Source organism: Paenibacillus sp. JQZ6Y-1 (genome assembly GCF_040719145.1).
Lineage (GTDB): Bacteria > Bacillota > Bacilli > Paenibacillales > Paenibacillaceae > Saccharibacillus > Saccharibacillus kandeliae.
In genome coordinates this window covers 230,686-346,028 of record NZ_JBFDUZ010000004.1, presented here as the reverse complement: position 1 = coordinate 346,028, position 115,343 = coordinate 230,686, and the positions used below count along the sequence as shown (strand labels likewise).

The window sequence follows — 115,343 nt, the reverse complement described above, 5'->3', positions numbered from 1 at the left end:
AATCTTTATTAAAATTAGCATAATTGCATAGGGGATTCAACGATAATGTTCGGGAATTGGCGGAAGTAACAGTAATGTAACCAAGCAAAAAGCCGGACACATGGTCCGGCTTCGGCTTTTGATCTTATGAGAGGCTAGATTGACGAAAATGGCGGTCATCCCTATGCGCCCTACAAGCGTATATGGAGTAACTGGTATTCCGCGCTTCTAGCCAGTTATTTAACATTACACGCCAGTCGTTTGTACATTCAGCATCGATGCACTTGCGGTTTTGGCTTTTTCAGCCAGCATCGCAGCAGCTTCGCTTGCCGATGGTACAGTGTTGACTTCGGCTTCTTCCAGACGCCAGATGTCTGCACCCAGACCGGACAGCTTTTCAGCCAGATGTACATACCCGCGGTCGATATGATGAGTACCGCCCACTTCGGTTGTACCTTCGGCAATCAGACCAGCACAGATCAATGCAGCACCAGCACGAAGGTCGGTTGCACATACTTTAGCGCCAACCAGTTGTGGACCGCCTGTTACGATGGATGTTCTGCCTTCGATACGGATTCCCGCATTCATCAGGTTGAACTCATCCACGTGCATAAAGCGATTCTCAAACACAGTTTCAGTAATGATGCTGGTTCCTTCGGACCCAAGCATCAACGCCATCATTTGCGCCTGCATATCCGTCGGGAATCCAGGGTAAGGCAATGTTTTGACATCTACAGCACGGAGCGGATGATTAGCGACAACACGTACACCATTCTCATCCGGTGTAATTTCTACACCCATTTCTTCCATTTTGGCAATGACTGGACCCAGATGGTCTGCAATCGCGCCTTCGACATATACGTCGCCGCCCGTGATAGCCGCAGCTACCATATACGTTCCAGCTTCGATACGGTCAGGAATAACGGTATGCTCGGTTCCCTGCAGTTTTTCCACGCCTTCAATGCGAATTACTCCTGTACCTGCACCGCGAACTTTGGCACCCATTCCGTTCAGGAAGTTTGCCAGATCCACGATTTCTGGTTCTTTGGCAGCATTCTCAATCGTTGTGATACCCTCTGCCAGAGTAGCAGCCATCATGATGTTCTCGGTAGCACCCACACTTGCAACATCCAGATAAATCTTGGTGCCGCGCAGTCTGCCATCGCATTTGGCTTCAATGTAGCCATGACCCAGATTGATCTCTGCGCCCATTGCTTCAAAGCCTTTCAAATGCTGATCAATCGGACGTGTACCAATGGCACAGCCGCCCGGCAGCGAAATACGGGTTTTGCCCAGACGGGTCAACAGCGGACCCATTACCAGAAAAGAAGCACGCATTTTGCTAACCCACTCATACGGGGCTTCGCAAGAAGACAATTCCTGTGCATCGACATGGATTGTCTCATTCTGGTATGTAACCACAGCTCCAAGCGATTCCAATACTTTGTTGATAGTCATTACATCGTCAAGGGAAGGTGCTTCGTGAATGATGCTTACACCTTTTTCTCCCAGTAAAGAGGCAGCAATAATCGGGAGAACTGAATTCTTTGCCCCGCTAACTTTGACATTCCCTGTCAATCGCTTGCCACCGCGGACGATAAATTTGCTCATTAGGATTCCCTCCGCGCGTCATTTTGCTTGTCCGGCATTATAAGTTGGATATGAATAGTAGTGTGAACATGGCGGTGGCCCTGTGAGTCATGCTGTCTGATCAAATGAAATGCCAGCCTGTATGCTACCCTATTATCTTCCGGTTTACGATGCCTATTGCATGTAATTTTGATTTTAATATTTAATGTAATGGTTGATATTCCAGCGGTTGTCCAGTTCCAAACATGAAGTCAAATGTGCGGTTACTTGAATCATAATAAGACGGCAGCTTAATAAATGAAATAAGCCTAAAACACTTATAACCGTAATCCCCACATTCAAAACATAAATCGCAATGCCTGTGTCCACTGGAGATAGTCGAGCAAAAACGCGGATACGAAATGCCCAAGCACAATCGCCAGCAGTAAATGAAGCATTTTACCGGCAGCACTCTTGGGATGACGAACCAGCAGATCAAACTTGAAATTTTGCAACGCCCACCATGAAAGACCAATGCAAAGCAGCGAGATGATAATGGATAGCAAACCGTTTGTGCCGACAGCGGCTCCCGCATCTACTGTGCTCATTCCAGCTCACAGCCTCCTTACATAAATTACTTGGCAATCAGTCTTTTATACGGACTATTCTATAATACTTGCCCTTCACCAAAGAATCTAGTCCCAAATTTACAAATTTCACTGTATAAATGGCATATTCGTACATTTCCTGAAAAAAATCAGTATTTTCGGGTGTTTCCTGCCTTTAAATCAGCTTTTTTCAGCGAATCTCTTCATTCTACACATGGGTCTAAACACCCAGCGACACAAAAACAGCCGGACCGTTATCATGACGGGCCGGCTTGTTTATGTTATCGGTTTTCACCTGAAGAAGATACTTTGATACGGTTCATCGCGCGTTGCATAGCAAGCTCGGCACGACGGAAATCAATATGATCCTGACTGGAGCGATTGCTCAGTCGGCGCTCGGCACGCTCTTTGGCAGCGCGTGCGCGTTCCACATCGATATCATTGGACCGTTCAGCACTCTCTGCGAGTACGACCACTTTGTCGGGACGCACTTCTAGAAAGCCGCCTTGAATCGCAAATGTACTTCTTTTGCCGCCAGCCTGAAACGTCAACGGTGCCACTTTGAGTGGAGTAACCGTTGGAATATGGCCGGCGAGAATGCCCAATTCGCCTTCGACACCTGTAGCGATCAGACGATCGACCTGTTCGGAAAAGACCAGACGCTCAGGTGTGACGATTTCCAATAAAAACGTGCTCACTTTCATCCCTCCTCACGTTTTGCAGGCATGCTCTTACAGTGTTTTCGCTTTCTCCACTGCTTCCTCGATTGTGCCTACAAAGAGGAATGCTGCTTCTGGAAGCTCATCGTGTTTACCATCCAGAATCTCTTTGAAGCTACGTACTGTTTCTTTTACTTGTACATAGCGACCTTTGATACCAGTAAACTGCTCGGCGACGTGGAATGGCTGGGACAGGAAACGCTGGATTTTGCGCGCACGCGAAACGGTCAGCTTGTCTTCCTCGCTCAGTTCATCCATACCGAGGATGGCGATAATATCTTGCAGCTCTTGATAACGAGCCAGAATGCGTTGTACGCCTTGCGCTACATTGTAGTGCTCTTCGCCAACTACTTCTGGTGTCAGGATACGGGAGCTGGAAGCCAGAGGATCAACCGCTGGGAAGATACCCATCTCGGAAATTTTACGCTCCAGGTTGGTCGTTGCATCCAAGTGGGCAAATGTTGTTGCCGGAGCCGGGTCAGTATAGTCATCCGCAGGCACGTAGATCGCCTGAATGGACGTAACGGAACCTTTTTTGGTGGAAGTAATACGCTCTTGCAGCTGACCCATCTCAGTAGCGAGGGTTGGCTGGTAACCTACCGCGGACGGCATGCGACCCAGCAGGGCGGATACTTCGGAACCCGCTTGTGTAAAGCGGAAGATATTATCGATAAACAGCAGTACGTCTTTGCCTTCTTGATCACGGAAATATTCCGCCATTGTCAGACCAGTCAGTGCAACGCGCAGACGTGCGCCCGGAGGCTCGTTCATCTGTCCGAATACCATTGCTGTTTTATTAATAACGCCAGACTCTCTCATCTCGTGGTACAGGTCATTCCCTTCACGAGTACGCTCACCAACACCGGAGAATACGGAGATACCGCCGTGCTCTTGTGCGATGTTGTTGATCAGTTCTTGAATCGTTACCGTTTTACCTACACCGGCACCACCGAACAGACCGATCTTACCGCCTTTTGCGTATGGTGCGAGCAAGTCGATAACTTTGATCCCTGTTTCCAGCATTTCTGCTTGTGTGGACAGTTCATCAAATTTTGGTGCTTCACGGTGAATTGGGTTGTTAATCTCGGAAACCACATCACCCGCTTCGTCGATTGGCTGACCGAGTACGTTAAATACGCGACCCAGTGTTACTTCACCAACTGGAACGGAGATGGGTGCACCCAGATCTTGTACTTCCAGACCGCGCACAAGGCCGTCTGTGGAAGACATTGCAATACAACGCACCAGGTTATCACCCTGATGGTTGGATACTTCAAGCGTCAGATCGATCTTTCTACCGTTTTCCAGTGTTGTATCGACCTTAAGTGCGTTCAGGATTTCCGGCAGTTGACCACGATCAAACTCAACGTCGACAACCGGACCCTGAATACTTACAACGCGTCCTGTATTCATTATCCTTTTCCCTCCTACTGACTTGCTGTATCAAACCATATTGGAAGCGGTGTTGCAGCGGGACATGCCCAGCAACCATCCGCTTTGAAAATGTATTGCCATGATGACGATAGATTATGAAATGGGATGTTCATGCAGTCAAACTGCATCTCATACGATCCACTTCTTAGTTTTGTGCGTTTGCACCTGCTACGATCTCGGTAATTTCCTGGGTAATAGCCGCCTGACGTGCACGGTTATATACCAGTTTGAGATCGCCGATCATTTGGGAAGCATTCTTCGTTGCGCTACCCATTGCCGTCATACGTGCGCCCTGCTCACTTGCTTTACCTTCCAGCAACGCATTGAAGATCAGGGTTTGTGCATATTTCGGCAGCAATACAGCCAGTACTTCCTCGGCTGAAGGCTCATATTCGTAGCTCGCCGTTACCGTATCGGATTGTACTTCCATTGTATCCATCGGAAGCAAGCGTACAGATGTCGGTGTTTGCGTTAACGCGTTGATAAACTGGTTATAACATAAGTACAGCTCATCGTAACGACCTTCTTCATACCCTTGAATCGCTGCCTGAGCAAGTGATTTGATATCCGCATACGACGGGAAATCCGTCAGTTCGGCTACCGAATCAGTCACAGGCATCGTGCGACGACGGAAGTAGTCACGGCCTTTACGTCCAATGACAAACAGTTCGTATTCGTCCGCGGACGAATGACGCTTGTTGATGTCAGCGCTGACCTGACGCAGAATGTTGGCATTGTAACCGCCAGCCAGACCACGATCGGATGTCACGATTAGGTAAGCAACACGTTTAACCGGACGTTTGTCCAGCATAGGATGCTTAACGCCTTTTGTGCCAGACGCAATGCTTGCCACCACTTCACGCAGTTTATCGGAGTACGGGCGTGCTGCCTGTGCTTTCTCCTGTGCTTTGCGAAGCTTGGAAGCTGCGACCATTTCCATCGCTTTGGTAATCTGTCTTGTGTTCTGAACACTTTTGATCTGCCTTTTAATCTCACGCATACCTTTAGCCATATGGTTTCACCACCTTAACCTTTGAATCGCGTTCAAAGTCATACGATCACTGCCAGTTCCAAACACTGGCTGACAGCAAAGTCGCACTCCTGTTACGGAGATATTGACTGCTGCAAACATGCCGCAGGTCAGTCATCATATACACCAGTGCGCGGGATATGATCATCTGACCTGAAGATGCGTGCTGTTGCGGACAGTCTGCCGGACTTATACATCCAAAGCAGCCCTTATCGCGCATGATTTATGAGAGGCTGACCGGCATCAACCGGACAGCGGTTCGTTCAGAGCAAATATTAGCTGGTTGCAAACCCTTTTTTGAAGGCTTGAATCGCTTCAACCAGAGCAGCTTCGTTATCGGAAGTCAGGTCTTTGGTATCGCGGATCGATTGCAGAACAGCATCATGACTTGTTGTCATGAAGGACAGGAATTCCGATTCAAAACGGCGTACATCGGCTACTGGAATATCATCCAGATGACCTTTGACTGCCGTGTACAGGCTGACTACCTGCTGTTCAACGAGCAGCGGTTGGTTCACGCCTTGTTTCAGAATTTCCATCATACGTGCACCACGGTTCAGACGGGACAATGTCGATTTATCAAGGTCGGAACCGAACTGAGCAAATGCTTGCAGCTCGCGGTATTGCGCCAGATCCAGACGCAGTGTACCTGCAACCTTTTTCATCGCTTTGATCTGTGCGGAACCACCGACACGAGATACGGAGATACCTACGTTGATCGCTGGACGTTGACCTGCATAGAACAGATCGGACTCCAAGAAGATCTGACCGTCGGTAATGGAGATAACGTTGGTCGGGATGTATGCCGATACGTCGGACGCTTGCGTTTCGATAAATGGCAGTGCCGTCAGGGAACCGCCGCCTCGTGCGTCACTCAGTTTCGCTGCACGTTCCAGCAAACGGGAGTGCAGGTAGAATACATCACCAGGGAAGGCTTCGCGGCCCGGTGGACGACGGAGCAGCAAGGACAGTTCGCGGTAAGCGGCTGCCTGTTTGGACAGGTCATCATAGATGATCAGCGCATGCTCGCCTTTGTACATAAAGTACTCGCCCATTGCGCAGCCCGCGTAAGGAGCTATGTACAACAGTGGGGACGGATCGGATGCGGATGCAGTCACGATGATCGTGTATTCCAGTGCACCGTGACGGCGCAGCGTTTCCACTACCTGTGCTACTGTAGATTGCTTTTGACCGATAGCAACGTAAATACATTTTACGCCTTGGCCTTTTTGGTTGATGATCGCATCGATGGCAATCGCCGTTTTACCTGTTTGACGGTCACCGATGATCAGCTCGCGCTGACCGCGACCGATCGGTACCATGGCGTCAATCGCTTTGATACCAGTTTGCATCGGCTCATGAACCGATTTACGGTCGATAACACCCGGTGCAGAACCTTCAACTGGACGGAATTCGGTTGCTGCGATTGGACCTTTGCCGTCTACGGGTTGACCCAGTGGGTTAACAACGCGACCCAGCAGGGCTTCGCCAACAGGAACTTCCATGATGCGGCCTGTACGTTTTACTTGGTCGCCTTCGCGGATGTCTGTATATTCACCAAGGATAACGACACCGACATTGTTTGCTTCAAGGTTCAGTGCCATCCCCATAACGCCATTGGAAAACTCAAGCAGTTCGCCGGACATTGCGTTTTGCAAGCCGTATACGCGAGCAATACCATCACTTACTTGGATAACGGTACCGACTTCAACGACTTCAATATCGCTTTTGTACTGCTCGATTTGACTTTTAATCAATGTACTGATTTCTTCAGGTCTGATACTCAAGTCAGTCCCTCCTGTCTCTTATGCTTGTCTCCGAAAAGACTTTTCCAGACGTTCCAGTTTGCCCGAAACGCTGCCGTCATACAGCTTATCGCCGATGACTACTTTGAGTCCGCCAATCAGCGACTCATCAATTACATTTTGTATACGAAGACGCTTGCCTGATAATTGACCGAAGGTAGCGGACACTTCTGCCTGCTCTTGCTCGGTTAATGGAAACGGTGTGTACACGGTAGCATCTGCAACATTCAGCGTATCGCTGACAATATTGTTGTAGCTGCTCAATAGTTCGGGAAATACCTCATATCTACCGCGCTCAATCAAAAGCACCATTGTACGCAGCAGAGCATCGGAAACTTTGCCCGAAAATACGTTATCCAGCACCTTTTCCTTATCAGCCAGCGATATATTCGGCGTAGCGATAAAATTGCGGAATTCATGATCCGCTGCCAGCGCGTCGACAACGGCTTTCAGTTCCTGACCAGTTTCTTCCACACGTCCACTGTCGGACGCTGCTTCAAAAAGGGCTTTGGCGTAACGGGACGATACTACAGTATCGCGGCTCATTGTCTGATCCCTACGTCTTTCAGGTAATCATCCACCAGTTGTTCCTGCGCTTTTGGATCAACTTCTTTTTGCAGCACTTTGGAAGCGATTTGTACGGAAACAGCACCGATTTCGCTGCGCAGTGCAGCCACGGCTTTGTTTTTCTCGTTCTCGATATCGCGAGCAGCCTCGTTTTTGAGACGCAGCGATTCTTCTTTTGCTTGGTTGATCAGCTGTTCAGCTTGGCTGTTGCTCGTTTGACGAGCTTGCTCAAGAATATCCTGAGCATCTTTACGTGCCTGCTGCAAAGCCACTTTTTGTTCTTCTACATATTGAGTTGCCTGATTGCGCGTCTGAGCTGCTTCGTCCATCTGCTGCTTGATCAGTTCGCGGCGTTTTTCCATCACCGAAAACAGCGGACCAAATGCATAACGGTTCAAGAGCCAGTACAGGATCAGAAACGCAACGATCACGATCACAAGGTTAGTCCATTCAAAATGCAAATCAGTTCACTCCTTCCCCGAAACTTCCAAATCGAAATAACATGATATTAATGAAGAGCAATGAAGATATCATCCGAATCCTATGACTTCACGCACACTTACGCTAAAAAGAAGGCGCGGATGGCTGTGGCCTTCCCCGCCAGTTATTTGTTCTTTGATTATGCAGCAGCGTAGAAAATGAACGCCAGTACTACACCGATGATTGGCAGTGCCTCTACCAGACCTACACCGATAAACATTACTGTTTGCAGTGTGGATTTCGCTTCTGGTTGACGAGCGATACCTTCGACTGTTTTACTTACGATCAGACCGTTACCAATACCTGCGCCCAATGCGCCCAGACCTACGGCGATAGCTGCCGCCAGAAATGCTAATGCTCCCATTGAAAAAATCCTCCTTAGAGTGTGTAAATTATTATTTATGTTGAGCCCGGTATGAAGGGATATCCAACTTCCGAACTGTGAAACCAGTGACATAGAACCATCAGACCACGCTATTCAAAATGCGCTCTCAAAAGTCGATAATGAGTTAATGATCCTCATCCGTCTCCAGCGATTGCGATATGTATACCATAGCCAGAATGGTGAAAACGAAAGCTTGGATTGTACCAACAAAGATACTGAATCCTTGCCATACGATCAAGCCCAGTACAGAGGCAACTGCTCCTACTCCGAACCACAGTGTCGACATTTTGAGCAATACGGAAATCAAAACCTCACCGGCAAAAATATTACCGAATAGACGCATTCCGTGTGTCAACAGTTTCGAGAACTGCTCGATCAAGTTGATTGGGAAGAAGAAGAAGAACGGTTTGAAGTAATGACCGAAATAGTGCTTCGGATTCTTCACAATACCCAAGAAGTGAACCAGAACGAATACGATCAGTGCTAATCCCATTGCGGATGCAGCGTCAGCGGTTGGTGATTTCCACCAGCCTACCTCAACATACTCTTTGCCTGAACTCAATCCATCGAGAACCGATGTGAGCGGCAGACCGAAGAAATTAGCTGCTGCAGGGTCTGTATACTTGAACGGAACGACAAGCGGTAGACCGAGCATGTTACTGACAAAAATAAACATAATCAATGTCAGACCGAGCGATAAGAACGGTGCTCCCTTTTTATAGTCCATCGTACTGGAGATCAAACCCTGTACGAATTCAACTACCCATTCCATAAAGTTTTGCAGCTTGCCTGGATTCTCTACAGATAGATTGCGAGTAGCCAGCTTTGCTAGTGCAAATACAATGATACCACTTACAATTACGGTTAGAATCAGTGCAAGGTCAAAATTTAAACCTGCAATCTGAACTATCGGTGCTTCATGCATTTTTCTCACCCCTTTCGTTATCGGAGTTCAGCTTGTTTTCGCGGCGAGAAAGGATAAAGCCGATAATGACAAGTGCAAACGGTGCAAATACAAGGCTTCCAGCAAGTGCATGAATCTCAAACACCTTTGGAAACTCGACTGCAAGAATAACGGCACCAATCGAAAAAGCCGCCCGCTGTGCAAATCCCAATCCTTTGAATCTCTTTCCTGTACCGCTTGCTGCCTCATCGGTCATCTTTTGCACCTTTTTGGCTAAATACTTCGTATTCACGAAGCTAACCGCCGAGCCCACAATCAGCCCAAAGGCGATGGGACGGTATTCCGGAAGCAATGCGACAGCAAGGAAACAAAGCGCGAGAAAAACAAAGGTGGTCCGGGTCAGCCAATAAATGTACGCTGGTATTTCATTCATTCGGTTCCCCCACTATTTTCTTAATGATGACAATGATACCTACAATGCCTGCAAACAAACCTGCAAGCACACCGATGGCAATACCGATTCCTGAGCCATTCCACATTCGGTCCAGCCAAGAACCAAACCAGAATCCGGCAAGTGTGCACACAGTCAGATCGATACCGATCGCACTCACCAATCCAACCGCCTTCCAAGGCGATGAACCGTCCGGTTTGCGCTGTTGTTGTCCTGTCATAACACACTCCACCCTCGGAATCCCAGTTCATTGTACTGAATCGTTCAAGTCTTTGTCAAACCATTTCGCTTTAGCACTTTAACGCAAAGTCTTCACGAAACATCACTTGATACTGTGCGTTTGATCACACGTACCCTACAGTATCACTGTATACTGCAATCCGCTTTTTCACAAGACGGCTGTGGGTCCTTTTTTGAACGTTGTGTGAAATTCTTCGGGACGCTCTTCCAAAACACCATAATGGTGCAAAATTGCATTGACAATTCGTTTGGAAGCCTGCCCATCACCGTAAGGATTCGCTGCTTCACTCATCGACGCATACAGCTCTTGATCTGTCAGCAGTGCGTGAGCACGTTCATAAATTTTGGCTTCATCTGTACCAACCAGCTCCAGCGTACCAGCATCGATACCTTCTGGACGCTCGGTTGTATCGCGCAGAACAAGCACCGGTACGCCGAACGATGGCGCTTCTTCTTGCAAGCCGCCCGAATCAGTCAGAATCAGATGAGTATGCGGGTAGAAATTATGCAGATCGACAACATCAAGCGGATCAATTAGCTTGATGCGCGGGTGGTTGCCCAGAATTTCGTACGCTGGTTCTTTGACCGCCGGGCTTGGGTGAACCGGATACACAATCGCTACATCTTCGAACTCGTCAGCAATACGTTTCACGGCACGGAAAATGTTGCGGTGTGGCTCGCCCTGCGATTCACGGCGGTGGGCCGTCATCAGGATCAAGCGCTTGCCTTCCGCCCATTGCAGTACCGGATGGCTGTAATCAGGCTGTACAGTATATTGAAACACATCTGTTACTGTATTGCCTGTGATATACACGCTTGACGGAGACTTATTTTCCTTATGCAAGTTGCCTGCGGACCATGCCGTTGGTGAGAAATGTAGGTCAGCCAGTACACCAGTCAATTGACGGTTCATTTCTTCTGGGTACGGCGACATTTTGTTCCATGTACGCAATCCCGCTTCCACGTGACCGACGCTAATTTGTTGCATAAAAGCAGAATAGCTTGCTAAGAATGTAGTCAGCGTATCGCCATGCACCAGCACGATGTCTGGATTCGCATCGCGCAATACAGGCTCTAATCCCTGCAATACACGAATCGAAATCTCGTTCAGTGTCTGGCGATCCTTCATTACGTCCAGATCGTAATCCGGCGTAATATTGAACACTTCCAGCACTTGATCCAGCATCTGGCGGTGCTGTGCGGTTACACAGACGACCGATTCGATATGCTCTGGATGCTTTTGAAGCTCAAGAATGAGCGGAGCCATCTTGATTGCTTCGGGACGTACACCAAAAATCGTCATTACTTTAATCTTTTTCATAACTGTGGTTTATACCTCGCTTTACTTAGTTCCGTAGAGACGGTCGCCTGCATCGCCAAGACCCGGTACGATATAACCGTGATCATCCAGACGCTCATCCAATGCAGCTACATAAATGTCGACATCAGGATGCGCATCCTGTACCGCTTTGACACCTTCCGGTGCGGCGATCAGGTTCATCATTTTGATCTGGGTGCAGCCGCGCTTCTTGAGCACGTCGATAGCAGCAATAGCGGAACCGCCTGTTGCTAGCATCGGATCGATAACAATCAGCTCACGCTCCTGTACATCCGTTGGAAGCTTCACATAATACTCCACCGGTTGCAGCGTGTCTGGATCACGGAACAGACCTACATGACCTACTTTTGCTGCGGGCAGCAGTTTCAATACGCCGTCCACCATACCTAGACCGGCGCGCAGAATCGGCACGAGACCAAGCATACGTCCAGAGATGACTTTACCTTCCGTCTTCACGACTGGCGTTTCGACCGGGATGGTCTCCAGTGGAATATCGCGTGTAATCTCGAATGCCATCAAAGTAGCTACTTCGTCCACAAGTTCGCGGAATTCCTTCGTATTGGTGTTTACATCACGAATAAATGTAAGTTTGTGTTGGATCAAAGGGTGATCGCATATCACCAGTTTTGCCATGATTTGTCCCTCCGGTATATGTTCAATAATAACAATGGTAAGTCCTGTCGTGGCGTATGTATTCAAAACACATGGCGCAAGGTTGAGGACCGGGGAACACACTTCCCCCCGTAAATCTTGTCTATTATATCATTACATGAGGTCAATTTCACCAGCAACTCCGACGAATTCATGCAATTCTCGAATATCGTAGTATAACGCTTACAATTTCCAGATGATAGCGTATTTATCCTGAAATCACCCAGTACTTACTATTATAATAGGAAATGGCTTGAATGGGGCAAATTATTTTTATTTTTTCTCAAAAAATTTATTGCACCCTCCAGCCATAAAAAAGCCGGCAGATCATCGCGGATCTGTCGGCTTTTCTAACATATGAAGCGGCTTATTATTCCGCCCATGCCATATTTCTTATTATAAAAGAAACGTATGTGCAATGACGAATATCATTTATCGAAACAGTCGGAATGATAGACTGAATTGCACAAATTCATGATTCGTTTACTTAGTATTGAATCTGTTGATACAGCGGGAACTGAGCAGTCAGTTCAGCTACATCTTTGCTTGCTTGTGCCAGTACTGCTTCGTCTTTAGGAGCTTTCAGTGTAGCGGCGATGATCTGACCGATCTTCTTCATCGCTGCTTCGTCCATACCGCGCGATGTTGCTGCTGGTGTACCCAAACGGATACCACTAGTGATGAACGGGCTTGTTGGATCGAATGGAATAGCATTTTTGTTCGTTGTGATCCCAACGGAATCCAGTACATGCTCAGCTTCTTTACCAGTGATGTTTACGCTACGTGTGTCTACCAGCATCAGATGGTTGTCGGTACCGCCCGAAACGATCGTCAGACCTTCTTCTACTAGTGTTTCCGCCAATACTTTAGCGTTTTTCACTACATTTTGCGCATAAGTTTTGAACGAAGGTTGTAGCGCTTCACCCAGTGCAACCGCTTTGGATGCAATCACGTGCATCAGTGGTCCGCCCTGTGTACCTGGGAATACAGCTTTGTCGATTGCAGCTGCCCACGGCTTGCGGCAGATGATCAGACCGCCACGTGGTCCGCGCAATGTTTTGTGTGTTGTTGTGGTTACGAAATGAGCATGTGGCACAGGGCTTGGGTGTTCGCCCGCTGCTACCAGACCAGCGATATGCGCCATATCGACCATGAACAATGCGCCTACATCGTTAGCGATAGAAGCCAATGCTTCAAAATCAATCGTACGCGGATACGCACTTGCACCAGCTACGATCAGACGAGGACGATGCTTGAACGCCGCTTTACGCACGTCATCATAATCGATCAGGAAGTTATCTTCGCGTACACCGTAAGCAACGAAGTTGTACAGCAAACCGGATGCGTTCACTGGGCTACCGTGTGTCAAGTGACCACCATGCGCCAGATTCATACCGAGTACTGTGTCACCCGGCTTCAGTGCTGCCAGATATACCGCCATATTCGCCTGTGCACCGGAGTGAGGCTGTACGTTTACATGCTCCGCACCGAACAGTTCTTTCGCACGGTCGCGTGCGATGTCTTCTACGATGTCGACATGCTCACAGCCACCATAGTAACGTTTGCCCGGGTAGCCTTCAGCGTATTTGTTTGTGAGTACAGAACCCATTGCTTCCATAACCGCTTCGCTGACGATATTCTCAGATGCAATCAGCTCGATATTGTCGCGTTGGCGTTTCAGTTCCAGTCCCATTGCTTCCAGTACAGCCGGATCATTGTTTCTCAGTTGCTCCATCATTGTTCATTTTCCCCCTGATCATGTTCATTATTCGTCAAGTGACATTGTGCATGCGCTCAGGCATGTCCTATCAATCGCACGCTCCGCCGTCAGCTGAAGGTTGTGGTGTATAAACCGCGCGTTCGCCGCCAATCAATTTGGGGCGGGTACGTGCAGCATTCACTCTGGCTTCACCAAGCTGACGCAGGCTGGTGCGGTAAGGCACAGCAACATGTTTCAAATGCATTCCGATTAACGTCTCTCCAATATCAATGCCCGCATGGGCTTCGATGCTTTCCGCCAGACATGGATCTGAAGCGGTCTGGTACACATATGCCGCCATGGAGCCGCCCGCTTTGGGAATCGGTACAGCAGCGACCTCTGTCCAGTTGTATCGATCCAGACTGGAGCGTTCCACGACAAGCGCACGATTCAGATGCTCACAGCATTGAAAAGCGAGTTGAAAGCCAAACTCGCGTTGTACGTCGCGAATGCCTTCCACTAGCGCTTCAGCAATATCCAATGTACCAGATGTGCCGATATGCTTTCCGGCAATCTCGCTTGTGCTTGCGCCAATGACCAGAATTCGATCCGGTCCCAGACTAGCAGCTTCCGCCACCTCACGGGTAATCAGTGCCGCATCGCGCCGAATGGCAGCGATCTTCTCGTCATCTTTCATGATCTTTGCCTCCTTGTGCAGCTATAGGATCACCAGCTTGCAGCCGTGCAGGCTGTTCACCTGCCATGTAGTATCATTATAGCGCGGAGAAGATGCGACGGCGACATTACTTTGTAAAACACATCGCCGCTTCATGAAAAAATGCCCAAAAGACCAAAAAAAGAGCAGGACACACAGGAATCTCACTGTGTATCTGCTCTTTGCCCAGGCGACCGGCCGTATGTTCCGATGCTCCATTGTGGTTAGGTTCCACTTTTGTCGCCAGTTACATCGGATCTGTCTTTGTGCTTCCATCATAAGGCATGTTTTTTGGAAAATCAACTGGATTCATTTAAAAAATAAAATTATTGCGGACGATACGCTTCCAGCTTATCAAGCAGCTTTTCCAGTGCAGCGCGAATGTCGGCTGCCGCGTATTCGTAATCGTCGCGCGTACCACCATAAGGGTCCACAATATCAAAGCCGGGAATGCGCTGCTGAATTTCGATTAACCGCTCATAATCGGCGGAATCCATCGTACCACCCAATGCACGATTGATCTCGATACCGGCATGCAGACTGTCCAGTTCCTCCAGATCAGCGATGACAGAAGCGTCATTTTCCACGTATTCCTTGAGTGTATATATTTTGCCGGCAGCCTGTGGAAAACGGCGCAGCACCTGCTGCTTATGGCTGCCCGTTAACGTCAGAATCAGATCTGCCCAATGTATAGTCGTTGATGTTAATGAGGATGAAGTCAGCTGATCATAAATCTGATGATCATGCAGCACCGCTTCCGCATGACGTGATACAGACATGCCATCCACGGCAGCGACGCCGGCGGAACGGACGTCAACAGGTATGCCGCGCTCCTTTGCCAGTTTCCGCATAAAGCCTTCTGCCATTGGGCTGCGGCAGGTATTACCGGTACATACGAACAAAATATGGTGCATGCTCATACCTCCCGTTCCTTCAAATTCGGTTTCCATCCCATAGGGCGGTCTTCCGTGTCATTCATTATAGCAGACTCTGCTTACCGGTACACTACTTCGCAGGGTGTACTTACTCCACCGTGAAAATCTGACCACCTGCCGCTTTGGACAAGCGGTTCATCACTGCCAAGCCAACGCCATCCTCTGAACAGCCCTGTGCCAAAATATACGTAATATGATGGTCGTCAAACGTACGCAGGCTACCATACAATCGGCTTGCCGCCTGCTCTGGCTGGTCTACACTGCCAAGTGACAAACGCAATGCCGTACCATAATCGGTCATATCCTCGTCAAACGTTAGCACACCAACCTGCTCCCCACGTTGCTGCGCATCCAGTAACTGTTGCTGTATCCATGCACATACACGCGCCTGATTGCTACCGGTAACGATGCTCATACTGCCACGCGGTGCATAATGCGTATACTTCATCCCCGGCGATATAGGTTTCGTCTCAGCCGAGACGCCTGCCAAGCCGGGATCAAGCTGTACATCGGTAGCGATGGTGAGCAATTGCTCACGCGTAATTCCGCCCGGTCGTAAAATCAGCACAGCGCCATTGTCCTGCACCTGAATGACGGTAGATTCTACACCGACACCCGCTTCACCGCCATCAACGATACCGTCAATTCGACCTGCCAGATCATCCGCTACATGAGCAGCCGTTGTTGGGCTAGGACGCCCTGAACGATTGGCGCTCGGTGCTGCTAGCGGTTTACCAGAAGCCGTAATGAGTGACAGCGCCACGGTATGATTCGGCATCCGTACACCGACCGTACCCAATCCAGCGGTGACACGTGGCGATAATACACCATCTATGACTGGCATAACCAATGTAAGCGGTCCGGGCCAGAAGGCATCCATCAATTGACGCTCCATTGGCAGCACCCGCTGTACCAGCGCATCCAGCTGATGATTCTGCGAAATGTGTACAATTAACGGATTATCCGACGGTCTGCCTTTGGCGGCAAATACTGCTTCCACTGCCGACGTGTTGCCTGCATCAGCGCCAAGACCATAAACCGTTTCTGTTGGAAAAGCGACTACACCGCCCTGTGCTAGAACGGCTCCAGCTTCTGCCAGCTGCTGATCACGATTCTGCTGCGTCAGCTGCCAGATTGTAAATGATGGTATCTGCCCAGCATCACTCGAGTGTGACTGTGACTGTGACTGTGACTGTGACTGTGACTGTGACTGTGACTGTGACAATGATTGTCCTTCGTCGTTCATGATTGGCAACCCTCCTATCCTCATCTCTCTGCTGTTTTATGATGGCATCTATAGGCGATAGTTATATATTCAAAATAAAAGGAGCACCGTCTATGTCAGCTCGGTTCTCCTTGAAGTACAGATCGTTTGCGATTGAGACATGCCGAAACGAACACCATGTTGCTTGCTCCAACACATCGTACGATACCAATCATCATGCACCAACCGACTCATGGATTCTACGCGATGAGCAAATGACCTGATTAGGTCGCTTTGCTGCTCACATATCGATCCGAAACAGTCAGCGGATACTCATCCGTATCGACCTGATTGTGGATGCGGATACTCATAACCAGACCCATACATGCCATATTCATCAGTAGTGAAGTACCGCCAAAGCTAATAAACGGTAGCGTAATCCCAGTCAATGGCATCAGCCCGATAAACATGCCGATATTTTCAAAAATCTGATACAGCAGCATCGCTACAATCCCGATAATCAGATATGGTCCGGCGCGTTCGCGGCATTCCAGCGATACTAACACCAGTCGGTGAATCAGTGTAAAATACAGCAGCAATAACACCGCTGCACCGATAAAGCCGAATTCTTCCGCCACCACGACGAAGATCGAATCAGAATACGTCAATGGCACGCGATCCGCTTGTACGGAGCTGCCCTTCATATAGCCTTCCCCGCTCAGACCACCAGAAGCGATAGCCAGCTTGGCATTGCGTGTATGATACACCGCTTTTGCCGTCGCTTCGTCTGGCATGAGCCACGGATCAATCCGTTCCATCCAGTGCTCGCGGTTAATATCGACCAGATATTTCTCAATATTGTCGTGATACGCCACATAGCTGCGAATCCCAACTACAACGAGCAGAATTGCCAAAGCGGTCACCAGCGCTGCCTGGGTATATTTCATATTGCCGATCCAGAGAAGTGCCATAGTGATGATCAAATAGCTGAGTGCGTTACCCAAGTCATTTTGAACCATAACGAGCGCAAACGGCACAAAGGTCACACCAAGCAGTGGAATAATATCGCGCCAGAAGCCAAGCTTCAGCTTATTCTTATTCGCCAGCATGACGGATAAGAACATGATCAGTACCAGTTTGAACAATTCGGCTGGTTGTAAGCTCAAACCGCCGAGCTTTAGCCAGCCCTGCGCATTGTTCAGCGTTTGCCCGATGATCATAACGAGCAGCAGCAGCGCCAGACCACCAATATAAATGTAGAGAGAATATTTCAGCCAGAAACGGTAATCCACCAGTGCCATCACGAAAAAAACAACAAATCCCAGCGCATAATACATCGCCATCTTGCTGGTGGAATCACCAAATTTGGCACTGGAATGGGTGGCACTATAGATCACGATCAAACTTGTGCCCATCAGCACAAGCAAAATGGCAAAAAGTGGCCAGTCGATCCGCTTCAGCTTTGTGATCATGATTATCTCCTTTTCGTTCCGGTCCCACGCTGTATCTTACAGCATCCCGATCACATGCCGTTCAATGCCCGCAAGATCCTTGATAATATGAATCTCCTCATATCCAGCAGTGCGCACCATATTCGCTACATCCTGTGCTTGCCCCTGCCCAAGCTCAAATGCCACCATCGCTGGTAATCCGTTCAGCAACGATAGCTGTTCCATCATGATTCGGTATGGTCCCAGCCCATCCGGTCCGCCCGCCAATGCCGTCAGCGGTTCATGCAAACGCACTTCCGGCTGCAATCCGGCAATATCCTCATCGGGAATATACGGCGGATTGGATACGACAATATCAACCCGTTGTCCGGCAAAAGGCTCCAATAAATTGCCCTGCTGCCAATGAATCGGTGTCTGCTGACGCTCGCTGTTCTGACGCGCCACCTGCAAGGCATCCGGCGAAATATCGCTCGCCCAGATGTCCCAATCTGGTAGCATCCGCGCCAGCGTCAAGGCAATAGCGCCGCTACCTGTTCCAATATCCACACAGACAGGACGACGGATGACCGAAGAAGCCCTGCGCTCTGTATCTTTGGATGTATCTTTGGACAACTCATCTTGTTGGCTGTCGGACGTGGTGTTTGCCGATGAGGGTAATACCAGATCGGCTGCCAACTTGGCTACCGATTCGACCAGCAGCTCTGTTTCTGGACGCGGTATCAATACGGAAGGAGTCACGGTAAACACTTCGCCGTAAAATTCCTGCTCTCCGATAATGTACTGCGCTGGTTCGCCAGCTGCCTTACGCTGGATCACCTGCTCCCACATCTCGCATTTGTCCTGTGGAAAAGGTTCTGGTAGCGCCATATAATATGCCGCACCCGACAATCCCAATACCCATTCCAGCAGCAGACGCGCATTGGATTCCGGCTCCATTACATCCTGCTGCTTTAAAAAAGAAGAAGCCTCAACATAGGCTTCCCTTATACTTTGCTGTACCTTCGTCTTAAATACAGGCGAATGTTCTAACACATTACGCCTCTTTTGCCATCAGGTCCGCTTGCTCAGCTACAGTCAATGCGGATACGATATCTTCGATCTCGCCGTTCATGACCTGATCCAGCTTGTGCAGTGTCAAACCGATCCGGTGGTCGGTTACACGACTTTGCGGGAAATTGTACGTACGGATACGCTCACTGCGGTCACCAGTTCCGACTTTGCTTTTCCGCTCGCCCGCGTATTTTGCTTCTTCTTCCTGACGCAGCATATCCGAGATACGCGCACGCAGTACTTGAAGCGCTTTTTCTTTGTTGGAGTTTTGGGATTTGCCGTCCTGACATGTCGCCACAATGCCAGTTGGCATATGGGTAACGCGTACCGCTGACTTGGTCGTATTGACCGACTGACCGCCTGCTCCGCTAGAACAGAACGTATCAACACGAATATCGCGGTCGTGAATCTCAATATCCAGCTCTTCTGCTTCTGGCATTACTGCTACCGTCGAAGTAGACGTATGGATGCGTCCGCCCGATTCAGTTGTCGGAATCCGCTGTACACGGTGAGCGCCGCTTTCGAATTTCAGCTTGCTGTATGCACCGCGTCCATTGATCAGGAATGTTACTTCCTTAAATCCGCCCAGATCGCTAACGTTGGTATCCAATACTTCGACCTTCCAGCCTTGTGTATCGGCAAAACGGGTATACATGCGGTACAGATCAGCCGCGAACAGAGCTGCTTCATCGCCGCCTGCTGCGCCGCGAATTTCCACGATGACGTTTTTGTCGTCATTCGGGTCTTTGGGCATGAGCAAGATATGAATCTGGTCTTCCAGTTCTTCTTTGCGTGCCGCTAGTTCTTCGATCTCCATTTTGACCATCTCGCGCATCTCGTCGTCGAGCTTCTCGCCCTGAAGCTGCTTGGCAGCATCTAGTTCCTCGGTCACTTTACGGTATTCGATATATGCTTCATATGTCGGTTGCAAATCCGACTGTTCTTTGGAATAATCGCGCAAACGTTTGGAATCGCTCGCTACATCTGGATCACAGAGCAGCTCGCTTAATTTGTCATAACGGTCTGCCAATGCCTGTAAACGGTCTAACACAGGAAACCACCTCTTTATTATTCATTCGTCTAATAGTTGTTCGCTGCATTGGCGTTCCGGTTAAAGCCGAAACCTGTCTTTTACTAGAAAAGACGACCGTGCAGCAGGATTTGTTACCAATATGGACAATTATGTGCAAAAAGCCGGATGATGAGACGTTGATCTACGGACTCCACCAACTCTGTAAAGATAAAAATAAAACCCCAGTTTCGGACAGCATCATGCCGAATAGCTTGTACGTTGACATATGCAGACAAAACATAAGGTTACGACTCTTAATTATAGCATAGACTATACCGCTTTCCTATCCTTAAATCTGCCGTTTTCGGTTAATTTTTGGAAGATGGTTTAGGTTTGCTTTTGTTATGTAATTGTATCTATACTGGGAATGCCGGAAATTGCGGCTGCCATTGTATTCCACATTCATAATCAGGAGGTCTTCGCATGGAAAAGATTGCACTGGGTCAACAGGGTCTGCACGTATCGAGACTCGGATTAGGTTGTATGGGCATGTCGGAATTTTATGCTGGACGGGATGATCAGGAATCACTACGTACGTTGGATACGGCGTTCGATAACGGTATTACGTTTTACGATACAGCAGATATGTATGGAAGCGGAAAGAATGAGGAGTTTATCGGACCGTTTATTCGCAAGCACCGCAATGAGGTGATTCTTGCGACCAAATTCGGTAATGTGCGCGGAGAAGACGGTTCGTATCAAGGGATCAAAGGCACGCCAGACTATGTACGTGAGGCATGCGAGAAAAGTCTGAAACGTCTTGGTGTGGATGTAATCGATCTGTATTATCAACATCGCGTCGATCCTGACGTGCCGATTGAAGAAACGATTGGCGCGATGGCGGAATTGGTACGTGAAGGCAAGGTACGTTACCTCGGCATGTCCGAAGCCGCACCGGACACGATCCGACGCGCTCACGCCGTCTTCCCGATCTCTGCGCTGCAAACCGAATATTCGCTTTGGAGCCGCGAGGTAGAGGATGAAATCTTGCCGCTCTGTCGAGAGCTTGGTATTGGCTTTGTACCTTATAGCCCGCTCGGACGCGGATTCTTAACTGGACAGATTCAATCGTTCAACGATCTTGCCGAGGATGACTTCCGTCGCTCGTCGCCACGCTTCCAAGGAGACAATTTCCAGAAAAATCTGGACCTTGTAGAGCAGATCAAAGAGATCGCTGCCGAGAAACATTGCGCGCCTTCACAGCTGGCATTGGCATGGCTGTTAGCGCAAGGTAACGATATTGCACCGATTCCGGGTACGAAAAAGACGAAGTATTTGCTAGAAAATGTTGGCGCATTGGATGTGACGCTGACGCAGGAGGAATTGCAGCGTATTGATGCCGTCGCTCCCAAAGGCGCTGCTGTCGGTGATCGGTACGATCAGAACAGCATGAAGACGCTCAACCGCTAAGGGTGAATGATGAATATTAGCATATTGTTATAAAAGAAAAGCCGGATGCTTGCGAACAACGCTGCATTCGGCTTTTTCGTATGATTTTCGTATGTATGGATGTCATGGCAGAATTAGGAGTCTACGGCTGTTAAAGAAAAACAGAACATATCTTACGGTACACTTCTGCCAACTTTATAAATACAACCAAGCAACCGATATAGATCATTGCAGCACCTACCGGAAAATGGAATATTTCCCATGCCTAGTTGATTTGTATAGCAGACAGATCATTCACAGAAAGCAACATATACATACAGTGAACATAGGAATGCACGAACCGATGGTAGCGGCAGTAGAACGTATACATAGAATCAATGGAGGGTATAAACAAATGTACAAAAGAGCAGCATTTCGACGTGCGAAGATGTATGCAGTGCAGTGGTTACTTGGTCTTTTCTTGGCAATAATAGCATATTCTTTTTTTCAGGATGCTACGCAATATAGCACAGGTTGGATCATGGTATGCGGTGTACTGTTGATAGGGATATGGCTTGCGAAGGATTATGGAGGGACTGCGCGTGCACGCCATTATCGTCCGGGCAAAGGGTTTGCTTATTATCGGATGGCAGACTGGCAACTGGCGATACGGGAGTGGATCATATTGCTGATATGGGCAGCGATTGTGATGTTGATTATTTTCAGTCCATTGGCAAGTCTGACATCCAGCGGAATCTCGATTGCCATTTTCCTCGGTATTCTGTTGTATCAGCGGTTTATGGCATCGGCTTGGGAACGGCGGAAGCGGCTGGATCAGCAGTTGATCGAGGTACTGAAGCAACGGAAGATTTTGAATGATGAGGAAGAGGTCGTCGCGATTTACAGCAACTTGAAGGTGCCATCTATCATTACGGGAACGGCAGCGACTGGTATTAGCGATTTGCATGTATTCTCTAATCAGCAGGCAGTATTCGTGGCGGTTACCCCGAATGAATGTATCATCGGAACTCAGCAGCCGTCATGTGCATTTACCTATACCTCCATTCCATTATCGCGCATTCAACAACTCGCTGTATTGAGCAGTGGATTATCCTATAAGAAATATAAAATAAACGATTTTGGCATGATGCTAATCATCGGCAACGAGCAAGGGCAGCAATGTAATGTGGTCTTTCCACTATCTGTTCCAACAGCTATCCAGCGTTTTGTACACGCATGGCTGCATCAGATCGATATGGCAAAGCGCGAGATGGATCGTGTAGCGCAGCAACCAGTAACACGGACGCATCCCGCCTATGTTCCATTTGAGCAGGCGCAGAACGTATCGACGTTGGAAAGGTACGCTCCGTTTGCACGCTGAGTAACGCCATAGGGCGCTAGATCGTGGTCATGCCTTACTGCTTGCTTCGTGCATAATTCCACTTCATTGCAATAGTAGTGGAATACGCATCCCATCGGTTCACCTATATTTGTACGTCAAGGAGCGCTACCGCAATGAATCTATTACATCGAACGCGCAGAGGCGAATGGAAGATCTATATCATGCATTGGATCGTATGTCTGTGTGCACTTTTATTTTGTTATATGGTCTATGATGAGGCAGGAATCAGTTACTCCTTTGCGCTTATGGTTACAGTTACTGCCATCTGCTGGGTATGGCTCCCTCGCACATTGATCCTAAATCCCAAAACATCCCATTATCGACCACACCGCGGATTTCTATTTTATCGCTTGTCTTCATCGTTTCGAATGGGATGTTTTATCATCTTTTTTCTATTATTTTTGCTAGCAACTATTCTGTTGTACATTACAGAGACTGCAGGACGATCAATGGCTATTATCTGTACAGTAATTTTGTTGGTGTTGCCGCTCTTTTACTGGTTGGTCATCAAGTATCATCAGCGACTAACCAAAGAGAATATGAAGACAGCACAATTCTTGGTGGAAAAAGGGATTCTATCGGTTGAGGATCATCTCATCGCAGCGTACAGCAATCTATCCGGGCACCGGTATGAAGATGAACTGTATTCCGATGATGATATTGAGGATTTGCGCCCCGGCGGTATGAAAGGTTCCTTCTCTTTTCCCCTTCATTTTCTGGTGCTTACTCCCTTTGAACTCATCATAGGTACACAGCGTAAAGGAGAAGGCTTTGCGTTTACAACGATTCCGTTGCAGGACATTCGGCAACTCTATGTATCTACTAACTCTATGAAACAACTCGATACCTACAAAGCGAATAATCAGTTGATTGTGATCGGAGACGGTAATGATCGACAATATCATTTTGAGTTTGGAGACGGCATGGGCACAACGATTCGCCCCTTTGTCCGGCAATTATTAATTCAACTTGATGATGCCCACCTTCGGCAAAATCCCGGTTTTATCCCACCGGTTCGCACACATCCCGCTTATATACCGTTTCAACAAATGCCGCTGCTCTCGACTACGAATGATTGGTATATGCCATTTAGAAGATAATCTTAGACTTACATGAAATGCATAAACGAACTAATCTAGCTAGCAACGCTGAGAACTAAACAAAAAAGCCGGATGGCTCAAGCTGTGAAAGGAAACATTCCTTATCCCAATCACGCTTGATGCCATTCGGCTTTTTATACTATACGCTTCTACTGCGTATGGATCATGATCTACATATGTTACACGTTGAAACGGAAGTGCATTACATCGCCGTCTTTGACGATATACTCTTTGCCTTCCAAACGAAGTTGACCGCGCTCTTTGGCGCCGTTCATCGAACCAGCTCCAACGAGATCGTCGTATCCAACTACTTCGGCACGGATAAATCCGCGTTCAAAGTCACTGTGGATCACGCCAGCTGCGCCCGGTGCTTTGGTTCCTTTGCGGATCGTCCATGCGCGTACTTCCTGTACACCAGCAGTGAAATACGTGTACAGTCCAAGCAAACGGTAAGCGGCTTTGATCAGACGGTTCAGACCGGATTCTTCCAGACCGAGTTCTTCGAGGAACATCGCTTTGTCTTCCTCATCCAGCTCGGAGATGTCTGCTTCCACTTTGGCACTGATTGGTACCACTTCCGCGTTTTCAGCAGCAGCAAATTCTTTTACTTTTATCACATAAGGATTGTTGTCGGCATCAGTTACGCCGTCTTCGCTTACGTTTGCTGCATACAACACTGGCTTCATGGTCAGCAGGTGCAGATCGCGAATGATCACTTGCTCATCTTCGGTCAGCTCCACGCTGCGTGCAGGCATATCGTTGTACAGGGCTTCCTTGATGCGCTCCAGAATCTCAATCTCCTGCGCATACTGCTTGTTGCCGCCCTTCATGTTCTTTTTGGAACGGTCGATCCGTTTGTCTACGCTCTCCAGATCGGCGAGCACCAACTCCAGATTGATCGTCTGGATGTCGCTGATCGGATCGATTTTGCCATCAACGTGCGTGATGTTTTCATCTTCAAAACAACGAACCACATGCACAATCGCGTCAACTTCGCGAATGTGGGCAAGGAACTTGTTACCCAGCCCTTCGCCTTTGCTCGCGCCGCGTACCAGACCAGCAATATCTACGAACTCAAATGCAGTTGGAACAGTTTTCTTCGGTACTACCAGTTCGGTCAGTTTGTCCAGACGCTCATCTGGAACTTCAACGATACCGACGTTTGGATCAATTGTACAAAACGGATAGTTCGCGGATTCTGCGCCCGCCTGTGTAATTGCATTAAAAAGAGTGGATTTACCTACGTTAGGCAATCCGACAATACCAGCTTTCAAAGCCATTTATATGACAACTCCCATATCTTGAATTGGTGACAGGTCTCATCTGAATTTCCACACTATTATATATGACAACCTCAGGCGTGGCAAACGATTAAACGATAAATTTATCGGCTTGTCCTTTTAACTGTCCTGCCAGATTGTTCAAATTGCCAGAAATGTCCGTCAATTCAGAAACTGACTGCTGCTGTTCCAAGGCACTGGCTGCCACTTCTTCGGTCATGGCTGATGTTTGCTCGGTGGTGGCAGCGATATGCGTCAGATGCTCCTCCACCTCGCGACGGATATGCTGCATACGGTCGGTTTTGTCCGACAGATCGCCAGCAAGACGTTGTACATCCTCAGACACCTGACTCACCTGTTCAAAAGATTCCATACATTCAGCAATTCGACTTTCCTGCTGCTCTGCTGATGTCAGACTACGAGCAAATTCGGCGTGAATAAGTACAATCTGCTGCACAAATTGTCCCAAAATGCGGTCGATCTCGCGGATCGATTCGCCAGATTGCTGGGCAAGTTGCCCCATTTCGCTTGCAACGACTGCGAAGCCGCGTCCCGCTTCACCTGCACGAGAAGCTTCAATCGAAGCATTAAGCGCCAGAATTTGCGTTTGCTTGACGATATCCTGTACTTGTCCGCTAATGCCAGAGGCTTGCCGTGATTGCTCTGCCAGTGTATCCGACAGCTGCTGCAATTGCTGTACACTGCTCACATTGGCTTTGCCCTGTTCCAGCAGTAATTCATGCTCACGCAATACGGTATTGCGTACCGTGGTCAGCTGCTGCGCAGTCGCACCGAACTGATGCACATAGCTGCCAATCTCGTCCATGATCTGACCGAGACGGGCGGATTGATCGACCGATTGCTCGGTTTGCTCTGCCTGCTGGGTCGCGCCAGAGGCAATTTCTTGAATCGCACGCGACAATTCTTCCGTCTGACGCAGGGTCGCACCGGACACTTCACTAATATGACCAGACGATTGCTGCAAGGTATCCGAGCTATGCTGAATACTAGAAATCATATTGGTAATATGCGCGATCATCGCATTGTTCAGATCGCTAATCTCGCCTAGCTGATCGCCAGTCATTCGCTTCGATGGAACAGTCAGATTGCCTTCTGTTACCTGTTCCATACTGTGCTTGATCTGTCCTACTTGATTCAGCATACGGCGGATGAAGATCATCGCCGCAATCGCTGCCAGCAATACTACAATTGTGAAGATCGGAATGACCAACTGATAGGCGGTAACTAACGTATTTTTGTACACATCGTTGACCGTTTTCGCTGGAATATCAATCCCGAGATAGCCGATGATTTGTCCACCGCTGTTCTTAATCGGCGTAAAGGTCGAGAACATCTCACCCCACGTCTGATCTACAATGAGCGGAGTAGTGACTACTTGCCCTGTTTGCATTTGGCTGTCTGTCGATTGGGAAAAGGTCATATCATCGCCATAGGCACTATAATCCTGATCATCCCACGGTGCTCCATCGACTGTATAGATCCATTTGTTATCCACACGGTTGAACATGTACACGTACATGGCGCCCGTCTGCTCGCGCAGCTTGATCAGTTCATTACGCAGCTCTTTGTAACCGGCAGTTTTCTCTGGATCAGCAGAAGTGTTGATGGATTGAATCGCCGCTTGATCCAGTCCAGCTGCAGTTTTCGTTGTTAAAATCGCATTGTTTTGCTGCAAGGTTGATAACGAGGATTGCTGAATCAGATGCTGGGTCGTCCACATCGTCAATCCGCCGATTATTAATAAAGGCAGCAAAATGATTAAATATAATTTCAGGCGCAATCCTGCCCTGATGTGTCGCTTCGTATTGCTCATGTTTGTTCCTCCTGGTGTCCGCTTTTCGCTGCAACAGTCGATATTTTACATTGTCGCAACATTCAGTTTAACCCCTTTATTATCGGTTTGGAGATAAAGGTTTTGTATAGTATCTTAGTAACTTTCATAAAACAATCTTTATTTCTGAAAATAAAAATTCCATTTACAGGCTATATCCATTCTTAGCCGAAGTCGCTTGTATATACAAAGAAAAACCCCGGAGAGTATCCGGGGTTGCAGAATGGAATATCCTGTATGATAGAGTGCGATTTACGATTACCTTTACCTATAACAGACTCAGTATTGATCCGTTCTTTATATCATTGTGCTGACGTCTACTTGGTTCAAGCAAACGTAGCGCCTTTGGGATATAACCGTTTGGTTTGCTGAAGGTCTTCGATACTGCCTACGCCAATACCGAACATAGCGGCAGACAATTCAAACTCAACCTGCTCTAGCACCTGCTCTAGTGCTTCGATGGAATCCACCGCTGCGCCCAGCAGAGAGCGTCCGAAGCCTGCGAGATCGGCACCAAGCGCAATAGCCTTGGCAGCATCTACCCCAGTATGCAGACCGCCACTACCAATCAGCGGAATCTCTGGCAATGCGCGGCGCACATCAACAATGCAATCTGCCGTCGAATTGCCCCAATCGGCAAAAGCCTCCGCTGCCGCACGGCGCACGGGATCATGACTGCGGAATTTCTCCACCTGACTCCATGATGTGCCACCTGCACCCGCTACATCAATAAATGCCATACCGGCGTCCGCCAATCGGCGTGCGGTCTCCCCATCAATCCCCCAGCCGACTTCCTTCACGCCGACAGGCACATCCAGTTTACTTGCCACCTGCTCCATACGGGACAGCAATCCGGCAAAATTCACATTTCCTTCTGGCTGAAATACTTCCTGCAATGTATTCAGATGCAGCACCAGTGCGCTCGCCTCCGCCAGTTCGACCGCACGTCGACATTGATCTACACCAAAGCCGTAATTCAGCTGCACCGCACCTAGATTCGCAATGACCGGAATATCCGGTGCTTCCTGACGAATATGAAATGTCGCTGCCAGCTCGTCATGCTCGATGGCTGCACGTACCGAACCAAGCCCCATTGCCCAGCCTCGATGTTGCGCTGCTTGCGCCAGACGGCGGTTAATCTGTCCCGTCGCTTCGCTGCCGCCAGTCATAGAGCTGATCAACAGCGGTGTACGCAATTCCATACCGAATAGCGACGTTCCCAGTTGCACATCGGCAAAATCCAACTCCGGCACTGCCTGATGGCGAAAACGGTAACGTTCTAGCCCAGAGGTCACACCTTCACCGGCAACATTTTCCTCCAAACAGAGGCGGACATGTGCGCTTTTACGATCCGAAATATGTCCCTCTTCGGGATGATTGTGCTTCATGTCTGCTTCCTTCCTTGATCAGAATCGGTATGCAATGGATGTCCGGCGTATACAACCAAATGTGTGTATATCCGTCCATTGGACTGTTTTCCTGCCCGATCATTTCTTATATGCTTCACTATACCAGCAATTGCGCAGATTCCAAAGAGGATCATCCTTCACATTTACGAATGCTCGGCGATATGATGTGCAACCAGTTGACCGGACAACGTAACAATCGGCGTGCCGCCACCCGGATGTGTTGTACCGCCTACATACCATAGCCCCTGTACATCCTGACTGCGATTGCCCGGACGGAAAAAGGTCTGGCGTGCGCCATTCGACGAAATGCCGTAAATCGCGCCCTTGTGTGCATACGTATCACGCTGAATATCTGCTGGCGTATAATGCTGCCATACATCCGCTTGACGAATACCTTGCAGACCGTACTGTTCCAGCATACCAGCAATCTTCTGCCCATAGGCTTGCTGCTGCTCCTGCCAATTCCAACTGGTGGATGTGTACGGTGCATTGGCAAGAATGAACAGATTGCTACTACCCGCCGGTGCCATATCCGGCTCCGAATAGCACGAATGACAAAGGTACAGCGTTGGATCTGCCGGTGCCTTACGCTCAGCGAAAATATGCTGAAACTCCGGCTCATATTGCTCTGGGAAAAAGACCGTATGATGCAGCAGCTGCTCATATCGCTGCGGTACTCCCGCCAGCGTGACAAAACCGGATAGCGACGGCTCGTAGCTCTCTATTCGTCGATCACTGAGCGATGGACGCTGCTCCGGTTCCAGCAGCATTCGGCTCGTACTAAGCACATCACCATTAATAATGACGAGTGGCGCTTCATAATGACCATTATCCGTATCCACACCAGTTACTTTGCCGGACGTGGTAAGAATACGATTCACTTCCGTTCCCGTCTGAATGGTGATCCCAAGCTCAGTTGCCAGTTTTTCCATACCACGAATAATCTGGTGCGTCCCTCCACGGACACCATATACGCCATCATTCGCTTCCACATGCGCCAGCATCGCGAAGATCGCAGGCGCTGCATATGGGGATGCCCCTACATATGTGGCATAACGACCAAACATTTTTAACGTATGGGGATGGCGAAAATATCGTTGCAGCAGCTGTTGCAGTGTCGTCAGCGGACGCACACGCAGTAGACTTTTCCCCATACTCGGCGTGAGTTTATCCTTCCACGATAACAGCAATGTGTTCAGAAAACGTTTATCTGCTTCGCGATATAGCGCCTGCGCTTCTTGCAAAAACCGCTTATACTGCATCGCATCCTCTGGGCTGAATGCAGCAATTTGCTGTGCAGTCACATCGGCATCGCGACTCAGATCGACGGTATATCCATCCGCAAATACATTGCGGGTACGCGGCTCCAATTCGTACAGCTGCACATAATCGTCCATAGAACGCCCCGCCTGTTCAAATACGCTGCGGAACACATGTGGCATCGTAATCGTGCTTGGTCCACGGTCAAAATGATACCCGCCCATTTCTACGGCTTGCAGCTTGCCACCGATGGTGGTTTGCTTTTCCAATATGGTCACTTCGTACCCACGTGCAGCCAGCCCAATCGCGCATGATAATCCGCCAAATCCTGCTCCGATCACAATGACTTTGCGTGTAGTGGAAGATGTATTGATATTCATCCGTACGTCCTGCCTTTCCAGCTGTATCCTTTGCCATTCAAACTGCTAATCCACGAATCGAGCAAAATCAATATCATAAACAGCGCGCCCAGCGGCATCAAAACGCCCATCCAAAACGGCTTACCGCTGAATTGATCAATAATGCCTTTGGTAATCATACCGATCAGCATTGCCGCCACAGCCCAGCTCACTAGAACAGGCTGTGCCGTAAGGGTACCTACACCTAACGCAGCCAGCGGCACCAAAAACAACAATGTATACACACAGACAATGCCTAACACCAGCCAAGCATTACGCCCCGTGCCAACAAAAATATTTTTCTTGTAGCCTTCCCATACTTGCGCAGCATTGCGATACATGCGCGCAGACGTATGACGATGCACATCCGCTAGTGTCACCGGATCGCCGACGGATTTGACCGCTTTGGCAAGCTCCATATCCTCTACAATATGATTAGCGATGCGAGCATGACCACCTGTGCGCGCATAGCTATCTCGATGAATCATCAGCCATGCGCCTGTAACTGCGAGAAAAAACGTCCTAGGGCTGCGACGCACCATCATGATCGGCAGATGATACCCGATAATAAACGCCATCATCGGGACAACAATTCGCTCCAACCATGTGCCTGTATCCATGCGCGGAAAACCGCTGATTAGACCAGTTCCTTGCGAGCGCGCAGTAACCATCGCCGCTTCCAGCGCTTCCTTTTCCAATCGTACATCTGCATCGATAAATAGCCACCAGTCTCCCTGTGCATGCTTGGACAGCTGATGACAGGCGTACGACTTGCCCATCCACTCCTCTGGCAACGGTTTGCCTTGAAACAAGCGAATGCGATCATCGGTCTGCATCAGCGTGGTAATCTCCTGCTCGGTACGGTCTTCGGAATGATCGTTAATTACTAGAATCTCCAAACGCATCGTATCGGTACGACAATCTAGAACCGATTGCAGACACTCGCGAATATTGACCTCTTCATTGCGCGCCGGAATCAATACGGACAGCAGGGGCAATTCGTGACGGTCCATAGCAGACCTTGCATCGATAGACGTATCTGTCGACGTACGTATCTGCTCGTTGTCCCGTAAAGCGGACGACTTCGCATGCACCTGCTCCCACGATTGCCGTTTGACTGTATCGCCAAGTCGCGGCATTTGCCGTAAATTCCAGATTGTAAATACCAATTGGAAGCCCAACAGGATGGTAATGACTTGCAGCAGCAATTCCATAAACTCACCTTTTTCTCCACTGGCGGTATTGGTCGTATCGGTCATCGGTCGAGCGACGGGGCGGAATCAGATGACGCTCATCCAACATATGTCCATCCTGTCTCATCATCAAATCGCGGTGTATATCTAGCTGCGAAGTCAGTCGTTCTTCTAACAATGCCGAGCATTCGGCAGCACGTAGCGCATGCCAGTCTTCTTGCAGTGGCTCCCCAATATGAATGGATGCCTGCAAACGTGCATGCTGGAATAATCCGTAATACAACGTCACCGGAATCACCGGAATATGTACAGGTGCTTGCCGTAACAATAAATGAATGCCCGGGCGAAAGCCCAGCGGACGCGTATCCAGATGCTTCATCTCTCCCTGCGGAAAAATCCACACCCGACCGCCGTTTTGCAGCAATTGACCGCCATAGCGCATCGATTGCCGAATCTCACCCGGGCTGCTTTTATCAATCGAGAATGCACCCAATTTCCCGAAAAAAGCATACCGCTTCAACTGCCGCTCCTCCATCATCACATAATGATCGGCTTGCGACGCATGCCGAAAGGCATGATACAGCAGCAGCCCATCCCACCATGAGCTGTGATTCATCACATACACCGCCGGTTGCCCGGCAGGGATTACGTCTAATTCATTACCGCTCATGGCAAAGGATTGAAACTGACGACGTAGCAAATAACGATCATTGTACACTCTGAATATGCGATCAAATGCAGCCGATTTATGCGCGGCGATCATAACGGTAACTCCCTTCCGCCAGCAGTATACCGATCAGCGCAAATACAACTGATCCCGTAATCCCATGCTGCCATGCCAACAGACCGAACATAAACAAAATCGCCTGATACAGCCATACCGCTTGCCGTCGAATCCGCCGCGATAATGTCAGCAGCGGAATACTCAGCGACAACACACCTCCCACGACAAACCAAGCGACAAAGTTGCTCCACGGCACACCGTAAAAGCCACCACTGCCGCCCCAATGCCAGAAGCCGCGTGCATGAGCAACCGGATCAAGCACTAAATCGAGAATAATAATCCATACCCCAACCAGACAGGCTCTTATCAATTTGCCCATCCAGCCGCGCAAGCCCGGCACACTGGATAGCAGAATACCACCAGTGACAACGGCGATCCAAGCAAACCCAAGAGTCCACGGTACACCCCAAATTAGCGATCCCAGCGTATCGCTATAGGCGTACTGTCCAAACGGCCAACCGGTATGTACGCCCATCCATTCCAGCGCCATGCCGCCCAACCACATCAGAGCGGCAGCAGACAGCAGATGGCGCATGGAGATGTTCTTTTCACCACTGACTGACCAGTCGGACAGTGACGTTTGCACCGTGCTCTTACGAACTAGCGACAGCGCGTATAAGGCATAAAAGACAAGAAACAGTCCATTGGAAAAATCCAGTACCCGTGGTACACCTATCGTCAGCAGCAGCACTGCCCCGATGACATACCAGACCCAAAATATCCACGCCATCCTACGAAACCGCCGGGCGGTTTAGCATATCCATATTTACATCATGACGCTGAGCAATACCGATCAGCATCATCACTTTTTGCTCATCGCTCACAACCGCGCGTTGCGTAAACACGTCATACCGATTGTCTCGAATCACATCCATGATACCGGCATAGAAGGTCGCTGCCAGCTCCACAGTAAACGCACTGCGCTCTGGATACTCGTTCAGATCACCAAGCCCTGTCGCAAACCATTGCTCTGCGAGCAAACGCAATTCTTCCATCATATTCTCAAAATTGGCATTAATCACGCCATCTTCCCATTCCTGCTCGGTGTACCCGTGACGAGCCATCAATTCCAGCGGAATATAGCGGCGTCCCCGACGACGATCCTCGCCAATATCGCGCATAATATTCACGATCTGCATCGCTTTGCCTAGCGCAATACCGGAATGGCGAATAGTCTCGCTATGCTCCCCTTTTAATACCGGCAGCAGCATCTCGCCCACGGTACCCGCAACCAAATAACAATAATGCTCCAACTCACGCATCGTCGAATAGCGAGTAAAGGTCAGATCATACGTCTGCCCATCCATTTGCCGCTGAAATGGCGCTTTAGATAAGCCCGGAAACTCGTGGAACAACCAACGCAGTGAAGGCCAGATAAAGTGTCCATCTGCCAGCTCTAGCGCCGCAAAATGCGCCTGCAATTCGCGAATGCTGTACTGCGATTGCTCCGGCTCATCTACACTATCATCAATTAAACGACAAAAAGCATAAATTACATGCACCGCTTCTTTTTGCGGACTCGGTAGCCAGCTGAATGCGTAATAAAACGATGAGGAACCCTGACGAATCATCTCTTCGCAGCTTTTCAGATCCATTTCGGTTGCGTATTTCAAATTCCCAACTCCTTTAACATTTGCTGTGCAGCCATTCGTGCACCCTGCATGACAATCGGTACACCACCACCCGGATGGACGGAAGCACCTACCGCGTATAGACGTCGAATGGTCGGAAATGGACGAGGCTGCGGTCGATACACACCGGATTGACGGATAATCGGAGCAATCCCAAAGCTGCCACCGCCGTACAATCCACTTTGCAAAGCGTCTGCCGGTGTACGTACCTTCATCCAATCAATGGAAGCACGAAGATCGGTCCAGCCGCGTTGTTCTACATTGTTTAGTACCTGCTCCACCAGTGCCTCCGTATCTTGTTCCCATGCGATGCCTTCTGCATCGGTTACTGGAATCAGGAAATACAATACACTGCGTCCGGGCGGAGCCGCTTCATCGTCAAGCGCCGTCGGATTGAATACATATACTGACGGATGCGTTGGCAACTGCCGTTGTGTGAAGGTCTGTCGCAGACTTTGATTCAGATCATCCGGCAAAAAGAATTGATGTGTCAGCTTATCATCCCAGCGCCGATTCGTGCCTGCATAGATCAGCACACAACCAGATGACGGTTGGAATGGACGACGGCGTGGCTTGAGCGGCGGATGCGCATGCTCCAGCAGCTGATCAATCGCTGGAAAATCGCCATTGAACAGCACACTATCAAACGGCAATCGCTCTCCATCTGCCTGTACACCGATACATACACCATTGCGTACTTCGAGGCGCTCCACCGGACAATTCAGCCGGATATTCACACCGCGATTATGCAATTCCTCGCCGAGAATCCGTGGCAGCGCACCATATCCGCCTTTGAGCATCCAGATACCAAAGGCATGTTCTGCATACGGCAGCATCGTGTATAATCCCGGTGACTTCTCTGGGATACCACCGATATACAGACTTTGCAACGAATACGCTTCCCGCAGACGCGGATTACGGAAATACAATCCCGCAGCACTGCTCAGATTGCGATACGCGCGTAGACTACGCATCAAGCCCAGATTGCTACGCGAGAAGAACGAGCCTGCATTCGGAAAATCACGTTCCAAAAATGAAGCCTGTCCTCGCGGAAAGAGTGGCGTCATCTCACGCATAAAGCGCTCAAATCCAGCCCCTTCACCCGGAAACAGCCGTTCCACTTCCGCGGTCTGCTGCTCCGTCCCGCGATGCTTGGTCATCACGCGTCCATCGGTATAGTGAATCCGGTACAACGGATCACATTCCAGCAATGGCAGTCGGTCACGACTAATGCCTGCTTCCTCCATAATGCCATGCAGCATCTCTGGCAGCAATACAATTGTCGGTCCCTGATCAATCTGCATCCCATCCTGCTCTTCAAAAGCAATCCGACCACCCAGCCGGTTGCTTTGCTCGAAGATCGTCACGTCCACCCCACGCTGACTAAGCAGCAATGCGGTCGTTAATCCGCCGATTCCGCCGCCGACGATGGCGACCTTTTTCCGACGGCTCATGATGGCTCCGCTCCGGCAAGCACCTTGGCAGCATCCTGTGAATGGCTGTGGGTGACGCCATCTTGCTTGAAGATCAGTGCGGTACTAATGCGTGCAGATTCGAAGATTGTCGGCAAGCCGCTGCCCGGATGTGTACCGCCACCGACCAACCATACATTGTCCACTTCTTCAAATTGATTGTGCGGACGGAATGCCATCATTTGACCCAGATTGTGTGTCAAATTAAATACAGCGCCTTGATATACATCCAGCTGCTGTTCCCAATCCAGCGGTGTGAACAGCTTCAACTGCTCGATGCGACTACGTAGCCCTTGCAGCTGCGGAATCTGCTCCGCGCGGTTCAGCATCTGCTCCTGTACCTGCTCGCGTTTGGCTTCCCAATCCGTTTCGCCGCTTAGATTCGGGGTCGGCATCAGTAGATATAGCGCCGACTTACCCGCTGGTGCTAGCGTTGGATCAAGTCGCGACGGATTGTGCACGTATAAGGATGGATCGTCTGACAATGTTTTGAACTTGGTCACTTCATCCACGTATTGATGGTAATCATTCGAGAAATGGACGGAATGATGATCCAGATCCACCTCGCCATCAATTCCCAGATAGAGCATCGCAGCAGAACACGAATACGTTTTAGCCGCAACCTTCTCTGGTGCATATTTGCGCAGCACACCCGGCTCAAATAAGCGATTCATCGCAGTAGCGAAATCGGCATTGATCACGACATGATCTGCCATAACCTGCTGTCCATCATCCAGCAATACGCCAGTTGTCTTCCCATTCTCGGTCAGCACGCGTTGTACGCCTCTACTTGTATGTACGCGTCCACCATGTTCAGAGATCACCTTTGCCATCGCTTCGAATACGGCATGCACGCCGCCTTCTGGATGGAATAAACCATAACGATGCTCCAAATACGACAAAATAGTAAATGTACCCGGACAATCCCATGCCGACATCCCTAGATATTTGGACTGGAATGTAAATGCCTGCTTCAACCGCTCATCGGTAAAATACTTGGACAAGCGTCCATATACCGTATCGTTCAGATGCAGCTTCGGCAGCGCACGAATTACATCAGTACGCATATAATCCAGCAAGCCTGCAAACGGACGACGCAGCAGCGGCATCACTTTATCCAGCTTCACATCTTCCTCTTCCAAATAGCGATAATATCCGTCTTCATTACCGGGAAACAGCTTTGCAATCTGTGCTGCGGTATCCTCACGGTTACGCGAAGGCTTGAACACGGTATCACCAAAATGAAGACTATACAGCGGTGTAAGCTCCTGCATATTCACATAGTTGTGCAGTGAACGTCCCGATAGACTGAACAACTCTTCAATCAAATGCGGCATCATCAAAAAGGTCGCGCCACGGTCAAACCGATACGCGCCTAGCTCCAGCCTGCCGGATCGTCCGCCGACCACCGGCTGCTTCTCAAATACATCCACCTCGTACCCGTGACTGGCAAGCAGCATGGCTGCTGCAAGTCCGCCCGGTCCTGCTCCAACGATAACTGCTTTGCGGGTAGACTGAGTCGCTTTCATGACATTCCCCTTTTTCCGAATTAAGATCGTTTGGTATGGTGTGCAAAAGGCTAAAATTGCAACCATTTACCCATACGCTATATATAAACAGTTAACACCCCGTTTGAACACCTTGTCCAGCACGCTGTCACACATATTCCACAATTCTCATCGATCCGCATAACATGCGAAACACATAAATACTTGTTCATACAAGTATTTGCTCCGTTTATCATAGTTTTGCTTGCTTTTTGATCCATATCATACCTATTCTATATCCTCATAATTTGCTAACTATCTATTGATTGCGTCAAATCTGCGGCTTTGTTGTTATATGGTTAGATAGGATGGATATGCACCGGATTCCTTTGCATTGCCACCCCCTTATATTGAAAGGAGTCTGTATCCACATGAGCGCATTCCCGGAAAATACATCCCCCGTGCACAGTTCACGCTCTAGCCGCCACAAAAATCAACCGAAACGGCGCAGCGGCTGGCGACTCTCAACCGTCCGCATCTTGCTTGGTCTGTTGGTGCTGTGGCTGATTGCTGTCATGATCTACCAAACAAACAAGCCATTGCCCGCAGGCGTGTCTTATGAAAGCCCTGTGTACAGCGTGGATCATGTGAATTTCTATTACGATCTCACCTATCCCGCCGCTGGATCAGGCGACCGATTTACCCAAAAAAGGCATATTTATGAGCGTGTGCTCAAGATGATCGACGAAGCGAACCAATACGTCGTCATCGATATGTTTCTGTTCAACAACTATGTACATAACGGTCAGAAGTACCCCTCGCTCAGCGAAGGGCTGGCGAACAAGCTGATCCAGCGTAAAAAGGAGAAGCCGGACATGCAAATGGTGTTCATTACGGATGAAGTGAATACTGATTACAATTCCACTCCGAATCCATTGCTGGAACAATTAAAGCAAGCGGGCATCAGCGTCGTGATGACCGATGTCGACCCGTTGCGCGATTCAACGCCAGTGTATTCGGCAGTATGGCGTACCTTTTTCCAATGGTTCGGTCAAGAAGGTAAAGGCACGATTCCCAATGCGATGGCAACATCCGGTCCCGATATGACCTTCCGTTCGTATCTGAAGCTAATCAATGTCAAAGCGAATCATCGCAAAGCGATCATTACCGACCGCAGCGCGATGGTATCGACGGGCAATATTCATGATGCCAGCGCGTACAATTCCAACGTGGCATTTGAAGTACAAGGTCCAATCATCGGCGAATTGCTCAAATCGGAACAGGCGGTCATCAATCTGTCCGGTAGTGATATCAAATTACCGACCTATAACGGCAGCACCACAGCAGCCGACAATCAAGGAACAGGTGATACCTCGTCGAACACCTTATCCACCAATTCGGCAGTTGCCAGCAATCCATCGACAGGCAATGCGGATGGCACAGCGGTCGCGGCAGCAAGCAATACTGGCTCTACAGCCAGCGCCGCAACCACTTCAACCGCTTCTGCATCCGGCTCAAGCAATGGCAGCAGTACCGGTCAGAATGGCAGTACGCTTGATCCACCCACCGATGACTCCGGTGATACGAGCGGTACATCCGCCGATGGGACAGGCAGCGGTCCGATTCAGCTGCGATATGTAACCGAAGGCAAAGTGTACGACCGTCTGCTAGAAGCAATTCGTTCTACCGAAAAGGGCGATACCCTCTGGATGGGCATGTTCTACCTCGCCGACAAGCAGGTCACTAGCGAGCTGCTGAATGCGTCGCAGCGCGGCGTCCATATTCAACTCATTCTCGATCCGAACCAGAATGCGTTTGGACAGGATAAAATCGGGATTCCTAACCGTCCCGTAGCTGCCGAGCTAAACGAGAAATCCGGTGGTAATATCGGCATTCGCTGGTACAATACGACGGACGAGCAATACCATACCAAGCTGATGTATATTGATTCCGCCAAAAGCGACGATCTGATCATCGGCGGTTCATCCAACTTCACTCCACGTAATCTCAAGGATTACAATTTGGAAAATGATCTCTGGATTTCCGCTCCAGGCGACGATCCGTTGATGCGCGAAGTAAACAGCTATTTCAATATGCTGTGGAACAATGATGGCGAACAATACACCGTACCGCTTAGCGATTATCAGGAAGACACCACTTGGCTCAAAGACATCGCGTATCGCCTACAGCTCATTCTGGGCTTTACAACCTTTTAATATTCTAACGAATACGTTGCACTTCAAATCTATTAATACCCAAGCAGGCTCTCCTACACAGACAATGTAGCAGAGCCTGCTTTTCTATTGCCCATAGTTCTTTTCCATACCCGTTTGACATCCCGAATTTGGGGTGATACTATTTTAACTAACGACCGTTAGGTAGGTGATATTGTGAATGTGAAAAGTCAATTGCTCAATATCGGATTGTCCCATTTTGCCCGTGATGGATACGAAGGAGCTTCCCTTGCCAAAATTGCTACGGAAGCTGGAATCAAAAAGCCGTCGATCTACGCGCATTTTGACAGCAAAGCCGATCTGTTTTACAAGGTGCTAAAACGAGCAGCGCGCGTACAGCAGCATTCTATTATGCGCTATATATTGGAGCATCGGCAGGACACGCTGGAGCAACAGCTGCATGGACTGCTTCATCATATTTTGGAGTTGTATCATACCGACGATACGATCAAATTCGTCGTACGCATGTCTTTTTTCCCGCCACAGGCATTGGAGCAGCAGGTGTTCCCATTAATCTATACCATGCTGGATGAGCTGGAACGTCATCTAATCAAGCTGTTTCATTATCAATTGCAGCAGGAGCAGGATACGTTGAAGCTGATCGTCACGGTGGAACAAGCGGCGCGCGCTTATATGACGTGTGCGGATGGCATCGTGATCGACATGCTGTATGGGCAGGATCAGCGCTCTATTCAGCGACTGGAGACGATCTGGCCCATCTACTGGCGCGGCATTATCGACCAGTCCTGATCGTTGGAATCGCCACGTTCGGAAACGATCAAGATTTGGAAGACATCTACATTTACATCTGGTACAGATTAGAGATACAAGATTAGAGATACGAGATTAGAGATACAAAAGGAGTGAGCGCAATTATGAATCGCAACTGGTTATATGTATTGATCGGTGGTTTGATCGAGGTGGTCTGGGTATCCGGGCTGAAGCACGCTACGACACCGGGAGAATGGACACTGACAGCTGTCGGCATCGCCGCTAGCTTTTATCTTATTATTCAAGCATCCCGCCGTTTGCCAGTCGGCACGGTATACGCTGTATTTACTGGAATCGGAACCGGCGGCACGGTAGCGGCAGAGATGCTGATCTTCGGCGAACCGGTACAATGGACGAAGATCGGTCTGATCCTGCTGCTGATGGCGGGCGTGATCGGCTTGAAGCTGGTGACTGATAGTGATAGCAAAGAAACGGCAAAGGCAGGTGAAGCATCATGTACTGGCTGAGTCTGGTTGTTGCTGGCTGCTTTGAAATTCTTGGTGTGATTTGTATGAATCGACTCGTTCGGCAGCGTTCCTTACTGAATATATTGCTGATGATTCTGGCGTTTGGTGGCAGCTTTTCGTTTCTGACGCTTGCGATGAATGGCATCTCGATGGGTACCTCGTACGCGGTCTGGACAGGAATCGGAACGGTTGGCGGAGCAATTGTCGGCATGCTTATGTATAATGAAGCAAGAAGCGGATTGCGCATTCTGTTTATCGCCATGATCGTCACGTCAGCAGTGGGGTTAAAATTGATCTCCTGATGTTTGTCTTGTTCGGCAATTGCCCAATGAAACGAACGTGGTGACACAGACTGCGGTACCGATACGGCAATCCACTCGTCACTACACGTTTTTGAAGGAGTATGTACGCATGATTACAACGGTCACGCTTAATGCGGCGCTGGATATTGTCTATCAGGTATCCACGCTGCGTCCCGACACAGTACACCGCATCCCACACGGATTAATTCTGCCCGGCGGCAAAGGCGTTAACGCCGCGCGCATTATCCATCGGTTCGGCGAGCCGGTCACAGCAGCCGGATTCGCAGCCGGTCATAACGGATACCGACTGATCTCGCTATTGCAGGAGGAAGAGATTCCGGCGCGCTTTACCGAAGCCCAAGGCGAAACCCGGTTTGCCATTACGGTATTGGATCGGGAACAGAAGACACAGACCGAATTTATTGAGCAAGGGGTCAGCGTCAATGTGCAACAGCTGGATCGGGTTGAAGAAGCGATTGCCAATCTGGCATCCCATTCGCAGTGGGTGCTCTTTTCCGGCAGTATGCCCAATGGCTGCCCTCCTCCGCTATACGGACGGCTGATCGAGATTGCAAGGCGACATGGCGCGGCGACCGCGCTGGATACGAGTGGCGAAGCGCTGATGCACGGCATCAAGGCAGCTCCGTATCTGATCAAGCCCAATGAGCAGGAAGCATGTCAGTGGGCAGGCATCTCGCCTGATTCAGCAGATCGTCCCAAGCGCTTGCGTCAAGCGCTGACCGCGATGATGGATTATGGTGTGGAAATGCCGGTTATCTCGCTCGGTGCCGAAGGCGCGATTGCCGCCGAACGCTCGACAGGCAATTTCTATGAGGTTTCCGTACCGCAACTGTCCATCGTCAGCGCGCTCGGTAGCGGCGATGCGATGATGGCAGGCATGCTGGTATCCGCCAGTCGTGGCGGTTCTACCCGTGCTATGCTGCGATTGGGTGCCGCTTGCGGAAGTGCCTGTGCACTATACCCCGGAGCCGGTATACTGGATATGGAAGATGTGTACCGCATCGGCAATCATATCGACATACAACAATCCCCTGAAGCCTAAGGCTCAGGGGATTGTTGTGCGTGCGGGAAAGCGTACATCCATGAAGATCTCACCGGTCTGCATATCACTAACCACAAAATTGATCTCATGCGGCACCAGCTCCTTGCGTGCAAACTGTCTAGCCCAGTCCAACGATGGAAATTCCCTCTCCACTTCACACGATCGGACGACGATCTTTGGCAACATGCCTTTGTGCTCGTTCAAGGTGGTCAACCTCCCTTTACTACTCCATTGGACAATTCAGCTTCGCTTGACTCCGCTTTCCCGCTATTTATTGTATAAAAATAACATTTTATACAGTGATATTTCTATTACTTAATCTATATTACATCGTAGTGTATAAAGTCTGCGCTGTGGGAGATATCAAGCGCCCGTACGTCCATTCCTTGCCAAATTATTGAGCATAACGCAATTCGGCAGCATAATGGCGCAGGTCTTCCTGATCCTGCTCCAAATAAGCAAGCACCATATCTGCCCATTGTCCATACAGCGAATGGGTTGCCTGTTGTTGCAATTGCTGGCATAACGCCGGTACCCACGGCTGCAAATAATGCTCCATAAAGTCCAGCTGTGCTTGAATGACATTGATCTGCTCCAGCGTATTGCCTTCACTCTCCGCCAATCGTTCCGCCAGCAGCGACATAAATTCCAGCTCAATGCCGATATGATCATCCGTTTCCTGAGCAGTCTTTTTAAACGTAATACCTGCACGGGAATATACCGAGTTCAGCATCGCTTCATATTCACACGGTTCCTGACCAGCACGCACATATTGTGCTGCCCGAATTCCCAACGGTAATCCATGCTGCTCGATTAACTGCTCATATACACAGCACTGCTGATTCGCATCCTGAATGATATTGGCAAGGGGTGTATCGTCAAGCGTGAGCAGCAATGTGTGAGGACGAGCAGAGAGCTGTAACACCCGTCCCGCTTCCCGCCGCCATTCGATCAGCTTGGAAAGGGTAGGCTTGCGTTGCAGCATTTCACTCAATAAACGATACGTCATGACCCGGCTGTATAACCAATCTGTATGTGTCTTCACTTCTGCATTCACCGTCATGTCAATACACTCCTTGTGATTTTTTTCACTTAAAATATGATGTCATTTCAACTATGATTGCACTATTCCCTTTACGCCATGCCGTTGGTTAGGCAGGCAGGCTGTAACCTGTTGCAATTCTTAGGGATTTGGTTTTGGACTTGACTATATTGTAACCGATATCACAAAGTTTATGTTTGTTTTACACATACGTTCATACAATAGTCATCATTTTCCAAAGATTAACTGACAAAATCGTGTCTGATGTCATGATGTCACAAACAAAAGCCCTTACGACTCGCCTTTAGGAGTCGAACGGCTTGTTTAAAATATGCAGATGGCGTGCTTGCTCATATGCTTCTGGATCATTCATATTGTACAGACACCATTCTGTCAGATCGTTGCTCTCCTGTAGCTGTGGCGGCAGCCGTTTCAATACACCTTCCAGCGGCACCTCCATCAAATTATGCTGATCTACCCAATCCATCACCTTGAATTGTCTTTGCTGCAACGCCTCCGCCAGTGATGCACGCACACTATGATGATACACTCCATACAGCGGGTGCATACGATCATCATAGGATGGGATGACCACCTGCATAAGCGGAATATCCCCTTTCTGGAAATCGTAATCATACGCCTGATCCAGCAAATGCTCCAATAAACTCGTACTGGCAAATGGCAGATCACATGCACTCAGCACATACCATTCCGCATCCATCGCATTCATGCCTGCGTATAGACCCGACAACGGACCATGACCCGGAAACTCATCTGGCGCCATCGGCAAATGCAGAAATTCATACCCTCGATCCGATGCGGAAGCCAGACAGAGCTGACCCACACATGGCTCCACTGCCGCCTTTACCCGTTCGATGACCGTTTTGCCACCTATATTCAGTAGCGCCTTATCTCTCCCCATCCGTCTGGATTGTCCGCCAGCTAGTATAATGCCTGCGGTTATCGCTTTTCTGTCACTTCGCTGTGTGTTCATCGTATTCATCCTCTCTGCTGCGTATCTTCATCTGCGTTCTCTGTATTCTATGATCGATGGAAATGCCTAGCGGCTGCAAGCCGTTTTCATTCCAAGCCTGTGTAAAATAAGCTGCAATAGTTCTACATTTTCATAGCATGTAGTTACCAGCTGGATCGAAGCAGATACAATCTGCATGTTCATAAACACCGCGATCCGCATTCCATCTATAGCCATACTAGCGATCTAGCCTACATTTTGTGCCCGTTCAACTATGTTCACTCGCGCTACCATACATTGGGATTCACAAACTCGCCGATAGCCGCATTTTCATACAAAATCGTTTGTATCCCCTTACAACTAATGATACAGTAAATGCAATGTCCCATGGAAAGGATTGTCGCATTGTGGATTCATACCCTGCCAAATCTGCTTTTACCACACTTCGGTGGTATACCTTTTTTATTTACGGAACGATGGTGATCTTCACCAGCTTCTTTCAATTATATTTGCAGGATATTGGCATGACGCAAAGTGAAATCGGTGCATTGATGGCGATTGGACCTTTTGTATCGTTATTTGCCAACCCATTCTGGGGCTATCTGGGCGACCGGATGCAAAATGTGCGGCTTGTCTTGCTGCTCATGATGACTGGTACGCTGCTGCTCGTTCAGATCGTTTTTCATTTGAATGATTATGTTGTGATGTATATCGTGATGGCATGCTTCTTCTTTTTCCAAACGCCCATGTTTGCGCAATCCAGTACGCTCATTCTGAATTATATTGATGGCACGCCGTACAAATTCGGTGGATTTCGTCTGTACGGCTCGCTCGGTTGGGCGCTAACTGCCGTCTGTGCTGGACCGATCATTGATTATCTTGGTGTGCCACGCATCGGTAATGTGTTTACAATGCTGTTATTGGTAGCCATTGCGCTTATGTTGATGCTACCAGCGCAGGTTAAGCAGCCCGGCGGCGGTGCGTCATTGAATTTGACAGCATTGAAACAGATTGGCAGTAATTTGTATTTTATCGGCTTTATCGTGCTAGGTGTGCTCGTTTCGATTCCGAATATGATGAACAGTACGTTTATCTCTCTGTATGTAATCGAGCTGGGCGGCAGCAAAAGCATGGTCGGCTGGGCAGTGTTCGCATCCTCGATCTTTGAAGCGGCGCTGTTTCTGTTGTTCGACCGTTTTCTGAAGCGCAAAGTATCCTTTATGATCGGTTGGCTGGCGCTGGTCAGTCTGTTATTCACGCTACGCTGGCTGCTGATGGCAGAAGCGATTAGTCCGATGCAGGTTATTTTTATCCAGCTACTGCATGCCGTAACCTTTGGCGGATACTTCTATGTCGGTACACAATTGACGATGATGTTCGTACCCAATGCGTTCCGCAGCTCCGGGCAGGCATTGTATACGATGACATGGAGCGGTGTATCTGGCGTCGTTGCTGGTTTTCTCGGCGGCTGGTTGTTTCAGAATTTCGGCTCCGAGCAAATGTATCTGGCGGGTGTAGCACTATCGCTCATGGGTGCGATTGGCTTTGCCTTGATGTGGCTGAATATTCGGCGTACCGATTACCATTTGCCGGATGAAGAGATATGAGCATAGGAATGGACATGGCAGAAGAACGGTAAGCCAAGGAATCGATCATGAAGTGCATCTCTGTATATCCATCTAGTTATTTCATTACAAATACCAAAAAAGTCGCGATTTCCTTTATAGGAGTCGCGACTTTTTTGATAGTCTTAGCTGTACTGCTGCTATGCGAGATCTGTATTACTATTACGATAAACCCGTATTGTCATTACGCTTTTGGCAGTTTAAACGAACTCTTCATAGATACGACAAGGTTGAACACAGGATCGCCCGGCATGGTGTATTTCGGATCAGCACTGAAATAACCGTGACGGAAAAATTGATAGCGATCGTACCCTTGGGAATCTTTCAGACCCGGTTCCACAAAGCCATGAACGACTTCCAGCGAGTTCGGGTTGATGGAGTCGAGGAATGTCTTTTCTGGAATCTCATCGTTTCCACCAGCAGTCTCTTCCACCAGTTCTTCTTCCTCGGCTTTGATCAGCGGCTCGTACAGACGGAATTCCGCTGGTACGGCTTGTGTCGCTTCGACCCAGTGAATCGTGCCTTTCACTTTGCGACCAGTAAAGCCCGTGCCACTCTTCGTTTCAGGATCGTACGTACAATGAATCTCTGTCACATTGCCGTCGGCATCCTTAACGAAATCATTGCATTTAATGAAGTATGCGTGCTTCAGACGCACTTCATTGCCGGGATACAGACGATGATACTTGGCAGGCGGCTCTTCCATAAAGTCATCTTGCTCGATATAGATTTCGCGCGAGAACGGAATCTGACGGATACCCATCTCTTCGTTCTCTGGGTTATTTTCTGCATCCAGCATTTCCACTTGTCCTTCGGGATAGTTGGTAATGACGACTTTCAGCGGACGCAGTACACCCATCGTACGCGGTACTTTTAATTTCAAATCTTCACGGACAAAGTGATCCAGCATTTGCAGATCGACAATGCCTTGGCTTTTGGAAATCCCTGTCTCGAATACGAATGAGCGCAGCGCTTCCGGTGTGAAGCCACGACGGCGCAGACCGGAGATCGTTGGCATACGCGGATCATCCCAGCCGTCTACGATATTCTCGTCGACGAGAAGCTTCAGCTTACGCTTACTGGTCAGCGTTTGGGCTACATTTAAGCGACCGTATTCATATTGATGCGGCTCGGCATCCACATCACACTCGCGGATGACCCAGTCGTAAAATGGACGTTGGTCTTCAAACTCCACGGTACACAAGGAATGCGTAATATTCTCGTACGCGTCTTCCAACGGATGAGCAAAGGTGTACATCGGGTAGATGCACCATTTGTCGCCTGTGTTGTGATGCTCCAGATGAGCAATACGGTAAATAACCGGATCGCGCATATTGATGTTCGGCGAGGACATGTCGATCTTGGCGCGCAGCACTTTTTCCCCATTGCCGAATTTGCCGTCACGCATCTGGCGGAACAGCTCCATATTCTCTTCTACACTGCGATTACGGTACGGGCTGTCTTTGCCCGGCTCGGTCAGCGTACCACGATTTTCGCGGATTTGGTCAGCCGTTTGGTCGTCCACATAGGCAAGACCTTTGGTGATCAGCAGCTCAGCTTTTTCGTACATAAAGTCGAAGTAATCGGAAGCAAAATATTTGCCTTCCCATTCATAGCCCAGCCATTTTACATCTTCCTCGATGGAACGGACATACTCTTCGTCTTCCTTGGCAGGATTCGTATCGTCAAAGCGAAGATGCGTTTTGCCACCAAATTCGTCAGCCAGCGCAAAATTCACCCAGATGGCTTTGGCGTGACCGATATGCAGATAACCGTTTGGCTCCGGCGGGAAACGAGTCACAATCTTGTTCACTTTGCCGGACTTCAGGTCGTCGGTAATGATTGTTTTAATAAAGTTAGAAGGAGTCAAATTTGGGTTCTCCACACCTATCAACCTTTCATCGTTCAGTTTCTGTTCAATACATCCTATTATAACGGTTATACAGACTTAGGCAAGGATAAGCGGCTTTTTGCAGTCTCGCGAAACGGTTATGAAAACGTTATATTCCCAGCAAAAAGCCTTTTGACGAAGATCGGTGAATACGGTAGCATAGATGAATATCATCACTGAATGAATGACGTATTCACCATTATGGAATCCAAGGAGCGTGCATGATGAACCCAACCAAACTTTCCCGTGAAACCCGCGATACACTGATTGCCAACATACAACAATTTTTCGAAATGGAGCGTGGCGAAACGATTGGTGAGCTGGCAGCAGATGGCGTGCTGGACTTTGTGTTAAAAGAAATCGGTCCGCATGTGTACAATCAGGCGCTTGCCGATTGCCGTACACTGGTCAACGAACGGATGGCAGGTATGGAGGAAGACATCTATTCGTTAGAGCAGCGTACTTCTCTGCGCAAACGTTAATTCCAATCCAGTCTTTGCACTTTAGACGACGAAAGCGAGGAAGCAGGGCATGTTTACATACATTCTGGATGAAGAAATTGAATTACGACCGTTGGAGCCAGCGCACGCGCGTCACATTTATCAGTTAATCGACCAGTCGCGCAATCATCTACGGCAATGGTTGCCTTGGGTAGATGCCAATACGTCGGTCGAGGACAGCGAGAACTTTGTGCGCGCCAGTCTAACCCAAGCGATGGAAAATGGCGGCTTCAACGCTGGAATCTGGTATAAAAATCAGCTGGCAGGTGTGATTGGATTTCATGAAATCAACTGGAATCACCGTTCGGTCGGGATCGGCTACTGGCTAGGTGAGTCGTTTCAGGGAAATGGTCTGATCACATCAGCACTGCGAGCGATGCTGGATTATGCGATGCTAGAGCTGAATCTGCATCGGGTGGAGATTCGCTGCGCCACAGGCAACAAGCGTAGCCGTGCGGTACCGGAGCGACTTGGATTTATTTTGGAAGGCATTATTCGCGAAGCGGAGCTGCTGCCATCGGGGTATGTGGATCATGCAGTGTACGGGATGTTGCAACAGGAATGGAAGCTGAAGCGGTAAACAATCCTAGTGTTTATTAAAAACCCACATTCAAGCGATACACGCCTGAGTGTGGGTTTTTATATGTTTGATCCATAGGTACGCAGTGCTCAATCATACGTTCTTACTTCTCAGAAAAATCCAAACTTTTAGCAACCTGTAATAACAGTTTTTGATTCGTATCAAAGAATGTTTGAGGTACATCAGCGTAGAAATGATACGTTGCACCATCCTTGGACATGTACACCATATCATACATCATATGATTATTTTGCTTACCCGTTACAAGAAGGGCTTGTTTTCCATTGTCCAATATGACCTTTTTGCGCTTCATTCCTTTTTCTTGCTTATGATACGGATCTGATATTCCTTCTAAGTAGTTTGCACCGTATACTCGAATATCAACATCAGGATTATTGATATATAAGCTTTTACCATCGCCATTAAATGCCTCTTCGCCAGCTTTCCAACTCGCAGGATACTCAATAGAAAATCCAAATCTTTCATTTATATATTTCGCTAGCTTCTTATTCTGTTGACTTACCTGCTGCACTTGTTGTTTTTCAGTAGATGTTGATATTTGGTGAGTAGTAGAATGCACAGGATTGCTAGCATGGTTAGCTTGCAGCATTGTTGTCGAAGATGGCTGGCTGGTCGGTGCCTGTGCAGCTGGCGCTACGCTAGAGCAGGCGGAGCAGAGCATGATGGTAGCGATAGCCGTCCATGTGAGCAGTGTCTTTTTCATATCAATTCTCCTTTTCAAATCGGTCGATAAAATATCCCTCCGAATCCCAATACTCCTCGTACTCTTTGTAAATATCGCGAATCGTATCCTTAGGCGGACCCGAATTCTCCAGCAACCAGTTTGTTATGTAAGCAAAATCTTCATTGCGATCCTCCCAGATAAAATCCAAAAGGTCGGATTCCACACTGCCATTATCAGGAACATATACAGCAGAAGACGCACCGATCACTGATGCAATCCCTCTACATACTGCTCTCAGGCTCTCCTGAGTCGAGTCATATAGCAAAAAAGCTCTCCAACGAATGTAATGATGAAAATAGCATACTTTTTCCGAGAACGTGAGACTTATTCCGCATGGACCATCAATCTCCGTTGTTCCACCTATACAATTCGGATAAAACTTCCATTCTTTGACTACATCTTCCGGGTTGTAAGGCAATAGATGCTCTACAAATTGTTGAATAGACGGAAATTCTTCTATTCGAGTATTCAGGCTATGACACAATTCCTGAATCTGCTCCACTGACAAGTCATGTGGAAAATATGCAGTAAAATTCACTCCCACGACAATTCGCTCCTTTCCCATGCGCTTATATTTTAGCTTTGGCTATTACCTCTATTCTAGTTAAATAGTTTCTCTTTTTCACATATTGCCTTCTGTTGCTCAACTTCAAGTTCACTTGCATTTGTTTTTTAAAACTGTTTGTACTGTCAAAATCAGCGAATGTGGCGCAGTTGTGACATCTGCACTCGTACCTTGTTTCTTTTCATCGTTTCTTTACACCAATTTAAGTTTGATTTAAGCCAAGACGTTTATGATAGGTATGCACCACCATTATGAAAGCAAACGCAAAGAGAGGTATCCATATGAAACGCACGAACATCAATCACCGCGCCCGTAAAGGAAAAGCGATGATCAGCACACTGTTCCTCGGCATTGCCATTAGCAGTATGTTACTCGGAGAACAAGCGAATGCACAGGCAGCCGTCAAAACGTCCAATGCTTCCTCTGTTGTCCGTGAACAGCAGGACCCGTTCCTGAGTGCAGTCGGCGCCACTTCAGATGAGGATGTCTATGATGATCTGTATGAAGGTGAAACACTCGCGGATACAGCACGCCGCCACGATAAAGACCCACAGGCTGTGATTGACCTGCAGGTGTCCCAGATGAACGACATGCTCATGCAAAGGCTGATTAACGGAAGCCTGACGCCTGATACATACCGGGCGCAAAAGGAAGAGCTGACCGAGATAATTACGAAAAGCGTATACGGCCAGCACTCCTACAACCTGTAATCTATAACCAGTACGTCATCAAAATGTCATCCACATATTGTCCGTGAATATAAAACTGTTCCTGAAGCCGTCCATTTTCGACGAATCCGTATTTGTCGTAAAAATGGACGGCTTCTTCGTTCGTAGATAACACGCGCAGCGTCAGCTTGCGAATCCCTTGCTGCTTGGCATATCGACATAGCGCATCCAGCAGCTGAACGCCGATACCAAGCCGTCGGTAATCGGGATGGACAGCAATATGAATATCGTACACATGGCGACTAACGGCAAACGACTGTGGGCAGGCAAAGCCGACATATCCGCAAATGATATGATCCTGCACTGCCAGCAACTGACTCCCCGGCGGACACGCCTGCAAATATTCGCGGCGGGTGGTGCAATAGAAGACAGACGGTGTATTCAAATGATTCCAAACCAGCTGATCTAGCTGCATGAGCTGTTTGGCATCCTTCATAGTGGACAAGCGCAGGGTTATATCGGATACGGAACGAATAGGCATGACGAGAGCTCCTTTCGATCTGGCGTACATATATGGGAATGAACGTTAGAGTCAAGACGACTTGAGTAAATTATAAACAGGAATCGCAAAAATAAATACCAACAAAAAGAGCACTCTTCGAGGAAAGAGTGCTCTTCCATATGTCATTCCGACACAATATCCTTCAGACCCATTCGCTTTACACGTATTCATATGCTGTGTTCAACAATGGTACTACTTACTATTATGATCACCGTCAAACCAATGCAAGTCTAGTTTACTGTCTCGGCTTCAGCATCACACCACGCTGCGCCACACTATGAACCAGATAGAATGCCAGCGACAACACCGCCGCAATCACCGCTACCCATGTCACCGGAATCAATCCGCCCTGATCATAGAAGATCCCCATTACATAAGGTCCAATGACCCTTCCTACCGCTCCAATCCCACCAGCTACGCCCAGATAAAACGGCGCATAAGCACCTGTTCGCTCCGATACAAACGATGGAATCGCCGGAGAGATCAGCATCTCGCCAAATGTAGTCAGAATCATTGCCGCGATAAAGGCAGGATAATTGTGAAAGCCCAAAATAACGATATATCCTAGCAGGTAAAATACTGCACTGGCAGTCATTTGCGCCTGCGCTGTACCCGCAAACCAGCGACGAATCAGCAGGATAAACGGCTGTCCAACGAAGATCAGTACCCCGTTCAGCGTCCACAGCAGACTGTAATAACTGATCAGCATACCTGAGCTAACGATAAATGGCGATACGCCTGTATTCCAGATTGAATTGCCGAGCCACAGGAACAAGGTCGCCACGCCCATAAACAAATAAATACGCACCTGTCCCAGCAGCCAGCCCGTGCTTTCTCCACCTTCCGTTTTCGGACGACCGGGATTGTTCTCATCGATATGCTGACTGTCGCCAGTACCGATTTTGCTAAGATAAATGAAGAAGAATCCAGCAAACAGCACGCAGCTTATGCCGTTAATCACAAACGACAAATAAAACGAAATATCCGCCAATATACCACACAACGCCGTTCCTAGTGCTACTCCAATATTGTTCGCAACATACACAATATTGAACAATTCCCCGCGCCGATCGGCAAAGCGGAAGCCGATAAAAGCCTGAATCGCGGGCATCGACATCGAATTAAACAAGCCAATCATCACCATCGCACCCATAAACCAATACCAGTGCGTACTCACAAAAGGCAATGTGAACAAAAACAGTCCATTTAACAGCAGCGATCCGACGATCAGCTTGCGTACTCCAAGCCGATGATATAGCGAACCACCCAGCAGCTGGCCTATGATTCCACCCAGCGATTGCAGCAGCACGACCAGACCCGCATCCTGCATCGGACGACCAAGCTCCTGATACACAAACAAAGTGACGAGCGGCCACATTAACGACCCGCCTGCCGCATTCAGCAGACTGGCGAGCAAAAACACCTGAATTTCTCGTGGATACGATTTAAGCCAACGCATGATGTATTCCTTTCTATCCTCATCCCAATGTCAGTTGATATCCGATTAAACACACAAATTCTAGTATGCGTGATCCAGATCGTAATGAGCAAGCATCTTCGTTGCCGCTTTACACCGATAAGGAGTGGAATATTAACAGGAACTTTAGGGAATATAGATGGTATAGAAACCACGATTTTTGTTGATATACCGGGGCAAATGAACGCTGAAAAAAAATTCGTTTTTTTTAAATGCGTCAGTGTTTCAATCATACACTTACCGTTTAACAATAAGTAACGGCATTTGGCGAGAGTGATGTCCCCTTCATTCTCACCGTCTGTCATATCATGGACCACTCCCGGAATCCGCCATACTACGGTTTCGTTCCCCCGAACCGAATTATGGCGGATTTCATTTTGTCTACCATTTCATGAGATACCTACATATCAAAAAGACCTGCTCTAAGGATGCAGGTCTTTTCTAATTGTCTTCCCTTATTCAAATGGGTTCGTTATAGGTTCGTTGTATCATACAGCCTATATACAGCATCACAATACCGTATATGATAACTATCTCATCAATGCCATGTCAGGGGCATCTGTAGAGAGAACTAATTTAGCAATCTATGAAATCTATGATTATCTCGTACCGTGCATGATTCATTTGGCTATGCAATCGGCGATGACTGGCTTAGCCAGACAATCAGCGTTTGCCCTGCTGAAGCGCCAGAATGCTGTTTAGCAAATGCAGCTTGCGGATCGGCTTGGTGATGACTGTTTCAAAAGTGTCGCGGAACTCGCCTTCTACTTTTTCACCGAGCGGTGCTAGTAGGAACAGCGGCTGCTTTTGAATCTTTGTGCGCTCTTTCATCCAGCGCTCACGATCAATCAACAGCAGATCAACCAGCACGAGATCATAATCATGGTGATACAGCTCATCAAAGAAACGATCGTCCATTTCGCTCACGGTCGTAACCTGAGCATTCCATTCGTCCAGCATATCATGCAGCAGTACACGACAGATCGAATTGTCTTCCAGCAGTAGAATACGTAGATCATGTAGTACATTGCTCTGAAATGGAATAGATGGCAGATCGGTATACCGTTCAAAATGCAGCACAATATTTACAGTTGTACCCACATCCTGCATACTCTGCGCCTCAATTGTTCCTCCCATTAGCTCAACCAGTTGTTTACAGATCGCCAGACCTAGACCTGTTCCTTGGTGCATATACTCACTCTGTTCGTGCATCTGCTCATATGCCTGAAACACCTGTTCTATGCGCTCTGGTGCAATACCAATACCGCTGTCTTCAACGGAGATTTGAACGGTTAGTCGTTCAGGGTCCTCATTAGGCAGCAAAAATAGAGAGAGGGTAATATTACCTTTATGCGTAAATTTAATTGAGTTTTGTAATAGATTCATCACGATTTGCCGAACTTTAAGTGCGTCGCCAATCACAAACAGTGGAATATCGGAATGCACATTCAGATGTACCTGAATGCCCTTTTCAAAGGCGCGTGGTGCCAGTGCATAGGTTAAATCCTCCATTGTATTGACCAGATCAAACGGATCGCGTACCAGCTTCATTTTGCCAGCTTCAATTTTGCCAATATCGAGCAGGTTATTTACCAGCGCCATCAGTGACTCACTACTCGTATGCAGTATATTCATATAGCTTTGCTGCTCATCATCCAAATGGGTGTTTTGCAGCAGCTCACTCATCGACAGAATACCATTCATCGGTGTGCGGATTTCATGGCTAAGCATCGCAATAAAGCGCGCTTTATTGTCAGCAGCCTGTTCGGCAGTCAGGCGCGCCCGCTCGCTGTCGGATAATTTCTGTTGCAGCTCGGACACGACTAACTCCATATCTTTATGCTTTTCGATCCATTCATTTAATTTTTCCATCCTGCACCTCTTGAATCGTTCTGCTTTACATTAATCTAATTATTACCCGTACCTTCATTTTTAAACCAATTTCAGCATTCAAAACCGGATTGTACGTTGATTTATGAAGAAAGGCGTGAAATATCAAGCAAAAAGCCGGAAATCTCACTTTAGCAGCATGAGATTTCCGGCTGATGCGCATTGCCCTCGTCACGATGATCTATCTAGAAAAAGCGAAGTGACTGTCTGCGCCGAACTTGACTCCTAATCAATGCGCCTGCTCGCTGTGCTGGAGCGGCATAGCCACGGCAGCCGTTCCCGTTGCATCGGTGACCGTTGGCTGCGGCTCTACATGCTGCTGACCAGAGTGACTACCAGACGCTGGAGTAGCAGCTGGGTTACGACGAATATATGCCATAAAATACGCGCTGGCGACAAACAAAGCACCACCAGTCAGATTGCCCAGCCATACCGGTACAAAATTCATAGCATATTGTCCCCACGAATAATGACCAGCGAAGATCGCTGCTGGAATAAGAAACATATTGGCAACAACGTGCTGGAAGCCAATGGCGACAAATGCCATCGTCGGGAACCAGATGCCCAGCACTTTGCCGCTAATATTATCAGCGCTATAGGACAACCACACTGCCAGCGCGACCAGCCAGTTACAGCCAATACCGGAAATAAACATTTGCAAGAATGAGCCTTCCAGCTTATGCCCTGCCATTTCTACTGTTTTTGCCAGATACGGTCCCGTTTCGGTTAAGCCAACGATATGACCGAAGAAATAAGCAACAAACAAAGCGCCCAACATATTGGCAATCGTGATGGCTACCAGATTACGCGCGACTTCCCATGTTGAGATTTTGCGTGCCATACGTGCGAGCGGGACTGCCATCATATTGCCGGTTAACAGCTCGCCACCAGCAACCAGTACGAGAATCAGCCCGACTGGGAACAAGGATGCTCCCACAAAATTGGCAAAGCTGCCCCATTCCTCCGGCATGCTGGCGATTACCCGAATATCCAGCAGAAAGCCTAGCGCGATAAATGCACCTGCTAGAAAGCCCAGCACCAGCATCTGCGTCCAGCTGGAACGCGCTTTGGTCACACCTGTTTCGATTGTATTCATCGCGATTTGCTGCGGTTTGTAGTAAGCCATGAAGGTTTCTCTCCTTTGATGTATGGTCATCCGTTTAGCGGATATTTTCATATTTCAATTTTAATGAATTTACTTTGTGAAAAAAGTAACATTTGTCACGATGAGCGATGTTTTTACTGAATTCCATGAAATTCATCATGAAAGACAAATAATCTACACGCAAAAAAACCGCCATCCTGAGATGGCGGTTGATATTCTTTTTGTCTACTAGTCTTTGTCTACTAGGCAGTCATTCGGATTAGATAGTCACGGCTTCTTTTTGCGCAACCTGCGGCAGTGCTTGCAGACCTACGCTGTTCAGATAGTTCCACGGTTTGTTGTAATGTGGTTGGAAGAAGAAATCAACAAAGGCAAGCTGATCGACTGTCATACGGGCTTGAATAAAGACCGAGATCGTATTGATCGACTGGGTCAGATCGGCGTGCGACATGATCTGTGCGCCCAGAATGCGGCGGCTATCTTTTTCGTAAACGACTTTCAGCGTTACTTTCTCATGTGTGGGCATGAATTCTGGACGATAGTTGTCGTGGATCGTGGATGTTTCTACATCCAGACCAGCAAGACGGGCAGCGACTTCGGTCATACCCGTTGCAGCAATATTTTCTTCATAAATTTTGATACCGGATGTGCCTTGTGTACCCAAGTATTCAGTCGTTGGATTCACCAGATTGCGGGCAACTAGTGTACCCATGCGTACCGCGTTGGTTGCCAGCGGGATATAAGCGTGCTGCTGAGTAGGATTGTAGAAGATCGCACAGCTGTCACCAGCGGCATACACGTCTTTTTTGCTTGTTTGCATATATTTATCAACAATGATCGCACCGTTTGGCAGCATATCCACCTGACCTGCCAGCAGCTCGGTTTGCGGACGGAAGCCGATGCAAAGAATGACCATATCGGCGGTGTGAGTACCTTTGTCGGTAACCACGGTATTCACTTTACCGTCGGCTCCTTCAAAGCGTACCACTTTCTCGTTCAGCGCCAGCTGGATACCTTGCTGTGTCAGCACTTCTTCGGTACGTACTGTAAATTCAGGGTCCAGATATTTGCTCAAAATACGTTCTTCGGCGTCGATCAGCGTCACTTGTTTGCCGTTCATTTGGAAGGCTTCGACCAGCTCGACACCGATGTATCCAGCACCGACAACGACGATGTGATTAGCGGATTTTGCTTTTTCAATAATTGTATTGGAGTGATTAAAGTTTTTCGACAGTACGATGTTGTCCAGTTCGATTCCCGAGAATTTCGGGATGATCGGCCATGAGCCAGTCGTAACGATCAGTTTGTCAAATGTATCAGTTAATTCCATGCCAGTAGTTAGATCGCGAGCAGTCAATGTTTTGGCATCGGTGTCGACAGAAGTGACCTCATGTAGCATTTTGGTGGTCACACCCAGTTCATCCAGCTGCTGCGGGGACGAGTAGAACAATCCGTTTGCATCTTCAACTACACCACCGACATATAACGCGATACCGCAAGACAGGAACGAGATATTGTCATTGCGTTCGTACACGGTAATCTGAGCATCAGGGTACAATTTGGCGGTGTTAACGATAGCGGCGGTTCCTGCGTGAGTACATCCAATAACTGCTACTTTCATGGTTTCTTCCTCCTGTGTGTAACTCTATATTTGGTATGTGGTGCAAATTAAGTTATCCATTCCGTCAGTGACATCTGCTCCGTTCAGCTTTCTGTTCGCTGGCGGAGACAACTTAGTGAATACATTCACATTCAATAGTAAAAAGAGAGGACAGCGATCTGAATATGCAGAGGGAGTTTGGATGAAAAGCCGTCTGCGGAAAGCTGTCCGAAAGGTACATGGAGAAATCGGGAGAAACGTTGCCAGTTTCAGATTCCGATTTCGTTCAAATCGTATTGCCAGATGGGGTATAATTGAAAACGTTGGTTGTGAATGTTTTCACCTTATGTGATTATTATATTGTGATAAATGTCACAATGCAAGGGGTTTGGGGATTGTTCATAGTTTGTTCAAATTTTCACATTTTAAATTGTGAGGTTGCGCACCGCTATTCCATAAACAGCCATTGCTATACATAGCCGTTCTATAGATACCAAAAACCCACCGAAGAGTTTCGTCTGGATTCGGTGGGTTTTCACATGCTTGGATATAAGTCATCTTGGCTACATGATCAGCATATGGCATTTGCTTTTCATCAAGCTAAGGTGCAATTGTGATCCATTAGCTACGTGCAGCTTGTAGAATATGTCCATGTTGGCGGACTTCTTTGACTTGCTTTTCGGCAGTCAGGGCTGCTTGTACGTTGCCTTCAAGCGCGTATGGCAGACACAGTGGCACGCCACTGCGCGGATCGATGACAATATCGGCTTCAATACCGAATACGTCGCGCAGAACGTCGCAGGTCATAACCTCAGTTGGTGCGCCTTCGGCGATCGCTTTGCCTTTTTTGATCGCAATCATATGATGTGCATACCGAGATGCGTGGTTCAGATCATGCACAACCATGATGATCGTACGGTTCGCACTGGCATTCAGCTTTTCTAGTAGCTGCAATACTTCCAGCTGATGCGCCATATCAAGGTAAGTGGTCGGCTCATCAAGGAACAGGATATCGGTATCCTGCGCCAACGACATAGCGATCCATGCACGCTGACGTTGACCACCAGACAACTGATCGATGGGACGATCATGAAAATCGAGCATACCAGTCGCTTCCATCGCCCAAGAGATTTTTTCCTTATCTTCTGCTCTCATGGAACCGAAGCCTTTTTGATACGGGAAACGACCATACGATACCAGCTCGGTTACGGTCAGCCCTTCCGGTGCAGTCGGAGTTTGTGGCAAAATGGCAAGCTGTTTGGCAACTTCGCGTGTGGATTGCTTGTGAATCGATTTGCCGTCGAGTAATACAGAGCCATTTTTCGGCTGCATGATCCGTGCCATCGTTTTGAGAATGGTCGATTTACCGGAGCCATTCGCACCAACAAGCGCCGTAATCTGACCCTGTGGAATTTTAATATTCAAATCCTCGACAATCAGGCGATCCTCATAAGCAATATCCAGTTTCGATGTCATCAAACGCACCATAGTTACCCATCCCTTTCAATCCGCAGCCACCGTTTGGCGGTCTGTCTGTATAAGTTCATTGCAGTTTGTTTGCCTGCATGTATCGATCCATTGCGGCTTATGACTTTCCGGCGTTCCAGCATCAACCTGTAACCTACATTTGTGATACAGCTTCCTCTATGCAATCATGACAGTTCCTCATTCATACGATGCTCTATATTCCGTATCCGTGCCATCTTCCATCCTAACAATATAGAACGTATCGACACGTCTTCTCTCCTATACATAATCAAGCACGCGAGCGTGCCAGCAAGTACAGGAAGTACGGTCCACCGATGATGGCGACCATCACGCCTGCGGGAATTTCCGAGTTCTCCATCAGGGTACGTCCAACCATATCGGCGATGAGCAGCAATACCGCACCAATTAGGGCACTTACCGGAATGACGTGCTCATAACGCGGACCAACGAGGCGGCGAGCGATATGCGGACCCAGCAGACCGATAAAGCCGATACCGCCACTAACCGCAACACACGCAGCGCTAAGTGCCACCGCAATCACTAACAGCAACAACCGCTGACGATTCAGAAACGAGCCAAGCCCAGTCGCTGTATCGTCGCCAAGCGAGAAGACATCCATCTGTCTCGCTTTCCATAGGGCTGCAGGTAGCAGCACGATAATCCATGGGAGCAAGGCGACAACAAACTTCCAACTGCTGCCCCAAATGCTACCTGCCTGCCAAGTCGCAATAAAGTTAAATTCATTCGGGTCAAGCTGCAAGGTCAATACGATCATCAGCGCATTGATGCCTGCCGCCATCGCGATCCCTGACAGCACAAGCCGCGAGGACGAGATGCCCTTGTTCTTTTTATATGCCATCAGATAGATGCCAGTAGCGGCAGCGAATGCACCGATCAGTGCCAAAAAAGGCAGCAGCATTGGTGACGCCGACTCTCGCATAGGGTTCGTTACGACGAACAATACGACCGCAAGCCCTGCACCGGAGTTAATACCGAGAATCCCCGGATCAGCCAGTGCATTACGCGAAACACCCTGCAAAATCGCACCAGCAACCGCTAGACCCATACCAACGAGTAGAGCGATCACGATACGCGGCAAGCGGAACTGGAACAGGATCAGTTCATCTCGCGCCGTTCCGCCGCCGAATAACGTCCGTATTACTTCCACTGGCGACATTTTCGTAAAGCCAGTATTCATGCTGAGCAACAGCACGATAAAAGCGATGACTGCCAGCACCACCAGTGTAATGATGGTACGCATCGTCCGTTTACGACTAAATATCATTTGATTCACAGATTATCCCCCACTTTCTTCCGAATGACATAGAAGAAGTAAGGGACCCCGATCAGCGCAATCAGCGCACTGACGGGCTGCTCAGTTGGTGGGTTGAGCAGTCGCCCGAATGTATCGGCGAATACGAGCAGCAGCGCACCTAGAATCGCTGAGGTCGGGATCAGCCATTTGTAATCGACACCAACCAAGGCGCGAGCAGCATGCGGAATCATCAGACCGATAAAGCCAACTGCGCCAACGGTCGATACCGAGGCGCCTGCCAGCACCATCACGACCAGCACCGCACCGAGTCGTACTAGCGCCGTACGCTGCCCCAAACCGGCAGCAACATCGTCGCCCAGACTGAGAATCGTTATCGATCGAGAAAGCAGCAAAGCCCCGATGAGAGCCGCTGTAATCCACGGCCACAGGATATTCACTTGGTTCCAAGTCACTCCTGCCACACCACCGGCATACCAGAATGCTAGATCCTGTGAGATACGAAAATACAGTGCAATGCCTTCTGATAATGCTACCAGCATTGCCGCTACTGCTGAACCGGCAAGCGCCAATCGTACCGGCGTTAATCCTCCCCACGCCAGTGAGCCGATACCGTAGACCAGCACCACACTTAGCGCAGCGCCAAGAAAGGAAAACATGATCAGCTGGTTAAAGCTCAAGCCCGGGAAAAAGGCAAAACATATCGCCAGTACAAAGCCTGCTCCGGCGTTGATCCCTAGCAAACCGGGATCTGCCAACGGATTCCGCGTCATGCCTTGCATCAACGCACCCGCTACGGCAAAGGATGCACCAACCAGTGCACCGGCAATCGCACGCGGCAGCCGCAGCTCCCAGATGATCTGATGCTCCTGATTGGATGGATTAAAATGAATCAATGCCTGCCAGACGACATCCAGCGGAATGGGCCGACTTCCTTTGGCGACCGAAAACGCCAATCCAGCTGCCAGCAACATCAGCCCGCCGATGATAATCAGAAGCGCTGCGTAAGGACGCGACCAAATCTCTTCTTTCGGCGAGGTCTGCCGGCCTTTCACATGCGTACTGCGAGTCATAAGCAAGCCTCTTTCTACATCTCATAATAGATACGATAAAGGGAGCAGCCGGCATCCGTGATGGATGAAACGAACAGCTCCTTCTGAATGTGTATGCTGGTTTATCGTTTTGTATATCAATTGAATGTTCATCATACCTTCATTTTAGAAAGCATATAGTTTAAGATACTGATAATCATTATCACTTGTCAACCGGAAATCGCAAAAAAGCGGCTAATTTCCTGACTTTTACTCAGGAATGGAGATTTAGCCACTCTTCGGTGTCGCGATGTCTTGCCAATTGCACTTGTTCAAATTCATCCAATTCGTCATGCCGCTGAACGCCCAAATATCGAAGTGCCTGATTGAACGCTTGATCGGTTTGCAATTCCTTAAGAACGTTCCGCCCATCGTGCCACACGTTACACGACTGACTACCACTTCCGCCAAAATATTCCGCTTCCACATAAGCCAGCATGCCGGATAATGATATATCTAGACATATGGCTTCAACGGTAGCTGTCAGAACATCCATCCCTTCCACGCTCCCTTCCACGCTCGCTTCAGGCGACTCATGTATCTCATCATATAGGTCCGGCGTAAATGGTACGGTATACAACTCACCATGCAAATGAACACTTTGGGCGGAGGAATATTTCGCCTCCAACCCAGACAGCACTTCCTTGGTTCCGATAAACCCTTGATATTCGTATGCCATAATGCCCTCTTAGAACAGACTCCAGTCAAATTCTTTGGACAGACGTTCTATGAGATGGACGCCTGCAATACTGTTGCCACGGTGGTTTAGGGATGGGCCGACAATACCGATGCCATATTGTCCCGGTACCAAGGTCAGAATGCCGCCAGAAACGCCACTTTTGGCAGGAAGACCGACCTCGATGGCGAATTCCCCAGAAGCGTTGTACATGCCGCAGGTAACCATAAAGGTTTTGGCGATTTGCACATAGCGACGCGGGATCAGCTTTTCGCCGGTATGCGGATCAACGCCGTCGAAAGCAAGTACAAGCGCCATGCGAGACAGGTCAGCGCAGGTAACTTCGATAGAGCAGTGACGGAAATAGACGGACAGCACATCCTCAACCGGGTCTTTGAGCACGCCGTTTTGTTTAAGAAAATAAGCGAGTGAGCGGTTCAGATCGCCAGTTTCCAGCTCGGAGCTGTACACATCCATATTGTAATCCAGCGTATCGTTACCAGACAGCTTGCGGAAAAATTCCAGAATGCGCTTGGACTTCTCTTCGGGATTGTCGCCTGCAATCAGAGACGAGACAGTGATGGCTCCGGCATTGATCAACGGGTTAAATGGGATACCCGGCTCGACCAGTTCCAGTTTGATCATAGAATTGAAATCGTCGCCTGTCGGCTCCTTACCCACATTGTAAAAGACAGCTTCCTCGCCATGATCGATCAGCGCCAGAATCAAGGTGAATACTTTGGAAATGCTCTGCATCGTGAATTTCAGACCGCAATCGCCAGCGGAGATGCTTTCGCCTTGTGAATCGGCGATATAGATACCGAGTGCATCACGGGAAGCTTTAGCAAGCTCAGGAATGTAGGACGCTACATCGCCCTGACCCGTGCGCAGGCGACTTGTTTCCAGCCAGTCTGGCAACTTCTTTTTCATTTTCTCCATTTGTTCCATACTCATATCCAATCGCTCCTATTCGTGTCTATTTGATGTCTTGCGGTGAGCACCTTTTCTTTTTCTATCTATGTTTGACCAATTATCATCCTAGATTGTCGATACAAGCTGCTATTGTCACGCATTGTTGCGGTTTTCGGCTTTCTTTACTATAGCAGAGATGGGCAAAAGGTTGGTATGCTGAACGTAAAAGCAACTTTTTCAGCAGAACAAGGTATAATAACCATACCGGCTCCAACAACTATGCTTGATAATCAGTACCCAAATTAGCGGAAAGTGGTGAACCGATGAACGGCAAATTAAGAACAGCAATCGCTGAGATTTCAGTTGAGCAGTATGCAGTGCAGGGCACGCTTCCGCTTTGCCTGTCCGATGGTGCATCGCCTGCGCTGGACAAGCTCAAGCCGCTGGCGGATGAAGTATGGAGCGATGGGCAGCAGGAAGTATTGACGTTTCATTATGCCGGGCACGCGGTCAATATGACGTTTCAAAGTTCTGGTACGTATTTGTTTGACAGCATGGATATCTGGGCAGATATGTCGGATTGCGGCGAGATTGGTATCGGCGCACCGGAAGGCTTATCGTTGCTCGCAGCGCGTATGTCGCTAGATATGGATATTTTCGAGCTGCCAGATGAACTGATCTGTCTATTGCCCAATGGGGTCACCGTACATTACCACAAGCATGACCAGCAGTGGATGCTGACCAAGATTGCTGGAGCATATCGCAATTATGAGGATACCCGTTCTAGTCTGCATATCATCACCAATGCTGGATAAGGGATAAATACAACCAAAAGCCTTCACCCCCGTTCGTTGTGATCGGGAGTGAAGGCTTTTTTAGATATAGATAGGCTATTGCCAAGCAGGGTTACGGCTGAAGAGTTTGCGATGCTGCGGGTTTGTTTTTCTTGATCGCTGCTTTACCGAACCAGCGGTCACCAAACTTGTACACAATAATACCGGCGACAATAACCAGCACGCCGATTACTTTGCCCGGCGTCAGTGGAATACGCTCCAACACCAGCCATCCTGTCGTATCGAAAAATAATGCCGTAGTGAGCTGAGCGATCAAAACGATCGAGGTTGCAAAGGTCGGTCCCAAGCGACGAATCCCTTGCACCAGACAAAAGACAACGCCAACGCCGATCGCGCCGCTAATCCAGTACCACGGCTGCATATGCTGTAGTGAAAATGTTCCTTTCCCTTCGAAGATCAAACTGGCGGTCAGCGAAGCGAGAAAGCCCATCCCTAGCACCAGCGTCGTTGTCGCCCAAGAGCCGACCCTGTTGTTGACCTGATTGTTAAAAATCGTTTGCAGACTAACGAGCGCGCCTGCAATCGCGGCGAGCAGTATGCCCATAACCATGTGTATATCCCTCCTGCTATATGGATCGCGGATGTTGTTCCGCTGTGTCATTCACGTATGTGTAGAAATGCCATGCCATTTTAAAATTTCAAAATAATAACGCCAGCGATCATCAGCAGTACGCCAATACATTGCGGCAAAGTGATCTTTTGTCGGAGTACACCGAACCAGCCATTGCTATCCACCACAAAGGTCATACACAGCTGTGCAATGAGTAGTGCCGATACGGTAAAGGTCACTCCGATATACTGAATCGCCGTTACTTCGCTGAAAATGATGACTGACGCAAACGCTCCACCAAACCAGTACAGCGGCTTCACCTGACGCAGCCCTTGCCAGTTGCCGTCGCGTACAATAAGCAGCATCAAGCCAGCCAAAATAAAGCCGGTCAGCTGCGTAATGGTCGCTGCCTGCCAAGTCCCAATATCGTAGCTAATGCGATTGTTCGCTACGCCCTGTAAGGTAATGCACGCACCGCCAAGCAGTGCGAATAAAATGCCTTTAAACAAATACGAAACCTCCCCTAACCTACCGTACGATTCTTCGATACAATAAACCTTTTCCCATTAAAAGGCATATCGTTCACTTCATAAAGGACATATGTCCCATTACGAAAGTGGATTATGACTCAACAGCTCTAGCATACCTAACTTCAAACTCTGCATCGCATCCTCACGCGGCATTCTCATATAACGTGCCAGCTGCTGCATATCCTCCTCGAACAGCTCCAGAAAAGCCAGCATTGCCGCATCGTCTCCATGCTGTTGAATGCGGTAGATTAATTGCTCCAATTGTTCATCTTCTGTTTGAGTTGATTGAGCATTTTGTTTTTCCATCGGTTCACCGCCTGTTGGGAAAGATGCAGTTCCGCTGCGACTTCCTTTTCCTTCTTTTCCAAAATATACAGTCTGTACATGATCTCGCGTCCGGTTTCTGACGGCAACGATTGGATCAGCTCGTGACTCCACATCTTGCTATCGGTCGCTGACGTAAAATTGTCTACCGGAATGGCGGGTTCGAATAGTACAAGCCGTTCGTGATTTTGCTCCTTTTTGACGTAATAATGCAGTCTCCATGCTAGCCGTTTCAGTTCGGTGCGATAGTGTTCCTTGAGTGTCATGATACAGCCCCTCCCCGTCCTTGTGTTCTCAACTATAAAGGAGTTTTCCGGTACGTTTTTACAACAAAAACGGCTACTTTCTTTACATAAAATAAGAACATTTGTTCTTATTTATTATACCATTTTTACAGGTTAGTTACCTCATTTTTGTTGTAAAAAGCCGTCTTTTTTTACCATTATAGATGAACACCAAATGCAGTCATATCAAGGGAGGAATGATCCTATGACAGTTGCCGATGTAACGGGTCTAGTAACGACAGTCGGATTTCCAGTAGCGCTTTGTTTTGTGCTGTTAAAATATGTTTTGCAAAATATGGAAAAACAGCTGAGTCAGCTCGATGAAACGGTAAAAGAATTGGCGGAAGCAGTTCGCAGTCTACGCATGGAAAACAACGACAACAGCCATTCGTCGCGTCCGTCCAATCATCGAAGGCGTGATCATGACAGAGAAGACCACACGTAAAAAAGGATGCTCCTTTGGGGGAGCATCCTTTATCTACATCAGCATATATTCCCTGCTATTCTATAGACGAATCCAATCGATTATCCATGTAAAAAGGAATACCGCCTTATTATCTATCTACCGTGCATCAAGCCAGTATGAATATTAACGACGTCCGCGACGGCTATCCGAGCTGCGTCCACCCGCATTGCGACCGCCAGCGTTACCAGAGCGATTGCCGCCTGCATTGCCTGTGCCACGTCCACTTGCTTGACGACCACCTGCGCTACCGTTGCTACGTCCGCCTGCGCTGTCAGCATTGCGATTCCCGCCGGAACCATTGCCGAAGCTGCGTCCGCTTGCATTACTTCCACCTTTACGGTTACTTGCGCCATACTCGCGTGTGCGTGCATTACCCGTATTGGAAGCGGAGCCGTTGCCTTTGGATGAATCGCGGCGGAAATTGCCAGCGTCATCGGTGCGGCGTGATACAGCACTTGTCGTCAATGGACTTTCAGGGCGTGCCGATCTTTGAGGACGCTTGTTTTTGCCTGTGCGTTTTGGTCCGCTGAATGCTGCCGATTCGCTGCGATCATTCGTACGCTCGCTTGCACGCTCATTGCTGCGTTCGGTTGTACGTCCAGTCCCGCCACCGCCACGGCGTCCGCCGGAAGAACGTCCACCCTGTTGCGCAGAACCGCCGCGACTGCCGTAACCGCCGGAAGAATTGCGTTTGTTTTTGCCATTTCTGCCGCCGGATTCAGTTCCGCGTCCGCTGCCACCGCTGCGTGGTTTATGCTCACGCACATTAGACAGCAATTCGCCAGAATCGTCAGATTGTGCAGACGTACGAGAGATTTCACGTTGCAGCTTCTGCGATGTTTCGCGTTCGATCTGCTCCAGCTCACGACGATCATGCGGTGTTACGAATGTAATCGCGCGACCTTTGCCACCTGCACGACCGGTACGACCGATCCGGTGAATATAATATTCAACATCCTGTGGGATGTCATAGTTAAATACATGGGTTACGCCTTCTACGTCGATACCACGCGCCGCTACATCCGTTGCAACCAGCAATTGCAGCTTGGCTTCGCGGAATGCCTTCATAACCTGCTCACGCTTGTTCTGAGACAGATCACCATGCAGCTCGTCCGAGGAGTAGCCCATTTCCTGCAACTCTTCATTCAGCTTGGCAGCGCGGCGCTTCGTACGGCAGAAAATCACTGCCAGATACGGCTGCTCGCGGTCGATATATTCTTGCAGTGCAGCCAGCTTGCCGCGTGGTGTGCACTCGACAACCAGCTGACGAATCAGGTTCAGTGGAACAGTTTCCTCTGTACCTACACGGATGTCATGCGGTTTGCGCATGTATTGTGCAGACAGACGACGAACGCCTTCTGGAATCGTTGCAGAGAACAGCATCGTTTGACGGGATGGCGAAGTTGCCAGAATGATCTGCTCAACTTCCTTCAGGAATCCCATATGCAGCATTTGATCCGCTTCATCCAGTACAAGGGTGCGAATCTTGGTCATATCCAGCGTGCCACGACCCATATGGTCCAGCAAACGTCCCGGTGTACCTACAACCAGATGGCAGCCGCCCTCTAGCTTGCGCAGCTGGCGTTCTACGTCCTGACCGCCATAAGCGGCTAGAATGCGCACGCCTTCGTAAGCGTCAGCCAGCTTGCGTGCTTCAGTAGCGATTTGCAGCGCCAGCTCGCGCGTTGGCGCCACGATCAGCGCTTGTGGAGCACCGGTTACGCTTAGATTCAATTTTTCAAAAATAGGCAGCAAAAATGCCAGTGTTTTACCGGTACCGGTTTTTGCCTGTACAATCGCGTCTTCGCCCTGGAGCAGAAGCGGAATGGATGCCTGTTGCACTTCAGTCGGCTGGGCAATGCCGTTCGCTGCAAGCAGTTCTACCGCCGCAGACGAAATATTGAAAGAGTTAAAATTTGTCACTGTGTTCACCTGTTCTTCCTTCATATTGGGCAGCCCGTCCGCACATCATGATGCAACCGCAAATCCATACGGCCCAGGCCAGAGTCGTTCGCCATGTACAGATGTGTATCTATCTGTTCATTCCACGTCCGCTCGTAAAAAGAAGCATCGGTTCATCCCGATGCTTCAGTGCCGGTTCATCACCGACACGATATAATCATACGAAATACGACATATTCATGTATCCATCATTACAGCTTGTGTACTGATCAAAACGCCAGCAAAGTGCAGACGTCCCTAGGGTCAATATAACGTGTATTGCGGTTTCCGTCAATGCCCGGATGAAACAGAGCCATGACTCAGGCGTTCGTACAATTCGCGACTCTCTTCATTTAGACCACGAATATGAATCACTTTGCCATTTTGCTCATACTTATCCTTGAGCTTACCAATGCCGATTACCGCCGAGTGATCCCAAATATGGGAACGGGCAAAATCAACGGTTACCTCTTGGGAATCGTCTGCCGGTTTAAAATGATCGACGAACTGACTCATCGTACCGAAGAACATCTGTCCCCGCACCTGATAAATCCGATGCTGCGGCGTCGAATCTGCCGTTTCGTCGATATGCAGCTGCGACATCTTCCAACCAAAACGCAGAGCGCTCATCACTACACCAACACCAACGCCGATGGACAGATTGTCGGTCAGCACGACGATCACGACCACCGTAATCATAATGATCGCTTCTGCCAACGGTACTTTATGAATCGTCAGCAGCGAGTTCCAGCTAAATGTACCGATGGATACCATGATCATCACGCCTACCAGCGCCGCCATCGGCACCTCGCGTACAATCGAACCGAGCACAACAAGCAGCACGAGCAGGAATACACCTGCGACAAAGGTAGACAGTCGTCCACGTCCACCCGATTTAACGTTAATGACCGATTGTCCGATCATCGCACAGCCCGCCATACCACCGAAAAAGCCACTCACGATATTTGCCAGACCTTGACCTTTGGCTTCGCGGTTTTTATCACTTTTCGTTTCGGTCATTTCATCGACAATCGTTGCTGTCAGTAGCGATTCCAGTAGACCAACAAAGGCAATTGAGATCGAATATGGCAAGATTGTAATGAACAAATTCCAGCTAAGTTCCACCATCGGTAGATGGAAGAACGGCAATTCATTGCTCAGCTTGCCCATATCGCCAACCGTACTCACATCCAGATGCAGGAAGTACGTCAGCAGCGATACGATAATAATCGCCACCAGCGGTGCAGGAACTGCTTTGGTAAACAGCGGCAAAATATAAATAATCGCCAGCGTCAGCGCCACCAGTGCATACATCAGCCAATTGGCTCCGACAAACTGTGGCAGCTGTGCTGAGAAGATGACAATCGCCAGTGCGTTCACAAACCCTGTCATGACTGATTGCGGGATAAAGGTAATAAAGCGTCCAATCTTCAACCAGCCCAGAATAATCTGAAAGATCCCCGCCAAAATCGTTGCTGCAAACAAATATTCCACGCCATGCTGGGCAACCAGCGTACCGACCAGCACCGCAATCGCTCCGGTCGCTGCCGAGATCATACCCGGTCGTCCACCCGCCAGCGAAATGACAATCGCAATACAAATCGAAGCGTACAAGCCGACCATCGGATCGACACCCGCAATGATTGAGAAGCCAATCGCTTCTGGTATCAGGGCAAGGGCTACCGTAATTCCTGCCAGCACATCGGGTCGGATATTACCGAACCATTGTTGTTTATAATTCATGATCATCCTCTTTCGGGCATGGAACAGCGATCCGATTGAATGGTAAAGCATTCCCGGACGTTACTGATCAGATGAAGCGCCATGCTTATTTGTGTAAAATGACTTCCCTCTCGCGGGGAAGATCGGAGCCGTATGTACAGATAGAGTTCCATTATAGCCAATCTGCTGTCATTACGCCAGACAATATCCAATTGTAATCGTTATCATTACAATATTAATACGTTTTCCCTTTATTGTTCCTTCCTATATCGCTTTATTGGTTCGTCTATTCCTTGCTTCTCTGCTCTATTGATCCTCATTCTTCACAGCATCCAAAAACAAAAAAAGAACGGACCTGTTAGGGTCCGTTCTCGTTAATTCATTATGACTTCAGCATCGTTTGATTATGGCTTCATTATCGATTGATTTTAACTTCAGAATCGGTTCTTTATCGCCTCATCTATCGGTTGTATCCCTCGATCAACAAAGCATGTCCGTCCACATCCATCTAAAACCTACCTGATTTGAATATAGCGAACAGCAGCCAAAGGACCATTAGCGTCGCAATACTGAAGCCAATCTCGACGACTGGCAATCCCCATAGAATCGGGGACTGGTCACGTAGCGACGAACCGATAATCAGCCCGACCATAATGATACAGAACGCCAGCAGCACAATACTAAATGCTAGCCGATTGACGATCTGATCCATCTTATGCAGCAATTCGCCCAGCTCTGGCACATTCACTTCCACCTTGAGCTTGCCGGAGCGAATCGTACGCGACAATTCGGACGCCTGACGCGGCAGATCGGTCAGTACCTCAATCGCTTGAAAAGCACCATCGGTAATACGTTCGCGCAGCTTTTTCGGACTGTAGCGCTCGCCGAGCAAGCGTCTGCCGAACGGCTCCGCCATATTGAGAATACTGAGCGATGGATCAAGCCGCTCGATGACACCTTCCAGCGTAATCAATGCCTTGCCGAGCAGCGCCAGATCGGACGGAATATCGATCCGGTAATTACGGATAATCGCAAACATCTCATTCAACGCTTCGCCCAGATCGATTTGCGAAAACGGAACATCATAGTACTGCTCCCGCAACCGTTCCAGTTCACCGCGCATCGACGAAATATTAATATCATCCGGTACAAAGCCAAGCCGCATAATCGCTCGCACCATACTGTCCGTATTTTTGCGTAATAGCGCGATTACGAAGGAAGCAAGTCCATTTTTCGTATCGGTGTTCAGACGTCCCATCATGCCAAAATCCAGATAGGCGATTCGCCCATCCCGCAGCGCCAGCAAATTGCCCGGATGCGGATCAGCATGGAAGAAGCCGTCGATAAAAATCTGTTTTAGCATCGAATCGACTAGTCGTTGCGCAACATTGGACAACTGCAATCCCTGCTGCACAATCTGATCGGGACGCCCCATATGAATCCCATCGACGAATTCCATCGTCAGCACGCGAGCAGACGTATAATTCCAGAATGTTTTCGGAATCAGGATATTGCGGTCGCCATCAAAGTTCTGGGCGAGCCGCTCCATGTTGCGTCCTTCCACATTATAATCCAGCTCCGCGCGCATCGATTTGGAAAATTCCTCAATGATCTTGTCAATATTGTAATGCGATACCCAGTCCATATGACGACGAGCAATGCCGATCAGATCCTGCAAAATCTCCAGATCGCGATTGACGATGCGCGCGACACCCGGACGCTGTACCTTGATCGCTACCATTTCGCCGGTATGCAGCTTGCCTAGATGCACCTGCCCAATCGAAGCGGCTGCAATCGGCTGCTCCTGAAAGGTTTCTAGCATGTCCTCCAGCGATGCGCCCAGCTCTAGCTCAATAATCTGCCGCGCTTCCTCGCCGGCAAATGGAGGCACCTGATCCTGTAGCTTGACCAGTTCCTCGATAATATTTTCTGGCAGCAAATCCGAGCGTGTACTCGCAAGCTGCCCTAGCTTGATAAAAGTTGGTCCCAGTTCTTCCAACACAAGCCGAATCCGTTCGCCCACCGTACGGATGCCCTGCGACTCGCGACGTACCAGCTTAAGTGGAATCGCCAGCATTCGGTTCAGTCCCAGTTCCTCGACCATATAACCAAAGCCATGACGCATCAGCGCCATGGCGATTTCTCTGTACCTTCCGGCATGCCGGATATGAAGAGACATCTTATGACAGTGGCGGCTGCGGCTGTTCCTGTTCTTTCTCAGCCAGGCGCTTCTCCAGCACAGTAATCCGCTGTTCCAGTTGCTCAACGGTCGCTTTGGTCGGTACATCCAGCTCGGTCAGGGCTTTTTGCACCTGCAGGCGTACCCAGTCCTTGATCTGACCCTGCTCCTCGGCACCGCGATCCATCAGACGATCAATCAGGGCGTTAGATTCAGATGGTGCCAGTTCACCGCGTTTAACGAGATCATTAACCGCTTTTTCCACTTTCTCCTTGCTGACTACCGTCACACCAAGACCTAGGGATATCGCTTTTTTGAACAAATCGCTCATTTCCGTTCCTCCTGACATAGATTAAATACAACCAAGCAGTCTGCATATTGGCATAGTCCGGTAAAGGCAAGCATAGGACTTTTTCTAACACATTTCGCCCTCAATCAGCCTTACCGGCGCATGACAATATGACCATGCATATTGTGTCTGTTTCCAGTATAACGGTTTGAGCGTCATATGCCTAATCTCATCTTGGCTGGGCTTGCTACAATCTTGCTACGTCGGATATTTCCATTACGATATGCCAGCCACCCAGTTCAATCCCTGCACAATCATACGCCGAAATTGCTCATATTCAAACGAAGGCGCATGATGCCCAGGCATCAGGTACACAGTGCGTCCGAGACCATACTTGGAGCACCATGCCGCAGGCCAAGTGTCGCCATCCATGCTATACTCCATCAAAATGGTGCGCTCCGCCCCGGTGAGCAAATTGAACTCATACGGCTCTTCCTCCATATGAAATGACGAGATGCCCTGCATGATCGGATGGCTCGGTGAAGCAATGTGCATCTCCAGTGAGCGGTATTCGGTATGACCGCGATACTGCGCTCCCATCAGCTGCCGCAATTCGTAATTGGTTTCCTGCAAGGACACGCCGCAATGCAGGATAAGCAGCCCTCCTCCATTGACTACATATGTAATGATTCCAGCGGCATGCTCTAGACTAATCTTTTTGTTGAACGCATCGGTGTACACAATGCACACATCGTATGCCTCCAATCGCTCCATATCAAACATTTCGTAGTCGTCGCTAATATGCAATTCCCAGCCCTCCGGCATGAGGTCGCTGATGTGCGACTGAATCTGATCCAGCGGGTGGTACGGTGCATCATCACCGTAATCGCCAATCAATAGCGCTTGTCTGACATGATGTTGGTGATCGGTGTGTATGTTCATATACGGGTTACGTCTCCTTTGCAGTGTAATAAGGTGGCTCGGTGATTCCACCGTACGACAATGAAAAAGAAGATCCGGCGATCTTGTTGTCGTTGCGGGCAGAATGACATCTGTTTACCGAATGCTCCACTATGTCCTTACCCGTATTTTCATAAGATCGTGCATATTATTTCAATTTTTATGCTTTACGATTTAGATGAAAATGGGAGATTGGTCATGACATTTACTATGTACGTCATCTATCAACAGAATAGGCATATCTGACCATACCAAAAACAGCATGATCTTTTTGTTCAAAAGGCATCATGCTGTTGATCGTACGCATATGCAATTGTTCACACACTGACTATTAGAGATCGATATACGCAGAATATTAGAATTTCTTAGCTGCTTTTTTACGGGCAGGCTTTTTAGCTTTGGCTTGCTCCTCCGCTACACGTACCGCTTCTTCTTCCGCTTCGCGCTTTTGCACTTCCAGCTGTTTGGCTTGCTCTTTTTGCTTCGCCTCGTACGCTTGATTCAGCGTATTCTGAATATCCTCTTTGCGCATTTTCAGATGGCTGCTAAAAATATCCGGGAATACGAATACTTTGCGTCCTACATTCTGAGCAAACATCACAGTAATCCGTTCGTTATCATTTTCCAGTACCTGTCCTACGCCAAATACTTCGTGCATTACCTGTTCGTCCGTTAAATTCATATGTTTGCCTCCTGTGGCCGCTCATTGGCTGAATACGCCATACAGCTGTTAGCCGGATTGGATAAAATCATTCACTGTGACTGGAGAGATTGCATGGTGTGTAGCGTGTATCTTGCATGCGGATGTAGTATACGGAGAGGGATAAGCGAGGGGAATAGAGCAGCAGATGATGAACATGAATGTTCATTCTGTGTTTTTTGCAGCATAAATAAGCAATAATAGAAATAGAGACAAAAAATGCAGCGGCACCTGTTAAAAATCGGAGCGATGTTAACAAGTCCACTGCATGTCTGTATATTCATTATAGCATACATAGCGCTTATACAGTGAAAGGAATATGTCACTGGCGCATTTTAATCATTCGATGCTTACTTAGAAGAATTAATAGGGTTGCTTACTAGCTTCGCTTTGCGCTTACAACCTAATGATGATTGACGGATACGTGAGCAACCGTTTACGCCCAGTACTCATCCGGTACATAGCGAATCTCTGAAACCGCATCAATTACCAACACACCCTGCTCCGAATCAAATTGTACCGTTTCAGGGTTCACATAATACCAGTGCTTAATCTGCGGTCCTTCTTCTGGAATTTCAAAGCGGAACATATTCAATTCACCGCGAAATTGTACAATATTCGCAGCAATCTCCGACGGCACGCCGCGAAAGACCATCCGGTAACCGCCCTCTGGCAGTACGGCAAATTCATATTCCAGCGGCAAGCGATTGTTATTCAAAAACTCCCGCCCTGTAACCGCATGCTTGACCATCACTGTCTCTTTCATACGTATCCTCCTTACGGCAGATCGATCAGCAGCCAAAATACTGGCTGTTCTGCGACCACATCCAGTTTGCTCACCTCTTGAATCCGAGCGGCATCACGCGTCGACAATTCATATTCATCGTTGATACGCAGCGATCCATTGATCACAAATACATACGTACGACGGTGGGGCTGCTGAACAAATTCAATCCGCTCTCCCGCTTCCAAACGGCTCAAATATATCGTCAGATCCTGATGAATGGTTGCCTGATTCTCACCACCCTGACGACTAACGATGGGCAGCAAGGTACCATTCAGCGATGACGGATTAAACGAAGATGTCATATATGAAGGCGTCAATCCGCGTGCTTCCGGTTCAAACCAGAGCTGTAGCAAATTACAGTCATGCTCATCCGACGCATTATGTTCGGTATGCACCACACCAGAACCCGCCGACATCCGCTGAATGCCACCAAAGGAACTGACTGCTTCATTTCCTAGATTATCCTCATGACGCAGCTGACCTTGCAAAACAATCGAGACAATCTCCATGTCGCTATGTGGATGCGCACCAAATCCACGGGATGGAGATATGATATCGTCATTGAACACACGCAGGGGTCCAAAGCTTACATTGTCCGCATCCTGATATTCACCAAACGAAAAACTATGACTGCCCCGCAGCCATTCGCGGTCAAAATGAAAACGTTGATCTGCTGGATAAATAGTAAACATGATGAGATATCCTCCCCGGTCTATACTGAATAAATGTAATAAACTAACGAATATAATGTATTATATCTGCTAACGAAGCAACATACAATTGCAGATCGCAACCGCACCCTATGAAGATACATTTCTGTCCATAGAACACAGCAGTAACGAAGCACAAACAAGCCGCTACTCCTATAGTATATATGGAGCAGCGGCTTGTGATTTAAACAGATGATCACGATATTTGAAACGGTTTACGGACTACTTACAGCTTGAAGCGAGCGATCAGCTGTTGCAGTTGTTCTGCCAAACGAGTGAGATCGGTAGCAGCGCTGGATACTTCCTGCATGGATGCCAGCTGTTCTTCCGCAGCAGCAGAGATCGTTTCCGTATTGCCAGCAGCTTCATCGGAGATACTAGCAATATTTTCGATAGATTCCACCACTGCGCCCGCATCTTGATTCAGCGAGTTGGTTGTCGCAGATACATCGTCCATTTTGCGGGATACGGCTTTGATCGAACGATTGATTTTGGAGAATGAACGACCAGACGTATCAACGGCAATGATACCACCTTCAACATTTTGCTTCGCTTGATCCATAACTTCCAGCGATTCGCTAACTACGCCCTGCATACCGATGATCAGCTGGCTAATGCGTTGCGCCGAATCTGCCGACTCGGACGCCAGCTTGCGTACTTCCTCAGCAACCACGGCAAAGCCTTTGCCATGCTCTCCTGCACGCGCTGCTTCAATCGAAGCATTCAGCGCCAGCAGATTGGTCTGTTTGGCAATATTGCGGATCAGATCGACAATGCCATCAATTTCGGACGATTTATCACTCATTTGATTGATAATGACATTCAATCGGTCTACCGTCACTTGAATATCGTAAATTTTCTGAACGACATCGATAACCGACTCATTCCCTTTGGCAGCAGCTTTGGCGGCTTCACTCATCGTCTGGCTCACATCGCCGACGTGAGTAGAGATTTCGTCTACACGCTGCGACATACGCTGAATCGCGGAGGCACCATCGTTAACGCTCGTCACCTGACGGTCGCTACCGGTCGCTACTTCCTGAATGGCAAGGGTCACATGCTCAACGGAACGGCTTGTTTCCTCTGCTCCAGCAGCTAGCTCTTCCGAAGCGGAAGATACATTATCCGTTGTCTCGCGTACACTTTCGATCATATCGCGCAGATTGCTAACCATCAGCGCAAAGTCGCGTGCTAGATCGCCAATTTCATTATTTTTACTCTGATCAATATTCACCGTCAGATCGCCTTCACTGATCTGATGTGTCGTTTGGCGCAAACGGCTGATCGGCTTCATGATCATGCGGATACACCAGAAGACGATAATCGCAGCAATCACAAGCGAAATACTAACAATAATCAATGCCATATCGCGTACTGGCTCAGCAGCCTGCTCTACTTCGCTGCGATACATCGTACCGGCGATTTTCCAGCCAGTAGTTTCATTCGTCAGAAATACCATCGTTTTGGGATGACCTTCAAATACATAATTGATCTGTCCCGTTTTCTCAGCATACATTTGTTGCAAATACGCACCCGTCGCTTTGTCACCCGTTTTACCATTCCGACTGGAAATATAATTCTGATCAGCATCCAGCATGATGACATAGCCTTCTTGTCCAACCGGAATGTCTGCCAGCTTAGAAAGATTTTCTAGATTGAGTGATACGCCGAGTACACCAGAGCTATCCGGTAATGTACGCGCGATAACAACGACTGGCTGGTTGTTGGAGTTGATAACCACTTTGGTAATCACCGTCGTACCTGGTGCAGCCATCGCTTGCTTGTACCAATCGCGTTCACGTGGGTCATAGCCATTCTCGTTTTGCTTCGGAATCGCACGGATCATCGTGCCATCAGGCGTACCAACAAAGGCATCTACTGTTTCTGGGTGCAAGCCCACATAACGTGCCAGATCTGGTACGATCTGCGGGCTGAAGCGCCCGTCAATCATCGACGCATTGAACAGCTTGGACAAATATTCGACATCATACTCTTTTGAACTTAGCGAGCTTTGCACGAAATTATTTGCCGTATTCACACTTTGAGTAGCACTCGTAATGAGCTGTGCCTCCACTTGGGTTTTGGCATTGTTGTACATAGAAATACTTATTACAAGGCTTGGCGCCAATAGTACAAACGCAAAAGCCACAATCAGTTGATTACGGATAGACCAGCGCAATCGAGGCTTTTTCGACCATTTTTTCATCATTCCACACTCTTTCTTATTAAATTTCGACCAATAATGTAATCTGGATGTTAGCATTGATCTGTTACACTATATATCGCCTAACGAGTGGCAATTATTTAGTATGCTGTATAACTTATGCGAAATTTGCCGAAATATGTACGGATCGCTTGTTTAAAGGAGCTTGTTTGAGGAAAAAAGAGGAGCAAACGCAGTATAAGTTGGTGCATTCACTGATTTCGGCAAAAAAGAAAAGTTCCATTTCGTCTCATTTACACTTACATTTTTACTACTATATTCCATATTCTATACATAGCAACAAAAGAACAAAAGGCATATTGCTCTACTGCCCTCATTCCTACGACAAAAAAGGGACTATGGCTACTGCCATAATCCCTGTCTACGAATATATCTTTTGACCAGATACGGATGTCCAATATTTCCACGCACCATCGCGGTTCCATGTTGACTCCGTTCATCCTTATTTTGTTTATGAGTTTGATGCCAATTGCCCGCGTTCTCCGCGTTGCTTTTTGCTGAACAATACACCGTCCAGCGACAGCAGCGCGCTTCCTGCTAGTGCCATTTGCAGGCTGGTAAACAGGATCAGATAATCAAACTCCGTACCCATCATGAATGGCTGACCTGCCTTTGCAGTCACCAGTACGCCGACCATTACAATCGTCAGCGCCAAGCCTGCCAGACGAGTCAACAGACCGACGATCAATGCAATACCGCCAGCGATTTCAATGACAGCTACAACTGGTGCCAGAAATGCTGGCAAGCCGAGACTTTGGAAAAATCCTTGCGTACCGCCAATCCCACCCTGAAACTTAGAAAATCCATGCAATACGAAAATAAAACCTGTCAGCACCCGCGTAATCAGCAAGCCCAGCTCCACATACCTTTTGTTCCAATTCATTATTCATTCCTCCTCTGTGATATACACTACGTATTGTAGTGCTATTGTATACAAAGTCACTTGCTGTGCCTGGTTTTGCCCGTAGAGAGCAAAACTAGACACTTTCTCTGTCTACACAAGCGACCATAATAACAAAATACTAAGCGCCGTCAGTACCGGCAGCGAGATCATAATGGATGACCAGGATAAGCGTGGGGATACCCCGCTATCTGGCTCCAGAATCCGGTGAATCCGGTAGTTGAGCGACGTTTCCGCAAACGAAGAATAGATCATACGGGCGGGTAAATGGATACCACCCTTAGCACGGTTGACCAGCTTGAGCAGTGCGCCGCCGATGCCGACGGGCGTACCGAGCCGCTGAATCGCATCATGATCTGCCAGCACCTCTCGCGAAATTTTGTACTGGTGAGCCATATGCCGCAGCACTGGCAAAAACCACAGCGCAAAGGCTGCCTGTCCCAGCAAACATGTCACCAGTGGATCACGCTGACGATAGTGGAACAGCTCATGATGCACCACCGCTTGCTGCTCCTCTTCATTGAGCAATTGCAATAGACCTTCTGACAAAATAATACGCCGATGCCAATTGCCCATCGTCAATGCTAGGGGCTGACGGCAGGAAACAATCACAAATACGTCTTGCCCATTCGGACTGTAACGGTTGTTAAATGCCGTGGACAGTGCTGGATTTTCCAGTTCTCGACAGCGTCTCGCTGCCCGATAGGAACCGTACCACTGATCCAGTCCATAACCGACGTATAATACAAAGGTACACGTAACCAGCGCTGCCAGTAGATGACTGACCGAAAGCCAGCCATGATTCTGCATCCACATATTGCAAATGCGCAGCAGATCAAACGGCAGATTCCAGCCAAACAGCATATGCAGCGAATATACGCCCATCAGTCCTAACGTAAATACGGACAGACTCAAACTAACCTTCAACAAACGCTGCGAACGACGTTGCCACCATTCTACTCGTTGTTTTTCCATTGTTTGATTTTATCCTCCAAGGCTTGAATAAGTTTGGGGTCCACTTCTTCCAGCACATCAACCATATGATTGACGGCCAGTGAACCGAACTCCTCCATCAGCTCATGAGTCAGTTCCCTGGATTGATTGTTCAGAAAATCTGCGCGGCTTTCCGACGGAACATAGTGAAAGCTTTTGCCTTCGATATGTCGAGATAACGCACCTTTATCCACTAGACGATTCATCACTGTCATCACCGTATTAAAATTAAGCGGCTTGCTTTGGCTGATCACAGTTTGCACTTCCTTGATCGTCAGCGGATGCTGCGCTTCCCATAGCACATTCATAATCTGCGCTTCCAGCGGACCGAAAAAACGATCCAGTCCAGTAGCACCTACATTAAACTTTTTGATTTTCATTTTCTGTATGCCACCTCACACTACACATTGTAGTTCCAACCGCAAAGGCAGTCAAATTTGTGAAGTTAATTGTATAATATCACAATTTGCGTAACAGTCTATACTTTTCGTTAGTTTCTTTATTTACCTTTTGGAAAATATCAAGAAAAACATCCGTATTCATCCAATTTATTCCTCAACTCTATGAATCTACTTGGTGAATCGCTTGGATTGATTCCACCCGTTTATAAGTTTCCATATCTTATACAGATTGCCATCCATCGTCTCAGGGAATATGCACATTGCATAAGAGGCATGATCTTGCTGTGGGGTTACATAGGAACCTGCGCATACGCCCTGAAACCATGAATATGCAGCTGTCTACATCCTACATCAACTTTCACTCGGTTCAGTTGACTCTGGTTGCTGCTCTTACTGCTCAATGACCTTCATTCCAGATCACTGTCATCTCCACCGTATCAGAGCCAGGCTGTAGCGGGCTTGCATTCAATATCCAGCTCTCGCCCGTCACTTCATTGCTGCCCTGAATGACGAGATGCTTGTCGCTAATCTTTTGTAGCGCATCCGGCATATCCTGAATACGGAAATACTCGCTATACGTTTTCGCCAGCGTCTCCATATCCAGCTTCGTTTGCAGCGTCAATCGTACAAACTGTGCTTCGGTCGTATCATTGCGTACCGCCGTTACAACCGTCGCATCATCAGGAATCGGAAAATCTGCCGGCACTCCATCCCCCGGTGCACGAGCCACCACACTTTGCGCCGCTAGACTTGCTGCTTCCACCGAAGCAGGCTGTGCCGCCATTCCTGGCACAAACAACGCAGCTACCAGCAACCCAGCCATACCAGAACTTGTCCATCTATTCATGACAACCTCTCCTCTGCTGTCGTATCGTTCATCACAAGCCATTACGTGCTGACCGGTAACTCGCCCTCTGCATGATCATTCACGACTCGAACTGACATAACACGGGAGAACCCAAACAAGGACAAGCGCCAACCTATACAATCGTTACGCTTGTCCTGTCCGGTATATCCATCTATACGATGGCCCTGCGGCCTTGTGCGCTGCGGCTTACGGACTCAGGCGCCGCATGGTAACCTTTCAAAAACGAAGATTGCACATCACTGTCTATCTTGTGCGTTCCCGTTTCTCACTGGCTTCCATACTTCACAATATCCGGCTGAATGCGCCGCAGACCTTACGATGGGGCTTGTCGAACAGCTCCGTTTCCTCTGCTTCTGTTTACAAGCTAGTATACGATGAAGCCTAGCTTATAAACGGTAATATGTTAGAGCGATTCAACAGGCTGTATATAAAAGCGTCCGGTCTTATTCCAGAAAAAGGCTACCCCTTGAATGGTTGTCAGACCGGACGCTGAATATCAGTGTTCCTGTAGTGTATTTTGCTGTGAATGATTCGCGATGGTTAGAAGAGAATCAGCTGTGCAGCTGCGCCATAAATTCGTTAATATCCACGCCAAGCCCTTGAGCAAGACGCATACCGTATTCACGGTCGGCACGGATGAAGTTGCAGATCGCGCGCAGTTGAATATCTTTTTTGACTACCTGTAAATCATTAACCAGATTGTTGAGTAAATTATCCTTTTGTTCGTCAGAATAGGAACGATATTGTTCACCAGCCTGCGCAAAATCATCGGTTTTTTCAATTTTCTGGCGAGTTACATGACCTTGCAGCTCTACTTCGGTATCGCGGTAGGCTGGATCTTCGGATGGACCTTCGCTGTAGCTGTTCGGCTCGTAGTTGTAGCGACTGTTATCTTGATTCACATTCATCAAACCATCGCGTTGGTGGTTACGCACCGGTGCGTACGGGCAGTTTACCGGAATTTGCAAATAGTTCGGTCCGAGACGGTGACGCTGCGTGTCTGGATAGGAGAACAGACGACCTTGCAGCAGCTTGTCTTCGGATGGCTCGATGCCCGGTACAACCGCACTTGGCGAGAACGCAGACTGCTCTACTTCAGCGAAGAAGTTTTGCGGATTTTTGTTCAGCGTCATCGTGCCGACCAGATGCAGCGGGAATTGGTCTTCCGGCCATACTTTGGTTGGGTCCAGCGGATCGAACGCATAGTTGTCGATGTCTTCTGGCTGGATAAACTGTACTTTCAACTGCCATTCTGGGAACTCACCCTGCTCGATATGGTCAAACAGATCGCGGGTCGCGTGGTTGAAGTCTTTGCCCTGCTGCTTTTCCGCTTCGTCGGCGGAGAAGGTGCGTACACCCTGCGACGATTCCCATTTGTATTTCACATAGGTTACTTTGCCTTCGTCATTGATCCATTTGAAGGCGTGTACGCCAAAGCCGTCCATCTCGCGGTAGTTCGCTGGTGTACCGTGATCCGAGAACAACCATGTCATCATATGCGTCGATTCTGGTGTCAGCGTCATGAAGTCCCAATAACGACCCGGATTCTGGATATTCGTTTGCGGGTCCGGTTTCAGGGAATGCACCATGTCTGGGAATTTGATCGCATCACGAATAAAGAATACCGGCAAATGGTTGCCGACAATATCATAGTTACCTTCTTGGGTGTAGAATTTCACCGCAAAGCCGCGCGGATCGCGTGCTGTTTCGGGGGAACCGACACCATGAATAACGGTGGAAAAGCGGACAAATACCGGCGTTTCCAGACCTTCTTCTTGTAGGAATGCTGCTTTGGTGTATTTTTTCATGCTGTGTTCCACACGGAATACGCCATGTGCTCCGGCACCACGTGCGTGTACAACGCGCTCTGGAATACGTTCACGGTCAAAATGGGCGATCTTCTCGATCAGGTGGTAATCCTCCAGCAGTGTAGGCCCTCTGCGTCCAGCTGTTCTGGAGTTCTGGTTGTCTCCAACCGGAGCACCTTGGTTTGTCGTCAAACGGTTATCCATCGTTAGATCATCCTTTCGTGTATCCGTGATTTCACACTTCCATGAATTAGACTTGCATTTAGACTCATTTCAAAATCAGAAGTTAGGTTTATTCTATCATCGCTTGCTGGATCGTTCATGAGGGGGGGATGATGCTTCCATGAAGATGGGGTGAACATGCTTCAGCAACTTTGGGTGATGGCGCTGGAAGGGGAATTGTTTGGCTGATGCGCTTCGGGAAGGGATAGGGGGCACGTCCTCCGGTGGAGCCGCGGGAATCTTTTGGAATGGGGAGAGAAGGAAGATTCCTGCCCCTCCAAAGTCGTCCTTTGCCCCCTATTCCCTTCCCTCCGCTCCGTGCAAAGCATTTCTTTTAGCGGAATCTAGGGGTTACTGGAAGCTGTTTGGGTGGTGGGGGGAGTAGTTTTTTTGCAAGAGAAGGAGTGGGAGTTGCGTTTGGGGAGAGATTGAATTGGATGAGTTGATTGAGTTTATTAGTTGGCGTATCCTGCAAATGGAGATTGAGTTGCTGTATGGTATTGCGTTTGAGGGTATAGTTTTTCAGATTTTTAGATTCAGAGATTCAGAGATTCAGAGATTCAGAGATTCAGAGATTCAGAGATTCAGAGATTCAGAGATTCAGAGATTCAAGAAGATGATAGGAGGAACTTTGATGATTTTGAAACAAAATAAAGACCAGTGAGCACTTGGAGAAGTGTCGCTGGTCGGACTGGTGTATGGGGGTGGTTGTATTTATTGGGTGGTGCGATTGTTTGTTAGTTAAAGGTAGCTTCGTTGTGGAGAAGCTGGGATATGCTTGGGTGTTGGACGATGTTTGGTACTGGTAAGCACCTGCTTGTTTGTTGATAACCCAACGAATGATGAATGGGAGCAGATGCTGAATCAGTCCGCCAGGCGGTAGCCTACGCCGCGTACGGTGGCGATGTATTGGGGAGCGGATGCGTTGTCGCCGATTTTTTTGCGCAGACTTTTGACATGGACGTCAACCACGTTGCTGCCGCCGAAAAATTGGGTGCCCCAGATTTCGCTCATTAGTTCTTCACGGGACAGTACGCCGCCTTCGCTTTCGATGAGCATTTGCAGCAGATCGTATTCAGTTTTGGTCAGCTCGACGCGGCGTTGACCACGGTATACGGTCATTTTTTTGCGGTCGATCCACAGGTCTTTGAATACGATGCGGTGCTGGGCATCATCGGCTGCGGGTGCTACGGGACGGCTTGCGTTGGAGCGAATCACACGTTCCACGTGATACAGTCCTTCTTGCGGACGCATAGGCCAAATCAGCAGTTCTTCTTCTGTCCATTCTTTCATGCCGAGTGCCAGCATCTCTTCACGGACAAGGAAAATCGACGGCACATGAGAATTGTTCTCATTTATGCGTAACTTAGCCAATTCAATATCGCTACTACCCGCAGATGAGATCATATCGAAAATATACAGGTCTGCGCTGATCGAGCCGGAACCGCTATTTTCCCAGCGATGAAATACCATCACATCAAAACAGCTGTCGGACAGCATACGTGTCAGGTCGTGTACACGGCTTGGAACCGGGCTAATGATCACGACACGGCGCGTGACTGGGCAAGCCATAGGCATATGTTCAGCGGATGCATAATCAGTAGAAAGATAATCATTCTCAATTATTTTTTCGATTTGTTTTTGCATTCGGTACACACTCCTCTAAATACGACATGTGCATGATGGACATCGTACCCGGTTTCCTCCGCTACATCAGCGTACCATTGCAGTGGGGCATCGGTCATGACTTCATCCACACGTCCGCAGGTTTCACAAACAATATGCTGGTGATCGTCCATTTTGCCGTCATAACGACTGGCGGTTTCACCAAGCTTCAATTCACGGATGAGACCGTTATCTGTCAGGTATCTTAACGAGTTATATACAGTTCCGTAAGCAAAATTATGACCACGCTCTACCAACCGATTCATCACGTCAGCGGCAGTAGGGTGATCCTCGGCGTTGTAGACGATATCGTAAACAGCTTTCCGCTGCGTCGTCAGGTTGATTGTTTTCACATGGATCATTCCCTTAATTTTGATTTTAGAATAAGTATAAATCCATTTCAAATGTCGGTCAATAGGTTTAGACACTAAAGCGATAATGATTCTCAGGATTTTGGAGATTTGTTGTATTATTTGTCGATAATGATTCGTTTTGGGATGGATTTGGGATCATTTTTTTGGTGAAGTTGATATGGCTTTTTTGGTATTTTAAACCGTTTGTGGAGTTTGAATCGGGTTGCGGGTTGAGTTAGGTAGAGGTAGATTAGTGAAAATGGCAGAGTTACAAATGAAGCAACCGTTGAGTTCTAGAACTCAACGGTTGCTTTTAGAAAGATATTTATTATTCATGCTTCTTGATCTGTTCCATGTATTCAATATAGGCTTCTTCCATTTTCCGTCTACAAATGCTCTCCCACACTGCTTTAAGCTCTACTTCTTGCTGTTCGTTCGCATCATCTGGTAACATCTCTCCACCAAAACCGATCCATGCTTTGGAGTCGGGTACTACTCCAAATTCGCCGGAATATGCCAATTCATGGGGAGCATACGTGAAGCTAACGTTAGGGCAATTTTCGGATAAACAATGGTAACCAGGATGGTCGATTCCATTTATACAACAGGATGGAGAGTCGGAAGTATTACTGTCACAGTACACTTCCAAAAGAACATGCTTCATTTTCATTGATTCACCTCGAATCTCACAATACAATAGCCATTATATGAAAATAACTATCGTTAGCAGTTTAATGAAAGTGATCTACAAAATATCCCTTTTTCAAGAAATCATGACATTCATCATCATATAAATATCTGATTAGCGATACAGGTTCTCCACATTCACTCTTCAACCATACTTTGATCTGATCTATATTTTCTCCATCATAAAAAAGGTCTTGTATCAATGAACTTTTAGACGCGCTATCTGGAAAGTATATGGCAAATGTTGAACGGAAGTAAGTAGCTATTTCACAACATATGTCTCTTAGTCTGGATTGATAATTTATTCCGACATCATCTAAAATAAACGAAATCCAATGTAAGTAGTGTTGAATCATGCAACAATGTTCGCTAAATACAAAACTAATTCCTCCCATACCACTGATTTCAATACATCCATCCTTGTCTTCAAAACTCCAAGCATCTCCCCACTTGCTTTGCGGATTCAGTTTTTTCAATTCACGAATACAATCATATAGGGATTGAAAACCGATACCTCTAACTAAATCCTTATAAAAAGCCTGAATATCAACTCGTTCTTTTTCAAAGCCAATGATAGCAGTGAAATCGGCACTCAAAATTGTTACCCTCCTTATGACAGTGACTATTGAGTGATCTTCTAAATCGTCATCAATACCCGTATGCTTCATGCACTATCTGCTGTTATAAACATGGATTTATATGTCTGTATCCTAAATATGAGATCTCTTTACCTTTACAGTTAACCTTACATATTTTTTTCCACCTAGGTATGTAGAGCAAATTTATTTATTTTCAAATCATTATTTAACGTTAGAAAAGTTACTCGGTAGAAGCTTGCTCTAGCATCCAATGTTTTGCCTGCTCTCCCTCCAGCATGATGGGTTCCTCTACTGTCCCTAGATTAATACTTTCAATGTCAGCTTCCTCAATGCCTTTCATTCCGGTAAGATTAGCTCCTTGAAGAAGAACATTTTTGAATCTGCTTACTTTGATATCTACATTCATTAGTTCTGCGTGTCGAAAGTCTGTATCTATACACAACGCCGCTGTAAAATTAGCATATTCTAAATGACTACCAAAAAATACAGTTTCAAAGCATTCGCCGCTCAAAAAATTGGCATGAGTTAACGTTGCGTAAGAAAAGTCAACAAGGAGCAAATCCGCTTTCACGAATGAACAATAATCCATTGTTGCCTCGCGAAAAGTAGAAGAACATAACCAGCCCCGATAAAAATCTGCTTTGCTCAAATCCAATTGATCAAACTTACACTCTGTTAAAAAAGCACTATATAGCAACAACTCTTTCAACGTGATATCCAGTTTTGTAAAATCCACTTCGTCTTCGGTTAATTTTCTGCCTTGCTCTCCAATCGTTTCTACCCAGAGTTCGTGTAACTCAAGTTTTTTTTGCATGAGATGTATGATCATAACAACATGTCTCCTTGGTCTTCTGAGGATACTCATTACTTTCGGCAAGATAATTTAGCCAACAATTGAAAGTCATTCATCGGATAAGATGTATTTTGAAGTGGTTTACGTATGTACCTCAATTTTTAAAATAAACCTGTACTTCATCTTCACTTTGAAATGTAAATAACTAGATTACGGACATAGGAGTCTTTCCATTCCATTTCCTTTACAAATTCACATTCGCTTGCTTCATTATCCACGCTTTTGCCTGCTCTCCCTCCAGCATGATCGGTTTCTCTATTGTGCCGAGATTGATACTTTCAATGTCAGCTTCCTCAATGCCTTTCATTCCAGTAAGATTGGCTCCTTGAAGAATCACATTTTTGAATTTGCTTAATGAAGCTAACATGTCCAAAATATCGTCTAACATAGCACTAATATTGTATTTAAAATTATAGGGACGTAATTCCATATCAGTAATGCAGATTCATTTACAAGTGGAAAAGAATGTTCTACTGCTTTAGAAAGAGTTGTTGCAGTCAAGTCAGTCACCTTTATAAATCGTGGACAACTTGCTTGTATAATCATTGGCATCACTCATCCTCATTCATAACCCCCCCCATGCTATGAGCATAGTAACGAGCGTTCAAATAATACAATCCGCTTCCCGCATATTGAAATGGATTATATGTTTTTATCGTATTACCAAACTGATCATACTGTAATGCTATACATGATTACATTACTTCTTACTTCTTACTTCTTACTTCTTACTTCTTACTTCTTACTTCTTTACAAGTCTGCATAATACCATAGAAATCTAAATTATTTATTTTGCGTCATTTTGCATATTAAAAATATCGACAACCTCATATAATAAATCTGTTTTATCCTCTAATCGTTCAATCTCATCTTTTATGATTTCCATATATTCTTTTCTTTTTTCTTCAGTTATATTCTGAATTACAGCTTCAATCATTAAAAATGACTTTCGGCTCACTTCAAAATTTCCTTCCATTATAAAATTAACAAGCATGTCCAAATGAATGGAATAATCAAACCGCTCTAAAGATGCTAGTAATGTTCCTCTGTACCCTTCTGTTTTTGGGTTTTTCAATTGCTTTACAATAGGTTCAAGAGCTTCAGGGTTTCCAATATCTGATAAAGCGAGAGCAATTGAATTTCTTATAAGAGCGTTCTCGGTCGATTCTAATTGTTCAATAAGATATGGTACAGCCTCGTTTAGTTTTTTTTCGCCAATTTCTTCAATCGTTTGTATTGCTTGATCAATATAGTTCTCATTTAGTTCTTTAGACAATTTATCAATCATACTCCTCATCTCCCATTTTATTTGACTTTTGGTCTTCCACTTTCTACCCATGCATCATAAACCTCTTTTGCATTTTTTTATCTTACATATCTGCTCCCCCGCTTCCATTGCTGACATATTTGCTTGTCACTTTGGTGGAGTTCCCTTTGCTATGCGTCGTGGTTACTTATTTTGATAGCGAGTTTCATCCAATGTTAAACGATTCCCACGTAGATCATACGTATACGTTGCTTGACCCAGACTCGGCTGATTCACGCCAATCAAGCGGTTCAGAGCATCATAACGAATGCTTTTCCTTCATAATATTATAAAAAGAACTACTGTACCTTCTCTTATGTGAATGGCACAGTAGCTCTTCTTTATTAAATATTTAAGATTCTAGTTATTATTTTGTGGAAGTTATTCTTCAAATGGCTCCTACCCTGCATGTTTGAATTTGGGTTTGCCTACCTTCTACTCTATACAATTTCTTCTAGCTTCGATCAAAAGACTGTATTCGCCACTATATTTCGACTAAGTTCCGTATAAGCAACCTCATCTAATTGTCAGAGGCACACGTTAATTCTCAAAATCACTTCTGTTCACTTTAAACGTTAAAATAGCCACAATACGAACATTGTAACCTTTCCAATTGACTGTCCCTTACGAATGTAGATTCGCTTGCTCCATCATCCAATGTTTTGCCTGCTCTCCTTCCAGCATGATGGGTTCCTCTGTTGTCCCTAGATTGATACTTTCAATGTGAGCCTCCTCAATGCCTTTCATTCCGGTAAGGTTGGCTCCCTGTAAAAGGACATGATCAAATACACTCAGTTTAATATCTACATTCATTAGTTCTGCTTGTCGAAAGTCTGCATTTACACACAACGCCGCTGTAAAATTAGCATATTCTAAATGACTACCAAAAAATACAGTTTCAAAGCATTCGCCGCTCAAAAAATTGGCATGAGTTAACGTTGCGTAAGAGAAGTCAACAAGGAGCAAATTTGCTTTCACAAATGAACCATAATCCATTGTCGCCTCGCGAAAAGTGGAAGAACATAACCACCCATAATAAAAATCTGCTTTGCTTAAATCCAGTTGATCAAACTTACACTCTGTTAAAAAAGCACTATATAGAGACAACTCTTTCAACGTGACATCCAGTTTTGTAAAATCCACTTCATCTTCCACTAACTTTTTCCCTTGTTCTCCAATTGTCTCTACCCAGAGTTCGTGTAACTCAAGTTTTTTTTGCATGAGATGTATGATCATAAGGACATGTCTCCTTAGTATTCTAGGTATCATTATTATTTTGTACAAGATGATTGAACCAGCAACATAAAAGTAAAAATAGACCTTGATCGCTTTGTACTTTTGTCTGCGTCAAGGTCTAATGAAGTGCTTGGTATCTTCTATATATTATTTGAATTCGATTAACACTTAATCAAGAAAATCCGGTGCCGTGTTTACCAATTTTTCGTCTACCTACTTCTCGCTGCTCAACACCTTCTCAACCGCTTCCACCACATCACTACTCAGCGTCACACCGGATGCGCCTGCATTCTGTTCCACCTGCTCTGGACGGCTGGCACCAACCAGTGCGCTAGATACATTACGCTGACGTAGAATCCATGCCAATGCAAGATGGGTTAGCGACAAGCCAGCTTCGTCGGCGATCTGTTGTAGCTGCTGCACCTGCTGTAGCTTCTGGTCGTTGATCTTCTTCTCGTCCCAATTCAGCTTAGCGGCGCGGCTGTCGGAGGGGATGTCGGTTAGGGATTTGTATTTACCAGTCAGCAAACCTTGAGCCAGCGGGGAGTATACAACCTGACCGATGCCGTACGTTTCGCCGAGTGGGATTACTTCCTCTTCAATATATCGGTCAAACATATTGTAAACGGGCTGGTTTACAACGATGCGATCCAGCAGATACCTGTCGGCAACACCGATGGCGGCTTGCATCTGCGCGGCAGTCCATTGGCTCACACCGACGTACAGCACCTTCCCCTGACGAACGAGATCGTCGAGTGCGCGCAGTGTTTCTTCGATAGGCGTTTCCGGGGAAAAGCGATGGCAATAGTACAGATCGATATAGTCATGACCCAAGCGCTTCAAGCTAGCATGGCACTGCTCGGTAATATGTTTGCGGGACAGACCGCGGTCGTTGGGACCGTCGCCCATATTGCCAAACACTTTGGTGGCAAGTACGTAGGATTCGCGCGGGTAGTCTTTTAGCGTTTCGCCCACTACCTTCTCGGCTTCGCCGCGCTCATATACATTGGCAGTATCGAAAAAGTTAATGCCTAGCTCGTATGCTTTGCGGATCGAATGTACGGCATTTTCGCGTTCGACGTAACCGCCGTAAGTGAGCCAGCTGCCAAGGCTGATTTCGCTAACTTTTAAGCCACTGCCGCCGAGTCGTCTGTAATTCATGGTCATGATATTTCCCTCCCGAATATGTAAGTTTGCGCCTCTGCGTGGTGTACATCTATATAAGAAGTATATGAACGTTTTCGGCTATGCCTATAGAAGTATACGCTTACAGCATCCATTCTCCCCCATTTTAGAACGTTAATTGGCGATTAGGCAAGCGGTGTTGGCGTTTATATGTATATATGGCATATCTTTCGTCTCTTCTACTCTTCACCTTTTGGGAAATACCTCACGCCATATCAATAGGTATGATCTTGTCATCTGATGAGGTTGAGGATGCGATATTGTATGAATGAATCGATCTAAGATTTACTGCGTAATATAACAGGTGACTGCCGACAGCATAAGCTGGCGCAGCAGGCGGGTTAGGAATAGCCACTGCCAACCGTTACATATTGCACAGCGCAACACTACACACTACAGACATTGAACCAAAGGGGGACTACCATTTATGCTGCAAAGCCGTTTTTTTCGTGTGGGCGCTGGCATTGCCCTAGTTTTACTCATTATTTATCTCGGAACGCTGGTTGATTTTATTTTTGTTCCGGTACGCTCGCTGATCAGCCTGACGATTGTTCCGCTGCTGATTACGGCGTTTATGTATTATCCACTGCGACCGTTAGTGAATTATCTAGAAAGGAAGAAGCTAAAACGGTCATGGTCGATTCTGCTTATGTATCTGGTCGTGATCATTCTGCTGGTCGTGTTTGGATTCCTTGTATGGCCGACGCTGCGTGATCAGGTGACGAGCTTTATCGCGAGTGCGCCAGACTTTACGCGTAGCATTATTGCGCAAATTCAAGTACTGGAACAGCAACCGTTTGTGAAGCAATTCATGCCTGCCGGAAGCAGCGGCACCAGCACGGAAATGCTGCAAAAGCTGACTGAATATCTGAACACGGCATTTGACTGGCTGTCTGTGCATCTGTCCAGCATGTTCTCGTTCCTGTCCAACTTCTTCCTTGTGGTAGCGACAGTGCCGATTATGCTCTACTACCTGCTCAAGGACGACCGCAAGCTGTCTGGACGTTTACAACAGGTCTTCCCACGCAACTACCGTGAAGACGGTAAATTGATGCTGGATGAGATCGATGATGCGCTGAGCAGCTTTATTGCGGGACGCGTGCTTGTCAATTTCGCGCTTTGTGTGTTGCTGTATATCGGCTTCCTGATTATTGATCTGCCGTATTCGCTCTTGCTGGTTGTGCTGGCATTCTTCCTGAATTTCATTCCGTATATCGGGGCTATTCTTGCAGCGGTACCAGTAGCGATTGTCGGTCTGATTGAATCGCCAGCGATGGGAATCTGGTCGATTGTTATCGTCATTATCGCTCAACTGATCCAAAATAATCTGCTGGAACCGATCATCTTCGGGAATCAGCTGGACATTCATCCGTTTACGATTATCGTGTTATTGCTTGTCGGTGGCGATATGGGCGGTATTCTCGGTATGCTGCTTGTGATTCCACTGTATATGGCGGCGAAGATTACGATTGTACACATTTACCGGATGTATTTGAAGCAAAAGATCGGAAATGGGTTACAGTAGTGCTGCATAACAAGCACAAGCGGTACTGCTGCAATGCTTGCGAAGCTATTCGTATGGAATCATCCTTGTATCTTGCATAGGCTTTGATCAAAAAGCTGGAACGTCGAGCGCTGGTCGCTTGGAATCGTTCCAGCTTTTTGGCATGTATCGCAACATGATACTTCGGCTACGAACGGGCTGTAAACATTTACTGTATTTTATATATTTTATTGTCAAAATATACGGTTATTTTGAAGAGGCAACGGTTAATAATAGGATGCGATGGCCATCGTGATACATGAGATTATGGAATGCGTGTTTAGCCGCGAATGTCCTATGATTACGGCAAATACCTCCCTAATCTATAAACAGCTGTTTACCTTTAAGTGAAGACGATAGTCGACGAATCCAAACATCTTGATTGTACCGAACATACCAAAGGAGGAGTTATTATGTTTTTTCACATTAAAGAATTACAGTATACAGCCAAACCCGACAAGCCCGATCCGGTCTATGCGCGTAAGTTGCAGGAAGTGCTAGGCGGTCAATATGGTGAAATGTCGGTCATGATGCAATATCTATTCCAAGGCTGGAATACGCGAGCAGACAGCAAGTATCGTGATATGCTGCTGGACATCGGAACCGAAGAGATTGGGCATGTAGAGATGCTGGCAACGATGATCGCCCAGCTTCTGGACGATGCACCGCTGGATCAAGTGGAGAATATGGCGAAGGACCCTGCCATTGGGGCAGTACTAGGCGGTATGAATCCACAACATGCAATCGTGTCTAGTCTCGGCGCATTGCCATCTGACAGTGTAGGCTATCCGTGGAATTCCCGCTATATTGTCGCAAGCGGCGATCTGCTATCGGATTTCCGTGCCAATCTGAATGCGGAATCACAGGGCAGACTACAGGTCATTCGCCTGTATGAACAAACGACCGATCCAGGTGTCCGTGATCTGCTGTCCTTTATGATTGCTCGTGATACGATGCACCAGAATCAATGGCTGGCAGCGATTGCCGAAATTGAAGCCAAACAGGGTCCGATTACCCCTGCCTCCTTCCCACCTGAATTGGAGAAGCGCGAGGTTGCGCACCAGTTCCTGAATTTCTCTGAGGGTGAGGAAAGTGCAACAGGACGCTGGGCAAATGGACCATCCATGGATGGCACCGGAACATTTGAATATGTACAGCAGCCGCGAGCATACGGTCAGGCACCGATCCTCAAGCCTGCTCCTGATGTAATGCACTCTCGTCCTGAGCAAATGCCAAGTATTATTAATGTCGGGACTATCAATAAATAATAAAACAACTTCCCCGGAGCATGCAGCTGAACAGACAAGCATGAGTCCGGGGAATTCCTTATTTCGATGATGTAATTTGTCGTTTGTATCATCCTAATGTCCTGTTTCGTGCTTATAACGTGTGATCCTCGGACAGATGGGTAATAGATAACACAGTATTATATGGAATACAGTCAAAGCTATTGACTGCATTTGGTGTTGTAGTACCTGTATTTTATCATCCAATCGCAAAGGAGAATGAATCATGGACTCTCAAACAACCAAAACAATTGCTATCGGGGCTGTAACTGGTGCGCTGGTCGGCGCAGGGGTTGCTGTACTCGTTGCTCCGCAGCAAGGACAGAAAGTACGCGAGAAGATCGCTGAAGTATCCGAGCTAGTGAAGGAAAAAGGACCATTGATTAACGAAAAAGGTCATGAAATCGCTGAAAAAGGACAGGAAGTGGTCGGTGCGATCAAGGAATCGCTGCATACCGCTCAAGACTTCAAATCCGAAGCAGGCTCTGCAATCAGCGAAGTGAAGTCCGAGGTCAAAGACTTCCAGCAAAACAATCAGCAAAATAAAACAGGCAGCTCCTCCAACGTACGCAGCATCCAAAGCTGACTTTCGTTCCCATCGTTATGAACAAGAACGTACTATGTATTGCTGGGTAAACAGCCAGCGCTCATGAGTATGGAACCATATATAACGTTAAGAAACCGTTCTATGATTGTATAGAGCGGTTTTTCTATTTACAATAGTCATCATCAAGGATGGTGAACATACATGGTAAACCAGAATGATCCACGTGTGTTGCGAACACAGCAATGGATTCGTGAAGCATTAATTACATTAATTGAGCAAGTCGGTTTTGCAGCAGTCACGATTCAGAACTTGACCCACCAAGCTGGTATTAATCGGGCAACATTTTATCAGCATTATCAGGATAAGTACGATCTATTAGAACATATCACTACCAATATGCTCGCTTCTCTCAAAGCTGAAGTAAACGTCGAATATTTAAAAAAGGCTGATGTGAATCTGGATCTTCACACGATGGAGTCGCTATTTCTACGCGTGCTTACGATCATTTCCCAGCATCACCATTCCTTCAAGGTGATGCTGGGAGACAGAGGTTTACCTTCTTTTCAGCAACAAATGATCGATTTGATAAAAGAAAATCTGCATGAAGTCATCAGGCAACCTGCTTCTACTGACCCTTCATTCGTGATTACTCGTGATATAGCGATCACGTATAGCGCGACTGCCAATGTAGGGTTATTAACGCAATGGCTGACTGGAAAGATGCCTTATTCGGCTGAATTCATGGCAACTCAGATGGCAAGTCTTTTTGTACATGGACCTTTACAGTCGTTACAATCGAATTCGATCTCATCTTAACGATATTCGCTCGTTCATCAGGCTATCCAGATCAAGGATAGCTTTTTTTGTGCTGTATTTTATACGCAATCGTAACCCAACATGTTTTCGATAGGTGTACGTTATCTTGGGGGTATCTGCTGATTTTCATTCCGATGTCGGTTACACAACACATACATAGATATTGCGTATTGAATCTGACCTATACATTGCTACAATCTAAGCAACAACATGTTGTTTAGAGATCGGAAGACGCTTTTTCTAGAAAGGAAGGCGCTCATACAATGGAATCACCTCATGCCAAGGAATCATCTGATGTCAAAAAAGTATCTCATATCAATGTCAAAGCGCTATTGATCATTTGTTCCACTGCTGTCACATTGGCAGTGATCCTATTGATTCATGTTGGTCGTGGATTGTTTGTAGAATATAGTCTGGTCAGTGGACTAGCGATCATAGGATGGATCGCTTTGCCGTATCGTTCCACTCCGGTAAGAAGTCAGATTTTGCCTCTCTATATTTTGATGATTGTGCTGCTTATTATGTTAAATACATTTCGTTATCTTTCGGTATACTCCCATTTTGTAGCTACTACGATGCCTGAAATATTGCATCATCCGTTGGTATTTGATCATACGCAATGGTTTGTATGGATGGTAAGCTTGCCTATTACGATTTTGCTGATAGGCGGTTATTTTGTAGCAAAAGGAGTGTCGGTAGGAGCGTTTTTTGTATGGTGGGGGTTTGGATATATAGCGGTAGAATCGTTATGGCAATTGTATATCGAGTTAGGGCATTATGACTTGTATGATCACCATTATTTTGGTGGTGTGCTACTAGCGATGATTTTATTTTATTGCAGCATATCCGGTATATTGAAATGGATTCGCCCGCAAGCACAAGATCGCCAACAGCAGAACATACAACCACTTAGCCAACGTAAAAAGAATTTATGGACGATCTTACTTGTGACAGGTATCGCGATGTATGGCATAACATTTTACACACAAACGGGCAGTCTTTTGCCTGTAGGTGTGATTGTCGGTTCTATGATGGGTGGGCTGATCTGTTGGCGCAAAACCACTGCATATGTACCCGCTGATCCATACAAAGTCGTACCGTTATATTTGTTATTACAAGCCTTGTTTTATATCCATGTCGGAGAAGAAGTATTGACCCATTTTAATCGTGGCATAGCGTCTATTACAGGGCAGACATGGACCGATCAGGATTTTGATTATTTGATTACGTTCGTAGGCCCTCTATTCTGGGTATTCGGAGCGTACAGTTTGTGGAAGCGACAAGCGTTCGGCAACTTTATTTTATGGTTTATGATTGTTGGTATGATTATCGGCGAACCTACCCACCTACTCGTGTTCCCGATCGTCCGTATGGTTCAACAAGGAGTAGGATATGAATATTTTTCAGGCATGTATACTTCGTTATTTCCCATGATTCCTGCCATTCTAAGTCTGATGATCATTGTGAAAGACCGCAAACAGCAAAAACAACAACAGGAAGTCATTCATCATGAGTAACCTACCATTTCCTTTGAAAATGAATATGGTTCTACTGTGTGTATTCGTGCTGCTCCAACGAACAGCAGAAGCGCATGGATTTGGAGGAAGCGGATTTTTGCATCCGTTGACAGGCATCGACCATCTGGTAGCCATGTTAGCAGTAGGCGTCTGGAGTGCACAGATCGGAGGGAAAGCGATCTGGATCGTGCCTTCTTGTTTTGTCCTTATGATGATGACAGGTGGACTGCTCGGTTTGCAAACGACAATCCCACTTCCGATAGAGTGGCTTATCGCTTGTTCCGTTGTATTATTAGGCGCCGCCATCTGGTGGAATCGTCGGTTATCACTCTGGATCGCAGGATGTGGCGTAGCGTTCTTCGGCTTTTCCCATGGATATGCACATGGATTAGAAATTCCATCACTGGTTCACCCAACGATCTATATCATAGGATTTTTAACTACAACCATTGGATTGCATGTGGTTGGCGCTACAGGTGGATTGTTGATTTTAGAGGAACGCAACGGGCAAAAGATATTAAAATGGTTAGGCCGTATGATTGGGTGCATAGGAATATGTCTTATTTTGCGATGACCATCAATTGCTGAAGCACTATTGGACTGCTATCTGAGACTATCAATCAAATAGGTCACATCACGTTTCGATACAATGAAAGACCTGAGTATACACGGAAGCGATTCCGCATATAGACTCAGGTCTTTCTCATAGAACACGATGCTTGGAACATGGTGACATTCATGAATCGCTGGCGTTAATACATCGCATGCCACGCCAGTACGATCTACCGCTTCTATCACAGCTTGGCGGATTAGCTCCACATGGATAGGAGTAGGGTGGCGATGACTACAGTTAAGGCGCCGCCGATGCGGGTGGAGATTTGGGCGAAGGGCATGAGTTCCATTCGACCGGAAGCGGATAGGATGGCAACGTCGCCAGTTCCACCTAATCCGCCGCGACATCCAGTAACGATGGCGGCTTCGACAGGGTACATGTTAACCCATTTCCCTACAAAGTAGCCGCTTAGAATCATAGCGATAATGACGGCGCCGCAGACGATAATATACGGCAGAGACAGGATCGCGGCGACGTCACCAAGTGGGATGTATAGGATGCCGAGACCGACCATGATCGGCCAAGTGAGTGTGCCGGATACGAATTTGTAGAGTTGGTAAGCACCTTGTTCGATTTTGGCTGGCAGCAGGTTACATACCTTGAGTAGAGCGGCACCGAAGATCATCAGAATGGGACCGGGAATGCCGACGAATGGGGACAGCAGATGTCCGGTGATAAACAGCCCACAGGCGAATAGCAGACCTGCGCCCATTAGAGCAAAGTCGGGTTTACGCCCGTCGTAGACACTGCCGCTCATGGGCTTGCCGTCTTTTTCTTTGACCAATACGCCGTTGCCGGTGATAGCGCTGTTGTTATCTGCCATTTTTTTCAGAACACCCGCGCCGATGATGGCGAATACGTTGCCGATTACGGCGGCAGGGATCATTTGGGCGACATAGCTAGCGGATTCGCCGCCGAGAATTTGGGAAAAGGCAATCGACAGTGGCAGGATGCCCTCTCCGACGCCGCCTGCAATGATCGGAACAATGATGTAAAAGAACGCGTGATATGCGCTGTAGCCGAACAGCATGGCAATGCCAAGCCCCACGGCAACGGCTGCCAGTGTACCAGCGATCATTGGGATGAAGATACGAATGAAGCCGTGAATCAAGGTTTTACGGTTCATGCCCGTGATGCTACCAGCGACCAAACACGAAATGTACAGATACAAAAAGTTGGACGTCTTCATCAGCGTAGTAACCGATTCAATCACTGGAGGGTTCAACACATTCCAGAACACCAGAAATGAGGGCACCATTAGCGATAAAATCGCAGGACCGCCGATATGCTTGAGCAGCGGTAGCTTGAAGCCCAGCTCACTCAGCAGCACACCCATGATCATGATGACTGCCAGACCGCCAATCATATCGTTCGGCAGCTCATTCAGTGCGGCGGCTGCGAATACGATCACTGCCAGCAGCACATACAACGGTAACGGAATAACGCCGATCTTGATCTGCCTAAGCTGCTTGATGCCCTTCGGCAAATTGCCCGTGCTCGTTGTTACAGGTGCCTGATCCAGATGAGAATGTCCTGGCTGCTGTATTGACTTTTCCATACCTCTTTTACCTCCTTCGTGTCGTACATCTCTCTCTATTGGTTTCAGTTTGTTGTTTACCAGTTCATCTTAACCATTATGTAAGCGCTTCACTATTTTTCTAATTAATGAATCTATTTTTTAAATTTTTGAAAGTAAGCATCACCCGCTTGGCACTCCATCCAGTAATAAAATCTCTCTTGCTGCTCTATTCTTTCTAGTTTTCTTATACACACAACAATCGTCTTTTATACTGAACCGTATGTTTGCATTGGATGAGATGCCAAAAAAGCACTGTTTCTGTAAAAGGTAGAAACCGTGCTTTTTTAATGATGAATCGTAGTTGTTATCATGTACAAGCCAGACTGTATACAATTTCGTTAGGCTCAAATATATCTTCCGACAATCGCCTCGCTACCCGGTACGATATGATACTTTTTCACCGGTCTACCAATGGTACCATACGTGGTTTCCAGCTCCAGTACCTTCAATTCCTCTAGCGCAATCAAGTATTTACCAACCGATACACGCGATAATCCAGTTACACCAGCAATCTCTTCACTGGAAAAGGAAGGACCTTGATGCGCCTGAATCGCTTCCCATACTAAGCGTAGCGTGGTGCGTGTGAAGCCTTTGCTCAATACGGCACGATCTGGCTGACTGCTTGGTTGGGTCAGCATATCGAGCTCCGCCTGTGCCAGACTGCTATTGCTATACAGCAGCGAATACCGCTCCCGGTACGCTGCTAACGCCGAGCGGAATCGTTCAAATTCAAACGGCTTGATCAGATAATCGACCGCTCCATTTTGTAGCGCATAGCGGATACTTTCCTTATCGCTCGCCGCCGAAATGATGATCACATCCATGCTGAGATTGGCGCGTCGAATCTCGGATAGCAGCTCTAGACCGTTTTGCTCTTTCATGTAAATATCCAGCAGCACCAGCTCAAATGACTGCTGTTCCAGCAAGTCCAGCGCCTCCGAAGCAGATGCTGCCCAGCCGCCAAATTGAAATCCTTCCACCTGACTTAGATAAAATTTGTTCATCTCCGCTACCATTGGATCGTCTTCCACAATTAATACATTGATCATCTAATCACCACGCTTTATCAAATAAGGAATATGAACCGTAAACTGTGAACCGCCGCTATCGAGACGAGCGGCTTCTATATTGCCACCTAGCTGACCTAGACTACGACGCACAAGGTAGAGTCCAACCCCACGATCCTGTCCTTTGGTAGAAAAGCCCTGCTCATACATGCGCGCCGCTACTTCCGGCTCCATCCCCCGCCCATTATCGCTGACCGTTATCTCCAGTATGCCGTCTGTATAGTCAAATGCAAGCACAATCGCTGGTTCCGCCGCCTGACGTGAGGCTTCCAGCGCATTTTCCAGTAGATTGCCGACAATGGTCACCAGCTCATGCGCCACCTGTGGATCGGCGGACTCTGGCAACACACCATCATCGCGCAGATTCATCTGTACACCCAGCTCACGCGCCCGACTGAGCTTGCCGATCAAAAAGCCCGCTACCACTGGGTCCTTCACCTGCTGCAGCACATTGCCTGCTTCCATTTGCATACTCGGCACGATGCTTTTTAAATATTCTTCCAACCGTTCATACTGCTTCATATGCAGCAGCCCCATCATAATATGCAGCCGATTCATAAATTCATGCGTCTGCGCTCGCAGTGCTTCGGCATACAGCGAAATGCCGGAGAGCCGCTTCATCAGCATACTAATCTCGGTCATATCGCGGAAGGTGGCAATTGCACCCTCCGTTTGTCCGCCCACCATGACTGGCTCCACGTTAACAAGCAGCGTATACCCATTGATCTCAATCTCCACATCCTTGAGCGGTTCACCGTCCAGCACCTTATCCATCTGCAATTGACGTAGAAATTCGCGGAATCGTCGTTCATTGTCCTCGCGCCCTCCACCCCCGCCGAGTAGACGGTATGCTTCTGCATTGGTTAGCGTAATGATGGATTGGCGATCCACCGACAAGATTCCTTCTTTTGCCGATTGCAGCATGGCACTGCGTTCTTCGAGCAAACGGGCGATCTGCTCCGGCTCCATGCCGAACATAAGCTTTTTGATTTTCCGCGCTAGCAGGATCGCACCGATCGCACCTAGACAACCGCCTAGCAGAATGCCCCAGTACAGAATCCATTTATTCTCGTTAATTGCTGTCGTTAAACTGCCGATGGATACACCGACTGCTACCGCTCCTACCTGCTTGCCAGCAGCATCGCGTATCGGTTCAAAGGCGCGGATCGAGCGTCCGAGCGAGCCGTCGGCAATGGATACCGTTTCCTCGCCATGCAGTGCGTTCACCTCATCGCCACCACGGAAATGCTTTCCGATCATCGCCGGATCAGGATGCGACAGCCGCAGTCCGTTCATATCCATCACTACGACAAATTCTACATCATTGCTGGTGCGTACCTGCTCCGCATACGTCTGTACCACCGCTCTGTCTCCCTGTCCATCCAGCGCATCCTGCACAAGCGGCGTATAGGCGACCGTGCGTGCAATCGCCAGCGCCCGCTGCTCTACTGCCTGTCTAGTTTGACCGGATACCTCGATGCTGAACATCAGATAGACACTTAGCAATACGACTGCCACCACCAGACAGACCAATAGCGTGATCGTCATTTGTAAACGGAAGCGCCTGCTTTTCTTCATGAGGCTCACCTCGAACATTGAACTTTTTTTGCATAATATACCGTTCATTCGGCAAATACAATGACAAATTAATATAAAGAAGAAACCCGAATTTTATCTTACATTGCAAAAACATTTTTGCAAAATTTTAATACAGAGTTTACAAAACTCAGACTCATAGCTAACACTGCGAACCTAGAATAAGTTTTGTAACCAACAAACACATACAAGTATTGCGCCTTTAATTAGGGGGAGGAGACTTTACCAATGTTTAAAAAACTGCCTATCATGCTTCTTATGCTGACTATGATCCTTGTGCTTGCAGCCTGCGGATCGTCGAACAGCGGCACAACTACAGGATCGGGATCAACAGATGCAGGTTCCGGCGAATCCGCCGAGCTGAGCGGTTCCATTCTCGCTGTAGGTTCCACAGCACTGCAACCACTGGTTGATCAAGTCGCTCAAAAGTTTATGGCAGACTCACAATATGCAAATGTTGCCGTTCAAGTACAAGGTGGCGGTAGCGGTACTGGTCTGACACAAGTGTCCGAAGGTCAAGCAACAATCGGTAACTCCGACGTGTTCGCCGAAGAGAAGCTAGACGCTGACAAAGCAGCTGGACTGGTTGACCATCAAGTCGCTGTTGTGGCTATGGCTACAGTTGCTAACAAAGATGCAAATGTAAAAAGCCTGACCAAGCAACAACTGGTTGACATCTTCACAGGCAAAGTAACGAACTGGAAAGAAGTTGGCGGTGCAGATCAAAAAATCGTGATCATCAACCGTCCGAGCAGCTCCGGTACTCGTGCAACATTCGAGAAATATGCACTTGGTCAAAAAACCGAAGATCCAGCGGGTTCGATCCAACAGGATTCCTCCGGTACGGTTAAAAAGCTGATCGCTGAAACACCGGGCGCTATCGGTTATCTGGCACTGTCCTATCTGGATGATAGCGTAGCTGAACTGAGCTATGATGGCGTTGAGCCAACAGTTGAAAATGTAGAAGCTGGTAAATATCCAATCTGGGCTTACGAGCACATGTACACCAAAGGTGAGCCAGATGCTTCCACAAAAGCATTCCTCGACTACATGCTGAGCGACGAAGTGCAAAAGAGCGATGTAACCGAGCTGGGCTACATTCCAATCTCTGGCATGCAAGTAACTCGCGATGCTGAAGGTAAAGTCACTCAAAAATAATCATACCTCAATATAACGTTTGAAAAGAGCATGCTGTCATTAGGACCGCTGCTACAAGAGGCGGAACTCCGCCTCTCTTTTCACGTTTGGATACAGATTGTACATTCCATCACATCCTCCCCGGTGTGACATAGATCCTCACCGAGAATAGACTGACATGTTGATTTTTAACGCCTGAAGAAAAGAGGTTTTTACTTATGGAGCACTCTAAGGTTTCGCCAAGAGAAGCGCAGCGCCGCAGGTTGCCGCTGGAAAAGCACCGTCTGGAAGACTGGATCGGTCGCATTTACACATCCGTTTGTGTCGTCTTTCTGATCGCTACGATTGTATCGATTGTTTACTTTGTAACATCCAAGGGCATTGCCACCTTTGCCGTTAATGGCGTGGCACTATCCGACTTCTTCTTTGGCACACATTGGGCACCGGATGCCTCGCCGCCATCGTTCGGCGCATTACCTGCGATTACCGGTTCCTTTCTGGTAACGCTGCTTGCCGCGCTGATCGCCAGCCCGCTCAGTATCGCAGCTGCATTATTTATGACAGAGATCGTGCCGACATTCGGTAAACGAATCCTGCAACCGGCAATTGAGCTGCTGTCCGGTATTCCATCCGTCGTATACGGCTTTATCGGTCTAACGCTGATCGTTCCGTTTCTGCGTGACCATGTTGGCGGTCAAGGTATCGGCGTAGGTGCCGGTGCACTCGTGCTGTCGATCATGATTCTGCCGACAATCACTAGTGTAGCGGCGGATGCGCTCGCTAACCTGCAACGCGGACAACGCGAAGCTTCGTACGCACTGGGCGCTACACGCTGGCAAACGATCTATCGTGTCGTACTGCCAACAGTATTGCCTGCATTGTTAACTGGTATCGTACTCGGTATGGCACGCGCTTTCGGTGAAGCACTGGCTGTACAGATGGTTATCGGTAACGCTCCATTTATCCCAACATCCCTGCTGGAATCCGCGTCAACACTGACCAGTGTGATCACCCTCGGTATGGGTAACACAGCGATGGGTTCCATTCAAAATAACGCATTGTGGAGTATGGCATTCGTACTGATGCTGATGACCTTCGTCTTCATCATGGTCATTCGCCTGCTTGAAAGGAGAAACCGGATATGACAACCTCAACCCATACATTGCGCGCCAAAGCTAGAAAACGCGCCAGAACCGCAGATAAAGTCGCCACGGTTGTCATTATCGTGCTTGCTCTGTCCATCGTCGGTATTCTGATCGGTCTGCTTGGCTTCATCATGTTCCGTGGACTTGGTCATATTAGCTGGGACTTCCTGACTTCCAAGCCGCAAACGATTCGTGAAGGCGGCGGTATCGGACCACCACTGTTCAACTCTCTCTACCTGCTCGTTTTGACGATGATTATCACGATCCCGCTCGGTCTGGGCGGTGGTATCTATATGGCGGAATACGCCAAACCGGGTAAAATCACTAGCTTTATCCGTCTCGTCGTGGAAGTGCTGTCCTCCTTCCCGTCGATCGTTATTGGTTTGTTCGGTTTGCTCGTCTTCGTTAACACACTTGGTCTCGGCTTCTCGCTGCTGGCAGGTGCGCTGGCATTGACCATTTTCAACCTGCCGCTCATGGTACGGATTACCGAGCAAGCATTCGCTGGCGTTCCGCGTGAGCAAAAGGAAGCTGGTCTGGCACTTGGATTGTCCAAATGGAAAATCATTACCTCCATCATGCTGCCGGTCGCAATTCCATCGCTCGTTACCGGTACGATTCTGGCAGCAGGTCGCGTATTCGGTGAGGCAGCTGCCTTGCTGTTCACCTCCGGTATGACCACTCCGCCGCTGAACTTTTCCGATTGGAATCCGCTGCATCCGCGTTCTCCGCTGAACCCACTGCGTCCGGCGGAAACACTGGCAACGCATATCTGGAAAGTCAACAGTGAAGGTCTGGCACCGGATGCGGTACAAATCGCCGCTGGCGCTTCTGCTGTACTCGTGATTATGGTACTGATCTTCAACCTGCTAGCACGCTGGGGTGGACGTACCCTGTACCGCTACATGACCGCATCCAAACGGATGAACTAACAAATCTCTGGCTCGTTCATCCGCCGATGTCGGCTGACATTCCATCATTACCGCGATTTACTCAAGGAGGAACCTTTCTATGGCAATGCCAATGCCTTTTAGTACCGAAGATTTGAGCATCTATTATGGCACATTCCAAGCCATTAAAAATATTAGCATGGGCTTCCCTGCCAAAAGCGTAACCGCCCTTATCGGTCCGTCCGGCTGCGGCAAATCGACCTTCCTGCGCTCACTCAACCGCATGAACGATGAGATCGCTGGTGCGCGCTCTACCGGGCATATCTGGATGGACGGCATCGACCTGACCGCATCGGAGACGGATGTGATCAAGCTGCGTCAGCGCATCGGCATGGTGTGGCAGCGCCCGAATCCATTTTACAAATCCATTTATGAAAATATCGCCTTTGGTCCGCGTTATTATGGCATCAAGGGACGTAAACAGCTAGATGAGATCGTCGAAACCAGTCTGCGCAAAGCGGCATTGTGGGATGAGGTCAAGGATCGTTTGAAAGAATCCGCGCTCTCCTTGTCCGGCGGTCAGCAGCAGCGTCTGTGTATCGCCCGCGCATTGTCCGTCAATCCGCAAATTCTGTTGCTGGATGAACCAGCTTCTGCACTTGATCCGGTATCGACTGGCAAGATCGAGGAGCTGATCACCGAGCTGAAAAGCGATCTGCGCATCGTTATCGTGACCCATAACATGCAGCAGGCAGCGCGTGTATCGGATTACACAGCGTATTTCTACCTTGGTACACTGGTGGAGCATGGGGAAACGGATCAGATTTTCACCAATCCAGAGAAAACATCTACACAGGAATATATTATGGGACGCTTCGGATGAAGCGTCTTTTTTTCGGGCTTGTTGGCAGTTATACTGCTTACTGTTAGCGTTAGCTCATTAGCCGAATACAAAAAAGCAGCCCTCGCGAGGAGAAGGCTGCTTTTTCATCTTACTTCATAATATCGACGATGCGATGCGGAAGCTGCTAATTGTTGTTCCTTGGCTTAATACTAGATACACATCACGTCGCTGCGATTGATCTGCTGTTACCGAATCCGAATCGCTCGTTATATTCTTGCCTACAGCTCTATCCAATGTTCCGATATGACCCGCTTCTGCTCCGCTGATGCCATTCGTCATGTCGCTTGCGTTTACTTCATTCGCATGGGTGTCAGGTCCATCATCTGCTGTTTGTATACGATTCAATGTAGTACGTATATCCTGCTCGCCTTGCTCCTCAACAGAAGCTGCCAGCGTAGCTGTGCCTAGCAATGGACCATCATACGAATCTAGACGAATCTGAATTTCGCCGCTCTGTCCCGTATACGCTGCCCGTGCTTCAAATATAGCATTGCTGGCATCCAGATCTAGCGCCACATCGCTAAACTGTATCCATGCGCCATCCGCCAGCGCTTCTACGGCTGCACCGCCTTCTTTGGATTCCACCAGATGAACATGACGGTAGTCATCGTAATTTTCGGCGCGCACACCGTTTTGCAGCTGCTGAGGTGGAATGATCTCACCGTGAAGAATGACTTCGGTTTCCATGCGAATATCTGCTGACGAACGACCTGCCATAAAGGTATACGTTCCGTCCTCTACCACATATCGACTGCGTGTGACATCCCAGAAGGCAAGCTGTTGGACAGGGATTTGGAATGTGACAATCTTCTCTGCTCCCGCCACCAAATGGATGCGGCGGAATGCCTGCAAGGTACGTAGCGGACGCTTCACCCGCGATTGTGACGACATACGGCTATATAGCTGTACCACCTCGTCCGTATCGACCGTTCCCGTATTATGCACCTTCACGGAAAAGGTAATCTGTTCGCCAAGGTTCGTTTCCGCTGCATCCGGTTCTAGCTCGCTGTACACGATAGGAGAATACGTTAGTCCATGTCCAAACGGATACAGTACATCCCCGGCAAAGTACTGGTATGTCTTTTCCGAGCGAATCATATCGTAATCCCGTAGGTCGCCCAGCTGCTCAGCGGAACGATACCACGTCATATTAAGTCGACCCGCAGGCGCATAATCACCATACAGCACGTCTGCAACCGCATTGCCCAGCTCTGGTCCCGCGTGTGACAGATACACAATTGCTGGGATATGCTCCTCCACCCACTCCATCGCAAATGGATAGCTGCCGACGACCACCACCACGGTATTGGGATTGACGGCATACACTTCCTGAATCAGCTTCAGCTGTGCATCCGCCAGTTCCAGCCCCGGACGATCTACTTCCTCTTTTCCATTAATAAGCGGATGATTGCCTACAAATACAATGGCAGTTTCGCTTGCCGCTGCCAATGTAGCTGCCTGCTGGATGCCATCGGTGATAACCGTTTTGGTAAAGCCATACTGCCGCTGCGAAGCAGAAGTATCCACTCCCCCTGCTAACGGTGTCTCATGATCCTGAGCGAGCGCATCTGCCGGACCGCCTACGGAGGAGACGCCCTGCCGCTCTATCGCCGAACGCTGCCATTCCGCGCGCACGGGCGGATATACGCCTTGTCCCTGTGCAATACTCAGGCTATGATCCTCTGCATGATGATACAGCTCTAGGTTGTTCCATGTCCGAATATGCGTACGCTCATCCGATTGCTGTTCCAGATGCAGCACTTCTTTGGCAAACCATCCATAAATCTCATCACCCGCTACCGCAACACGCTGCTGTTCGTCATCGGCTACCAGATACGTACCGGTCGCTTCCGAGCGAATCGTATAACTGCCATATCCCCAATCGGAAATGTTGAACAAATACTTCTCTGGTACAATGTCCGCATCGGTATGCTGGTCGTCTTCTGGTTCCTCATTCGACCATTCAGCAGCGAGCCGTTCAGCATCCTCTGTATGAGCAGTTACGGCAGGATCACCCTCTACACGATCTGCTACTGTACGATTTGCCACGGTAGCGTCATGGTCAGCAGAATCAAGCGTATGGAGCTGCTCCGTGGCTACTTGCTGATCGCTTGCCATTCGTTCTGTATGTGTATCCGTATCGTCAGTGCTGACATGTTCCGCAAATGGCTCAAATGCCACCACATAACCACCCATTTGTTCCAGCGACGACTGTGGCTCAATCGCTGCTTCATCCTCTACGACGCCGATTTCCGGTAGGTTCACTGTCTCCGATTCAGCCGCAATGACAGGTGCATCTGACTTAACACTTAACAGCAATCCATCCTCTGAGTGAAACGTCACTCGATCATTGCCATCGCTGTAGTGAACGTCACCTGCTACTTTGTTGCGAATCGCTTCCAGCGCTGGAACGGCATAAGGCAGTGTGCCGGAATACCAGTCTCGGTACACAACATTGCCCAGCTCGCCAATCACAGCTACACTACCAGCAGATGTAGCGGACAATGGCAAGGTCATATGTTCATTTTTTAGCAGGACGACCGATTTACGAGCAGCTTCGGCGGACACTTCTTTGGCGGCTTCTGTCATCATGGATTCCTCGCCGATGGCTGCATACGGATTCAACTCTGCCGGATCAAATTCACCCAGTCGGAAGCGAACACGGAATGTATTGAATAAAGCACGGTCAATATCATCCCAGCTCAATAATCCTTGTTCCAGCGCTTCCTTCAGCGCGGCTTTGGACAATTCAGCATCATCGGTAATGCTATCAATACCTGCTTTGATCGACGCTGCCACACCCGGCGTATGGGAATCGTAATACCCATGATCCCGCATAATGCCCATCATATCACCCGCATCACTGACGATAAATCCGTCCATTCCCCACTCGCCCTTCACCACCTCATGCACAAGCGGATGCAAAATGGCAGGCGTACCGTTGATCGAATTGTAGGACGTCATCATCGACTGCGCACCGCCCTCGATAAACGGCTGCTCAAATGCTTTTAAATAATACTCTCGCATATTGCGCGGATCGATACTGGACGATCCTGTACCGCGATCCACTTCATTGTTATTACCGAGAAAGTGTTTCAACGTCGCAACCGCTTTCAAATATGTAGGATGATCGCCCTGAATCCCCTGAATAAGATGACTCGTCAGCTCACCTGTCAGTTTCGGGTCTTCCCCATATGCTTCCTCATTGCGCCCCCAGCGCGGATCGCGCTCCATATCAACCGTTGGTGCCCATAGCGTCAGTCCATTAAAGGTCGGATTACGCTTGTACATCACGCGCGCCTCGTCCGAGATCACATTGCCGACACGCTTCATCAGATCTGCATCCCATGTGCAGGCAAGCCCTACTGGCTGCGGGAAAAAGGTGGCTTCACCTAGCCATGAAATGCCATGCGCCGCTTCTGTTCCATGCTTGTATGCGCTGATACCAAGCCGCTCTACTGCCGGTTGATGCTGAAGCATAGATTCTATTTTTTCCTCCGCCGTCAAGCGGGAGATGAGATCACGTACCCGGGTATCCTGATGAAGCGTATGATCTTGAAACGGATAACGGTTCATTTCTGTCATCATAATCCATTCCTTTCGGTTTAGACCTGTCATTCGCGAGAACACAGGCTTTACGAATAATGGTAAAGCAATCATTTTCCAAAAGAAAGCCCTTACATTAAGAATGGTCAGGTCATAATTAGCGTAATAATTAGTGATCGGTAGACACCTTCAGCATTGCTTACATGAATCATCCTCATTCCACGATATAACACCATATTGCGTCCGTTGTGCGTGTAGCTGAATGCACAAGGTGATTTCTCGACATGTCCTCTTTGCTCGTTCACGGTACTACAAAGGAACCATATACATGTAAATGCTACTCTACCTATAGGGGGTCGATATTTTTTTATTTGTACAATAACCAACGCTATGGTTTGTCGTCTGTATGTATAAAGAGACTGTCTATCCAGAAAGGGGTATCCTGTTGAACGATGACGATATTGTGGAGCTGTATTGGAACCGTGACGAATCGGCGATTGAAGAATCGGCGCGTCAGTACGGTCGATACTGCTATTCCATTTCCTATCATATTTTGCACGATAACGGCGAAGCGGAGGAATGTGTCAATGATACATGGTTGCGTACATGGAATGCGATTCCGCCGCAGCGACCGAGCAAACTGTCCTTTTTTGTAGGACGCATTGTACGTAATCTATCGCTAGACAAATACAAAGCCAAAAAAGCTAAAAAACGGGGTGGACCTATGCTGCCTTTATTGGAAGAACTGATTGAGTGCATACCAGCAACCCATGATGTGGAACAAACGATTCTCGATCAGGACCTTGCCCGCACCATCAATCAGTTTATGCACACTTTACCGGAGCGCGAGTGCAATTTGTTTCTCGCCCGCTACTGGTACAGCATGCCGCTGTCCGAGATCGCCAGCATGTTTGGAGTAAAGGAAAATAATATCAAAGCCAGCCTGTTCCGCAGCCGTGGCAAATTGAAACACTATCTTATACAGGAGGGAATTCATCTATGAGTATCCATACCACACCGGATGAACGGTTATTTGAAGCAATCGGTCAAGTGGACGATGCGCTGCTGGAACGATTGGAAGCGCATATGCAGGCACACAGCCAGCCGCTTACTGCTCGTTCGCGTTCGATCTCTAGACAGCGCAAGCGCTGGGGTGGCATTGCTGCCGTTCTAGTTGCCACTGTCGCTGCCTGTATTTTTATTTTTAACAGTATTGGGCAGCAGCTGCCTTCGATGTATACGGCATCCGGCACTGTGATTGACAGCTATACCAGTGATACACTGCCGCCATCATCTAGCGTATCGCCAAGTATGGCAGCTCCGCAGAACGGTATGTTGAGCTTAGACAATGATCTGAAGTTGGCATTGAATGAGCATGCTCAACAATCGGTGACTTATTTTGTCGCTGTCGATCTGTATAGCAACGGATCACTACTAACGGTGGATAGTAAGCAAGCTCGCAGTGAAGTGGAGCGTTTGCAGCAAGCTCATTATAAAGTCGGCTATTCGCAATCGTGGACCTATCGCGGCAATATGCAAAAGGTGTATCAAACGTATATCGCTGGCTATTTTACCGCTGAGCAGTTGAAGCAGTTCGCTGCCAGCCCAGATTATGGATACTCGCTGCACTTTATATTCAATGGCGACGGCTCGCCTGTTTCGCCGGATAATGGCATTTTCACACAATGGGATGATTCGGGTTTGCAACAGCCCGCTACCTAATTCAAAAACTTTGTAAAAGAAAATAACCGATGATCGCGATTGTCGTCTTTTCCAATAGAACGACCTGATAGCATGAACCAACCCTATCAACTTCAAACCCAACTTCGAGGAGGAATTACCTATGAACACCAACCCTAATCGCAAATCAAACCCAACGAACAAAAGCAAAACAATCGCTGGTGCAATCCTGACCGCATCCCTACTGTCCGTCTCCATCGGCAGCACATCGTTCGCTGCCGCATTTACCGATCTGAAGGACACACCGGATCACCAGAAAATCACTACCCTTCATTCGCAAAAGATCATTCACGGCGTAAGCGATACCTCGTTCGCACCTACCGCATCCTTAACACAAGCGCAAGCTCTACAAATGATCGTCAAAGCATTCCAGCTGGATACGATCAACCGATCTCATAACGATGGTCTACAAAGCTTTGCCCAGCTATTCCCGAAAGTGAAAGAAGATGCGTGGTACTCCCATTCATTCGGTTACGCACAGCAAGCCGGTCTGGACATCCCCCAATCGGTTGATCCCAACGCCAAAATTACCCGCGAGCAGTATATCGATTATGTAATGACCTCGATGCAGGTGGTCGGCAAAATGCCCGCAACCGACGTTGTCGCTCAAACTATCAAAGACAAGGACAAACTGAACGCCAACGATCTCGATTCCGTGCAGCTTGCCCTCGTATTCCAAATCATCACACTGGACAGCAACGGCAACTTCCATCCAAAGCAGCACATCAATCGTGCCGATGCAGCCGTTAGCCTGTACAATGCCCTCGCTGTTTTGAAAAAGAACAACAGCAGCGGCGAAACTACCATTGACGTGCTGCCCGGTGAGAAGACAACAACGTCGGATAGCAACAGCCCGACCACCAGCGATACAGGCATCACGTCTCCGGGGATTGCTGCCAGCAGCTACGCTCCAGCTGACAATGGCAACACGCTATTTATGTACGATATTGAGCAAGCAATGAAAGAACATGCCAGCGACAAAGACGCCAAGTATTTCGTAGCCATCGACCTGTTCCAAAATGGCTCTCCCATCGAATCGGACAGCACCGAAGCCCAAGCCGAACTGCAACGCCTGAAATCGCTTGGATATGATGTTGCCAATGCCACAGCATGGACCTATCGAGGGCAGTTGGAGCAAGTAGACTATTCGTATCTGTCCGGTTACTTCACCGCTGATCAGCTAAAGCACTTTAAAACTAGCCCATCCTACGGTTATGCTATTTATTTTGCCTCTAATGGTGACGGCTCTAGCATACCTGCCAAAGACGGTGCGATCAGCGGCTTTGACAATACAAGCGGCATCGCCTTTTAATCCTCATGATGAGTGGATAAGCGGATATGCGAATGGACAGATGAGCGGATGGGCAAAATAAACACTACCTTCAACCCACTAACAATCCTCTACATGATCAAGCACTGCCCGCTCGATCATTTCAATACGAATCAGTATCCGACAATCATCCAAGGTATACTGATACAAAAGCGCCGCATTCTATACAGTCTATAGAATGCGGCGCTTTATATTGCAGTTCATGTATTACAAGTCATGTATTGCGATTCGTATATTACTATTCCTGCATTATCAACACGATGTCTGCTTGCTTGCCAATTAACTAAGCAGGTCAGCCAAGGGATCGCGTTTAGGTGCAGCATTGTTGTTAGCCAGCGATGGCGTATTGGCTTCGGCTTTTTCCAGACCGAGACGACGCGTCATTTGATCGTTGATCGTAGACAGCTTGGCGGTGTAATCCTGACAGCTGACGATAATCTCGCGGTTGGAGCGCTCGGATGTATCCAGCGCGGTCATCAGATCGGAGATCGCCTGATTGACGGATTCCAGCGACATGGTCGGCTTTTTGAGTAGCTCGGCAGAGCGTTCGCTGTTCGTTTTCAGCATCTCGGCATTGCGTTTGAACTGATCCTCAATCGTCTGGTTCACACTCTCGACCGCGTTAGCGACGCGCGTCTGATCTTCGATCGCCAGTGCAATCATAGCGGAGATTTTGATCAGGTTAGCTGCTTTGTACACGGAATCGTTGACCGAATCGATCAGCTTGTCGTTTGTATCGTTCACGATGTCGGTCGCCGCAATCGCTTGGTTAAATAACATGATATTTTCGGTCATCGACTGAATGCGCGTAACGACCTTACGCAGCCCACGCTCCAAATATACTTTGCGGCTCTCGTTTTCCGGCTTCTGGATTTCAGCTTCAAACAATGTTTTCAGTTCGCCGCCCATAGCGATTTTATATTGCAAATTGTAGATTTCCTGCAAGGAATTCCGCTTGAGCGTGCGCATGCTGATCATATTTTCTTCCAGTGTATCCTTGCCGTCGCGTAGACCTTGTACGATCGCATCCACGTTCTTGCTGACAGACTGGTATTTGTAGACGTAATTTTTGAGTGGAGATTTGCGCAGTAGCTTCGCGAATAGACCAACATTTTTGCTCTGCTGCAAGGCTTCACACTCATCGCGCAGCGATAGGATCAGGTCAGACACATGCTTGGATTTGCCAGACATCAGGTCGTTGACTGGACGATCTAGCATTTGCAGGGTTTGTGTGGCGCGTTCCTGTGTTTGCATACCAAGCTTGCCCACCTCATCCATGAGCACATCCAGATTCATATTGTCTGCTCTGGACACCTGCTGGATAATCGTGGACGCTTCGCGGGTCACTTTCTCCTCGTCTTCTTTTTTCAACGTAATCGGTGATGTTGCCATAGGTATCATCTCCTTTAAACCGATAGTGGTGACGCTTGGATCAATCTTGGTTCCTTGGTTCGTACTAATGCTTGGTCAGGCTAGGATGATCCGTAATGGATTACGAATAGCGCTGATGCAAAATCTCAGCACGCGATTGCAGCTCCATTAGATCTTTATGTTCAATCGTCTTGACGATCTGGGTGACGCGGTTATTAACATCTTTGATGCCGTCCAGCAAAATACGACGGTTTTTTGTTTTGGCTTCTCCACTCAAACGCAGGAAAGGATTGATCACACCGTTCAGGTCCTTCATGACTAGACGCTTGATCGTATGATTAATATCGTCATTGTTCAAATCGGACAGCACCGGAATAACACGCTGTAATCGTAAAAACAAAGCACAGGCTTTTTCCACAATTTCATTATCCAGATTGTTCTTCTGACCTTCGGAAATAATCATATCCTCCAACACGCTTAAATATTCCAGCACTGGCTGAAACAGCGGCAGAACCTCCGCGCTGTGTTGACCGTTCAGCGCAGCATGGGAACCAGAGGCTGGCGTTGGTTGTGCAGATGATGCAGATACGGACTGACCTGCTGTACCATTTGCTGCCGCAGCATAGCCAGCTCCACGAGCAGATACAGGTGCATGACGCTGCTGCTCATGCTCTGTGGCGCGCTGTCTAGCCGCCTGCTCATACTGCTCCTGCAACGGATGACGCTGCGATGAGCCTTGATTCTGAACGCGTGTTCTACCGGACGACTGGGACTGCGCCAGTGGCGGTTGTCCCGGGGACGGCGGCAACTCAGCGGGACGATTCGACGAGCGTGCCGCCCAGATTATGCCGTAAACGGAGCCTGCCAATGGAAACAGCATCGCGATTGCGCCCGGCGTCCATATGTCCACCAGACAACCGATCAGATAACCGACTCCACCGCCAAGCACCGTTTTGCCTATGATTTTGGCTGTACTCATCTGTAAACACCTGCCTCGATAAAATTCGTCATGCCCTATGCTACGTGCCTACCTGTCCGCCGGTTGCGCCATTCTGGCAATTTAAGTCTTATGTCACAGATGACGTATCTATCGACATCATGCAGCGACCTATTCTCCTATTTTACTCATAATCAGTGGCTGCTCCACATACGTGGTCAGCAATCCGAATTCCGGTTGCGGCACGTTTACCTCGTATCCAAGCGCCAGCTTCACTGCCAGATAAGGGAAATTAATACCGGTCAAACAGGACATATGCAAACCGCCGGACATGCGCGGATTGATTTCAAGCGCTTTGGGCGTATCGCCCTGATAAATTAGCTGTAGATTATAATTATAAGGAATCCGATAATAACGTGCTACTTTGGCGGCGATATCCAGCAGCTCCTGATTTTGCTCCAATAATCGTGAGCGTCCGTCCCCTTTACGGCGCGGAATGGCTGCCAGCAATTCTCCTTCTGGCGAAGCAAGACAATCGATACTATATTCCGGTCCTTCTAACAGTTCCATCACCATTAATTCAGGAAATGTCTCTGCCGCTGACAACGTCTGATACACCTGATCAAACGATACCTTGGCACTGACCGTGCTAAACAATTCCTCCAGCGGATCAAATTCATTGTTAATGACACGGAAGCCCACACCGCCCTCCATTCGAGTCGGCTTAAAGCATACCTTCAATCCCAGTGCAGCGATACGTTCATATGCCGCCTTGAATTGATCTGCCGTTTGTACCACCTCATATTCCGGCACAATCATCAGCTGCTGCTCATCCGCCGAACGGAAGAAGTTGCCTTTGTCCTCAATCTCGTCTAGCAGCTTAATATCCGTGCAGCAAACCAGCTTCACACCCATCTGTGCAAATTCATCTGCTGCCGCCACTACATAGCGCATTCCCCAACGTGGTACGAATACCTCAATCTGATGACGACGGCAAAAGTCGAGGCAAAAGTCAGCGTATTCCCGTCCAGTCAACACCGGCTCTACTTCCGTATAATCGCAGGACAGCAGCGATACATGCTCTGGATCGCGATGAGAGCCATACACTTCAAATTCCAATCCGTCTTCGTTATTGCGTACCGCTTGAATATAATGATACCCTACCGCAAAGCTGCGGTTAAACCAGATTCGGATCTTTTTATTATCTGTACTCATGCTTGGCAATCCCTTCCCTATCCATAATATCCGCTACAAATTGCACAATGTCGTCCGACGCCAGAATGCCGGAACGTTGGGTAAACGCAAAGGAAGCCTCGCCCAGTGTCCCATTTTGACTAGCGCGATACAGCTCGCCATGCGCCGGTGCGATGCTGGAATCCGCAGCATCCAGCAATCCGCGATCCAGCAGTGAATCGCCGGAAGCGATAATATGTGTCGCACCGGTCATTTCCCGTACTCGCTGCATCGCCCGATTTTTGCTAACAGCAAATGGCACCAGATACACCTTGCGTCCTTGGATCGACAGATCCCAACCCAGCTGCGCGAGTTGCGGACGTAGCGCCATCACCTGCTCATACGGCATCTGCTCTCGATTGACCAGCACCGAGAAGAATGTATCCTCCCAATAGCTCTCCTTGATCACCCACTCCGGCTGGGCAACCCCGTGAAACAGCGATATCGCTTCCGCCGCCGGTGCCGCCTTATCGCGCACATCATCCATGATGTACTGATGCCATTCCTGATCGATATTGCCGTTGAT

109 protein-coding genes and 1 riboswitch (1 of these 110 running past the window's edge) are annotated in these 115,343 nt (G+C 48.1%); of the genes, 27 read left to right on the top strand and 82 right to left on the bottom strand.

Going from position 1 to position 115,343, the window contains the following annotated elements; genetic code table 11:
• Positions 1 to 225: 225 nt before the first annotated feature.
• The 21 genes from murA to prfA form a co-directional block, all read right to left on the bottom strand.
• A complete protein-coding gene (gene murA, locus ABXR35_RS19970; RefSeq protein WP_367063803.1) occupies positions 226 to 1,590 on the bottom strand; it encodes a UDP-N-acetylglucosamine 1-carboxyvinyltransferase in 1,365 nt (454 codons plus the stop codon).
• Between the two features lie 317 nt (positions 1,591 to 1,907).
• Positions 1,908 to 2,156, bottom strand: a complete 249-nt coding sequence (locus tag ABXR35_RS19965; RefSeq protein WP_367063802.1) for a DUF1146 family protein — start codon at positions 2,154 to 2,156, stop codon at positions 1,908 to 1,910.
• 281 nt (positions 2,157 to 2,437) lie between these two features.
• The gene (locus tag ABXR35_RS19960) at positions 2,438 to 2,854 is read right to left on the bottom strand and encodes a F0F1 ATP synthase subunit epsilon (protein WP_367063801.1); all 417 of its coding nucleotides are present in this window, start codon (positions 2,852 to 2,854) and stop codon (positions 2,438 to 2,440) included.
• Between the two features lie 33 nt (positions 2,855 to 2,887).
• Entirely contained in the window at positions 2,888 to 4,288 is a 1,401-nt protein-coding gene (gene atpD / locus ABXR35_RS19955; RefSeq protein WP_367063800.1) for a F0F1 ATP synthase subunit beta, read from the bottom strand.
• A 166-nt stretch (positions 4,289 to 4,454) separates the two neighbouring features.
• Positions 4,455 to 5,321 (bottom strand): ATP synthase F1 subunit gamma, encoded by an 867-nt coding sequence (gene atpG, locus ABXR35_RS19950; RefSeq protein ID WP_367063799.1) that lies wholly within the window; start codon positions 5,319 to 5,321, stop codon positions 4,455 to 4,457.
• Positions 5,322 to 5,614: 293 nt separating this feature from the next.
• Positions 5,615 to 7,126 carry a F0F1 ATP synthase subunit alpha gene (gene atpA / locus ABXR35_RS19945; RefSeq protein ID WP_367063798.1) on the bottom strand — a complete coding sequence of 504 codons (1,512 nt, stop codon included), beginning with the start codon at positions 7,124 to 7,126 and terminating at the stop codon, positions 5,615 to 5,617.
• Positions 7,127 to 7,144: 18 nt separating this feature from the next.
• Positions 7,145 to 7,690 carry a F0F1 ATP synthase subunit delta gene (locus ABXR35_RS19940; RefSeq protein ID WP_367063797.1) on the bottom strand — a complete coding sequence of 182 codons (546 nt, stop codon included), beginning with the start codon at positions 7,688 to 7,690 and terminating at the stop codon, positions 7,145 to 7,147.
• A complete protein-coding gene (atpF, locus tag ABXR35_RS19935) occupies positions 7,687 to 8,172 on the bottom strand; it encodes a F0F1 ATP synthase subunit B (protein ID WP_367063796.1) in 486 nt (161 codons plus the stop codon). Before atpF ends, ABXR35_RS19940 begins: the two co-directional genes overlap by 4 nt.
• 158 nt (positions 8,173 to 8,330) lie before the next feature.
• On the bottom strand, positions 8,331 to 8,555 hold the full coding sequence (gene atpE, locus ABXR35_RS19930) for a F0F1 ATP synthase subunit C (RefSeq protein WP_188774165.1): 225 nt from the start codon (positions 8,553 to 8,555) through the stop codon (positions 8,331 to 8,333).
• Between the two features lie 145 nt (positions 8,556 to 8,700).
• Positions 8,701 to 9,501: a F0F1 ATP synthase subunit A gene (gene atpB / locus ABXR35_RS19925; protein WP_367063795.1), complete on the bottom strand. Its 801-nt coding sequence runs from the start codon at positions 9,499 to 9,501 to the stop codon at positions 8,701 to 8,703.
• On the bottom strand, positions 9,494 to 9,913 hold the full coding sequence (locus ABXR35_RS19920) for an ATP synthase subunit I (protein WP_367063794.1): 420 nt from the start codon (positions 9,911 to 9,913) through the stop codon (positions 9,494 to 9,496). The genes atpB and ABXR35_RS19920 overlap by 8 nt, the downstream gene beginning before the upstream one ends.
• A complete protein-coding gene (locus ABXR35_RS19915; RefSeq protein WP_367063793.1) occupies positions 9,906 to 10,151 on the bottom strand; it encodes an AtpZ/AtpI family protein in 246 nt (81 codons plus the stop codon). The genes ABXR35_RS19920 and ABXR35_RS19915 overlap by 8 nt, the downstream gene beginning before the upstream one ends.
• Before the next feature lie 168 nt (positions 10,152 to 10,319).
• Positions 10,320 to 11,492 (bottom strand): non-hydrolyzing UDP-N-acetylglucosamine 2-epimerase, encoded by a 1,173-nt coding sequence (gene wecB / locus ABXR35_RS19910; RefSeq protein WP_367063792.1) that lies wholly within the window; start codon positions 11,490 to 11,492, stop codon positions 10,320 to 10,322.
• Between the two features lie 21 nt (positions 11,493 to 11,513).
• Positions 11,514 to 12,143 (bottom strand): uracil phosphoribosyltransferase, encoded by a 630-nt coding sequence (upp, locus tag ABXR35_RS19905; RefSeq protein ID WP_367063791.1) that lies wholly within the window; start codon positions 12,141 to 12,143, stop codon positions 11,514 to 11,516.
• 505 nt (positions 12,144 to 12,648) lie between these two features.
• Positions 12,649 to 13,899, bottom strand: coding sequence for a serine hydroxymethyltransferase (gene glyA, locus ABXR35_RS19900; RefSeq protein ID WP_367063790.1), 1,251 nt, complete (start codon positions 13,897 to 13,899; stop codon positions 12,649 to 12,651).
• Between the two features lie 70 nt (positions 13,900 to 13,969).
• Positions 13,970 to 14,557, bottom strand: a complete 588-nt coding sequence (locus ABXR35_RS19895) for a TIGR01440 family protein (RefSeq protein WP_367063789.1) — start codon at positions 14,555 to 14,557, stop codon at positions 13,970 to 13,972.
• Between the two features lie 195 nt (positions 14,558 to 14,752).
• A riboswitch (ZMP/ZTP riboswitch) is annotated at positions 14,753 to 14,836 on the bottom strand.
• A gap of 65 nt (positions 14,837 to 14,901) precedes the next feature.
• The gene (locus ABXR35_RS19890) at positions 14,902 to 15,489 is read right to left on the bottom strand and encodes a low molecular weight protein arginine phosphatase (RefSeq protein ID WP_367063788.1); all 588 of its coding nucleotides are present in this window, start codon (positions 15,487 to 15,489) and stop codon (positions 14,902 to 14,904) included.
• 109 nt (positions 15,490 to 15,598) lie between these two features.
• On the bottom strand, positions 15,599 to 16,756 hold the full coding sequence (locus tag ABXR35_RS19885; protein ID WP_367063787.1) for an L-threonylcarbamoyladenylate synthase: 1,158 nt from the start codon (positions 16,754 to 16,756) through the stop codon (positions 15,599 to 15,601).
• Between the two features lie 242 nt (positions 16,757 to 16,998).
• A complete protein-coding gene (locus ABXR35_RS19880; protein ID WP_367063786.1) occupies positions 16,999 to 18,186 on the bottom strand; it encodes an FtsW/RodA/SpoVE family cell cycle protein in 1,188 nt (395 codons plus the stop codon).
• 36 nt (positions 18,187 to 18,222) lie between these two features.
• Positions 18,223 to 19,197 (bottom strand): peptide chain release factor N(5)-glutamine methyltransferase, encoded by a 975-nt coding sequence (prmC, locus tag ABXR35_RS19875; protein WP_367063785.1) that lies wholly within the window; start codon positions 19,195 to 19,197, stop codon positions 18,223 to 18,225.
• Position 19,198: 1 nt separating this feature from the next.
• A complete protein-coding gene (gene prfA / locus ABXR35_RS19870) occupies positions 19,199 to 20,266 on the bottom strand; it encodes a peptide chain release factor 1 (protein WP_367063784.1) in 1,068 nt (355 codons plus the stop codon).
• Between the two features lie 444 nt (positions 20,267 to 20,710).
• Between prfA and ABXR35_RS19865 the strand changes: the two genes are divergently transcribed.
• From ABXR35_RS19865 to ABXR35_RS19855, 3 genes are all read left to right on the top strand, one after another.
• A complete protein-coding gene (locus tag ABXR35_RS19865; protein WP_367063783.1) occupies positions 20,711 to 21,697 on the top strand; it encodes an aldo/keto reductase in 987 nt (328 codons plus the stop codon).
• A 373-nt stretch (positions 21,698 to 22,070) separates the two neighbouring features.
• Positions 22,071 to 23,036, top strand: a complete 966-nt coding sequence (locus ABXR35_RS19860) for a hypothetical protein (RefSeq protein ID WP_367063782.1) — start codon at positions 22,071 to 22,073, stop codon at positions 23,034 to 23,036.
• A gap of 470 nt (positions 23,037 to 23,506) precedes the next feature.
• Complete coding sequence (locus tag ABXR35_RS19855; protein WP_367063781.1) at positions 23,507 to 24,157, top strand: hypothetical protein; 651 nt, start codon at positions 23,507 to 23,509, stop codon at positions 24,155 to 24,157.
• Between the two features lie 179 nt (positions 24,158 to 24,336).
• On the opposite strand, the gene ychF is transcribed toward ABXR35_RS19855, so the two are convergent.
• The 10 genes from ychF to ABXR35_RS19805 all read right to left on the bottom strand — a co-directional run bounded on the left by ychF (position 24,337) and on the right by ABXR35_RS19805 (position 36,965).
• Positions 24,337 to 25,437: a redox-regulated ATPase YchF gene (gene ychF / locus ABXR35_RS19850; protein ID WP_367063780.1), complete on the bottom strand. Its 1,101-nt coding sequence runs from the start codon at positions 25,435 to 25,437 to the stop codon at positions 24,337 to 24,339.
• Between the two features lie 91 nt (positions 25,438 to 25,528).
• Positions 25,529 to 27,271 carry a methyl-accepting chemotaxis protein gene (locus tag ABXR35_RS19845; protein WP_367063779.1) on the bottom strand — a complete coding sequence of 581 codons (1,743 nt, stop codon included), beginning with the start codon at positions 27,269 to 27,271 and terminating at the stop codon, positions 25,529 to 25,531.
• A 344-nt stretch (positions 27,272 to 27,615) separates the two neighbouring features.
• Positions 27,616 to 28,677, bottom strand: a complete 1,062-nt coding sequence (gene fni, locus ABXR35_RS19840; RefSeq protein WP_367063778.1) for a type 2 isopentenyl-diphosphate Delta-isomerase — start codon at positions 28,675 to 28,677, stop codon at positions 27,616 to 27,618.
• 164 nt (positions 28,678 to 28,841) lie between these two features.
• Entirely contained in the window at positions 28,842 to 30,338 is a 1,497-nt protein-coding gene (locus tag ABXR35_RS19835) for a phytoene desaturase family protein (protein WP_367063777.1), read from the bottom strand.
• On the bottom strand, positions 30,335 to 31,615 hold the full coding sequence (locus tag ABXR35_RS19830) for a glycosyltransferase family 2 protein (protein WP_367063776.1): 1,281 nt from the start codon (positions 31,613 to 31,615) through the stop codon (positions 30,335 to 30,337). Before ABXR35_RS19830 ends, ABXR35_RS19835 begins: the two co-directional genes overlap by 4 nt.
• The gene (locus ABXR35_RS19825) at positions 31,575 to 32,312 is read right to left on the bottom strand and encodes a lysophospholipid acyltransferase family protein (protein WP_367063775.1); all 738 of its coding nucleotides are present in this window, start codon (positions 32,310 to 32,312) and stop codon (positions 31,575 to 31,577) included. The genes ABXR35_RS19830 and ABXR35_RS19825 overlap by 41 nt, the downstream gene beginning before the upstream one ends.
• Positions 32,296 to 33,063, bottom strand: coding sequence for a carotenoid biosynthesis protein (locus tag ABXR35_RS19820; protein WP_367063774.1), 768 nt, complete (start codon positions 33,061 to 33,063; stop codon positions 32,296 to 32,298). Before ABXR35_RS19820 ends, ABXR35_RS19825 begins: the two co-directional genes overlap by 17 nt.
• Position 33,064: 1 nt before the next feature.
• On the bottom strand, positions 33,065 to 33,946 hold the full coding sequence (locus tag ABXR35_RS19815; RefSeq protein ID WP_367063773.1) for a phytoene/squalene synthase family protein: 882 nt from the start codon (positions 33,944 to 33,946) through the stop codon (positions 33,065 to 33,067).
• Positions 33,943 to 35,418, bottom strand: a complete 1,476-nt coding sequence (locus ABXR35_RS19810) for a phytoene desaturase family protein (protein WP_367063772.1) — start codon at positions 35,416 to 35,418, stop codon at positions 33,943 to 33,945. The genes ABXR35_RS19815 and ABXR35_RS19810 overlap by 4 nt, the downstream gene beginning before the upstream one ends.
• Positions 35,415 to 36,965 carry a phytoene desaturase family protein gene (locus ABXR35_RS19805; RefSeq protein WP_367063771.1) on the bottom strand — a complete coding sequence of 517 codons (1,551 nt, stop codon included), beginning with the start codon at positions 36,963 to 36,965 and terminating at the stop codon, positions 35,415 to 35,417. The genes ABXR35_RS19810 and ABXR35_RS19805 overlap by 4 nt, the downstream gene beginning before the upstream one ends.
• A 389-nt stretch (positions 36,966 to 37,354) precedes the next feature.
• Here ABXR35_RS19805 and ABXR35_RS19800 point away from each other — a divergent pair, with 389 nt between their 5' ends.
• From ABXR35_RS19800 to ABXR35_RS19780, 5 genes are all read left to right on the top strand, one after another.
• Positions 37,355 to 39,139: a phospholipase D family protein gene (locus tag ABXR35_RS19800; RefSeq protein ID WP_367063770.1), complete on the top strand. Its 1,785-nt coding sequence runs from the start codon at positions 37,355 to 37,357 to the stop codon at positions 39,137 to 39,139.
• A gap of 180 nt (positions 39,140 to 39,319) precedes the next feature.
• Entirely contained in the window at positions 39,320 to 39,907 is a 588-nt protein-coding gene (locus tag ABXR35_RS19795) for a TetR/AcrR family transcriptional regulator (protein ID WP_367063769.1), read from the top strand.
• A 125-nt stretch (positions 39,908 to 40,032) separates the two neighbouring features.
• Positions 40,033 to 40,395 carry a DMT family transporter gene (locus tag ABXR35_RS19790; protein WP_367063768.1) on the top strand — a complete coding sequence of 121 codons (363 nt, stop codon included), beginning with the start codon at positions 40,033 to 40,035 and terminating at the stop codon, positions 40,393 to 40,395.
• Entirely contained in the window at positions 40,383 to 40,697 is a 315-nt protein-coding gene (locus ABXR35_RS19785; protein ID WP_367063767.1) for a DMT family transporter, read from the top strand. The genes ABXR35_RS19790 and ABXR35_RS19785 overlap by 13 nt, the downstream gene beginning before the upstream one ends.
• A 109-nt stretch (positions 40,698 to 40,806) precedes the next feature.
• Positions 40,807 to 41,760, top strand: coding sequence for a 1-phosphofructokinase family hexose kinase (locus ABXR35_RS19780; RefSeq protein ID WP_367063766.1), 954 nt, complete (start codon positions 40,807 to 40,809; stop codon positions 41,758 to 41,760).
• Positions 41,761 to 41,763: 3 nt separating this feature from the next.
• On the opposite strand, the gene ABXR35_RS19775 is transcribed toward ABXR35_RS19780, so the two are convergent.
• From ABXR35_RS19775 to mobA, 3 genes are all read right to left on the bottom strand, one after another.
• Positions 41,764 to 41,973, bottom strand: coding sequence for a hypothetical protein (locus ABXR35_RS19775; protein WP_367063765.1), 210 nt, complete (start codon positions 41,971 to 41,973; stop codon positions 41,764 to 41,766).
• Between the two features lie 181 nt (positions 41,974 to 42,154).
• A complete protein-coding gene (locus tag ABXR35_RS19770; protein ID WP_367063764.1) occupies positions 42,155 to 42,823 on the bottom strand; it encodes a TorD/DmsD family molecular chaperone in 669 nt (222 codons plus the stop codon).
• A 283-nt stretch (positions 42,824 to 43,106) separates the two neighbouring features.
• Positions 43,107 to 43,796: a molybdenum cofactor guanylyltransferase gene (gene mobA, locus ABXR35_RS19765; protein WP_367063763.1), complete on the bottom strand. Its 690-nt coding sequence runs from the start codon at positions 43,794 to 43,796 to the stop codon at positions 43,107 to 43,109.
• A 386-nt stretch (positions 43,797 to 44,182) separates the two neighbouring features.
• On the opposite strand from mobA, the gene ABXR35_RS19760 reads away from it, so the two are divergent.
• Positions 44,183 to 45,382, top strand: coding sequence for an MFS transporter (locus tag ABXR35_RS19760; RefSeq protein WP_367063762.1), 1,200 nt, complete (start codon positions 44,183 to 44,185; stop codon positions 45,380 to 45,382).
• 202 nt (positions 45,383 to 45,584) lie between these two features.
• Here the strand turns inward: ABXR35_RS19760 and ABXR35_RS19755 are convergent, their stop codons facing one another.
• Positions 45,585 to 47,285 carry a glutamine--tRNA ligase/YqeY domain fusion protein gene (locus ABXR35_RS19755; RefSeq protein WP_367063761.1) on the bottom strand — a complete coding sequence of 567 codons (1,701 nt, stop codon included), beginning with the start codon at positions 47,283 to 47,285 and terminating at the stop codon, positions 45,585 to 45,587.
• A gap of 230 nt (positions 47,286 to 47,515) precedes the next feature.
• Here ABXR35_RS19755 and ABXR35_RS19750 point away from each other — a divergent pair, with 230 nt between their 5' ends.
• Both ABXR35_RS19750 and ABXR35_RS19745 read left to right on the top strand, forming a co-directional pair.
• The gene (locus ABXR35_RS19750) at positions 47,516 to 47,773 is read left to right on the top strand and encodes a DUF2164 domain-containing protein (protein WP_367063760.1); all 258 of its coding nucleotides are present in this window, start codon (positions 47,516 to 47,518) and stop codon (positions 47,771 to 47,773) included.
• Between the two features lie 49 nt (positions 47,774 to 47,822).
• On the top strand, positions 47,823 to 48,371 hold the full coding sequence (locus ABXR35_RS19745) for a GNAT family N-acetyltransferase (protein ID WP_367063759.1): 549 nt from the start codon (positions 47,823 to 47,825) through the stop codon (positions 48,369 to 48,371).
• A 103-nt stretch (positions 48,372 to 48,474) separates the two neighbouring features.
• On the opposite strand, the gene ABXR35_RS19740 is transcribed toward ABXR35_RS19745, so the two are convergent.
• A complete protein-coding gene (locus ABXR35_RS19740) occupies positions 48,475 to 49,095 on the bottom strand; it encodes a hypothetical protein (protein ID WP_367063758.1) in 621 nt (206 codons plus the stop codon).
• Between the two features lies 1 nt (position 49,096).
• Positions 49,097 to 49,660 (bottom strand): hypothetical protein, encoded by a 564-nt coding sequence (locus tag ABXR35_RS19735; RefSeq protein ID WP_367063757.1) that lies wholly within the window; start codon positions 49,658 to 49,660, stop codon positions 49,097 to 49,099.
• 302 nt (positions 49,661 to 49,962) lie between these two features.
• On the opposite strand from ABXR35_RS19735, the gene ABXR35_RS19730 reads away from it, so the two are divergent.
• Complete coding sequence (locus tag ABXR35_RS19730) at positions 49,963 to 50,391, top strand: hypothetical protein (RefSeq protein WP_367063756.1); 429 nt, start codon at positions 49,963 to 49,965, stop codon at positions 50,389 to 50,391.
• A gap of 1 nt (position 50,392) precedes the next feature.
• Here the strand turns inward: ABXR35_RS19730 and ABXR35_RS19725 are convergent, their stop codons facing one another.
• The 10 genes from ABXR35_RS19725 to glsA form a co-directional block, all read right to left on the bottom strand.
• Positions 50,393 to 50,890 (bottom strand): GNAT family N-acetyltransferase, encoded by a 498-nt coding sequence (locus ABXR35_RS19725; RefSeq protein WP_367063755.1) that lies wholly within the window; start codon positions 50,888 to 50,890, stop codon positions 50,393 to 50,395.
• Between the two features lie 256 nt (positions 50,891 to 51,146).
• Entirely contained in the window at positions 51,147 to 52,370 is a 1,224-nt protein-coding gene (locus tag ABXR35_RS19720; RefSeq protein ID WP_367063754.1) for an MFS transporter, read from the bottom strand.
• Between the two features lie 681 nt (positions 52,371 to 53,051).
• Positions 53,052 to 54,260: a sensor histidine kinase gene (locus ABXR35_RS19715; RefSeq protein WP_367063753.1), complete on the bottom strand. Its 1,209-nt coding sequence runs from the start codon at positions 54,258 to 54,260 to the stop codon at positions 53,052 to 53,054.
• A 247-nt stretch (positions 54,261 to 54,507) separates the two neighbouring features.
• Positions 54,508 to 55,404, bottom strand: coding sequence for a formate/nitrite transporter family protein (locus ABXR35_RS19710; RefSeq protein WP_367063752.1), 897 nt, complete (start codon positions 55,402 to 55,404; stop codon positions 54,508 to 54,510).
• A gap of 238 nt (positions 55,405 to 55,642) precedes the next feature.
• Complete coding sequence (locus ABXR35_RS19705; RefSeq protein ID WP_367063751.1) at positions 55,643 to 57,004, bottom strand: FAD-dependent oxidoreductase; 1,362 nt, start codon at positions 57,002 to 57,004, stop codon at positions 55,643 to 55,645.
• 600 nt (positions 57,005 to 57,604) lie between these two features.
• On the bottom strand, positions 57,605 to 58,471 hold the full coding sequence (locus tag ABXR35_RS19700) for an ABC transporter ATP-binding protein (RefSeq protein ID WP_367063750.1): 867 nt from the start codon (positions 58,469 to 58,471) through the stop codon (positions 57,605 to 57,607).
• A 268-nt stretch (positions 58,472 to 58,739) separates the two neighbouring features.
• Entirely contained in the window at positions 58,740 to 59,756 is a 1,017-nt protein-coding gene (locus ABXR35_RS19695; RefSeq protein ID WP_367063837.1) for a FecCD family ABC transporter permease, read from the bottom strand.
• A 5-nt stretch (positions 59,757 to 59,761) separates the two neighbouring features.
• The gene (locus tag ABXR35_RS19690) at positions 59,762 to 60,817 is read right to left on the bottom strand and encodes a FecCD family ABC transporter permease (protein ID WP_367063749.1); all 1,056 of its coding nucleotides are present in this window, start codon (positions 60,815 to 60,817) and stop codon (positions 59,762 to 59,764) included.
• A gap of 232 nt (positions 60,818 to 61,049) precedes the next feature.
• The gene (locus ABXR35_RS19685) at positions 61,050 to 61,514 is read right to left on the bottom strand and encodes a hypothetical protein (RefSeq protein WP_367063748.1); all 465 of its coding nucleotides are present in this window, start codon (positions 61,512 to 61,514) and stop codon (positions 61,050 to 61,052) included.
• A 9-nt stretch (positions 61,515 to 61,523) separates the two neighbouring features.
• Complete coding sequence (glsA, locus tag ABXR35_RS19680) at positions 61,524 to 62,465, bottom strand: glutaminase A (protein ID WP_367063747.1); 942 nt, start codon at positions 62,463 to 62,465, stop codon at positions 61,524 to 61,526.
• A 281-nt stretch (positions 62,466 to 62,746) separates the two neighbouring features.
• Between glsA and ABXR35_RS19675 the strand changes: the two genes are divergently transcribed.
• Positions 62,747 to 63,238 (top strand): hypothetical protein, encoded by a 492-nt coding sequence (locus ABXR35_RS19675; protein ID WP_367063746.1) that lies wholly within the window; start codon positions 62,747 to 62,749, stop codon positions 63,236 to 63,238.
• Positions 63,239 to 63,329: 91 nt separating this feature from the next.
• Here ABXR35_RS19675 and ABXR35_RS19670 read toward each other — a convergent pair whose 3' ends face one another.
• From ABXR35_RS19670 to ABXR35_RS19655, 4 genes are all read right to left on the bottom strand, one after another.
• On the bottom strand, positions 63,330 to 63,827 hold the full coding sequence (locus tag ABXR35_RS19670; protein ID WP_367063745.1) for a DMT family transporter: 498 nt from the start codon (positions 63,825 to 63,827) through the stop codon (positions 63,330 to 63,332).
• A gap of 80 nt (positions 63,828 to 63,907) precedes the next feature.
• Entirely contained in the window at positions 63,908 to 64,336 is a 429-nt protein-coding gene (locus tag ABXR35_RS19665) for a DMT family transporter (protein WP_367063744.1), read from the bottom strand.
• A 99-nt stretch (positions 64,337 to 64,435) separates the two neighbouring features.
• Positions 64,436 to 64,618: a hypothetical protein gene (locus tag ABXR35_RS19660; RefSeq protein WP_367063743.1), complete on the bottom strand. Its 183-nt coding sequence runs from the start codon at positions 64,616 to 64,618 to the stop codon at positions 64,436 to 64,438.
• Entirely contained in the window at positions 64,606 to 64,947 is a 342-nt protein-coding gene (locus ABXR35_RS19655) for a sigma-70 family RNA polymerase sigma factor (protein ID WP_367063742.1), read from the bottom strand. Before ABXR35_RS19655 ends, ABXR35_RS19660 begins: the two co-directional genes overlap by 13 nt.
• A gap of 223 nt (positions 64,948 to 65,170) precedes the next feature.
• Here ABXR35_RS19655 and ABXR35_RS19650 point away from each other — a divergent pair, with 223 nt between their 5' ends.
• Positions 65,171 to 65,410 (top strand): hypothetical protein, encoded by a 240-nt coding sequence (locus tag ABXR35_RS19650; RefSeq protein ID WP_367063741.1) that lies wholly within the window; start codon positions 65,171 to 65,173, stop codon positions 65,408 to 65,410.
• A gap of 144 nt (positions 65,411 to 65,554) precedes the next feature.
• Here the strand turns inward: ABXR35_RS19650 and ABXR35_RS19645 are convergent, their stop codons facing one another.
• The 23 genes from ABXR35_RS19645 to ABXR35_RS19530 all read right to left on the bottom strand — a co-directional run bounded on the left by ABXR35_RS19645 (position 65,555) and on the right by ABXR35_RS19530 (position 89,996).
• On the bottom strand, positions 65,555 to 67,354 hold the full coding sequence (locus ABXR35_RS19645) for a DEAD/DEAH box helicase (protein ID WP_436669396.1): 1,800 nt from the start codon (positions 67,352 to 67,354) through the stop codon (positions 65,555 to 65,557).
• Between the two features lie 309 nt (positions 67,355 to 67,663).
• Positions 67,664 to 69,115, bottom strand: coding sequence for a SulP family inorganic anion transporter (locus ABXR35_RS19640; RefSeq protein ID WP_367063739.1), 1,452 nt, complete (start codon positions 69,113 to 69,115; stop codon positions 67,664 to 67,666).
• A gap of 487 nt (positions 69,116 to 69,602) precedes the next feature.
• Complete coding sequence (locus ABXR35_RS19635; RefSeq protein ID WP_367063738.1) at positions 69,603 to 71,273, bottom strand: ABC1 kinase family protein; 1,671 nt, start codon at positions 71,271 to 71,273, stop codon at positions 69,603 to 69,605.
• A gap of 1 nt (position 71,274) precedes the next feature.
• Complete coding sequence (locus ABXR35_RS19630; protein ID WP_367063737.1) at positions 71,275 to 71,604, bottom strand: phasin family protein; 330 nt, start codon at positions 71,602 to 71,604, stop codon at positions 71,275 to 71,277.
• A 234-nt stretch (positions 71,605 to 71,838) separates the two neighbouring features.
• Positions 71,839 to 72,504, bottom strand: coding sequence for a ThuA domain-containing protein (locus tag ABXR35_RS19625; RefSeq protein ID WP_367063736.1), 666 nt, complete (start codon positions 72,502 to 72,504; stop codon positions 71,839 to 71,841).
• 373 nt (positions 72,505 to 72,877) lie between these two features.
• Positions 72,878 to 73,204, bottom strand: coding sequence for a hypothetical protein (locus ABXR35_RS19620; RefSeq protein ID WP_367063735.1), 327 nt, complete (start codon positions 73,202 to 73,204; stop codon positions 72,878 to 72,880).
• 454 nt (positions 73,205 to 73,658) lie between these two features.
• Entirely contained in the window at positions 73,659 to 73,988 is a 330-nt protein-coding gene (locus ABXR35_RS19615; RefSeq protein ID WP_367063734.1) for a hypothetical protein, read from the bottom strand.
• A gap of 11 nt (positions 73,989 to 73,999) precedes the next feature.
• The gene (locus ABXR35_RS19610) at positions 74,000 to 74,701 is read right to left on the bottom strand and encodes a pirin family protein (RefSeq protein ID WP_367063733.1); all 702 of its coding nucleotides are present in this window, start codon (positions 74,699 to 74,701) and stop codon (positions 74,000 to 74,002) included.
• 244 nt (positions 74,702 to 74,945) lie between these two features.
• Positions 74,946 to 76,928 carry a methyl-accepting chemotaxis protein gene (locus ABXR35_RS19605; RefSeq protein WP_367063732.1) on the bottom strand — a complete coding sequence of 661 codons (1,983 nt, stop codon included), beginning with the start codon at positions 76,926 to 76,928 and terminating at the stop codon, positions 74,946 to 74,948.
• Between the two features lie 466 nt (positions 76,929 to 77,394).
• Complete coding sequence (locus tag ABXR35_RS19600) at positions 77,395 to 77,826, bottom strand: DoxX family protein (RefSeq protein WP_367063731.1); 432 nt, start codon at positions 77,824 to 77,826, stop codon at positions 77,395 to 77,397.
• A gap of 111 nt (positions 77,827 to 77,937) precedes the next feature.
• On the bottom strand, positions 77,938 to 78,819 hold the full coding sequence (locus tag ABXR35_RS19595; RefSeq protein ID WP_367063730.1) for a M56 family metallopeptidase: 882 nt from the start codon (positions 78,817 to 78,819) through the stop codon (positions 77,938 to 77,940).
• Positions 78,801 to 79,217 carry a BlaI/MecI/CopY family transcriptional regulator gene (locus ABXR35_RS19590; protein ID WP_367063729.1) on the bottom strand — a complete coding sequence of 139 codons (417 nt, stop codon included), beginning with the start codon at positions 79,215 to 79,217 and terminating at the stop codon, positions 78,801 to 78,803. The genes ABXR35_RS19595 and ABXR35_RS19590 overlap by 19 nt, the downstream gene beginning before the upstream one ends.
• A gap of 418 nt (positions 79,218 to 79,635) precedes the next feature.
• Entirely contained in the window at positions 79,636 to 80,085 is a 450-nt protein-coding gene (locus tag ABXR35_RS19585) for a hypothetical protein (protein ID WP_367063728.1), read from the bottom strand.
• A 572-nt stretch (positions 80,086 to 80,657) separates the two neighbouring features.
• A complete protein-coding gene (locus ABXR35_RS19580) occupies positions 80,658 to 82,118 on the bottom strand; it encodes a catalase (RefSeq protein ID WP_367063727.1) in 1,461 nt (486 codons plus the stop codon).
• Between the two features lie 882 nt (positions 82,119 to 83,000).
• Positions 83,001 to 83,783: a winged helix-turn-helix transcriptional regulator gene (locus ABXR35_RS19575; protein ID WP_367063726.1), complete on the bottom strand. Its 783-nt coding sequence runs from the start codon at positions 83,781 to 83,783 to the stop codon at positions 83,001 to 83,003.
• The gene (locus tag ABXR35_RS19570) at positions 83,759 to 84,154 is read right to left on the bottom strand and encodes a Fur family transcriptional regulator (RefSeq protein WP_367063725.1); all 396 of its coding nucleotides are present in this window, start codon (positions 84,152 to 84,154) and stop codon (positions 83,759 to 83,761) included. The genes ABXR35_RS19575 and ABXR35_RS19570 overlap by 25 nt, the downstream gene beginning before the upstream one ends.
• A 328-nt stretch (positions 84,155 to 84,482) precedes the next feature.
• Positions 84,483 to 84,824, bottom strand: coding sequence for a hypothetical protein (locus tag ABXR35_RS19565; protein WP_367063724.1), 342 nt, complete (start codon positions 84,822 to 84,824; stop codon positions 84,483 to 84,485).
• Positions 84,825 to 84,885: 61 nt separating this feature from the next.
• Positions 84,886 to 85,437, bottom strand: coding sequence for a hypothetical protein (locus ABXR35_RS19560; protein ID WP_367063723.1), 552 nt, complete (start codon positions 85,435 to 85,437; stop codon positions 84,886 to 84,888).
• Between the two features lie 223 nt (positions 85,438 to 85,660).
• Complete coding sequence (locus ABXR35_RS19555; RefSeq protein ID WP_367063722.1) at positions 85,661 to 86,269, bottom strand: pentapeptide repeat-containing protein; 609 nt, start codon at positions 86,267 to 86,269, stop codon at positions 85,661 to 85,663.
• A gap of 208 nt (positions 86,270 to 86,477) precedes the next feature.
• Entirely contained in the window at positions 86,478 to 86,660 is a 183-nt protein-coding gene (locus ABXR35_RS19550; RefSeq protein WP_367063721.1) for a hypothetical protein, read from the bottom strand.
• Positions 86,661 to 87,080: 420 nt separating this feature from the next.
• Positions 87,081 to 87,581, bottom strand: coding sequence for a HEAT repeat domain-containing protein (locus ABXR35_RS19545; RefSeq protein ID WP_367063720.1), 501 nt, complete (start codon positions 87,579 to 87,581; stop codon positions 87,081 to 87,083).
• Between the two features lie 642 nt (positions 87,582 to 88,223).
• Positions 88,224 to 88,835, bottom strand: coding sequence for a pentapeptide repeat-containing protein (locus ABXR35_RS19535; RefSeq protein ID WP_367063719.1), 612 nt, complete (start codon positions 88,833 to 88,835; stop codon positions 88,224 to 88,226).
• 213 nt (positions 88,836 to 89,048) lie between these two features.
• Positions 89,049 to 89,996, bottom strand: coding sequence for an aldo/keto reductase family protein (locus ABXR35_RS19530; protein ID WP_367063835.1), 948 nt, complete (start codon positions 89,994 to 89,996; stop codon positions 89,049 to 89,051).
• A 451-nt stretch (positions 89,997 to 90,447) separates the two neighbouring features.
• On the opposite strand from ABXR35_RS19530, the gene ABXR35_RS19525 reads away from it, so the two are divergent.
• The 6 genes from ABXR35_RS19525 (at position 90,448) to ABXR35_RS19500 (ending at position 96,303) form a co-directional block, all read left to right on the top strand.
• On the top strand, positions 90,448 to 91,545 hold the full coding sequence (locus ABXR35_RS19525) for an AI-2E family transporter (RefSeq protein ID WP_367063718.1): 1,098 nt from the start codon (positions 90,448 to 90,450) through the stop codon (positions 91,543 to 91,545).
• Between the two features lie 431 nt (positions 91,546 to 91,976).
• The gene (locus ABXR35_RS19520) at positions 91,977 to 92,831 is read left to right on the top strand and encodes a manganese catalase (protein ID WP_367063717.1); all 855 of its coding nucleotides are present in this window, start codon (positions 91,977 to 91,979) and stop codon (positions 92,829 to 92,831) included.
• A gap of 244 nt (positions 92,832 to 93,075) precedes the next feature.
• The gene (locus ABXR35_RS19515; RefSeq protein WP_367063716.1) at positions 93,076 to 93,435 is read left to right on the top strand and encodes a YtxH domain-containing protein; all 360 of its coding nucleotides are present in this window, start codon (positions 93,076 to 93,078) and stop codon (positions 93,433 to 93,435) included.
• Positions 93,436 to 93,597: 162 nt separating this feature from the next.
• Positions 93,598 to 94,212, top strand: a complete 615-nt coding sequence (locus tag ABXR35_RS19510; RefSeq protein ID WP_367063715.1) for a TetR/AcrR family transcriptional regulator — start codon at positions 93,598 to 93,600, stop codon at positions 94,210 to 94,212.
• A gap of 263 nt (positions 94,213 to 94,475) precedes the next feature.
• Complete coding sequence (locus ABXR35_RS19505) at positions 94,476 to 95,729, top strand: hypothetical protein (RefSeq protein ID WP_367063714.1); 1,254 nt, start codon at positions 94,476 to 94,478, stop codon at positions 95,727 to 95,729.
• Positions 95,722 to 96,303, top strand: a complete 582-nt coding sequence (locus ABXR35_RS19500; protein ID WP_367063713.1) for a HupE/UreJ family protein — start codon at positions 95,722 to 95,724, stop codon at positions 96,301 to 96,303. The genes ABXR35_RS19505 and ABXR35_RS19500 overlap by 8 nt, the downstream gene beginning before the upstream one ends.
• Before the next feature lie 235 nt (positions 96,304 to 96,538).
• Here ABXR35_RS19500 and ABXR35_RS19495 read toward each other — a convergent pair whose 3' ends face one another.
• The 3 genes from ABXR35_RS19495 to dcuS form a co-directional block, all read right to left on the bottom strand.
• Complete coding sequence (locus ABXR35_RS19495; protein WP_436669390.1) at positions 96,539 to 97,900, bottom strand: 2-hydroxycarboxylate transporter family protein; 1,362 nt, start codon at positions 97,898 to 97,900, stop codon at positions 96,539 to 96,541.
• Between the two features lie 365 nt (positions 97,901 to 98,265).
• Entirely contained in the window at positions 98,266 to 98,970 is a 705-nt protein-coding gene (locus ABXR35_RS19490) for a response regulator (protein ID WP_367063712.1), read from the bottom strand.
• Complete coding sequence (gene dcuS, locus ABXR35_RS19485; RefSeq protein ID WP_367063711.1) at positions 98,971 to 100,566, bottom strand: DcuS/MalK family sensor histidine kinase; 1,596 nt, start codon at positions 100,564 to 100,566, stop codon at positions 98,971 to 98,973.
• 246 nt (positions 100,567 to 100,812) lie between these two features.
• Here dcuS and ABXR35_RS19480 point away from each other — a divergent pair, with 246 nt between their 5' ends.
• The 4 genes from ABXR35_RS19480 to pstB all read left to right on the top strand — a co-directional run bounded on the left by ABXR35_RS19480 (position 100,813) and on the right by pstB (position 104,639).
• A complete protein-coding gene (locus ABXR35_RS19480; RefSeq protein ID WP_367063710.1) occupies positions 100,813 to 101,742 on the top strand; it encodes a phosphate ABC transporter substrate-binding protein in 930 nt (309 codons plus the stop codon).
• Positions 101,743 to 101,939: 197 nt separating this feature from the next.
• On the top strand, positions 101,940 to 102,866 hold the full coding sequence (pstC, locus tag ABXR35_RS19475; protein WP_367063709.1) for a phosphate ABC transporter permease subunit PstC: 927 nt from the start codon (positions 101,940 to 101,942) through the stop codon (positions 102,864 to 102,866).
• Positions 102,863 to 103,798, top strand: a complete 936-nt coding sequence (gene pstA, locus ABXR35_RS19470; RefSeq protein WP_367063708.1) for a phosphate ABC transporter permease PstA — start codon at positions 102,863 to 102,865, stop codon at positions 103,796 to 103,798. Before pstC ends, pstA begins: the two co-directional genes overlap by 4 nt.
• 85 nt (positions 103,799 to 103,883) lie before the next feature.
• On the top strand, positions 103,884 to 104,639 hold the full coding sequence (gene pstB, locus ABXR35_RS19465; RefSeq protein WP_367063833.1) for a phosphate ABC transporter ATP-binding protein PstB: 756 nt from the start codon (positions 103,884 to 103,886) through the stop codon (positions 104,637 to 104,639).
• Positions 104,640 to 104,753: 114 nt separating this feature from the next.
• Here pstB and ABXR35_RS19460 read toward each other — a convergent pair whose 3' ends face one another.
• Entirely contained in the window at positions 104,754 to 108,245 is a 3,492-nt protein-coding gene (locus tag ABXR35_RS19460; RefSeq protein ID WP_367063832.1) for a glycoside hydrolase family 3 C-terminal domain-containing protein, read from the bottom strand.
• 406 nt (positions 108,246 to 108,651) lie between these two features.
• Between ABXR35_RS19460 and ABXR35_RS19455 the strand changes: the two genes are divergently transcribed.
• From ABXR35_RS19455 to ABXR35_RS19445, 3 genes are all read left to right on the top strand, one after another.
• Positions 108,652 to 109,209 (top strand): RNA polymerase sigma factor, encoded by a 558-nt coding sequence (locus ABXR35_RS19455; protein WP_367063707.1) that lies wholly within the window; start codon positions 108,652 to 108,654, stop codon positions 109,207 to 109,209.
• Positions 109,206 to 109,928 carry a hypothetical protein gene (locus tag ABXR35_RS19450; protein WP_367063706.1) on the top strand — a complete coding sequence of 241 codons (723 nt, stop codon included), beginning with the start codon at positions 109,206 to 109,208 and terminating at the stop codon, positions 109,926 to 109,928. Before ABXR35_RS19455 ends, ABXR35_RS19450 begins: the two co-directional genes overlap by 4 nt.
• Positions 109,929 to 110,049: 121 nt before the next feature.
• Positions 110,050 to 111,258 (top strand): S-layer homology domain-containing protein, encoded by a 1,209-nt coding sequence (locus ABXR35_RS19445; RefSeq protein WP_367063705.1) that lies wholly within the window; start codon positions 110,050 to 110,052, stop codon positions 111,256 to 111,258.
• A gap of 297 nt (positions 111,259 to 111,555) precedes the next feature.
• On the opposite strand, the gene ABXR35_RS19440 is transcribed toward ABXR35_RS19445, so the two are convergent.
• From ABXR35_RS19440 to ABXR35_RS19425, 4 genes are all read right to left on the bottom strand, one after another.
• The gene (locus tag ABXR35_RS19440) at positions 111,556 to 112,668 is read right to left on the bottom strand and encodes a toxic anion resistance protein (protein ID WP_367063704.1); all 1,113 of its coding nucleotides are present in this window, start codon (positions 112,666 to 112,668) and stop codon (positions 111,556 to 111,558) included.
• 100 nt (positions 112,669 to 112,768) lie between these two features.
• The gene (locus tag ABXR35_RS19435; RefSeq protein WP_367063703.1) at positions 112,769 to 113,626 is read right to left on the bottom strand and encodes a hypothetical protein; all 858 of its coding nucleotides are present in this window, start codon (positions 113,624 to 113,626) and stop codon (positions 112,769 to 112,771) included.
• Between the two features lie 129 nt (positions 113,627 to 113,755).
• A complete protein-coding gene (locus ABXR35_RS19430; RefSeq protein WP_367063702.1) occupies positions 113,756 to 114,799 on the bottom strand; it encodes an ATP-grasp domain-containing protein in 1,044 nt (347 codons plus the stop codon).
• Positions 114,786 to 115,343: the 3' portion of an HAD family hydrolase gene (locus ABXR35_RS19425; RefSeq protein WP_367063701.1), read on the bottom strand. 282 nt of this gene lie beyond the right edge of the window; the window shows 558 of its 840 coding nt (coding positions 283-840); the start codon falls outside the window, past its right edge; the stop codon is at positions 114,786 to 114,788. Before ABXR35_RS19425 ends, ABXR35_RS19430 begins: the two co-directional genes overlap by 14 nt.

What these genes read in the sequence shown, in the direction of transcription:
- ABXR35_RS19670 (WP_367063745.1), bottom strand. Translation starts at nt 63,827, where the DNA reads ATGGTTATGGGCATACTGCTCGCCGCGATTGCAGGCGCGCTCGTTAGT.
- ABXR35_RS19505 (WP_367063714.1), top strand. Translation starts at nt 94,476, where the DNA reads ATGGAATCACCTCATGCCAAGGAATCATCTGATGTCAAAAAAGTATCT.
- ABXR35_RS19500 (WP_367063713.1), top strand. Translation starts at nt 95,722, where the DNA reads ATGAGTAACCTACCATTTCCTTTGAAAATGAATATGGTTCTACTGTGT.
- ABXR35_RS19650 (WP_367063741.1), top strand. Translation starts at nt 65,171, where the DNA reads ATGACAGTTGCCGATGTAACGGGTCTAGTAACGACAGTCGGATTTCCA.
- ABXR35_RS19580 (WP_367063727.1), bottom strand. Translation starts at nt 82,118, where the DNA reads ATGGATAACCGTTTGACGACAAACCAAGGTGCTCCGGTTGGAGACAAC.
- ABXR35_RS19610 (WP_367063733.1), bottom strand. Translation starts at nt 74,701, where the DNA reads ATGTTTACTATTTATCCAGCAGATCAACGTTTTCATTTTGACCGCGAA.
- ABXR35_RS19525 (WP_367063718.1), top strand. Translation starts at nt 90,448, where the DNA reads ATGCTGCAAAGCCGTTTTTTTCGTGTGGGCGCTGGCATTGCCCTAGTT.
- ABXR35_RS19440 (WP_367063704.1), bottom strand. Translation starts at nt 112,668, where the DNA reads ATGGCAACATCACCGATTACGTTGAAAAAAGAAGACGAGGAGAAAGTG.
- ABXR35_RS19800 (WP_367063770.1), top strand. Translation starts at nt 37,355, where the DNA reads ATGAGCGCATTCCCGGAAAATACATCCCCCGTGCACAGTTCACGCTCT.
- ABXR35_RS19730 (WP_367063756.1), top strand. Translation starts at nt 49,963, where the DNA reads ATGAAACGCACGAACATCAATCACCGCGCCCGTAAAGGAAAAGCGATG.
- ABXR35_RS19630 (WP_367063737.1), bottom strand. Translation starts at nt 71,604, where the DNA reads ATGAGCGATTTGTTCAAAAAAGCGATATCCCTAGGTCTTGGTGTGACG.
- ABXR35_RS19490 (WP_367063712.1), bottom strand. Translation starts at nt 98,970, where the DNA reads ATGATCAATGTATTAATTGTGGAAGACGATCCAATGGTAGCGGAGATG.
- ABXR35_RS19965 (WP_367063802.1), bottom strand. Translation starts at nt 2,156, where the DNA reads ATGAGCACAGTAGATGCGGGAGCCGCTGTCGGCACAAACGGTTTGCTA.
- ABXR35_RS19575 (WP_367063726.1), bottom strand. Translation starts at nt 83,783, where the DNA reads ATGCAAAAACAAATCGAAAAAATAATTGAGAATGATTATCTTTCTACT.
- ABXR35_RS19585 (WP_367063728.1), bottom strand. Translation starts at nt 80,085, where the DNA reads ATGAATAGATGGACAAGTTCTGGTATGGCTGGGTTGCTGGTAGCTGCG.
- upp (WP_367063791.1), bottom strand. Translation starts at nt 12,143, where the DNA reads ATGGCAAAACTGGTGATATGCGATCACCCTTTGATCCAACACAAACTT.
- ABXR35_RS19635 (WP_367063738.1), bottom strand. Translation starts at nt 71,273, where the DNA reads ATGTCTCTTCATATCCGGCATGCCGGAAGGTACAGAGAAATCGCCATG.
- ABXR35_RS19520 (WP_367063717.1), top strand. Translation starts at nt 91,977, where the DNA reads ATGTTTTTTCACATTAAAGAATTACAGTATACAGCCAAACCCGACAAG.
- ABXR35_RS19885 (WP_367063787.1), bottom strand. Translation starts at nt 16,756, where the DNA reads ATGAACGACGAAGGACAATCATTGTCACAGTCACAGTCACAGTCACAG.
- ABXR35_RS19510 (WP_367063715.1), top strand. Translation starts at nt 93,598, where the DNA reads ATGGTAAACCAGAATGATCCACGTGTGTTGCGAACACAGCAATGGATT.
- ABXR35_RS19495 (WP_436669390.1), bottom strand. Translation starts at nt 97,900, where the DNA reads ATGGAAAAGTCAATACAGCAGCCAGGACATTCTCATCTGGATCAGGCA.
- ABXR35_RS19530 (WP_367063835.1), bottom strand. Translation starts at nt 89,996, where the DNA reads ATGAATTACAGACGACTCGGCGGCAGTGGCTTAAAAGTTAGCGAAATC.
- atpB (WP_367063795.1), bottom strand. Translation starts at nt 9,501, where the DNA reads ATGCATGAAGCACCGATAGTTCAGATTGCAGGTTTAAATTTTGACCTT.
- ABXR35_RS19605 (WP_367063732.1), bottom strand. Translation starts at nt 76,928, where the DNA reads ATGATGAAAAAATGGTCGAAAAAGCCTCGATTGCGCTGGTCTATCCGT.
- atpE (WP_188774165.1), bottom strand. Translation starts at nt 8,555, where the DNA reads ATGGGAGCATTAGCATTTCTGGCGGCAGCTATCGCCGTAGGTCTGGGC.
- ABXR35_RS19780 (WP_367063766.1), top strand. Translation starts at nt 40,807, where the DNA reads ATGATTACAACGGTCACGCTTAATGCGGCGCTGGATATTGTCTATCAG.
- ABXR35_RS19890 (WP_367063788.1), bottom strand. Translation starts at nt 15,489, where the DNA reads ATGCACCATATTTTGTTCGTATGTACCGGTAATACCTGCCGCAGCCCA.
- ABXR35_RS19700 (WP_367063750.1), bottom strand. Translation starts at nt 58,471, where the DNA reads ATGGTGCGTTTGATGACATCGAAACTGGATATTGCTTATGAGGATCGC.
- ABXR35_RS19720 (WP_367063754.1), bottom strand. Translation starts at nt 52,370, where the DNA reads ATGCGTTGGCTTAAATCGTATCCACGAGAAATTCAGGTGTTTTTGCTC.
- ABXR35_RS19865 (WP_367063783.1), top strand. Translation starts at nt 20,711, where the DNA reads ATGGAAAAGATTGCACTGGGTCAACAGGGTCTGCACGTATCGAGACTC.
- ABXR35_RS19535 (WP_367063719.1), bottom strand. Translation starts at nt 88,835, where the DNA reads ATGATCATACATCTCATGCAAAAAAAACTTGAGTTACACGAACTCTGG.
- ABXR35_RS19620 (WP_367063735.1), bottom strand. Translation starts at nt 73,204, where the DNA reads ATGAATTTAACGGACGAACAGGTAATGCACGAAGTATTTGGCGTAGGA.
- ABXR35_RS19915 (WP_367063793.1), bottom strand. Translation starts at nt 10,151, where the DNA reads ATGACAGGACAACAACAGCGCAAACCGGACGGTTCATCGCCTTGGAAG.
- ABXR35_RS19750 (WP_367063760.1), top strand. Translation starts at nt 47,516, where the DNA reads ATGAACCCAACCAAACTTTCCCGTGAAACCCGCGATACACTGATTGCC.
- ABXR35_RS19830 (WP_367063776.1), bottom strand. Translation starts at nt 31,615, where the DNA reads ATGACCGATACGACCAATACCGCCAGTGGAGAAAAAGGTGAGTTTATG.
- ABXR35_RS19940 (WP_367063797.1), bottom strand. Translation starts at nt 7,690, where the DNA reads ATGAGCCGCGATACTGTAGTATCGTCCCGTTACGCCAAAGCCCTTTTT.
- ychF (WP_367063780.1), bottom strand. Translation starts at nt 25,437, where the DNA reads ATGGCTTTGAAAGCTGGTATTGTCGGATTGCCTAACGTAGGTAAATCC.
- ABXR35_RS19690 (WP_367063749.1), bottom strand. Translation starts at nt 60,817, where the DNA reads ATGACTCGCAGTACGCATGTGAAAGGCCGGCAGACCTCGCCGAAAGAA.
- ABXR35_RS19810 (WP_367063772.1), bottom strand. Translation starts at nt 35,418, where the DNA reads ATGAGCCGTCGGAAAAAGGTCGCCATCGTCGGCGGCGGAATCGGCGGA.
- ABXR35_RS19770 (WP_367063764.1), bottom strand. Translation starts at nt 42,823, where the DNA reads ATGACGGTGAATGCAGAAGTGAAGACACATACAGATTGGTTATACAGC.
- ABXR35_RS19845 (WP_367063779.1), bottom strand. Translation starts at nt 27,271, where the DNA reads ATGAGCAATACGAAGCGACACATCAGGGCAGGATTGCGCCTGAAATTA.
- ABXR35_RS19675 (WP_367063746.1), top strand. Translation starts at nt 62,747, where the DNA reads ATGAACGGCAAATTAAGAACAGCAATCGCTGAGATTTCAGTTGAGCAG.
- pstB (WP_367063833.1), top strand. Translation starts at nt 103,884, where the DNA reads ATGCCAATGCCTTTTAGTACCGAAGATTTGAGCATCTATTATGGCACA.
- ABXR35_RS19615 (WP_367063734.1), bottom strand. Translation starts at nt 73,988, where the DNA reads ATGAAAGAGACAGTGATGGTCAAGCATGCGGTTACAGGGCGGGAGTTT.
- ABXR35_RS19445 (WP_367063705.1), top strand. Translation starts at nt 110,050, where the DNA reads ATGAACACCAACCCTAATCGCAAATCAAACCCAACGAACAAAAGCAAA.
- ABXR35_RS19545 (WP_367063720.1), bottom strand. Translation starts at nt 87,581, where the DNA reads ATGATTGATAAATTGTCTAAAGAACTAAATGAGAACTATATTGATCAA.
- ABXR35_RS19820 (WP_367063774.1), bottom strand. Translation starts at nt 33,063, where the DNA reads ATGGCGTGGATATTTTGGGTCTGGTATGTCATCGGGGCAGTGCTGCTG.
- ABXR35_RS19625 (WP_367063736.1), bottom strand. Translation starts at nt 72,504, where the DNA reads ATGAACATACACACCGATCACCAACATCATGTCAGACAAGCGCTATTG.
- ABXR35_RS19655 (WP_367063742.1), bottom strand. Translation starts at nt 64,947, where the DNA reads ATGACACTCAAGGAACACTATCGCACCGAACTGAAACGGCTAGCATGG.
- ABXR35_RS19785 (WP_367063767.1), top strand. Translation starts at nt 40,383, where the DNA reads ATGTACTGGCTGAGTCTGGTTGTTGCTGGCTGCTTTGAAATTCTTGGT.
- ABXR35_RS19710 (WP_367063752.1), bottom strand. Translation starts at nt 55,404, where the DNA reads ATGGCTTACTACAAACCGCAGCAAATCGCGATGAATACAATCGAAACA.
- murA (WP_367063803.1), bottom strand. Translation starts at nt 1,590, where the DNA reads ATGAGCAAATTTATCGTCCGCGGTGGCAAGCGATTGACAGGGAATGTC.
- ABXR35_RS19880 (WP_367063786.1), bottom strand. Translation starts at nt 18,186, where the DNA reads ATGATCACAAAGCTGAAGCGGATCGACTGGCCACTTTTTGCCATTTTG.
- pstC (WP_367063709.1), top strand. Translation starts at nt 101,940, where the DNA reads ATGGAGCACTCTAAGGTTTCGCCAAGAGAAGCGCAGCGCCGCAGGTTG.
- ABXR35_RS19740 (WP_367063758.1), bottom strand. Translation starts at nt 49,095, where the DNA reads ATGAAAAAGACACTGCTCACATGGACGGCTATCGCTACCATCATGCTC.
- glsA (WP_367063747.1), bottom strand. Translation starts at nt 62,465, where the DNA reads ATGAGTATGGAACAAATGGAGAAAATGAAAAAGAAGTTGCCAGACTGG.
- ABXR35_RS19805 (WP_367063771.1), bottom strand. Translation starts at nt 36,965, where the DNA reads ATGAAAGCGACTCAGTCTACCCGCAAAGCAGTTATCGTTGGAGCAGGA.
- ABXR35_RS19695 (WP_367063837.1), bottom strand. Translation starts at nt 59,756, where the DNA reads ATGATATTTAGTCGTAAACGGACGATGCGTACCATCATTACACTGGTG.
- ABXR35_RS19600 (WP_367063731.1), bottom strand. Translation starts at nt 77,826, where the DNA reads ATGAATTGGAACAAAAGGTATGTGGAGCTGGGCTTGCTGATTACGCGG.
- ABXR35_RS19685 (WP_367063748.1), bottom strand. Translation starts at nt 61,514, where the DNA reads ATGGCATACGAATATCAAGGGTTTATCGGAACCAAGGAAGTGCTGTCT.
- ABXR35_RS19835 (WP_367063777.1), bottom strand. Translation starts at nt 30,338, where the DNA reads ATGAATATCAATACATCTTCCACTACACGCAAAGTCATTGTGATCGGA.
- ABXR35_RS19565 (WP_367063724.1), bottom strand. Translation starts at nt 84,824, where the DNA reads ATGAAAATGAAGCATGTTCTTTTGGAAGTGTACTGTGACAGTAATACT.
- ABXR35_RS19515 (WP_367063716.1), top strand. Translation starts at nt 93,076, where the DNA reads ATGGACTCTCAAACAACCAAAACAATTGCTATCGGGGCTGTAACTGGT.
- ABXR35_RS19790 (WP_367063768.1), top strand. Translation starts at nt 40,033, where the DNA reads ATGAATCGCAACTGGTTATATGTATTGATCGGTGGTTTGATCGAGGTG.
- ABXR35_RS19480 (WP_367063710.1), top strand. Translation starts at nt 100,813, where the DNA reads ATGTTTAAAAAACTGCCTATCATGCTTCTTATGCTGACTATGATCCTT.
- ABXR35_RS19430 (WP_367063702.1), bottom strand. Translation starts at nt 114,799, where the DNA reads ATGAGTACAGATAATAAAAAGATCCGAATCTGGTTTAACCGCAGCTTT.
- ABXR35_RS19460 (WP_367063832.1), bottom strand. Translation starts at nt 108,245, where the DNA reads ATGACAGAAATGAACCGTTATCCGTTTCAAGATCATACGCTTCATCAG.
- atpG (WP_367063799.1), bottom strand. Translation starts at nt 5,321, where the DNA reads ATGGCTAAAGGTATGCGTGAGATTAAAAGGCAGATCAAAAGTGTTCAG.
- ABXR35_RS19640 (WP_367063739.1), bottom strand. Translation starts at nt 69,115, where the DNA reads ATGAATTATAAACAACAATGGTTCGGTAATATCCGACCCGATGTGCTG.
- ABXR35_RS19825 (WP_367063775.1), bottom strand. Translation starts at nt 32,312, where the DNA reads ATGATCGCCGCGCATAAATCGGCTGCATTTGATCGCATATTCAGAGTG.
- ABXR35_RS19590 (WP_367063729.1), bottom strand. Translation starts at nt 79,217, where the DNA reads ATGAAAATCAAAAAGTTTAATGTAGGTGCTACTGGACTGGATCGTTTT.
- ABXR35_RS19550 (WP_367063721.1), bottom strand. Translation starts at nt 86,660, where the DNA reads ATGTTAGCTTCATTAAGCAAATTCAAAAATGTGATTCTTCAAGGAGCC.
- dcuS (WP_367063711.1), bottom strand. Translation starts at nt 100,566, where the DNA reads ATGAAGAAAAGCAGGCGCTTCCGTTTACAAATGACGATCACGCTATTG.
- ABXR35_RS19555 (WP_367063722.1), bottom strand. Translation starts at nt 86,269, where the DNA reads ATGATCATACATCTCATGCAAAAAAAACTTGAGTTACACGAACTCTGG.
- glyA (WP_367063790.1), bottom strand. Translation starts at nt 13,899, where the DNA reads ATGATGGAGCAACTGAGAAACAATGATCCGGCTGTACTGGAAGCAATG.
- ABXR35_RS19855 (WP_367063781.1), top strand. Translation starts at nt 23,507, where the DNA reads ATGGCTATTATCTGTACAGTAATTTTGTTGGTGTTGCCGCTCTTTTAC.
- ABXR35_RS19895 (WP_367063789.1), bottom strand. Translation starts at nt 14,557, where the DNA reads ATGAAAGATGACGAGAAGATCGCTGCCATTCGGCGCGATGCGGCACTG.
- pstA (WP_367063708.1), top strand. Translation starts at nt 102,863, where the DNA reads ATGACAACCTCAACCCATACATTGCGCGCCAAAGCTAGAAAACGCGCC.
- atpD (WP_367063800.1), bottom strand. Translation starts at nt 4,288, where the DNA reads ATGAATACAGGACGCGTTGTAAGTATTCAGGGTCCGGTTGTCGACGTT.
- ABXR35_RS19705 (WP_367063751.1), bottom strand. Translation starts at nt 57,004, where the DNA reads ATGAAAGTAGCAGTTATTGGATGTACTCACGCAGGAACCGCCGCTATC.
- ABXR35_RS19920 (WP_367063794.1), bottom strand. Translation starts at nt 9,913, where the DNA reads ATGAATGAAATACCAGCGTACATTTATTGGCTGACCCGGACCACCTTT.
- wecB (WP_367063792.1), bottom strand. Translation starts at nt 11,492, where the DNA reads ATGAAAAAGATTAAAGTAATGACGATTTTTGGTGTACGTCCCGAAGCA.
- ABXR35_RS19715 (WP_367063753.1), bottom strand. Translation starts at nt 54,260, where the DNA reads ATGGAAAAATTAAATGAATGGATCGAAAAGCATAAAGATATGGAGTTA.
- ABXR35_RS19595 (WP_367063730.1), bottom strand. Translation starts at nt 78,819, where the DNA reads ATGGAAAAACAACGAGTAGAATGGTGGCAACGTCGTTCGCAGCGTTTG.
- fni (WP_367063778.1), bottom strand. Translation starts at nt 28,677, where the DNA reads ATGAAGCACAATCATCCCGAAGAGGGACATATTTCGGATCGTAAAAGC.
- ABXR35_RS19435 (WP_367063703.1), bottom strand. Translation starts at nt 113,626, where the DNA reads ATGAGTACAGCCAAAATCATAGGCAAAACGGTGCTTGGCGGTGGAGTC.
- ABXR35_RS19745 (WP_367063759.1), top strand. Translation starts at nt 47,823, where the DNA reads ATGTTTACATACATTCTGGATGAAGAAATTGAATTACGACCGTTGGAG.
- ABXR35_RS19450 (WP_367063706.1), top strand. Translation starts at nt 109,206, where the DNA reads ATGAGTATCCATACCACACCGGATGAACGGTTATTTGAAGCAATCGGT.
- ABXR35_RS19860 (WP_367063782.1), top strand. Translation starts at nt 22,071, where the DNA reads ATGTACAAAAGAGCAGCATTTCGACGTGCGAAGATGTATGCAGTGCAG.
- ABXR35_RS19725 (WP_367063755.1), bottom strand. Translation starts at nt 50,890, where the DNA reads ATGCCTATTCGTTCCGTATCCGATATAACCCTGCGCTTGTCCACTATG.
- mobA (WP_367063763.1), bottom strand. Translation starts at nt 43,796, where the DNA reads ATGAACACACAGCGAAGTGACAGAAAAGCGATAACCGCAGGCATTATA.